The organism is Helicobacter suis (assembly GCF_902196125.1).
Taxonomy (GTDB): Bacteria; Campylobacterota; Campylobacteria; order Campylobacterales; family Helicobacteraceae; genus Helicobacter; species Helicobacter suis_B.
In genome coordinates this window covers 1-97,501 of record NZ_CABIKG010000007.1, presented here as the reverse complement: position 1 = coordinate 97,501, position 97,501 = coordinate 1, and the positions used below count along the sequence as shown (strand labels likewise).

Below are 97,501 nucleotides of genomic sequence, written 5' to 3'. Positions count from 1 at the left end.
CTTTTAGTGATGTCAAAGTTGCCCATATGCTTTAATACATATTGTCTAACCTTGCGCTCCTCTGCTTGGTCTCTCCACTCCCCAGCGTGTTTGCCTTTATGATGGATAAACGAATTTTTTGTTAAACGGGGAATGTGATCAGATTCTAAATTTGAGAGATCAACTGGCTTAGATCTAATTAGATTTGCTAGCTCCTCTTGTGTCATGTCTTCGGGTTGTTTCAAGTGCTCCCCTTAAATACTTAATCTTGGGGAAGAGCACAGATTAATATTAGCGGTTTATATGAGTTTAGCTATTTTGAGCGTATAAACTAACTTAGTAAGATTAAAGAGAATGCTTTAGCAGATAACATAAGTTTTCTAAAAGTTCTAAAGTTCTTTGGGGTTGGATATTTAAACAGAGGCGCAAGAGGGGGTTTTAAGTAAGCCGCTAGCCACAAATACCCTTAAAAATAAAGCGCCGTTAGATTAAGCTCCTAATGCATAAAGTTAAAGATTTAGCCCTAACCCACTTTAGATAAGCCAATAATAAAGCCCACTAACACAGCTAGAGCCAAAAAGAGAAGGGAGGGGTTAAAGAGTAAAAGATCTGCACTAGACCCAAAAAATGCCCATATAACGCTGGTTAAGAGGTGTGTAGGGCTCTGCAAGTGAGATAACACCACCAGAAATTCCCTAAAATAGGGGGTTTAAGTAATGTAGGCTAGATCTCTAGCATGTAGCCGCTTAAATGGGTGTGATAAAGAGCGCCAAAACTCAGCTAAAATCAAAAAGCATGTACTTAAAATTTAATCTCATCTATCACCTTACATAAAAACAAATCCACTAAAACTATAAAAGCTATTTTCATAATTGCCAATAGAGTGGTGGCGCAAAATCGTGGCAAACTCGTGATAAATGCTTGCAATTTGATCTTTAGAGACAACAGATAAATCGCTGATTTTATATTTCTCCTTGCCAATTTGATAAGCCTGTATATCTGCTTCAAAAAGACCTTTAGTGGTGGAGACTGAAGAATAGGTTGACTGCCACACTTCAAAATAATCTTTAGCATTAGTGTTCTTGAGATCACCAAAACCGCGCTTTTTATCCTCCTCTTTAAGTGTAGCGTTAATGCGCTCTAGGTAGTCTAAATTATCTTGCATAAAAATCAAACGCATTTCATACTTACTTTCATTTTCAAAGGCTAGTAAACATAAGTAGGGGGTGTTGTTAACAGCATAGTAGCTAAAGAGTTGCCCGCCGTTTTTAAGCATGTTATTCCACTCTTTTTTAGACTCGCTCCCATAGGTTTTATTCTCAATTAAAACTAAGTTTTTAAAGTTCTGACAAGTAACTGAGAGTGGGGGCTACACTGCAAAGCATACTAAGGAATACTTCGGCCTAAAAACTCTAAGAAAACTTTCTATGTGATTTTATAGAGTTTGTAAAAGTATTTGATGCAGTTCCTAGAGAGGATTTTAGGCTCTAAAATTGTTTTGAAAATTTTTCACGGCTTTTTTAATCTTAGCCCGTATGCTTAAAGACAAACAGTAAGAGATTGCTAAAAGGGGAGGCTGTGCAGAGCAAACTAAATTTAAGGGAAGCAGCGCAGATAAAACAGCGCTAGAGTAAATTACACTTAAAGGAAACACCGCTAAGGGAGGACAGCGCAGCAAACTACGCTTAAAAGAATACAGTGGCCTTTGCTATTTTTGTGTGGTGTGGCTGGTGGAAAAGAAACACAACAAAATAGAATGCTATAAGAATAAAATTAGTGTAGTTATAAAGATTCTTATAAAAGTGGCAAGGTTCTTAACACTTTTATAAAGAAGAGTGTTTAGATCAATAACACACCATTTGGTGAGCGTCATTTAAGTATCCCCTTAGTATCATACAACTATGTAGTCTAAATCGGGGGTAGTGTTTTTTGAAAAAGATTGTAATCAATGTAACTGTCCTTTTAGAAGATCTGACGGGTCTTGGATACTATACTCTGAATTTAGTTCAAGCCCTAGAGAAGCATTTTAAAAATCGAGATGATGTAATAATCAAGCTTGTTGCCCAAGACAAACTCTATAATCTTGCATTCTTTGGTAGTTTTGCGTTTTTTAGTGGCCCCGTGTTTTTTGATAGTCTAGCAGCATTTGAGCGACAACATCCCCTGCAAGACACCAATCGCGTTTCTGAAAAATTGATTCAACATGCCAAGCCACACATTTTAAGGCGCATTCTGGGCAGAATTTATCGCTCTGTTAAAAAATTCCTTAAGGAATCATTACCACAGGGATTTTATTTTTTGAAGTATCGTTATGGTATAGGGTTTTTGTTTGTGAAGCGTTGTAATGCCCTTTGTAATGAGACTTTTGATCTCTACATTGAGCCGGGGTTTATGACTGTCCCTCTTAGGGCTAAGAAAATCTTAGGAGCTATCCACGATTTGCCCTTATGCGATTCACAAAGCTGGTTAATGTCTAAAGATGATAAAGCCCGTTGGGAATACTATGTTCAGCCCAGAATGTCTACTTATGACTCAGTGGTTTGTTTTAGCGAGCATGTCAGAGCAGACATTCTTAAAACATTTGGATTTCCCGACTCTAAGGTACATGTCATCTACCATGGGCTTAGAGATTATAAAGATACCACTCCTGCAAACCTACCACCTCATTTAGGAGAGTTTATTTTAGCAGTTGGCGCTGGATCAGTGCGCAAGAATGTGAAAAGACTAGTAGAAGCGTTCCAACTATTACCACAAGAAATGCAACGGTGCTATAAAGTAGTGTTCACAGGACCGGGCATAAAAGCAGGATCATGTGTGGGGATAGAGCATTGTGGGATAAAGCCACATAGTTTTATTATTAGTCTAGGTTATGTTTCTGATTCTTTGTTGCACACTCTTTATGCCCATGCCCGTGTTTTATGGTGGGGAAGTCTGGCTGAAGGTTTTGGTTGGCCTATGATAGAAGCCATGCAGGCTGGGTGCGTGGTGCTGGCTAGCAATGTCTCTTGCATGCCAGAAATTCTAGGGGATGCAGGGGTTTACTGCGATCCTTATAATATCCAAGATATTGCAAAGCAATTGGAAAAAGCCCTCACAGATAAAGAACTAAGAGAGCAATGCATCAAAAATGGCTTAGAGCGTGTTAAGAAATTTGATTCTCACAAGAGCATGCAAAGGCATATGGAGATTATTGATGAGATGTTAGGGTTGTATAATTAAGCATGTTTTCTATTTGGCTGGCTGGAGTTTAGGTATGCCTTTGAGTGTGCAAGATTTATCGCTAAAAAGCAACCGCGTGGTGTTTTCAGTCTAAATTAAATTTATAAGGGAGTGTAATTTGGAAGTCTTTCTTAGAATACTTTTTAAATTGTGGTATTATCTGTGTCAGTTACTAGAAAAAGTGTTTTTCCTCCTGAGTTTTGCTATGGTGTGGGTTTTGCACAAAATCAAAAAGCCAAAGCTCCGCCCAAAAACCTTGCTATTGATCAAGCTTGATGCAATAGGCGATTATGTGTTATTCAGAAATTTTTTGCAACCTCTAAGAGAGGCTTATGCTGGTTATGAGATCACTTTTTTGTGTAATGCAGATTTCTTAGAAATTGTCCATGCTTATGATAGATCTTGTGTGGATCACATTATACCCGTGGATATGCGTAAATGGTATTGGATGTATGCCTTATTTTATCGCCCCAAGATGCTGTATTTATTAAACTAGCAAGGCTATGAAATTGTGATTGTCCCTACATACCACCGCTTTCCCCACAGAGATGACTACTTGGTTAGGCTTATCCATGCCCAACATAAAATTGGCTCTAAGGGACTTGAGCTAACCAGACAATGGCATAAAGCTACAGAGAATCTAAGGCCGTGCGACATGGCCTATACCACTTTATTAGACACCACTCCGGAGGAGCTGTTTGAATTTGAGCGCAATAAAGAGTTTTTTAGCCAATTATTGCAACGACCCCTTACAGAAATCCAACTCCATCTCACTACATTGCCAGCTAACACCCCTCTTTCTTTGCCAATGAGCTATGGTGTCTTCTTTTTAGGTGCATCCGATCCAAGGAGAAAGTGGGCTCTTGCTTCTTGGATTGCCCTAGCCAAAAAAATCTCTCCTGCATTTTCAATTGTGCTATGTGGGTCCAAAAAGGAAGTTTTAGATGCCCTGCAGATTATAGACAGTGTTCCTGAGGCAATTAATTTAGCGGGCAAGACCACTTGGATTGAACTCTTACAAGTGCTCTCTAAAGCATCCTTTATTGTCTCCAATGAAACGGCGATCCCTCATTTTAGTGTGGCTTTGGGTCTAGGACCTGTTTTTGTCATCAGTAATGCCAACACTCTTAAGCGCTTTGTGCCCTATCCTGAGCACATGAACGCTAATTACCATGTTATCTACCATCCCAAAATTGAAATACTTTTGCAAACCCCTCATGGTTTTGGGCGTTGCATAGAAATTTATGGCTATTGTGGAATGCTAGATTTACGGATTCCTCATCCGCAATTTCCCCAAAGGGTGGCTGATAAAATGGCCATAGTCAACCCTGACTTCATCAAGAACACTTGAATCAGACTCTACGCCAGTTACTAGAATCTTTTGTTGGAATGATTAAATCTCAAAAATTAAACTTTAGCTAGACTTAATTGATTTATTCAAGGGTTGAGGTTTGAGTTCATTTTTAAAAATACTTAAAGGTTTTTGCTAGATTGGTTGGTCTAAAAGTCTGGTTCTATGAAGTAACTTAAGAAATGCATTATTGTGCTGGGTCTAAATGGCGTTAAATTTTTTGAATGTTTATTAGAGAATCCACCCCCTAAAACAACTCGCTATGTGTACACAGTCTTACTAAAATAAGCGTATCATTTTGTATTTGATAGAGTAGTAGCAGATCTGGTTTGATATGGCATTCTTTACAGTCTTTCCATTGTTTTAGAACATGGTTTTTATGTCTTACTTCTAATGGAGTTTGTTTTTGTAGTTTAGAAATCATAGTGCCGAGTTTATCTTCTGTGATTTTCTTATTTTTAAGACATCTTATACGATCTTTTTTAAAAGACCTTTTAACAACGAGCTTGAGCACCAAAAACCGATCTTCTGGCATTGTTGTATTACCTTTTTTGCACTATCCTAACATGCTTTAACAAAATCACCAAATGCAAAATCACCACCCTAAAAGGGGTATTCATAAACTCTTAGCTTTTAACAAATTAGCAGAGAAGTACAAAAACAAAGATAATCATTAAATCACTTAAAATGGGATGTAAGTTGGAAAGCTGGGGGTAGGAATATTTAGAGGCGGTGTTAAAATACTTGAGATGTTAAAAAAGGTGGCTAAGTAGAAAGACTTTAAGAATAGACAGCACAGCAAATAAAATCAATTCAATGTATCCTAATTGGCTAGGAAATATAACAAAGAATAGGGAAGTTTTAAGAGAGGATAGTCGCATAATTTTGCATAATTTTTAAGTATAATGACCCGTTTTTAGCAAGGCAGGAAAAAAAAGATGAGTATAGAGTGGGATTTAAATCAAAGGCAAGAGTTTCAGAGGTTATTAAGGGAGTTTGTGAAATTGGTAGATGAAAAGGTGAATATTGGGAAACAAACCGGGAAACCCCCAGAGTGTGCAAAGTATAAAGATATTCGCGATAGATTTAATATCTTTTTGCAGAAATGGGGCTACGAATGCGCGCCTAATCTTGGGCAAGGAATTTTACCCAAAAAGCCCGGGATTGCTTTTTTGCGTCAAGATGTTTTAGGAGAGGGCTTTGTTAATTCCAAAGCAACTCCTCAAGAGGGTTTTTATATCTGGTTTGGGTATGCATGGGAGGAGCCTTTATTTTATCTCTACATAGGTAGATCTACTAAAAATCTAGCAAAGTGCAAAAAATGCGCACTATATCCAAAAGTTTTTGGGGCAAATCGGGAGGAATATTCATATATAAAATTAGAAGCTGAATTAGAAAATATCACTAATGATTTTTTAAAATTAATGGATCAGTTTAATAAATTTCCCCCAGAAGATTTTAAGCCAATAACTACCACTCCTAAGAAATCCCCATGAGTTCTTTTAAAATTCCTCTTAATCAAATTTTTTATGGACCCCCGGGTACGGGCAAGACCTATGAGACCATTAACAAGGCGTTAGAAATTATACTAGATAAGCAAAGGCAAGAGTTAGAGCTAGAAATTAAAAACACATTGGAGGCATTAAAACCTGAAATTTTTAAAACTATCCAAACAGAGTTTACAAGAGAAGCTGATGATAAGATTAGAGCAGAAAAGATAAATAGGGCGTGTGCTAAAGCCTTGTTTGATTATTACAAAGAACAAGGACAAATTGGCTTTGTTACCTTCCACCAGAGCTATAGCTATGAGGAGTTTGTAGAAGGGATCAAACCTAAAGTAGATGATAATAAGCAAGTGTACTATGAAAATAAAGACGGGATTTTTAAGCAAATTTGCAAAAAGGCGTTAGGGGAAGAGAAAGAAAGAGAGGGGGATAGAAAAGAGGATAAGACTCCACAAAAGACAAGCTCAAAAAATCAAAAGACAAGCCAAGATGAAAAATATCTAGAAAATCTGTTAGAGGCATTTGCACAATACATTGAAAAACAGCCGAGCGGGGCAAAAACTCTAGAGCTGAGACATGAAAAATTAAACACAGAAATGAAAATTACAGGCGTACTTCGTTCGCCGAATGGCAATTTTAAATCTATTCATATTGCACAAGACAGATCAGATTCAGGTCAAAACCTGACAAAAGATGTTTTTGTGCGAGACTATCTGGACTATCTGGATTTTAAGAATAAAAAAATCAGTAGCTATAAAGACATTGCACCTACGCGTCCCTCGCAAAAAAAAACCCATGGAAATGCGCGCTATTACTTTGCTGTATACATAAAACTTAAGGAGTTTGAAGAAAACCAATACAAGCCTACCTCACCAAGTCCCAAAGTGGAAGAAAGTGAAAACAACTCTAATACCCAACTAAATCCCAAACCCCCCGCCAAAAAGCCCCATATCCTCATCATTGATGAAATCAATCGGGGGAATATCGCTAAGATTTTTGGCGAACTCATCACCTTAATAGAGCCTAGCAAGCGCATAGGCAATGAAGAGAGCTTAAAGGTTACTTTGCCCTACAGTCAAAAGTCTTTTGGTGTGCCTAATAATCTTTATATTATTGGAACAATGAACACCGCTGATCGGAGTATTGCCCTACTAGATAGCGCTTTGCGCCGTAGATTTAGTTTTGTAAAAATGATGCCTAAACCAACCCTTCTTAGCACAAATTGCAGTGGGGTGGATTTACAAAAGCTTTTAAAAGCAATCAATGAGCGCATAGAGTTTTTACTTGACCGGGATCACAGCATCGGGCATGCCTACTTTTTAGGTTTAGAAACTTTGCAGGATTTGCAAGATTGCTTTAAAAATAAAATTATCCCGCTTTTGCAAGAATATTTTTATGATGATCACGCCAAGATTGAGACGGTGCTTAATAAAAATGGCATGCTAGAATCTAAGAGTCTTGAGGGCGCATTACAACATCTCCTAAATAACTTTGTTGATTCTGATAAAAAAATCTACACCCTTACAGAAGCTAGTGAGTGGAAAGCTAAGGATTTTATAAAAATTTATAATAGTAAAAAAGAAGAGGCACAAGAGCCATCTGCAAATCAGGCTGATCAATAGCTATGAAAACCATACCCACGCTTTATGTAAGTGAATACCAAAGTTTTAGCAAGAAAGACATCATAGAATGTTTAGCCACAGAGCAAGATAGAGCAGATAAAATATGGGAGGCTTTAAAACACTTTGCAAGTCAAGAGTCTAACCAAACTTTTTTGTGTTTTAAAAATCCAAACACTCTTACCACTCAAAAATATGTGGGTGTGATCCAACTTAGAGGCTTTTGTATCGAGATTTTACCCAAAATATACGAAACTAATCTATCAGGGCATAGTAAAGATTGCCCCCAAAAACTATACCCGCTAAATCGCCTTGAATTTATCAAAAAAGTCCACCAATTTATAAATCAAGAGAAATTTGAATTTATCCGCCCCGCCTGCCCTCTTTGTTATGCAAGGCAATTTTTGCTTAATTGTCTACACACTCTTAAAAATACTCCCTTTAAAAAAAGCTCTCTAGCCCATTTGACTAACGCGTCCCTGCCACTTTTAGAAATTTTTGCGCGCATGTTTTTAGAGGAGTGCGAGCAACTCATTAAGCGGGGGCTAAAACGAGATTATTTAGCAATCTCTGAAAACCGCCTCTTTTTTAAAGGCAAACTAGAATTTGCCAGCCATCTTAAAACTAATTTAATCCACAAAGAGCGCTTTTACACCACTAGCGACACATATAGTTTAGATGTGCCCCCTAATCGTCTCATCAAATCCACACTTAAAATCCTCAAATCCTTAGTATTAAGCCCTAAAAGCCAAGAAAAATTAAATTCTATATGGTTTGTTTTAGATGGGGTATGCACAAGCCAAAATATAGAGAGTGATTTTACAAAAAGTAAGCACGCCACGCGTTTTAAAGAATATGAAAATCTTTTAGCATGGTGTAATCTTTTCTTGCGCCAAAAATCTTTAACCCCCTATAGTGGGACTGATTGTGCCTACGCTTTTTTATTCCCAATGGAAAAGCTCTTTGAATCCTTTGTAGGATTTTGGTTACAAAAAAGTTTAGAGGATTATACAGTGAGTTTACAAGAACAAAAATACTATTTTATAAAAGACCACTGTTTGCGCCCTGATATTATCTTAAGAGGCAAAAATGAGCAGATTATCTTAGATACCAAATGGAAAAAAGTTCAAGGATTAGAGAATGTCTCTCAAGATGATCTGTATCAAATATGGGCTTATGCAAGTACATATGCTACCCTAGAGCAAACGCACATAAGCACTTGGTTAGTCTATCCATTACAAGATGATATGCAACCTAGCACAGAAACTTTCCATGCGTATCCATCTACAAATAAACCCGTTGAGCTTAAGATCGCATACTTTCCCCTAGATAACCGCGATCATTTAAAATAACAAGAGAAACTCAAAGTCCAAAATTTACCTAAGCTATTTAGTGGGAGTTAAACAGAAAACCCCACCTTTTAAGCGCACAGATCACTTATTTTTTACAAGATTAGCAATTACTCCGTATTTACAAAGAGAATTTTGTATAAAATAAAGTCTAATTTAGATTTAAATGCGAGTTAAAAGAACACAATGAGAAAATGGATACTTTTAAGTTTATGTTTTTTAAGCACGCTGCAGGCCACACATTATTTTTTTAGAGATTTTCATGCAGAAAATTTGGAGTATGCGATCCATCTTAAAAGAAAAATGAAAAAAGAAATCCAAGCTTGCGCACAACTTAATACTCTGCCACACTATACGCCAACTGGCGAAAGAAAAGCCGACTCTTGTAGCGCTGCATTTAAAAGATCGGCTACTATATCTTACGATCTAGCCTTAGGTTTTCTAACAAGCCAGAAATTAGAATACGCACAAAAAGCTAAAGAGATTTTAGAGAAGTGGGCACAAACACTTCAGGCGGTTGACTCAAAGGAAGCGCAAAATCTAATTAATTTTTACATGCCCTATATGAACATAGCCTATTCTTTAATCCGCTCCAAATTTGCTAGCCCCTCATTTGAACGATTTTCTAGTAATATGTTCACTTACGCGCGCCTTAACAAAGATAATAATATCGGAGCTTGGGCTATACTTTTGGGAGTGAGTACAGCGCTTGTAACCCATAATCACGATCTACTCTTAAGAATGGCTGATAAATGGCAAAAGTGGATTTTAAACGCCATTGATAGAAAGGGTGTTATGGCAAAAGAGATTGTGCGTACTAACACGGCTAATTATAACAGCGGGCCTAATAAGGGCATTAAAGGAATTGCCTATACACATTTTGCGCTTGAACCAATCAGTGTAGCCGGACAATTGCTTTGTGAGAATGGTTTTGATCTATGGCACACCCGTGCGGCTCAAAGACTCTTTATTGCCTACAATACAACTGCAGGGTGGGTGCTCGATCCTAGGACTTTTCCTTATTACCAACCAAACTTAATTGGCATCAACCATGACGCCTATTTTTTGCTGTTAAACCAATACTTTACAAGTTTAGCAGGACAACAAGCAATCAAACAGGATAATTTTAAAGGCGATAAGTTTAGGTTAGAATTTAACGATGATTTAAAGATCAGGGAATAGGCATTTTGTATTACTCTTAAATGAGATTACCCTACGGGGAAACTTAAAAATATTTTCCGCTCGCGTACTATCGTTGGTAAAGTAATAACTCTAGGTTTTATGTGGAACATGTAATTTTTTTAATATATTTTTAAAATCATCAATACAGCGCTTATTACCCTTGAGTTCTAAAAATTCCACACCCCAATCTTTAAGTTGTAAAGTTTAAAATCCACTTCTCTATCACAAGATTTTTATCTTTACAGAAAGTCTTAGCGCTATAAACTTCTCAGAAACACCACATTTTTGACACAATGTTAGAAGCAAAGGCTTTTTCACCTTCTTGCCCACACTGCTCCACGCCCCACCCCGCAAGGCAATTTTCTTAGTGGCTTAGGTTGTGCCATTAAGAAACTCTAGCATTTGCCTTTTTTCTTCTTTTGTGTGGCTTCTTTTGGTAATATCAGAGTTACCCATATGTTTCAGTACATGTTGCCTGACCTTACGCTCTTCTGCTTGGTCTCTCCACTCTCCAGCGTGTTTGTCTTTAAAATGGATAAAAGAAGCCTTTGTTAAACGAGGTATGTATTTATATTCAGGCTCAAAGGGACATCTATATCTTTAGGGTTGTTGACCTCATACCAAGCCTTTATATTCTTTAGTCATGCCTACCTTCTTTAATACTTAATATTATGAGAATACACATCTCCTCATAATAGCCTTTTAGTTCTGTTACACTTAGTCCTGTTAACACTGCATCACAAGCGCCTCTAATCTGTTCTTTGAATAAGCCATTGGTTGATTTTTTTTGATCAAGTGCCTCAACCCCGCGCGTTTCATACAATATATGGAGTACAAGCGCAGGCGCTATCTGCGTGCGGCACCGGTTAATAAAACTTACAAGGCGATATTTTTCCTCAAATGTGTGGTAAGCTTAACACAAGCCCCTACCTTTTTGATCTAGACTGCTCTAGGGGTATAAGGGTTATAGGCCGCATGGGTGATACGCGGATACTCCTTATAGAGCTCCTCACCTAATCCGTAGTAGTCGGGCATATCCTCGATGTAGCTTACTACTTTCTGCATGGTAGAAGGATACACAATGGGAGTAAAACGCCCTTCTTTAAAGAGAGGGCTTTTTAACTAAAGCGCCCCAACACGCTAGTATAAAAGGCTCTGTGTTTACCGCTAGCGCTATAAACTTAGCTTTAGCTGAGCGGATTAAGACGCGTACTAAGGGTTTGTTATAACTGCCAGAATAGGGGTACTCTTGGAGGAAAAGCCTAGATCGCTTCAGCTACCAGGCCTTGAGATCTTATTAATCCTACAAACTAAAAGCGCGGGGAGTATATCAAGCTAACAAGGCCATTTCCTGACAGCGCGAGGCAGTCTAACCCAACTAAAATTACAAAGTGCTTAGGACTCTATCCTAATGGACAGGGTTTTTTTACACAACCAGATAAGGTCTTTTGACTTAATTTTTAAATAACGCATTCCCAATACGCACCATATTAGACCCGCAAGCAATGGCAATTTCAAAATCCGCACTCATACCCATAGATAAAATCTGAGCATGGGGTAATTGATCAAATAATTCTTTGGCCTTTTTAAAAACGCTTTCTGTTTGTACTCTAGTTGCATTAAGAGGACCAATAACCATAAGACCTTTTAAATGAATCTGTGGACAAGTTTGGCTAATGCTTAAATAGGTTTGTAGGGCTAAATCAGGGCTAATACCATTCTTACTAGACTCTTGTGCAATATTGATCTGTAAAAGGGCATTGAGGGGTTCTTTAGCACGAGTTTGAATCGCTTTAGCTAATTCTAAAGAGTGTAAACTATGTAAAAGAGCGGGTTTTAAAGCTAAAAGTTTGTTAATTTTATTGTGCTGTAAAACCCCCAATATGTGCCACTCTAAAGCTAAGTCTTGTAGGGCATTAGATTTAATTTGATAATCTTGGATTTTATTTTCCCCAAAAGCACATTGGCCACAGGCATGAAGGGCTTTGATTTGCTCTATAGTGGCGTATTTAGAAACGGCGATGAGTTGTACGGTGTGATTAGGGGGGCTAACTTTCTCAATCCGCATAAGAAGTTGATCTAATCTTTTTTTTAAATCCATATTAACCCTTAGGGGAGGTATAAATGTGGTAGTGTTTGTAAAGTGCATCGCTTAAAGGGGGAATGAGATTTTGCTTAGCTAGCTTTTCTAGCACCTTTAAAGAACAATTAGTTTCACTAGGCCATGTGCGTTTGTGTTCTTGCGTACTTTTATCTGTAGCGTCTATGCAAATTAAAGAGGGGCTTAGCCAAATATCTCGCTGGGCGTCTATATTATTAACCACACGCCAAAGCAACATGTAGGGGTTATTTAAATCGTTTTTATCTACATCTACTAGAATAATCGCGCTAAGGTGGGGGTAAAGGGGCTCTAAATTTTTAAGCTCAGAACCTAAAGGATTTGTTTTAGCCACTCCAATTAGTGCGATTGGGTTTTTGGTATGTATACCATACTGTTTTAAAGTTTGGATAGAGGGCATAAGGATTTGTAAGCGCTTTAAAAGAAGATTATCATTTAAGGGGGTTTTAGGATGGGGGGTGGTCTCTAGGGCTTCTATGCCTAATTTACCCCCAAAGGCATAATCAGGGCTAGCATGATCGAGGGCATCACAGATACCTTGCGTGATGATTGTTTTAGCTAAATTAAGGTGGTTTAAAATGTACTCAAAAATAGCCGGGTAATTGGTTAATGCGGGCGCATTTGCACCGACAAAAATGGCGTGTTTAACAAAACTCATCTGACCTGTACCCCAAAAGTGGTGCATGATCTGGCTAGCATGTCTAGGATAGCTAGGCTTTATTTTTACCAAGATAAAGTTATGGAATACGCCATTTTCTGGCATGTGATAATCTAGTAAACCATGCGCGCTTTTTTGTAAAATGGGTAAGAAGAGTCGTTCGGTAAAAAAGCCCATGTATTTATCCTCAACCGGAGGCTTACCCACCACGCTAGCTAAATAAATAGGGTTTTGCTTTAAAGCTAAGGCGCTTACTTCTAGCACGGGATAGGGTTCTTTGGGGGTGTAAAACCCGGTGTGATCGCCAAAGGGGCCTTCTAAACGCAACTCATTAGTATCCACCCACCCCTCAAGGATAATATCTGCATCTATGGGTACACAAAGTGGATTAGTTTTACAAGGCATGAGTAAAGCGCGCTTATTTCTTAATAACCCGTAAAGAGCTAGCTCAAATACCCCATAAGGTAAGGGCGCTTGCCCACACCAAGTATAAAGTACATCGCCTCCAATAGCCACACTCACAGGCATTTTTACCCCCGCTTCTCTATAGGCATGGAAAAAGTGGTTAGCATCTTTATGGATTTGCCAGTGTAAACCTAAATGATTTTGATCATGAACTTGTAAACGATAAAGCCCTAAATTGTGGTGTTTGCCATCTAAACTTTTCGTATAAACCTGCCCCATAGTGATAAAGGGGGCTACATCTCCCTCCCAAGTGGTTAGAATGGGTAATTGATAGAGATTGATTTTTGTATCCAAAAAATAGCGGTGAGAAGATGGCTTTTTAGAGATTTTAGGTAAGGTGTGATACAACGCGCTTAAATGCTTAAGACAAAACCATAAATCTTGAAAATTCTTAGGTTTTTGTAGATTAAGTAGGGTTTGGAGTTGTTGTCTGCAAGCCTCAATGGGTCTATTTAAAATCATCTCTAAACGCTCTTTTGAGCCAAAAACATTCATTAAAACAGGAATATCTAAAACTAGGCCATCTCTTGTAGGTTTATTAAAAAGTAAAGCTTGTCCGCCTTTTGGTTTTTTAGCCTCAATATAGGCAATATGGGGGATTTCTAATCTAGTATCTAGGGGTGTATCAATAACGCGCAAAGCTTCAATGGCTTGTAATTTAGTAATGAGTTTATGCAATTAAATAGAAACCAAGCACACGCTTAAGCAATAGGGGATTTCTTGCAAGGCGTGTAAAATTTTAGGGCTAATAGAGGCATCTACTAAAATCACAGCTAAAGCCTCTTGTTTGCTATTACGGCCTAAGCGAAAGTCAGCAATGTTAATATCATACTTGGCTAGGGTTTGGCCTACATTGCCAATCACTCCGGGTTTGTCTGTATTTTTAAATAAGATCATCGTCCCCTGCGGTTTAACATCCATTTCAAAGCCATTAATATTAGTAATTTTTAATAAATTATCTGCAAAGACCGTCCCGCTTACTTGGGTAGTTTGGCTAGGGCTACTCATGCATAGCGTGATTAAATTAGTATAAGGCGTGGCATCTTCTAAAGTTTTGATACTAAGGGTGATATTGCGCTCTTTAGCAATGAAGGGGGCATTAACATAATTAATTTTCTCGCCTAAAGTGGGTTTAAGTAAACCCATAAGCGCAAAGGTGAGTAGCGAATTAGAATATTCTTTAATAGGGCCAGCTAAAACTAACTCTAATCCATTGCAAGCATCTTTATTAATTTGTGAACAAAGAAAGCCTAGTTTTTGGGTGAGGGATAAATAAGGTTTAGCATAGGGGGCGATGTTTTCTTGAATAGGGATATTTAGCGCATTAGGATAGCTACTACCCCTTAGCGCCTCTAAAGCAGCTTGGATAGCCTGCAAAGCGATTTGTTCTTGAGATTCTAGCGTGTTAGCGCCGATATGGGGGGTTACATAGACATTTTCTAGGTCTAAAAGCGGGTTATTAATCCCGGGTTCTTTGCTAAAAACATCAAGCCCTAACCAGCGTATTTTTTGAGATTTAAGGGCATTATAAAGCGCCTTTTCATTATAAAGCCCCCCTCTAGCACAATTAATTAAAATCACCCCCTCTTTCATCTGGGCAATTTGCTCTGTATCAATCATATTAATGGTTTCTTGGTTTTTAGGGGTGTGGATTGTGATAATATCACAGGCTAAAATATCGCTAAAATTTTTAGTATAAATCACGCCTAAATCGGTGGCTTTGGATTTGGCAATATAAGGATCGTAGGTATAAACTTCCATGCCAAAGGCTAGCGCGCGTACCCCTACGCGTGAACCGATATTACCAAAACCAATAATGCCTAATTTCTTACCAAAAAGCTCCGTGCCATACCAATCTTCGCGTTTCCAAAGCCGTTTAAGTTTAAGTTGGGCATTAGCCCCGGGGAAACAACGCACCGCATTTAATAAATGTGCCATAGTGAGTTCTACGGCTGCAATGGTATTAGCTGTGGGTACATTCATCACCACAATCCCTCTTTGTGAGCAATATTGAATATCTACATTATCCACCCCCACGCCAGCTCTTATTACTGCTTTAAGTACATGCGCTTCTTTTAGCATAGAGGCATTAATAGCAGTCATGCTACGGGTGATGAGTACTTGGGCATCTTTAATCGCTAGAGGTAGTTTATCTTTAGGGAGAGTAGAATAATCTACAAAGCTAAAATCTTGCTGGTTTTTTAAAAGGTCTAAACCCTTTTGGTGGATCGGATCACAAATAGCAATGTGCACGGTTATCCTTTAATCAAATTCATAGGGAATTTGGTAGTATTTAAGATCGTCTAAAAACTGCTGGGCTGTGCTGGGTAGATAGATAATTAAAGTTGTCTTTTTACCCTTTTGATCCATTGCAAAGTCAATATGTTTAGCTTTAAGAATTTCATGCAAACAAAAAAGTTTATAGGCATCTAAATTTTTCACTAGTAATTTGCGTCTAGGGACACTATCTAAAAATTCAATGGCTAGTTTGCGCTCTATTACAGGGTAGCTAAAATCCCCTTTTTCTTCAGAAAATTGTGCATGGTTTTCGTGTAAAGATTTGACAAAAGAACTTTTACTTTCTGCATTTGTAGAATCTGCATTTGTCAAATCAAGTTGCTGGTTTAAATCAGATTGTTGGTTTTTAATATCTAGGAGTGTAGAAGATCCATTGATACCAAAAGGAGATACCGATGCGGGCTTTTCCTCTTTATAGATATAAGTTCTATAGCCAAGATAGGCCACTATAGCTAAGGCAATGCACGCCACACACCCAATCATCAATGAGCGAATGATTGCGTACATAGCTTAAGTTTAAAGCTTTCCTACTAGTTTATCTCCTAGGGTCATCTTGGTATTTGTGTTAAAGGCGTGCAATTGTTCTTGTTCTTTTTTGCGCTCTAAGCGACTCACAGAAGCGCGGACTCTATGGTGATTTTTTTCAATAGCAACCACCACACCGGCAATGCTATCGCCCATCTTAATTTCCTCTTTTTTAAGTGGGTATAAATCCTCCGTTTTAATAAGTACATCAATGTGATCTACACTCACAAAAACCCCAAAGTCTTTCATGCCAACTACTTTACCCTCAATTACATCTCCAACGCGGTACTTTTGGCTAAACTTTTCCACCGGGGAGGGCTGGGCAAATTTCATTTCTAAAGAAATCTTTTCCTCCTCTTTATTAATCTTTAAGATTTTTGTTTGAATCACATCTCCGATCTTAAAATGTTCTTTACATTTTTTATCTTGTTCCCAAAACGCATCTTTATTATGCAAGAGCCCATCTACACCCCCTAAGTTAATAAAAGCGCCAAAATCTGTTAGGGTTGCAACCTTGCCCTCCACCAAATCCCCCACGCGGTATTTTGAAACAAATTCGTTAAAGGGTTTATCAGAAAGTTGCTTGAGAGACACCCGTAAACGGCGGTTTTTGCTATCAATCTCAATGATTTTTACATCAATTTCTTGGTTTAAAGACAAATAATCTTGGGGGTGCTTGACATCTTTATTCCAAGAGATTTCAGAGATGTGTAAAAAGCCCTCAATATCATTACCAATATCTACAAACACGCCATAACTCTCAATATTGCTCACCACAACTTTAATAGCATAACCTACTTTTAGCTTAGCTTGGATTTCATTCCAAGGATTTTCAATGGTGGCCTTAACAGAGAGTAAAAGGCGTCTCTTTTTTTCATCATAAGAGAGAGCTTTAACTTGCACGGGATCGCCTTCTTTAAAATACTTAGCCGGGTTAGTTGAGCCGCGATGGGTAATTTCTGTGTAGTGTACTAGCCCCTCCACCCCCTCTACTTCTACAAAAGCACCAAAACTTGTAACGCTCTTGACAATACCGGTATAAATAGCCCCTGATTCAACAAGTTTTTGGGATTGCTCATGTTGGTATTTGCTATACACATCAAAAAAGCGCTTACGAGAGACAGAAATGGATCCATTCTCTGGATTAATGGCTATAATGCATGCCTTAATATGTTTGCCAAAATGTTTATTTTCTCTTTTTAAAGAGGATTGGGACTTAGATAAGAAATATTCCACACCCTCTGCATCTGTTAGAATATAACCGCCTTTATTTTCTCTAGTGATTTTGCCCTCTATGATTTTGTCTTTATAATCCTCACCTAAAGCTTGGATTTTTTCTTGGTTTTTTATAAAAGATAAGGCGCGTTTGTAAGAAACGCTGGGTTTTTCACCCCTTTGGGAGACATAAACCTGAATGGGGTTATTAACCTCAAATAGCAAACGACCCTCGCTATCTTTAATTTCACTTAATGCCAAACGCCCCTCTGTTTTGCCCCCCACACTCACCATAGCATAGCCCTCAGATTCATTAATAGAAACAACCACGCCCTCTTTTAGCGCCCCTTTTTGCTCAATCTCTTCAGTGTGCATATATTCCTTCATGTATTCTTGAAATTCCTTAGACTCATTGTCTAGGGATTCTAATTTTTTGCTCATAAACAACCTTCCAAAAATAATATTCAGCGCATTATAACCCTTATTTACTTACAATTGGTAAAAAGGCCAAAGATGGGTGTTACTCTTGTGAGGAATGTCTACTTTAAAACGGTTTCTCTTATCGTTACAACTTATAACCAAGAAGCGCATTTAAGTTTAGTGCTAGATTCCATTTTGCATTTAGTTGTCTTCCCTAATGAGGTGTTAATCGCTGATGATGGGAGTGAGCAATCCACCGCTCTTTTAATTAAAAGCTATGTTTCTTCTTTTAAACAAAAAGGCATATCACTCAAACATATTTGGCAAGAAGATTTAGGTTTTAGAGTTGCTAAGAGTCGCAATAATGCCATTTTAGAGGCGCGCGGGGAGTACATTGTCATCATAGATACAGATACCATTCTTAGCCCTCTATTTATTTACGATCATTTATACTTTGCCCGCCCTAAAGTTTTATTACAAGGGGGGCGGATTTTTTTAACCCAACAAGAGAGTCAAAAGATTTTAAACCAAAGAGATCTTTCTTTGACTCATTCTAAGAAGTCTTATAAAAACCACCGCTGTTTGGCTCTAGCCTCTCTTGTTTATAAATGCCACCAAATCACACGGCGCATTTTTCAAAAGAAAACTATAATTAAAGGCGTTCGTAGCGCTAACATGAGTTTTAGTAAAAAAGATTTTTTAGCTATTGATGGGTTTAATGAAAACTTTATTGGCTGGGGCAGGGAGGATAGCGAATTTGTTGCCCGCTTTCTTTTTAATCAAGGTGTGATGAAAATACTTAAATTCTGTGCGATAACTTACCACATTCGCCACAAGGAAAACAAAAAAGATCTCCTGCATGAAAACCACGCCCGCTACCTGCAAACCCTGCAAATACAAAGGATTAGCTGGAGAGTCTAAAACTCTATATTATCCGAGTTAACATCAGCCGTACCCGCCCCCACGCCATTTTGGTAATTTCTCATTTGTTTAAACACTTGGGCTTTGATGCGCTCAATGGCAGCCCCACGGGTGTTTTGATCGGCATTGAGGTGTTTAGAATAAATAATATCGCCTTGACAATTTTTAATGTTAATGTCTAATCCGATATGAAATTGCCCATTGCCCTCACTAGTGTAAATCTTGTTTTCAATGCGATAATACCCGGAGTCGTTAGTTTGCTGGATAAAGCGAGCGTATTGACCGGTGATAGCATCGCTAATTTCATTATCCGCTCCATTGCTAAATACAAGATTTGCCTTAGGTTTGGGGCTATTATCTTTGATAATATTTTGATAAGACTTTGTGGGCATGTAAGCGCGGCCATAGGCGCTTAATATTTCTTGCAAAGGCAATAATTTATCCAAAACACTTTGGATTTGCTGTTTTTGTTTGATAAAAATACCCCGACACTCTTTAGCAGGCTTTAAAGGGGCTAGGGTGTTGTAGGCATCTGTGTAGCGTTTAGATAAAAGATTTAAAAAGGTGTTTTTATCCAAACGCAAGCGGGTATAGCATGCATGTCTATAACACTCTTCTTTATCCGTTTGGACATTGACAAACTTAATTGAATCGACGATGAGTTGGATATTTTGGCTAGAATGTTTAGTGATCTTTTTATCAATGCGGGTGGTGTTGCTTGTAGTGTTACTAGAAACATGCACAGAGATACTACTAGCCAAATCATTGAGTGCCTTTTGCTTGGCCTCTTCTTTGGTATCTGCCATGCCACTCCCATAGAAATACCCCACTCCTTTAGGGGCATTTTGATACCAATGTGGCATTTGTGAAACTGCTTGGAGAATGAAAGGTAAACTTAAAAGAGTTACCCAAGGTTTTTTTGCAACTAACATAAAAAACTCCCTTAAACTAGTGCCTTATCCTAGCATAACTATCTTAACATCACCACAAAGTCCGCACAATACTACCAAATTCAAAACTACGGATATAAAGAATATGGTTTTGGTTAGAACAATAGGTGTTAGGCTCTGGTGTAGTACTTGGTAGACAATGCCTGAAAGCAAAAGTATAAATATCGCGCCCATCTGCTTGGATATGCACGCGATTCTTATGAGAATTGCTGATTCGTAGAATATAAATTTTATGAGGGAAAACACTAGCAGAGCGAATATCAGCAGAGGTACTCACAGCCGCATAAAGAGAGGAAAATAACCCCCCTAACCAGCCTAAATATTGATTAGACACTGCTTCAATCCCTAATTTAAGCACGCTTGAGGTGATAGCCCTTGTAAGAATATAGGGGAGTTGTTTTTTAAACTCGCTAGCAATCAAGCCATCTAAAAATAGCAAGGGTTCAAATGCTTGTTGCTGGTTGTTGGTTAGTAAACTAAAGGAATTATGAAAATCACGGCCAACTTTAAGTTGTGGGAGGGCTAAACTAGCATCATAAATGCCATCGGGCGTAGGAAGAGGGATATTAATTTTAAATTCTTTTTTAGTGGCTTGTTTGCCATCTTCAATAAAAATCCATGTGAATTTAGTAGAGGAAGGGTGGGAAAAAAAGAGTAAATCCTCCCCTATAGTTGTAGAATGGCTAATTCCATAGGCTTCTTTGATGTAGTCTAGCCCCTTAGATGTATCATTATCTAGGGCAAAAAAAAGGCCAGAGAGATAGGAAACAACAGGGTTAATCAAATTATCATAAGCGTAAAAATTATCTAAATTAGAATATTGAGAGGCTAGAATTTCTTGTACTTTTACATCTGATTGGGCGGCATCTAAACGCGAAGATCCTTGTTCGCGCATTTTATCAATAGCCTTTCTAATTTCTTTGCTATAAAATTCTTTGGCTCTTCTTTGGCGATCGTTAGCGCGGTTAAACTCCACCCGCGCATCTGCACGGTCATGCAAAAGAAGATAATCCATAGCTTTATAATAATTAATAAACACACTCTCATAAATATTACCGGTATAAGTGCGCACATTGTCATTAACAAAAACTGCCCCTACGGTGCTTAAAGATTTTGTAAAGAGGTTTTGGTGGTGGTTAAATCTAAATTCAGCCGCATCAAGTGCGTGCAAAGATTTAGAATAATCCCCCTGCATTAAAGCACTCATTCCCTTTTGTAAATCCCATAATAAAATATTGCTATGGTTTTTCTTAGCCATCTTTTTAGAAAAGGCGTAGGCATTAGAGAAGAGAGAACCGGTGTAATAGAGCTGATCAAAATGCTGTAATTGTGCCCGCCCTCCTGTACAACCGGTTAAAAACAACAACACAACAAAGGCCGTAGTTAGTACAATCCCTATTCTTTGTTTAAACATTTCTCTCTCCCAATTTATCTAGCATTTTATCAAAATGTAAGAAAACTTAGGATAAAGTCCGCCAGCCTTTCCTTAGACCTATGCAATGGGGTATTAAGTTAATGCTTCAGGGTGGAAACACAGCAGAGCCGCTTGGTATCTTGTGTGCCTTAGTCATCTGAGGGAGGGTGGAACAAATTTTTAAAAAGCAGATATGAAAATTCTGTTTATGGGAACTCCTTTATTCGCCCAAGTGGTGCTTGCATATTTGCTAGAAGAGGGGTTTGAGGTGGTGGGCTTAATCACCCAGCCTAGTAAACCCTTTGGCAGGCAACAGCAAATAAAAGATAGCGCCACTAAGGTTTTTATCCAAGAAAAACAATTATCTATCCCTGTTTTTGAGCCTCTAAAAATAGATGATTTAACTTTACAAACTATCCAAAATCTTAAGCCCGATGTGGTTGTGGTGGTGGCTTATGGTAAAATTTTACCCCAATCCCTTCTGAATTTAGCCCCCTGTATTAATTTGCACGGCTCGCTTTTACCCCAATTTAGGGGCGCATCACCCATACAAGAGATGATTTTACATGATTTAAGCGAATTTGGGGTGAGTGTGATTAAAATGAGCGCTCAGATGGATGCAGGGGATATTTTAGGTATGGATTCTTTTATCAAAGATAGAGATTATAACGCTGAGGAGTTAAGCGCGCGGCTAGCCCTTATGGGGGCTAAACTAGTAGCAAGGGTTTTAAACCAACTAGAACAAATCACCCCCATTCCACAAGATCACACCAAAGCCACCTATTGTAAAAAAATTAGCAAAGAAAACGGACTTGTTGCTTTTAATAGCGCTAAAGCCGTGTATTTAAAATCTCTAGCTTATACCCCATGGCCGGGGGTCTTTTTAAAAAGTGGGTTAAAGCTTTTTGGAATTGAATTGATTAATACTAAAGATTTGCACCAAGAAGGAGAAATTCTAGCCTTAGAGGGGGAAAGTGTTTTAATAGGTTGTTTAGAGGGTGTACTTAAAATTACAACCTTGCAGGCCCCGGCAAAGCAAAAAATCAGCGCTAAGAGTTATTTAAGCGGGAAACGCTTAAAAGTTGGGGGGGTTTTAAATTAGTGAGAATTTTATATTTTAAAACCCTACCCTCCACCCAATTATATTTAGTGGAGCAAATTAAAAAAGGGGGGTTAAGTGCGCCTATTTGTGTGTGGGCTAGATACCAAAGTGCTGGTGTGGGTAGCCGCGCGCAAAAGTGGGAGAGTGTACAAAGGGCTTTAACCTTTTCTTTTGCATGGGAAGTTTATGCAGGAGTACCCATGCAAAGTTGGAGTTTATATTTTGGTTATCTTTTTAAAGAGAGTTTGCATGATCTTGGCAAATCTGAGGTGTGGCTTAAATGGCCCAATGATCTTTATAAAGAGGGGAATAAGATCGGGGGGGTGATGACTCAAATTTATCATAATACTTTAATTTGTGGGATCGGGCTTAATATAGAATCTAAGCACTATGGCGCGCTAGATGTGTGCCCTGAGATTACTTTATACACTTTTTTAGAAAAGTTAGAAACAAAACCTAGCTGGCAAGATATTTATAGCGCCTATTGCCAAGATTTTACCCATAACCACCAAAACCAATTTTTTAAACATGGAAATGATCGCATTTCTCTCCAACAAGCCCAGATTTTAGAAGATGGAGGTTTATGCATTGCGGGTAATATTTACCATGCTAATCGCTAAGCCATCAGAAAGTTAGATTTTGTTAAAATGCGCGCTTACATTTAAGGATTAAACCATGAACATTTCAATTAGTATCCATTTAATGGCTGTGGTCTTTGTAACCTTTTTGGTTTTGCTATTCTTGCTAAATATTTGGGTGTATCGCCCTATTTTGGCCAATATGGACGCACGCAAAGAGGCGGTGGCTAAAGATCAAAAAAGCATCGAGCAAATCCAAAAAGAAGTGCTTGCTTACAAAAAAGAAGCACAAGAACTTCTTAAGGAAGCGCGACTTCAAGCGGATAAAATTTTACAAGATGCGCTCTCTAACGCCCATGCCAATTATGAATCTGTAGTGGCCCAAAAAGAGGAGGAACTTAACAAAGAGTACCGCCAGTTTTGTGCCACATTAAAGGAAAGTAAAAGTAATTTGAAATTACAATTATTGCAGGATTTACCAGCTTTAGAGGCTTCTTTAAAGCTTAAAATATCTCAAGTTTAAGGTTAGTTTTGTTAGAGCGTGTGTTAGTTGGGGTTATGGTTTTAAGCGCTATGGCTATGGGTACACCTATGCAAATGGGGCAAACAGATATTGTAATGCGGGTGTTAAATTTCTTGCTCTTTATAGGGATTTTGTGGTACTTCACAGGCAGTATGCTTAAAAAAGTACTACTCCAAAGGCGTTCTAAAATTTCTGAAAAACTAAGCAGTTTGCAAGATCAACGCCAATCTATCAAAGAGGAAAAAGAACAGGCTTTATCCACCCTAGAACAAGCCAAACAACAAGCTAGCCAAATTGTTTCAAATGCCAAACAAGAGGCCTATTTACTCACCCAAAAATACGATCAGCAGTCTAAGATTGTGATTGAAAAATTGATTAAAAGCTACCGCTCTATGCAAGAAAAAGAGGAGGAAAAAATGCAAGAAGAAGCGATTGCAGAGGTTTTAGATACGCTTTTTAATGCTTCAGAGACCGCTCTTAGTGTACCGGTTTACATGCGCCTAATCCACCAAAAAGTGGTGCAATGATTGCGCTCATTGCTAAAAAATACACGGAGGCTTTACGCCGTAGTTTAAACCCAGAGGAACTTGAGGCCACTATGGGAGGCTTAGAGACAATCTGTACACTTTATAATCACCCGGATTTTTTAGAATTAATTGCCTCCCCTTATTATCCAGAATCGCTAAAACAAGATATTCTCACCTCTTTCTTAGAGAAAAAAGAGAGCAAATTAGTTAACCTAATTGCTCTTTTAACCACACATAAACGCCTCTCTCTTTTGCCTTTGATTTATCAAGAGTTATTAGCACAAGCACAGCGCAAGAAAAATATCTATCAAGGCTATTTATATTGTAATCAAAATATCCCCTCAGAGCAAGCAGAGCAGTTAAAACAAGAGGTTTCAGCCTATCTAAACATTTCTTTAGATTTAAAAGTATTCCATCAGGATAAAGAGGGGTTGCGGTTAGATATTCCGGATTTAGAAATTGAGATTGCATTTTATAAAGACTATTTTTTTAAACAGCTCAAACGGCATATTATGGAAGCGGTGTAAAACCACAAAGGAGATAAATTGTTAAAATTAAAAGCAGAAGAAATTAGCGCCATTATTAAAGAGCGAATCGAGAGTTTTGCGCCTGATATTAACATCACACAAGTAGGGCGGGTGATTGCTTATGCTGATGGCGTTGCTAAAGTTTATGGGCTTAAAGATGTGATGTCTTATGAGGTGGTTGAATTTGATACCGGCGATAGGGGTTTGGCTTCTAATTTAGAGGAGGGAAGTGTCGGGGTAATTGTGCTTGGTGGGGGGAGAAATATTAAAGAGGGCACAAGTGTTAAGCGCACTAAACAACTTATGAAAGTACCCGTAGGCGATGCGGTAGTGGGGCGGGTGATTAATACACTAGGCGAACCCATTGATGGCAGAGGCCCCATAGAAGCTAATGCTTTCAGTTTTGTAGAACAAAAAGCCCCGGGGATTATGGATCGTAAATCCGTGCATGAACCCTTGCAAACCGGCATTAAAGTCATTGATGCACTTGTGCCTATTGGGCGCGGGCAACGCGAGCTTATCATTGGGGATAAACAAACAGGTAAAACCACCGTCGCCATTGATACAATTATTAATCAAAAAGATCAAAATGTGATCTGTATTTATGTTGCTATCGGGCAAAAAGAGTCTACAGTGGCTCAGGTGGTGCATAAACTTGAGGAATATGGCGCTATGGAATATAGCATTGTGATCAATGCCCCAGCCTCTGCCTCACCGGCTATGCAATACCTCGCTCCCTATGCGGGGGTAACAATTGGGGAGCATTTTAGAGATCAAGGGCGGCATGCGCTTATTGTTTATGATGATTTAAGTAAACACGCTGTGGCTTATCGCGAAATTTCTTTGATTTTAAGACGGCCTCCCGGGCGTGAGGCTTTCCCGGGCGATGTGTTTTATATCCATTCTAGGTTGTTAGAGCGCGCTGCTAAAATGAGTGATAAAAAAGGGGCGGGCTCTTTAACCGCCTTGCCCATTATTGAAACCCAAGCAGGCGATGTATCTGCTTATATCCCTACCAATGTGATTTCTATTACAGATGGGCAAATCTTTTTAGAAACCGATTTATTTTATTCCGGGATTCGCCCAGCAATTAATGTAGGCCTCTCTGTTTCTAGGGTAGGGGGAGCGGCTCAAATTAAGGGCACTAAGCAAGTGGCCGGGACTTTACGCTTAGATTTAGCGCAGTACCGCGAATTGCAAGCATTTGCCCAATTTGCCTCTGATTTAGATGAGGCGAGTCGTAAACAGCTTGAACGCGGGCAAAGAATGGTAGAGGTGCTCAAACAACCTCCCTATTCCCCCTTGCCTATTGAAAAGCAGATCGTGATGATTTATGCCGGAGTTAAGGGCTTTTTAGATGGCATACCCACTAAAAAAGTGGTGGCTTTTGAGGAAAGTCTTTATCCCTTTTTAGAGTCTAAATACCCTAATATCCTTGAGGATATCCGCACTAAAAAGGCATTAGATAAAGATTTAGAGGCTATGCTAAAAGTGGCGATTGAAGAGTTTAAACTCAGTCTAACTCTTTAGGAGAAAATATGGGAGGCAGCCTAAAAGAAATCCGTAAAAAGATCGCTAGCGTTAAAAATACCCAAAAAACTACCCGCGCTATGAAACTGGTTTCTACTTCTAAACTTAAAAAAACAGAAGAAGTAACGCGCCGCTCTAGGGTGTTTGCCCAAAAGCTTAATGAAGTCTTTGCAGATATTTGCGCGAAAGTTAAAAGTAGAGGTTTAAAAAGTATTGAGAGTAAGTATTTTCTTAAACTAGAACAATTAGAAGTCCATAAGATTGACATCATCTTTGTTACCGCTGATAAAGGTCTGTGTGGCGGGTTTAACACCACAACGATTAAAGAGGTGATGCGTTTAATCAATACTTATAAAAATCAAAATATCAAGGTGCGTTTGCGCGGAGTTGGCAAAAAGGGCGTGGCTTATTTTACCTACAATGGCATTAGCCTTTTAGATCAAGCACTAGATTTAAGCTCTGCACCCGATTATGATAGAGCCAGTGCTTTTATCAATAAGGCAGTACAAGATTATTTAAACGGGCTAACAGATAGTGTACTCATTATTCATAATGGTTTTAAAAACATGATCTCTCAAGAGATCAAAGTCCAGACTATTTTACCCTTAGATTTTGGTACGCATCTGCAAGATGATAGTACGCAAGAGGAAAAAGAGGGGATTGTGGTTGAACCTGATGATGAGGAGGGGGCGATTTTAGATTCTTTGGCTAAAAAATTCATTGATTTTAACATGTATTATGCTTTGCTAGACTCACTAGCAGCTGAACATAGCGCTAGAATGCAGGCTATGGATACGGCGACTAATAATGCAACTGATTTAGTACGCACCCTCACTGTTTCGTATAATAAAGCCCGCCAAGAGGCAATCACAACTGAGTTGGTAGAAATCAATGCAGGTGTAGAAGCGATCAAATAAAGGAAGAATCATGGAAGGAAAAATTATTCAGGTCATGGGGCCTGTTGTAGATGTGGAATTTGAAAACTATTTGCCCGCTATTTATGAAGCTTTAGATGTTAGTTATCACTTTGAGGATCAAGCTAGAGAGCTTGTTTTAGAAGTGGCGGCTCACTTGGGCGATAATCGCGTACGCACCATTGCAATGGACATGACAGAGGGGCTTACGCGGGGACAAAAAGTCATGGCGCGGGGTAAAATGATTGAAGTACCTGTAGGGGAGGAAGTGTTAGGCCGTATTTTTAATGTGGTAGGCGATGTGATTGATCAACAAGAACCCCTTAAAGAACCTATGAAATGGCCTATCCACCGCGCTGCTCCCTCTTTTGAACAGCAAAGCACTAAAACCGAGATGTTTGAAACCGGGATTAAAGTGATAGATTTACTAGCACCCTATTCTAAAGGCGGTAAAGTGGGGCTCTTTGGGGGCGCGGGCGTGGGTAAAACCGTGATCATTATGGAATTAATTCACAATGTGGCTTATAAACATAGCGGTTATTCTGTTTTTGCCGGTGTAGGTGAGCGCACTAGAGAGGGCAATGATTTATACCATGAAATGAAAGAGGGGGGGGTGTTAGACAAAGTAGCCCTATGTTATGGGCAAATGAATGAACCACCCGGGGCTAGAAATCGCATTGTTTTTACAGGTCTAACTATGGCTGAGTATTTTCGCGATGAAAAGGGTTTGGATATTTTGATGTTTATTGATAATATCTTTAGATACGCCCAATCTGGCGCGGAGATGTCTGCGCTTTTAGGGCGTGTGCCCTCAGCTGTGGGTTATCAACCCACTTTAGCTAGCGAAATGGGCAAGCTCCAAGAACGCATCACTTCTACTAAAAACGGCTCAATTACCTCTGTTCAAGCCGTTTATGTACCTGCAGACGATCTAACCGACCCGGCTCCTGCCTCTGTTTTTGCGCATTTAGATGCTACCACGGTGCTTAATCGCAAAATTGCAGAAAAGGGGATTTATCCAGCTGTTGATCCGCTTGATTCTACTTCAAGGATTTTAGACGCGCAGGTAATTGGCAATGAACATTACCGCATCGCCACAGGTACCCAGCAAATTTTACAAAAGTATAAAGACTTACAAGACATCATCGCTATTTTGGGCATGGACGAGCTTTCTGAAGAGGATAAAAAGATCGTAGAGCGCGCTAGAAAGGTGGAAAAATTTCTCTCCCAACCTTTCTTTGTGGCTGAGGTCTTTACAGGTAGTCCGGGTAAATATGTAACCCTTAAAGAGACTTTGGAGGGTTTTGGCGGGATTTTGGAGGGTAAATACGATGAGATACCAGAAAATGCCTTTTACATGGTAGGCAGTATCCAAGAAGTGATAGAAAAACACGAAAAAATGAAAGCTGAAGGCAAGGATAAAAAGAACGCATCTTAAAGGAAGCACATGGGATTACTAGTTAGTATCGTAGTGCCTCAGGGCTCTATCTTTTCAGGTGGTGTAGATCACATCACCTTACCCGGAGAAGAGGGAGAATTTGGGGTTTTAGAGGGGCATAGCAATATGGTTTCCTTGCTTAAAAGCGGGGTGATTGAGATTGAAAGAGGGGGGCAGGTGAGCCTAATTGCTATTAACTGGGGTTATGTGGAAGTTAAACATAAGAGTGTGGATATTTTAGCCGATGGGGCGGTCTTTATTAAGGGTGATGATGAAGTGTATAAGGCTAAAAAGCTCTTAGAAGATGCCACCTCCGATCGCCTAGCCATTTCTAGCGTGATTGCTAAAATTGAAGCGCATGGTCTAAGATAAACTATGGCCTTAGTAGAAAATTTCTTAGCCAGTAGCGGGCTTGTTACTTTATTTGTATTGATCCTTCTTTCTATTTATTTTATCTTAACCTTGTGGGTCTTTTTTTATAAGTATATTTCTATTAAGACTAATATTTTAAAAGAAAAGCGATCTTTAGAGGCCATTATGGGAGGCGCACAACAAGATCTACACCTTAACACGCATATGGATAGACCTTCTAAAGAGTGGTTAGCTGTATGGAAAAACCAATTAATGCGCCAAAACACGACTGGGCTTGTGGTGCTTAGCATTGTTGCTAGCACCGCGCCCTTTGTTGGACTTTTTGGAACGGTGGTAGAAATTTTACAAACCTTTGGGCATTTGGGGGGGGGTGGGCAAGTTTCTTTTGATGTGATCGCCCCTACTATCTCTAAAGCTCTAGTGGCTACCGCAGCAGGTATTTTAACCGCAATTCCGGCCTATTCATTTTTCCTTATTTTAAAACGCAAAGTTTACGATCTATCCGTTTATGTACAGATGCAAATTGATATGCTCATTGCTAAGGAAGGCATGCAATAATGGATTTTGAAGGTTGGGATAGCGATAAACCAGAGCTTAATATCACACCCTTAGTAGATATTATGCTAGTGCTTTTGGCTATTTTAATGCTAACAGCCCCCACTATCACTTATAAAGAAGACATTAAATTACCCAAAGGTTCTCCAAGTGCTCGTGCTCCTAAAACTCAGATTTTAGAAATACGCATGGATATTCAAGGTAAAATTTATATTTATGATAAAGTTTATAGCTTTGCCTCTTTTCCGGAATCTTTTCACCTTTTAGCTAAAAAATACAACAAAGATATAGCCGTCCATGTGCGAGCAGATAAACGGTTAACCTATGATAAGATTATTTATCTTCTCAAGAATATTAGAGAGGCAGGATTTTACAAGGTTTCTCTAGTTACTAGTGCCTAATGCAAAATAAGGGTTTTTTCTTTGCTAGTGGCCTTTTAGCCTTTCTATGTTACGCCCTCCTTTTATTTCTCTTATTACAACACCAAAAAGATAGCCCCTTAGCTCTACCCGAACAAACCTTAGATGTAGATTTTATTAACGAAACTCCTAAGTTACCAAGTAACTTACCAAGTAACTTAAACCCCTTTAAAGAGGGTCTAAGTGTTAAAAACATGTTTACAGATTTGCCGGATAAAAAGCCTTCTATTAACCCAAAAGAAATCCAGCAAATCAGACGCGCACAAGAATTATTGCGCAATATCCAGTTTAGCCAACACAACAAGGATTTTAAGGCGCTACAAGATAGCCTTAATCAATTTGGTAACGACCTTAAAACCCTGCAAGATAAACACATACAATTACAAATCCCTAAAGAAGAAAGCCCTTCCTCTGAAGAGGATAAAAAGTGGTTTGCACAAATTTATAAAATTCTTTATGCCAAATGGAAACTTAGTTTTAATCAAAAAGCCTCTGTAGGTGTGCTTATTACAATCTCTACAACCGGGCAACTAAGCTTTAGCATTGTGCAATATTCGCCCTTTGCAACTTATAACCAAGAAATAGAAAACCTTTTACTCTCTTTACAAAAACAAACATTCCCCCCAAACCCTCAAAAGCGCACGATCACCTTGAGGGTGAATTTTAAAACAAAGGATTAATGATGCGGATTTTGTGGCTTTTTTTGTTGTGCTATACTTCTTTGTTAGCCACCGATGCAACCCTAGACATTGTTAAAACCATTGGAAAATTACCCAAAGTTGCTATTTTTTATCAGAATACAGACCCTTATTTAAAAAAAATCGCCCGTCTATTAGCCTCTGATCTAAAAATAAGCGGGCATTTTGAAATAATGGGTACACCACAGATACAAACACAAACCCCCTCTTATGATACTCTAGCCACAAAGGGTATTCAGATTTTAGTAGAGATCAAAGCAGATCAAAACCACCAAATCCATGCAACCCTTTATGACATCGCTAATCGTTCTATTAAAGCTAGCAAAGATTATCAATTTAACACTAAAGCACTCTACCCCTTTATTGCCCACCATATAGCTATTGATACTAACGCTTTAATCCAAGCCCCCTCTATTGCTTGGATGCAGCGCATGGTGGTGTTTGCTAAATATCTAAGCCCGGGAGTAACTAGCATTGTTGTAGCCGATTACACACTATCCTACCAACAAGAGATCATTAAAAATAATCTTTTAAATATTTTCCCTAAATGGGCAAATGCTGATCAAAGCGCGATTTATTTTACAGAGTATCTACGCGAGCCCACTATTATCAAATATAATATACACACGGGTAAAAGTGAGGTGATCACACAAAGTTCTGGCATGGCCGCTGTTTCTAGTGTGAGTAAAGATGGGAATAAATTACTTTTATCCCTCGCTCCAGAGGGACAAACCGATATTTTTCTCTACGACACTCTGAAAAAAAGCCTTAAACGCTTAACAACTTATAGCGGCATTGATGTAATGGGTACTTTTGTGGAGAATGAAAAAGCTATGGTTTTTGTTTCTGATCGCTCCGGTTATCCTAATATCTATCTTAAAAAACTCCGTGAAAGCGCCCCAGTAGAACAGGTGGTGTTTTATGCCAAAAATAATGATTCGATAACAGCTTCTGGGGATAATATCGTATATGTTAGCCGTGAGGATAAAGATGCCAACGGTCGAAGTACCTTTAATTTACATCTCATCACCCTTAAAAGCGACTATGTCCGGCGTTTAACTGTAAGCGGGGTTAATCAGATGCCTCGTTTTTCTTACGACGGTAAAGCTGTGATGTTTTTAAAAAAGGCAGCATCGCAGAGTGCGCTAGGGGTGATTTTGCTAGATTCAAACCAAAGTTATCTTTTTCCGCTAGAGAATTTAGAAATCCAATCCTTTGATTGGTAATATTTATAGGCGGTTAAGAGAGTAGCGTGTATAATCTAAACTTATTTGTAATCTGGATTAAAGGAATTTTATGAAAAAGTGGGTCTTGTCTGGGTCTGTGTTAGCGTTTGTATTAATGGTGGGGTGTTCTGGGCAAGTAAATTCTACACCAACAACTCAGCAGACACCGCCAAGTACACAACAACCAGCTTCTCAACCCCCAGAAAATAAAACAGTGCCTAAAGAAGAGGTACATGAGCAACCCGCCCCAGAAGAAAAACCAAAACCACAAATAGCAAGCGGGACTGTTGTAGGGCAAGTGTATTTTAGCTTTGATAAATACGATATCCGGGCAGACATGGAAAGTGTTATTGATCAAGCAGTCCAAAAGATTAAAGAATCTAAGATGAAAGTACTCTTAGAGGGCAATACCGATGAATTTGGCAGTGGGGAGTATAATTTTGCTTTGGCTAATAAACGCGCTTTAAGTGTCAAACAAGCCCTTATCATTAAAGGGATTGCCCAAGATACAATCCGCGTAGTAAGTCTTGGAGAAACCAAACCTAGTTGTCAAGAAAAGAATAAGACATGCTATCGCAAAAACCGCCGTGTTGATATTAAGGTGGTAGAAGAATAGGTGCGTTATTGCCTTTCTTTAGTGGGTACTCTTTTAATAGCCGAGCCCTCAGCCTTTGACTTGCAAAGCGGGGCTACCAAACAAGAGTTAAACACTCTTAAATCTAGTAATAAAAACTTACAAGATATTCTCACCACTCTTAAAAGCCAAACAGATAGCCTTTTACAAGGACAAGATGGGTTAAAAAGTTTAGTAGAGGGTCAAGCTATCAAGCTTAAGGGAGCAACTGATACGCTTGTTGTGCATGCTAACACTTTAAAGACGCTTAAGAGTATGCAAGACATGCAAGCTAATCTTTTAAAACAACAAGCAGATTTGATCAACAACCTTAAAACTCAGATACAGGCTAATCAGGCAGCCCTAGCCGCATTTGAAAAAAAAACTGATGATACTAATAAATTATTAGCACAAATGCATGCAGAGTTTGCAACCAAACTAGAAGCTCTGCAAAAATCTATTGATACACAAGCTAACATTAACACCCAAAAGCTAAAAGATTTGGGCGCTATTCAAGAACAAATGCTCCAAATGAAAACAAAACAAGACACCCCCTCCTTTGAGAAAGACCCTTTAAAAAAAGAAGATATTGCCAGAAAAGCGCTAGAGTTATTTAGACAAAAGCAATATGCACAGGCTAAGGTACGCTTTATCTGGTTAGCAAATCTGCCCTATAGACCAGCATATTATGCTTACTTAGCAGGAGAGGCTGCCTATATGGATGGGATTTATAAAGAGGCCATTGAACTTTTCAAAAAAAGCGCTTTGATTCAAGATAAAACCTCTTACATGCCTATTTTGCTTTGGCATACGGCTTTTGCTTTCAGAGCACTTAAAGATTGGACAAATTACCATAAATTTTTACATTCTCTTGTCCAGCTTTATCCAGAAAGCCCACAGGGTAAAAAAGCGCAAGTTATTTTAGAAGAAAAGGCAAAAACACGCTAAAATACTCCAAACCACGATAAAGGATACACAATGCAAAATCAAATTGCTATTATTGAATATGAAGTCCGCGATCACATCACCCAAGAAGTTTTAGATTCTAATATTGGTAAACAGCCATTAGAGTTTTTAATGGGCGCTGGGCAGGTAATTGTTGGGATTGAAAAGGCAGTTGCACAGGCTAAAGTTGGAGAAACCCTTATCTTACAAATTCCCCCACATGAAGCTTATGGAGAGTATCGCAATGATTATCTCCAAGAAGTCCCCCGCGATCAGTTTGAAAACATTGAACTAAAAAGAGGCATGACTTTATTTGGACAAGGAGAAAATCAAGAGAGTGTACAGGTGAGTGTGAAAGATTTTAGCGATCACATGGTGATGTTAGATTATAACCACCCCTTAGCCGGTAAAGAACTTAGCTTTAAACTCAAAGTTTTAGGTTTTAGAGAGCCTTCTGAACAAGAAATTTTAAAAGGACAACCTAAAGCTAAATGTTGCGGCGGCGGGTGTGGTTGCTCACACTAAAGCTTTTTCTACGCCATGCTGACTTTGATCTTATATTCTTGTTAAACTATTCTTAAGCAAAGACCCCAGCCACCTTAAGTGGTTGGAGTGTAAATTGTGTTACAAGTACCACCAAGCAAGCTAAATAATTGCCCTGATATTGTGTTGTGCAATCTCTAGCACTATTACTCTAATGCTAAGCTTTTGTATTGCTAACTACCAAATGTGTAACTTTCCAAACTTAGTTTCTAAAGCCGCCTTTAAAGGGTTTGGGGGTGCTAGCCCCAGAGTGCTAAGGGAAGCGTGGTTTTATTAGTTGCTCCTATAATCTTCTAGCATCGTGTTATAGTGGCTTTAGTGGCTGTATGGTTATGCTAGCTCTGTGAAGTGCTGCCCCCACTCTTTAGTGATCTAAATAATCCCCCAAAGATTCCTCAAAAACCTTCACATGTTTGTTTAGATAGTGATAATGGTGCGTTTACTCATAATTAGAGATACATTAAGGCATGCATGATTTCTTGTAAACTGGTATTGCTTAGATACCACAAAAATCCCTTTAATTAAAAAGATAAGAATGAAAAATAGCCCCACTAGGGGCTAATAGTGCAAATGGTGATCAAGTGGTTAGTGCGTAGCTGTGTGGCTTCCTTTTTCATTGTAGACATAAACTTGACCATTTTTTTGTTTGACAGACACCGTACTATTAGTAAAGCCCACTAATTCCCCATTATAGGTATGTGTATGGCTGTTTTTTTCATTGTAGACATAAACATGTGAACCTTTTTGAACCGCTGTACTAATTGCCATGATCTTCTCCTTAAAAATTTTAAAAGTTAAAACAACAAGCCCCTAACCTGCTCTGATTGAGCGCCCCTTAAAAGGGTATTTATCCAATCATAGTTTTTCCCTCCTCTCTTAAGATTTGTGTTTAAATATCTAAAACACAAATAACCGCCTTCATAGGTTAAGTAAGCTAAACCTCTTGGGTCTCTCCTCTTAACTCCGACTTGATGTATTCTTTCATATCAAGGCTTGAGAAGACATTCTCAAAGCCTTCAAATTTGGTTTGTTCGCTCAAGCCTTTTTCAATCGCGTCGTGAAAAAGTTTCAAGGTCTTTAAAAACTCTTGAAAATCAGGGGAGTTTTTGGACAACTCGCCTAGCATGGTGTGATCTAAATTGTCTTTAAGGCGGGCATTAAAAAGTACGCGACTTTTGGATATATCATCGGTGTTAAGCAAAATAACCCCAATGCCAAAGCTAGCGTGTAAGCGTTTTAACAAATCCATTAAATCATGATCTTCAGTATTTAATTCCTTTGCTACTAAATACCCCTCATGTGCCCAAGAGCTATTGCTAATGGCCTGAAAGTAGTGTTCTCTACAATTGCTTAAAGTGATCTCTTGTTTGAGCTCAAAAGAAAAGAGTTTCAAGGGCAACAGATCAAATTTCTCCACAAATTCACGCAAAGCTGGATCAAAATTCTTATAAGCAAAGCTTGCCCCAACCATATCTGGATAGAGCCAAGAATTTTTACCCTTGCTAGATTTTAGCGCGCCCTCATGGTAAATAGTCTTGGTGTGTGCGCCCCACTGATTAAAAGCAAAATAAGCCACTAGGGGATGTAACCGGCGCTCATAACAATTATTCTCTTTAGATTTGGACTATCCATGTTCTATGCTGTATCCTTCCCACATGCAGCAAGCAATAAATTATGTTGAGAACATACCCCCGACTATTACCACTGCGTGCTAAAGCCCGCAAGCTTGCTAAGCGAATTAAGGCGTTTTGTGTTATGATGTCCGCCATATAGTTGAGGCATCAACTCTTAGAGTAGAGGCTGTAAGACCCGCCTAGCGGGTAAACCTTGGTGATCCTAGAATCCCCTAGCTTTAGCTATGGGGAGTGTGTCAAAAAGTTTCGCTACATTTAGAGAAAAAATACCGCCTTGTAAGTTTTATTGATCAATGCCGTTGTGAGATAGCGCTCGCACTATTAGATTGCGTTAGTTATTGATCGTTAGCTCTAGGTGCTTACATCTTACACCCTAAAGGACGGAGTTTTACGCACGATATGATAAAGAAACTTTAAGATCACATATTTTAACCGGGCTAACCAACAAAGAGGCCTTGTTTAGCAATGCTTATATTCTTGATTGTGTTTTTAGCGAAATTCAAGAAATTAGCGAGGGGAGAATAAAAAACCTTTCACCCTTCATTTTTTAAATTCATTTCTTAAAACCCCCTTAAAGTGATAAAATAGCCAGTTAAAAGAGCATTTAATGGATACTAAAAGCCTAAAATTATGTTAAAGTACTTTCTCAAGCTAAAATCTTGCGTAACTTAGGTTTTTAGGGTTAAAATATTTGGCGGGTAACATGGATATTAAAAAGGCTTTTCTAGGGTATTTTAAAAATCTTGATCACTTACTCGTGCCTAGCTCAAGTTTAGTGCCCCAAGATTCTTCTTTACTCTTTACTAATGCGGGCATGGTGCAATTTAAAGATATTTTCCTAGGCAAAGCCAAACCTTTTTGTAATAAGGCCACTAGTGCCCAGCTATGCATGCGCGCAGGGGGCAAACATAACGATTTAGAAAATGTGGGCTATACCAACCGTCACCATACTTTATTTGAAATGCTGGGTAATTTTTCCTTTTTTGATTATTTTAAAGAAGAGGCAATTGCTTATGCCTTTGAATTTGTACACCGCCATTTAAACTTTGATTCAAAAGATATTTATATCAGCGTGCATGAAAAAGATCAAGAAGCTTATAAGCTGTGGCAAAAGTTTGTGCCTGCTAGCCACATTAAAGCTATGGGCGATGCGGATAATTTTTGGCAAATGGCTGATGTGGGGCCTTGTGGCTATTGCAGTGAAATTTATATTGATCAGGGGGAAAAGTATTTTCATTCTGCGGAGGATTATTTTGGAGGAGAGGGGGATCGCTTTTTAGAAATCTGGAATCTAGTTTTCATGCAATATGAGCGCTCAAGTACGGGGGTTTTAACCCCACTAGAGCGGCCTTGTATTGATACAGGCATGGGTTTAGAGAGGGTACAAGCGCTTTTAGAGGGGGTACAAAATAATTTTGATAGCTCGCTTTTTAGACCCTTGATTTCTTGCATTGGAGAGGTTTTTGATCTAAATTATACAGATCATCTTGAATCTTTTAGAGTGCTAGCCGATCACGCTAGGAGTGTGGGGTTTTTGCTAGCAATGGGGGTGTATTTTGAAAATACGGGGCGGGGTTATGTTTTGCGCCGCATTTTAAGGCGCGCACTTAGGCATGGCTATTTACTCAAACAAGCCCAACAAAAACAGCTAGAAGAGCCTTTTTTCTATAAAATTTTAGGTTATCTATGTGGCTTAATGCCAGATTATCCTTTACTTGCAGAACATAAAGAGAGTATAGAAGCTGAGTGCAGAGCTGAGGAGGAATTATTTTTAGCCACTTTGGATAAAGGCATGCATTTATTTGAAAGTGCTTTAAAAGAGTGTAGCGGCTCTGTTTTTAGCGGGGCGGTGGCTTTTAAGCTTTATGATACCTATGGTTTTCCTTTGGATTTAACGATGGATATGTTGCGCCATAAAAATATCACGATTAATTTAGAAGAGTACCAAGCCTGCATGCAAGAACAACAGCAACGATCCCAGTTTAAACAAAGCCATGCCAAAGAGGGGTTTAAAAATTTAGATTTAAGCGCCCTTGCACCTAATATTTTTGTGGGCTATGAGTGTGAGAGTGTGCAGGCTAGAGTCTTAGCACTTTATCAAGAGGAAGCTAATAGGGCTTTTTTAGTGCTAGATAAAACCCCATTTTATGCACAAGGAGGCGGACCTATTGGGGATAAAGGGGTGATCTTAGATAGTAACCATGTTTTATGCGCCCATGTCCTAGATACCCAAAAGGTAGGAGAAATTAATATCAGCTCTGTAGAGTTGGTAGAGGGAGCTAGTTTAGGGGTGGGTGATAGCGTGATTGCTCAGGTAAGCCATCGTTTAGAGATTGCCAAACACCACAGCGCCACGCATTTACTGCATTTAGCCTTGCGTGAAATTTTAGGCAAAAAGGCTAGAGAGGAAAACAAAAAGGTAGAAATCCAGCAAAAGGGTAGCCACATTGAACCTAGCCGTTTGCGCTTTGATTTTAGTTTTTACCGCAACTTAGACGATACAGAAATAGAGCAGATAGAAGCCTTTGTCAATGCCAAAATCGCCCTAGCCATGCCCACAAGCGTGGAAAATATGCAGGCTTTACAGGCTAAAGAAAGCGGGGCTATCATGCTTTTTGAGGATAAATATTTAGAGCAGGTACGGGTGGTTAAGATTGCAGGCAGTGTTGAGGCCTGCGGGGGGGTACATGTGCAAAATAGCGCACAAATTGGAGGCTTTGCTATTATAAAAGTTTCTAGCGTGAGTGCGGGGGTGAGGCGCATTGAGGCGGTGTGTGGGGAGGCGTATTATGATTTTATTATGCAAGAGCGCCGTATTCTTAAAGAGGCGCGCCAAAGGCTTAAAACCCATGATATTTTAAAAGCCCTCCAAAAAGATCAAACTTCTAAAAGCCCTAAACCCACCCAAAAACCCACTCTTTATCCTATCCCCGGGCAAAACTTCCCCTTAGCTGTACTCAGAGGGCTAAAAGAACATCTAAATGATTTTTTTGCCTTTGTAGATCTTTATAAAAGTAGAGGGGAGTCTGTAGTGGCGCTTTTTGAGTACCACAATCTACAAAAGGGTTGCTTGGAGTGGGTGTTAAAATCAGTTAAGAGCGCAGATATGCTTCTCTTGCTAGAGGCTTTAAAAAACCATGCAAAGGATTTAGGCTATGTGAGCAAGGGGGGAGGCCGTAGCGATCATGTGTCTTTTGTATTGGTAAAAGAGGGGGATTTTAGCCCGCAAGAAATCAAAACCCTACAAGAGGCTATCTACCAAAAAACTCTGGAGATTTTGCAAAATTAAATGCACACCAATACGCTTTTTTTAATGCTTTTTGTTTCACTTACCTTAGGCTTAGTGGGGCTACTCATTTTTTTATGGGGTTTAAAGGGCAAGCAATTTAGCGATGAGAAAAAAATGTTAGAATCTTTGCTTTATGATGGCCCTGAAGATCTCAACCTAGCTAAAGAGGAAGAGGCCAAAAAGCTTAAGAAAGGATAGTTCATGAGTGAGTTGTATGATGTGGTGGTTGTGGGGGCTGGGCCTAGCGGGATTGCTGCAGCTATTGAGTGCCAAATAAATGGGATTGAAAAGGTCCTGCTGTGTGAAAAAGATGAACAGTGCTGTGGCATGCTACGCAAATATTATAAAGCACACAAACGGGTGGATAAGGATTATCGCAAACAGGTAGTAGATATTAGGGGGAATATTCCCTTTACAGACATGGATAAAGAGCAAACTTTATTAGTGTTTGAGCGGGTTTTAGAAAAGTATAAAACCCCGGTTTTTTACCAAACAGCCGTAGAAAGTGTGCAAAAAAAACAAGATGTTTTTGAAGTTCTAACAGCCAAAAACGCGGTACTACACGCTAAACATGTAGTGATTGCCATTGGTAAAATGGGGCAACCCAACCGCCCAAGTTATCCCATTCCAGTAGAGGTTATGCATCAGGTGGTTTATACCATTAATGATTGTAAAGAAAATGAAAAGGTCTTAGTTGTAGGTGGGGGTAATTCGGCTGTGGAGTATGCCATTGCTCTAGCTAATACCAACACCACTACGCTTAATTACAGACAAAGCAGCTTTAGCCGTGTCAATGAGGAAAATTTAAAGGCACTAGAGGAGGCTTTTTCTAAAAATCTCTCTAAAAAGCTAGGAGTAGAGATTGAGGGCTTAGAGGCTTGCGAGGGGCAAATTAAGGTCAACTTTAAAGATAACACGCATGCGCTTTATGATAGGGTTTTGTTTGCTATTGGCGGATCCACGCCCTTAGAATTTTTAAAAAAATGCGGGGTGGCTTTGGGCGCGGGTAATTTGCCTGTTGTGAGCGAGGAACAAGAAAGCAATATTTCTAATTTATTTATAGTGGGCGATATTCTTTATAAATCTGGGGCTAGTATTGGCATTGGGCTTAATGCCGGTTTTGATGTGGCTCAGGTGCTTAAGAGGCGTTTAGGGCATTAACCAAGTTACTTGTAATATTCTCTGTTAAGATTAGTTAATCTAATCTCTAAGGGGAGAGAGATGTACATTTTAAGGGTTTTTTTATTAGCTTGTATGTTTAGCGCAATGGCTAACTGCGATCAAATCATGCATCTTAAACAACAACACCAACACAAAGGAAAACACATGCAATTTTTTAAAGTTTTTATCCATACAGATACACACGGGTTTTTAGATTCTAAGTTTGGGGGCAATGCTGATGCTAGCTTTTTAGATCAACAGGGCATTCCTAGACGATCACCTGAAATTAGCTGGGAGAGTGTAGCGGGGGCTAAGAGTTATGCTTTAGAACTAGTTGATTATGACGCGGCAACCTCTGGGGGAAAAGGAAGACCCTTTATCCACTGGGTGGTGGGCAATATTACAGAAACTAAGCTAGCAGAAAATGCCTCTGTAGAGGATAAACACATTGATCAAGGGATTAATTCACTCACAGAAGGTTATACCGTGTCTTCTTTAAGCGCGGAGGAAAAACAGGCTTCTAATCTAGCCAATAGCAATTATATTGGCCCCATGCCCCCTGATAAAGATCACCATTATTTGATTCAAGTTTATGCTTTAGATGTGGCGCATTTAGATTTAAAAAAGCCCTTTTTTATCGGGCAACTACACGATGCCATGCGCGGGCATATTATAGGTTTAGGGCGCGTGGAGTTTAAATATGCCAAGTTGCGCCGTTAACTCTTAAAGTTGTTTAAATCTGAGATGTGCTAATATAGCCCTTTTTCTGCGGTAAGTTTTAAGGAAAAAGGGTTTAAGAATGTCTGAGCAAATTATTAATTTAGACATCCATATGATTAGCCAAATCCTCCCCCACCGCTACCCGTTTTTGCTGGTGGATCGAATCGTGCACCTAGAGACCTATAAAGAAGTGCATGCCTATAAAAATATCACCTATAACGAGGAGGTTTTTACAGGGCATTTTCCAAGTAGGCCTATTTATCCGGGGGTGCTCATTGTTGAGGGCATGGCACAGGCTGGGGGGTTATTAGCTTTTATTAGTTTATTTGGAGTGAGCCCAGAGGTGGCGGCTACTAAGCTTGTCTATTTTATGACAATTGATCGTGTAAAATTTAGAAATCCGGTGATCCCGGGCGATCAACTCCATTATCATTTAAGCGCTCAAAAACATAGGGGCATGATTTGGCAAGTAGGCGGTGTGGCTAAGGTGGCTGAAAAGATTGTAGCAGAGGCAGAATTAAAAGCCATGATTGTGGATCGCGAGGACAATACATGAGTATTGCACCCACTGCTCTTATTGATCCACAAGCGCGCCTGCATTCTTCTGTTACTATTGGTCCTTTTTGTGTGATTGGACCAGATGTTATATTAGAGGAGGGCGTAACGCTTTATAACAATGTAACGCTTTTAGGGCGCACCACCATTAAAGCCCATACAACTATCTTTCCCTATGCCACGCTTGGTACTATCCCACAAGATCTCAAATACGATGGCGAACCCTCCACTCTTGTTATCGGGGAACATAATTTGATCCGCGAATATTGCATGATTAACACCGGTACTAAAGGCGGAGGGAATGAAACTTTAATTGGCAATCACAACTTATTAATGGCCTATGTACATGTTGCCCATGACTGTAAAATTGGCAACCATTGCATTTTAGCCAATGGCGTAACTTTAGCCGGGCATATTGAAATTGGCGATCATGTCAACATTGGCGGACTCACCGCAATTCACCAGTTTACGCGCCTAGCTAAGGGGTGCATGGTGGCTGGGGCTAGCGCTCTTGGTAGAGATGTCCCTCCCTTTTGTATTGCGGAGGGTAATCGCGCCTTTATCAGAGGGCTTAATCGCCACCGTATGCGCAAACTCTTAGAACGCAAAGAAATTGATTTTATCAGTGTACTTTATAAACAGCTTTTTGATATTAATGGCACTTCCGTACGCGACAATGCCTCAAAAATTTTAGAAGAATACCCTCAAAATGCGCACGCTAAAGAGATTTGCCAATTTGTTTTAGAAAGCAATAGAGGCATTGCTATTAAAGCGGGGTATTTTAACGATCAGGAGGATACATGAACACCCGTTACTGCAGTTTTTGCAATAAGCCGGAAAACACTCTGCAACACCACCGCCGCTTGGTGTTTTCCTCTAAAAAATCGGGTAAGGACATTCACATTTGCGAGTACTGCGTGGAATATCTTTATAAAGAACTCCACACAGAGTTACACACCAGTGTTTTAGATGTGCGCAAGCACGCAGAAGAGGGTACATTACCCCTTAAAAACAACACCCCTACTATGGTTGCCTCTCCTAAACTTTTAAAAGAAGCTCTAGATCATTATGTCATCGGGCAAGAAGATGCTAAGCGGGTTTTAAGTGTTGCGGTGTATAACCATTATAAACGCTTGCATTACCAAGAAACACGCGATTCAAGTACGCAAGAAGTAGAAATTTCTAAATCTAATATTTTATTAGTGGGGCCTACAGGTAGTGGTAAAACTTTAATGGCCCAAACTCTAGCGCGCTTTTTAAATGTACCCATTGCCATTAGCGATGCAACCAGTCTTACAGAAGCAGGTTATGTAGGAGAAGATGTAGAAAATATTTTAACCCGTTTGTTACAAGCTAGCGATGGAGATGTAGAGAGGGCACAAAAGGGGATTGTTTTTATTGATGAGATTGATAAAATCGCGCGCCTTTCAGAAAACCGCTCCATTACCCGCGATGTTTCTGGTGAGGGGGTACAACAAGCGCTTTTAAAGATCATTGAAGGGGCAGTGGTTAATGTCAGCCCCAAAGGGGGGCGCAAACACCCTAATGAGAACTTTGTTCAAATTGATACTACTAATATTTTATTTATCTGTGGTGGGGCTTTTGATGGGATCATTGATGTGATCAAACGGCGTATCCACAGCAATGTACTAGGTTTTGGTAATGAGAAAAAAACCAAAGAGGAATTAGAGGATATTTTACACCTAGTTGAACCAGAGGATTTGATCTCTTATGGCCTAATCCCTGAGCTCATTGGCCGTTTACCGGTTATTTCTACTTTAAAACCCATTTCTAAAGAAGCTATGATAGATATTTTACAAAAGCCTAAAAACGCGCTAATCAAACAATACCAAGCGCTTTTTAAAATGGACGGCGTGGAGTTGGTTTTTGAAGAGGAAGCCATTGAGGAAATTGCAAATTTAGCCATTAAGCGCAAGGTGGGGGCGCGAGGTCTTAGAGCGATTATTGAAAGTTTTGGTTTAGATATTATGTTTGATTTACCCAATCTCAAGGATTATCAAGTCATCATCACTAAAGAGTGCGTGCTTAAACAAGATAAACCGCTTTATATTAAAAAAAATAAGCCCTTGCTCATGCCCTCTTAAGGCTGTAAATCCAACATGAAAGAGTTCTATGATACTAGATAAACTAATTGGTGTCTTTTCCCACGATGTGGCCATTGATTTAGGGACGGCTAATACGGTGGTTTCTGTCAAAGGGCAGGGCATTATCATCAATGAGCCCTCTATTGTGGCTGTTAAACTAAATAAGTACGATCACATGGAAGAAGTTTTAGCAGTGGGGAGTGAAGCTAAGGAAATGATTGGCAAAACCCCAGCCGGTGTACAAGCCATTCGCCCCATGAAAGATGGAGTAATTGCGGATTTTAATATCACCGAGAAAATGATTCGCTATTTCATTGAAAAAGCCCACAAACGCAAATCTCTAATCCGCCCGCGTATCATGGTTTGTGTACCCTATGGCCTAACTAGTGTAGAGCGTAAGGCGGTTAAGGAAAGCGCAATGAGTGCAGGGGCTAGAGAGGTGTTTTTGATTGAAGAACCTATGGCAGCTGCCATTGGGGCGGGTTTACCGGTAAAAGATCCACGGGGGAGTTTGATTGTAGATATTGGCGGGGGTACAACTGAAATTGGGGTGATTAGCTTAGGCGGGCTGGTGGTGAGTAAAAGTATTAGAGTGGCGGGTAATAAATTAGATGCTAGTATTGTAGATTATGTCCGCAAAACCTATAACTTACAAATTGGGGAGCGCACTGGTGAGGAGATCAAAATTGCAATTGGTTCGGCTATTGAGCTAAACCCCCCTTTAACAATGGAGGTTAGCGGACGCGATCAAATAAGCGGGATTTTAAACACCATTGAGCTTAATAGCGAAGATGTAAGGGAGGCAATTAAAGAGCAATTAAGAGAAATTAGTAATGCGTTGCGATCGGTGCTTGAAGAGGTTAAACCCGATCTAGCTAGAGACTTAGTAGAAAATGGCGTGGTACTCACAGGTGGGGGGGCGCTGATTAGAGGTTTGGATAAATATTTAAGCAATATTATTAAATTGCCCGTATTTGTGGGTGAAGAGCCATTATTAGCCGTAGCCAGAGGCACGAGTAAAGCCATTGAGGATTTAGATTTATTAAGCAGTCTAGGAGATATTTAATCTTTTGAGCGCTTGGCGTACCCTTTTGATCTTAATTGTGATCTTTGGGGTGCTTTATTGGTTAGATATTAAGGGTTCTAGTAGTTTTTTAAGCGATAAGATTAGAGTTGTTTTCCTAGATATTAAAGATGATATAACCCTAGCCTATCAAAAACACTTTGAGCAGGCTAAAATGGTTGCAGATTATAAAAAACAAACCCATGCCTATGAACAGCTTAAACTAGCCTATGCAAATTTAAACGCCCGTAACCAAGCTTTAGCCCTAGAAGTTTATGATTTAGAAAAACTCCAAGAAAAACACGCCAGAGCCAACCAGCCCCAGCCACTTTTTTCTAACAAAGGCGATATTTGTACGCCCAACAAAGCCCTTGATTTAGATAATCTACTCCCTGAGCCCACTTTCACCCTTACGCGTATTTATGGTTTTGTTTCCTTAGATAACCCCTATCAAGTGCTTTTAGATATACAAAGACCCTACCCCAAAGATAAAATTTTAGGCATGGTGGCTTTTAATCGCGTATTAGGTACCGTCGTGCAAAGAGAAGGGCGCTTTGTAGGGCTTTTACATGGCGATTCACAGATGAGTTATAGCGTGATGATTAAAAGCGGGGGTAAAGTTTACTATGGCTTTGTAACCAATGAATCCTTTAAAAGTTATATTGATTTTTTACCCGCCTATGCGCCCATTAAAGTAGGCGATCAAGTTTTTACTAGCGGGCTTGATCACATCTTTAGCCCTAATATTTATGTGGGCACGGTTGCTAGTGTGGAAAACCACTATGTTTATAAAAAAGCACGACTCCAGATTGAAGATTTTAAAAGCACGCTATTTTATGCCACGATTGTAGATGTACCCTAATGCTAGATTATGACTCTTTTTACCGGGGGCTTATAGATGCTAAGGGGTTATTTTTCTTAGATGCTAGTTTAGAGAGCTTGCCAAGTACGCCCATGACAGCTAAACAAGGTTTAGAAGTGTTTGCTATTTTCCAAAAAAAAGGCTTAGAATTACTCAAACACGCAGAAGTCTTATCCATTTCTACCCTTTATTTAGCCCGCTTAATCCCAGATGATATGGCCATAGATCATGGCTTTAAAAATTATGCTAGCCTAGCTATAAAGGGCATGCAAAATAGCCAAAGCACGGTAGAAGAACGACTCTTTTTTGAATTAGCCTGTGCGTGCCTGATTTTATCCGGATCTAAATTAGAAGCCCTAGATTTTTTAATCCGCCAGCTTTGTTTAAAAGATAGTGCTTTTTTAACCCATTATAGCTCCTTTGTAGATAAACTTTTAAATTACTTACAAATCCCCTTTAGTTTGCCCCAAAAAATCTTAGCAGAATTATTATCCCCTCCCTATTTTTTAACCCTAACTCCCAAAATCCAGCGTAATATTCTTAATGCCCAATTACACTTGCTTTGGAATGTTAAGGCCTATTTTGCCTCTAAAGCATGGCTTAATCTTTACCCTACTTATAAAGATTTATTTAAAGCCCTCTTAGAAGATGGGCAATTAGATAGCGCTTTATTCACGCAATTTATGATTTATCATGTATGCGGGAATGCCTTTAGTCAAGCAGATGAGTGGGTAGATTTTAACACAAATATTAGTGCGCTTGGTGCGCGCTTTTATCCTAAACTCTTGAGAGTACAGATACAAAAACGAGGAAGAGATTACCCTAGTTTTAACCCTAAAGAATCGCATAAGATCGTAATAGGTGTGTTAAAAGATCGTCTTGTAGAAAATTCTCCATTTAAGGTAGAGTGTAGTTTATTTGCTATGCTCTTAAAACACCAAGCTTTTAAAAATCGTTTTATCCTCAAGGTTTTTAGTATGGATTATGATGAAAAAAGCCCCAACGACTCAGAATGTATCACACTCCTAGAAAACTTAGGGCAGTATGGCGGTTTTGAGGGAGGTATAGAGGTGATTGAGTTAAATAAAATATTCCCCCAAGATTTGTTTTACCAAAGCCATTTAGAAAAAGCGTTAAAGCTTAAGGAAATTCTTTATACCCACCGCGTGCATATCCTCATTAGCCCTAATAATGGCTATGGCATTAGCGATTTTTTACTTGCTACGCGTAGCGCGCCCGTACAGATTTATTATAGCCATGGCAACAAGGCTTATTCTCTTGATACTTTAGAAGGGTATATCACCCACATCGCCCCTAGCATAGGACTTTATCAAGAAGGCAATATTTCTTATTTGGGCATTAATGCCCCCATGCTCTCTTTCTTTTATAACCCTCCATTAGATGATCATAGCCAACGCCTTATCAAAAAAACCCGCGCCCTTTATGCTCCAGATACACAAACACAAATTTTAGGTACAATTGGGCGGCTCACCAAATTAGATTCGCTAGAATTTTTACAAAGTGTGCTAGAAATTTTACAACAAGCGCCCAAAGCCATCTATTTAGCATGCGGGATAGGCAATCAAGAGATCATTTTAGAAAAACTAAAAGCCCTGTGTTTGGATTTGTGCCTCCCTAGTGATTTATTAAATCGCTTCCAGTTTGTCGGTTATGTTAATGCCCATTTATACGGGCATGTGATTGATTTATTTTTAGACACTTTTCCTATGCATCAAGGTGAAAGTAAGTCTGAGTTTATGGGCAAAAATAAACTTGTTTTAACCCTATCAGAGAGTACGCCACAAGAGCGCATAGATGCATTTGAAAAGTTTGTTAAAACCCACTTTAAAACCCTTAAAAAATGCTGTGAGGATTATCAAGTCTCTTTAGATGACTACCAAAAAGCTTACCACTATGAAAGCCAAAGCGTGATAGCCTTTAATCCAAAAGATTATGCTAATAAAGCCTTAAAGCTTTTAGATATTTTAAAACACCCCAATCAATTATCCTCTCTGTTGCAGCAACGATTCATGTTGCGCGCTATCACAGGGCATGTTAAATCCAATCAAAGCATTATGCAAATTATGACCTATTTAGAACATCTTTTAGGTAAGATAGATCCATGCGCTATATAGTGGGTCTTCTTTGTGTGTGGATTTTTTTAGGGTGCATGGGAATGGGCGCGCTTTTTCCTATGATGATGATGTCCCCTCTTTCCTCAGATCATGAAAACTCGCTCAAACAAACCCACCAAGGGCTACAAGATGATGAGAATGATGAAAATAGTCCACCTACTTATTACACCCGCATGGAACCTGTTATGCTAGACACACCTGAAGAACATGAGAAAAAAGAAGAGCAGCAATTAGAACAGCAATTTGGGGGTAAAGCGCCTAAAAAGCCCGCTCCCGCTACAAATCCAACTACAGATTCAATTATTTCTTCTCAAGATATCCATGGCTCACCTTTGCCAAATGGGGTTGAAATGAAAAGAAGTGATATTTTAGCTGCACTGAAAAACACCCAAGAGGCATATGCTAAAGACCCTACAAAGCCAAAAGAGTCTTACTACACTCTGTTAAACTACTGCGCTAAAAACGATTTATTTAACGAATTAGGGGCGCATCTTATCATCAATCAAGGCGAACAAACCCGTTGCAAACGCATGCAAAAGGCTTATTTCCATGTTTTAGCTGAGCACTATCAAGAGCTAGATCAAAAAAAGCAAGTTTCTGTATTTCTCCATGATATTCTTTTGGGTTGTAGTACCCAAATAGATCAACAAAAAGTTCTTAAGAGTGCTTTTTTTAAAAGTCTAAGGCCCCAAATTAAAAGCTACAAAGATAAAGCGCTTCTCAAACGCTTTTTACAAGAAAAGCCCCTTGATAATGATAAATTACACGCCTTATTAAACGATTCCAAACTCGGTGAGCGTTATTATCGTTGCCATTATTTTATTAATCTACCTTAATCTACCTTAACTGCGATACCAAAATTTTTCAAGCTATATAGGATTATGTAGCCAAATGGCTTTGTCAAGGTCTTAATCGTGAATTCTGCGGTACTCAAGGTCATATAAGAAAGCTAGTAGGCCAAAAGTTAGGGCGTTTCTATGAACTTGAAATTTGAGGTACGGAGTTAGTGGGGGCTAGAGCACTTCAGTGAAGCGCCTGTATTAAAAGAGGGCTTTAAACTTGAAAAGTTAGATTTTGACGAATTAGCCAAACGCGCGCCCGCTGAAAAGCCTTACCCTTTTACCCAAAGGGTTTTAAACACAATCAAAAGCGCGCTAGCTTTGTTAACTTTAGATGATAGGCAGGATTTGCATGTATTAGATAGCCCAAATTATAAGCAAGGGCGGAGTTACTACACTAAAGCGCCAAGTATTGAGGAGGTGAGGGGGTGGATAAAGGAGAGTCTAAAAATTAAGTTAATAGACAATCAAAACAAGTGGGATAAACATGGCATTATTAGCCACCCTGATTTTGAGGGGGTGGTTATGCCGTTTTTTGATAAATCAAAAGCCCCCGTTAAGGTATACAAAAGTAAGCTACATTTTAATAAAAAGGGTTTTCATATTGTGCCTTTTAATGGGGAGTAGCTTTGGAAAACTTACCTGATATGGATAAATATACTAGCCCTTTAAAGATTACCTTTGTAGATGGGCGCGTTTGGGAAGGGGCTAAGCTTGATGGGGTTTATTATGTTGGTAATTATTCTTATGTCCCAGAAGATGATAACGAAGATGAATTATTTGTAACTTATCAAGGTATGGGGTACTCAATAAAAGCTTCAAGAATCCAAACAATCGAATCCCAAGCTAAGCATGATTGAGTTAAAGGACTATACGAAGTATTGTGGCTGGTTTGTTAGGGTTACCTTAGTTGATGATCAAATCTGTGAAGAAGACACTACTATTGAAGGGGGTTTTTTTGGCTATGATTTTGCCGCATGTAGTGGTGAAGAAGAAGATAATTTAGCAATTTATATGGGCGGCTGGATATATGGCTTAAATGTTTCAGACATTAAGGAAATAACCCCGTTATATAGGATTGATGATCAAACCTACAAAAATATTTTTCATCATGAAAGGAAAGCATAATAATAGATTTTTCAGCTACAACACCCCCGCCACTTGATCTAAAAGCTCCAAATTTCGCTTTCATCAACCCTAAATCTAACGCGGAAAGCTCTTCCGTGTTAGCCTTTTCAACCCTATTTGTTTGCGTATTGATCTCTGTGCTAGCGCCTATTGATTAGCTATTTAATGGCTTTTCAATGCGTGTTAAAGGCACTTTAAAAGCCTTTTGAAGGGCGCTTAAATCCACCTCTATTCCCATATCATAAATTTATTTTGATTAGTGGGTTGATCTAGCGTGTTAAACTCTACCGGTTTATTAGTCTGTAAAATAATAGGCTTAATGGTTTTACTAGTATCTAGTAAAATCCAGCAATTAGATTCTAAATAAGGACAAACTAGATAATCCATTAAGTTATAGCAAATATTAGCCGCGCCGTTTTGCAGTGTAGGGGCTTTGAGTAATTGCATAGCGGCACTCTCAAGACTAGGCGGAATCACCAGCAAATTAGGCACAATATTAAATTTGTTAAGGCTTTGGCCTGTTGTGTGATCATTTTGTGTACCCCCCCTTGGGGATTTAACCCACCACAATTTGGTAGATTTTTCAAATGCTTTAGCCCTTGGCTTAGGCTATTAGCTAGGAAGTTTTGTAAGCTTCTAGCTTTTAGTTTTGGGGTTTAGGGGTTGGGGGTTGGTTGGGGTGTTGGGTGTTGGGTGAGATAAATAGACTCTATCTTGTAATAAATTGTTAACCAAAATTAGCTACACACTCTACTAACGCCAATAAATTTTAGGAGGTTTAGATGCAAAAAGTACTCTTAATCACCGGTGCCTCCTGTAGGTATGGGTAGTTTGCAGCCCAAGATCTAATCTAAACAGGACATATTGTTTATTGTGTAGCGCACAGTGTAGATAAAATGCAAGATTTAGAGCAATTAGGCAAGCGTGTTTTAAAATTAGAAGGTATGCAGAATCACTTTCTAAAAACGCGTTACTTAATAGGCGGTTTAAAAAATCTACTTTTTAGATCACAGCGCACGATCTCTATACTCCAAAGCCACACAATGTGCCCAAAAAGTTCAGATAGATTTTCCTCAAATGGGATTAAAGAGAGGGGCGGCACTTCAGCAATTAATGGCATGATAAAAACATGGGCTAAAAGATAAACAGCAAACCCAAAGACAGCCCCCCGATACACACTCACTATTTTGTATTTTTCAGCTAACAAGCAATAGAGGATAGCAAAAGTGATAGAAAAGCCCACATGCACGATAAAAATAGAGAGGGGTAAGTGCATACCTGAAAAGGTGTAGCTCCAATTTGTGGGTAGATGTAACTGTTCTAATAAAATTTGAGGCGGTGTGATTCTTTGCATGGCATCAGGAGGCCAGGGGATATGAGGGTTTCTAGGCGGAAAGGGAACCTCCCAGCCCCATTTTACAATAGCCCCAAAAACACCCGCCACAATCCCGATTAAAAAAGTTTTTAGCATTTAAATTATTCCATTTAAAAATTTTAAAGCATAGCATGGCTGAAAAAGACTTAAGGGGAGTATAAAAGGGGATATTAGCTAATGTCTAATTTGGTGTATTTAGTAAAATATCGCGTATTTCTAATGCTTAAGCTTAGATAGGTTTAAAAGCATTGATAGTTTTAGCAATAAAAAGCGTATCTTCTTTGCTTTGAGTAGGGCTAATAGGCAAACTTAAAATTTCTTGAGAGTAGCGCGTAGTGCGGGGTAAGGATAAATTAGCATATTCTTTAAAGGCGCTTTGTAGGTGTATAGGAATGGGGTAGTGGATACGGGTTTCTATAGAGTAATTGGCTAAATGTTTTTGCATTTGTAAGCGCAGACCCTGAGAGATACGAATCACAAAGAGATGGAATACATGTTCTTCTATGTTGTGCACCAATGGCAAACACACATAAGGGTTATTAATGGTGTCTAAATAAATTTGAGCTAAGGCGCGCCGTTTAGCATTAAAAGCGTCTAGATCGGGTAATTTCACATGTAAAAAACTAGCCTGGATACTATCTAATCTAGAGTTATAGCCTAAATATAATGAGTCCTTTTTATCTGGTGAGCCATTGTTGCTTAATACACGGATTGTTTCTATCAGTTGGCTATTAGAACTTAGCACACAACCCCCATCTCCAAGTGCCCCTAAATTCTTACTTGGATAAAAACTAAAAGCGCCTGCATGCCCTAAACTACCCACCCTTTGTTGTGCATACAACGCCCCTGTTGCTTGGGCACAATCCTCTAGCACGAGCCACCCATGTTTGTTAGCAATTGCCTTAATAGCCTGCATATTAGCCACTTGACCATATAAATGCACCACTAGAATCGCTTTAGTTTGGGGTGTGGCACTGGCTTCTAATGCGTAGGGGTCTAGGAGGTAGTCTTTGCCTATATCAACAAATTGTGGCACTAAGGCATTGTGTAGCAGTGCTTGGGCTGTGGCTATGAAAGTAAAAGAGGGCAATAGTACCCCACTTGCTTGTGGTAAAAGCCCTAAAATCTGGTAGGCTTTTAACATTAAAGTCAGCGCATCTAATCCGCTATTTACACCTATGGCATGTAGGCTTTGGCAGTACTGGCCAAAGGCTTGTAAAAATTGTGAGTGCGCAGAACCGCTAATAAAATGGGCATTCTTTAAATGTGCTTGCAGCTGGAGTTTAAAAGCTTCTTGATAGGGTGCATTTATGGCTACTAAATCTAAAAACGGATATTTGTAGGGCATGTATAACCTTAAGAAAAAAGCATTATAATACAGCATTTTGGAGTTGCTATGCGTATTTTTCTAATCCACCTCTCTACTAAAACCTGCCGAGAAAACCAGCTTTTTGAGCGCGATATTAGTTATTTAGAAAGGAGTTTAAGCACTTCTTCTAAGCATACAGTAGAAATTTTTGATGCCATTTATTCTAAAACTAAAACCGGGTTGCACCCTTTGATCAAAGCCCATTTACACCCCTGTTTTACCCACCCAAGTTGTGAAGTTACTCATAATATTAAAGATACTTTAAGTGCCTACTTCTACGCGTTAAAATATAAAGGCAAGTATATGAGTTTAGGAGAATTAGGGTGTTTTGCCAGCCACTTTTGCCTGTGGTATAGGTGTTTGGAGTATAACGAGCCCATTGTGATCTTAGAAGATGATATAGAACTAGAGCCCTGTTTTTGGCAATCTTTAGATTTTTTAGAAGAACATATTTATACACTAGGCTATGTACGGCTAATGCATCTTTTTAAAGTCCCAAAGAAACCTACGCATTTTACGCGTGTATTCCAAATGGTAGGTGATAATGAGGGAAAGGGCACTCAAGGCTATTGTTTAACCCCCCAAGCTGCTATGGCTTTTATTAAGGCTAGCGCTAAGTGGGTGATGCCAGTGGACTGCGTAATGGATAGTTCCTATTTGCATGGAATATCTAACCTAGTATTAGAACCCTTTGCTATTACTGAAAAACCCAATAACTCCAATGTGGAACGGTTTACTCAAGAAAAATTCTCTATTGGCTTGCGCCTAGTTAGACGGATCAATCATTTATATGTCAAGTACACCTAAACTAAAAGTTTTACAAGAGGCTTTATTGATCTGGTATCAAACACATGGGCGCAAAAATATGCTAATTAGAAATCTCACAGGCCCTAATGCCCCTTATGAAATTTATATTTCTGAGATCATGTCCCAGCAGACTCAAATTGAAGTTGTGTTAGACAAATTTTATCTCCCCTTTTTGCGAGCCTTCCCCACTCTGATAGATTTAGCAAACGCCCCTTTAGACCGGGTTTTACTTTTATGGAAAGGTCTAGGTTACTATGCGCGCGCTAAAAATTTACACAAAAGCGCACAAATTTGTTGCCAAAAATATGGGGGTTGTTTGCCTTCTAATTATGCGGATCTATTAGCCTTGCCCGGCATTGGAGCATACAGCGCAAGTGCGATTTTATGTTTTGGATTTAGGCAAAATGTGGGCGTGCTAGATACCAATGTCTCGCGCGTGCTTTTGCGCTTATTTGGACTAGATTTAAAAAGTAAGAATCTTAAAACCCTCCTGCAAGACAAGGCTAGAGCCTTTGTTAATCCAACTAATTCTTTTGATCATAACCAAGCCCTTATTGATTTAGGTTCGCTTATCTGCACCCCTAAACCTAGTTGCCACATTTGCCCCTTAAGCTTTAGTTGCTGTGGTAAAGAAAATATAGAGCGTTTTAGTGTGGTGAAAAAAACCCCCAGTATTCCCATTGCAAGGCACTACGGGGTGTGTGTAGAAACAAAGAATTTATACCTCACCTACACACAAAAGGGTTTGTATGCCCACCTCTACCAATTTCCTCTCTTAAAAAAGCAGGATTTAATACCCTTGCCTCTCTTGGGGAGTGTGCGGCATAGCTATACCAAGTACCGCGTGCAAGTTTGGCTTTATCAAGCTACTTTAGAGGATCTACAACCAGAAAACCTAGTAGTTGTGGCTTTAGCTAATCTCAAGCAAATACCTATGAGTTCTTTAGGCGCTAAAATTGTGGCATTACTAGAAAAGAGGGGGATTTTGTAGGTATAAATCTACAAAGTTAAAAACGCTAAATCTCTATGGCAAAAATCCTACTTGTAGCCAGTGCTACTATTTGCATTTTTGTGGTATAGTGCCTAAATACATTCGTATCTACGGCAGGGAGTGCCGGAAGTTACGCCTTTGGATATATGATGCGATTTGACCTGTAGGAAATGTGTTGGGGCTTAAACTCTGTAAAATCTCACAGAGTAAAACCACTCTTTCTACGGGCAACATCAGCCTAGGAAGCCCAAATGTTGCATTTGGGCACTTCACTTCAGAAATAAAAGGGTATAAATGCGCTTGTTACTGGCAATTGGGATTATAGTGGCGTTACTGACAGCCTGTTCAGAGAGTAAAAAGCAAATTTTAGAGGATGAGAAAGATTATACCCCCTCTGAAAAGACCATTTGGCAACCTGAGCAAAAATAGTTTTAAGTTAGTGCTTGGGGGGCTTTCCACTCCTAAAGGTTTTTAGGGGTGGCTAAGTGTTTTTAAAATCTATAGCTATTTGGTAATCTAGTCTTTATCTAAAACAGAAAACTCATTTTGATCTCTAGCCAAGGCTAAGGGCACAATGTGGTGTAGTTCAAACAAATCTAACTCCTCCTTGCATTTATCTCTCACTTAGCATGGTTTTACCCTTATTCTTTTTAAGTCCTAGCTACTAACTCAATCTCTAATTATTCAATTATGTACAAATCAAGGACAAATCGCCTCTGTCATGTGTAAATCAAAGCCTTTAAGTGCGGCGTATTCGGGTTTATCCTGAGTGGTTAAAAGACAAAAGGTTTTAATCCCTAAGCTTTTTAAAATCAACGCCCCAATACCAAAATTTTTAAGGGTGTCATGGGTTTTAGCCTGTGGATCGATGCAAATTAAAAACCCGCCTTCAGCTTGTAATTTAGAAAGCACCCGCATTAAAAAGGGATAATCTTTAGGGTGGCTTAAAAGTTTATGATCCTCTCTAATGATGTGGAATCGTACAAAAGGCGTGCTATGAGGCGGGCCAAAGCAATAGACAAAATGTTTTCTTTGCAGATGATCTAAAAAGATCGATTCTTTACACTCTAAACCCGCAAAATGCGCGCTATCCTCAGAAAGCAAACTCAAGAGGTTTTCACTCTGCAGGCGATGGCTTACAATATCAGAGACATATAAAGTTTTAAGATTGTGTGTTTTGGCAAAGTCTAATAAAAATTTATCCCCCCTTCTTGCCATCGAGCCATCTTCTTTCATGATCTCACAAATCACACTAATGGGCTTAAGCCCGGCTAGCTTACATAAATCTACACTAGCCTCTGTATGGCCTGTGCGCACCAAAACCCCCTCCTCTTTAGCAATTAAGGGAAAAATATGTCCCGGGCGCACAAAATCCTCCGCTCTGCTCTCCTCTTTGCAAAGTAATTCAATGGTAAGCGATCTCTCATAGGCTGAAATGCCGGTTTTAGCCACTTTAGCATCAATAGAGATTGTAAAAGCAGTTTCATGCTTAGAATCATTGTGGCTAACCATGGGCTTAAGATCAAATTGGTGTGCGATTTTTTGGGTGAGCGCAACACAGATTAGCCCGCGTGCATATTTAGCCATAAAATTAATTTTCTCAGGGGTGCTAAAAATCCCGGCTAGCACTAAATCCCCCTCGTTTTCGCGATCCTCATCATCCATTAAAATCAAGAGTTCGCCATTTTTCAAGGCTATTAATGCCTCTTTTAATCTTTTTGCACTATCCATCACTCTCCTTTAAAAGCGCTCATTTTACCCCAAACTTACTAAGGATTAAAATTTTTCATGGGGCAGAAGAGGGCTTGATCTTGTATACTTGCACTTTTGGTGCTAGTAAGGAGTTGGCATGCGTTTTTTAGTTTTAGGGATTTTATGGGTAAGTTTGTGTTTTGGCGCAGAGATAAGAGTAGCCGTAGCGGCTAATTTAACTCAGGCAATGCAGGCAATTAAAAGTGCTTTTTTAAAAAAGCATAGCGGACAGGTGCTTTTAAGTTTTGGTTCTTCTGGGCATTTTTTTAACCAAATTACACAAGGCGCGCCTTTTGATTTGTTTATCAGTGCAGATAAAGAGCGGCCGTTAAGATTACAACAAGAAAAGTACACGCCCTACCCTGTTAAAGTGTATGCTAGGGGAGTTTTGGTGCTTTGGAGTAAACAAGAAAATATCCACTCTTTAGAGGCATTGCAAGGTTCTTTTAAACATCTAGCCATTGCTAATCCTAATTTAGCCCCTTATGGGCGCGCGAGTATGGAGGTCTTGCAAAAATTAAATCTAGTTGATGCTTTGGAGCTTAAAATCGTGCAAGCAGGTTCTATTTCTCAAGCAACCCAGTATGTACAAAGTGGGGCGGCTAAACTAGGTTTTAGTGCGCTCTCATTAATGGATAAAAACAGCCATTATTTTATTGTGCCTAAAGAGTATTATAGCCCTATTGAGCAGGCAATGGTGCTCACTAAAGAGGGTGGGGAAAATCCCCTTGCACGGGCACTAGAGGATTTTATTTTAAGTAAAGAGGGGCAAACAATCTTAAAAAATTATGGCTATTTGGTAGAAGAACTTGCAGAGTGAATTTTTAAACACTCTCTTTCTTACCTTTAAGCTTGCCACCCTTACAACTCTTGTTTTACTCCCTATTGGGCTTATCTTAGGGGTTTATTTAGCTAATCAAAGGGGTTTATTTAAAACCTTTATAGAGACGCTAACTTGGATGCCCCTAGTTTTACCCCCCACTGTTTTAGGCTTTTATCTGTTGATTCTTTTTGCGCCAAGCAGTGTTTTAGGGGCGTTTTTAGAAAAATATTTGCATTTAAAGTTGGTTTTTAGTTTTAGTGGATTGGTGTTTGCTAGTGTGATTTTTTCTTTGCCTTTCATGGTTAATCCTATCCAAAATGCGCTTACAAATCTATCTCCCTCGCTTAAAGAAGCTAGCTACACTTTGGGAAAGGGTAAACTTTATACTTTCTTTTGCGTGCTTTTACCCAATATTAAACCCGCGCTTTTAATGGCCTGTATCACCACCTTTGCCCACACAATCGGGGAGTTTGGGGTGGTGATGATGGTAGGCGGAGACATTGAGGGGCAAACCCGCGTAGCTAGTATTGCCATTTTTATACAAGCAGAGGCCAATAACTTACAAATTGCCCACCAGTATGCTGCAATTTTAAGCGGAATTAGTTTTCTACTTCTTTTTACCATGCTACTTAAGCGCCGTGTAGGTCTGTCTACCATTTAGAATTTTTGTGTTAGAATAGGGGTTAAATCATTAAAAGGTTGCGTGATGATACAAAAAGCGCGTGTGAAGTCTATTAAGGGTTTATTAAAAAAAAATACCCCCTTATATCTTTGTGTTGGATTGGCTTTGATCGGGTCTGGATGTGGCTGGTTTAGAAAACCCGGTGTTACACAGCTTATCCCACCCTCAGCCACAGGTCTTCAAGCCCCTATCTATCCCCCCACTACTTTTAACAACGGCCGTAGCCGTTCCATGCCTGTTTTCCCTAAATCCCCACAGATTGAAACGCGTTTTGATAATTCTTCTCAAAATGTAACCCCCCCCACTGCTGGGACAAATGCAATTATCCCAAATAGCCCCATTCTAACCCCTACTAATGTTATTGAATTAAGCGCTGTGGGCATGGGTGTAGCCCCTGAATCAACTATTTCTCCTTCTCAGGCTTTGGCTTTAGCCAAACGAGCGGCCATTGTTGATGGTTACCGCCAACTAGGCGAAAAAATGTATGGGATTAGAGTTAATGCTACCGATACGGTTAAAGACATGATCTTACAAAACTCTGTGATTAAAACTAAAGTTAATGCGTTGATTCGCAATGCCGAGATCACAGAAACGATCTATAAAGATGGTTTATGCCAAGTGAGCATGGAGCTTAAACTTGATGGGCGTATCTGGTATAATGTCTTTAATAATATCCGCGGGTAATTAGGCGTTTGTGTGCTAAGAAAGCTTTTAGCGCTAATACTTTTTGGGGTGTTAATGAGTGCTTGCCACCACCAAGTTAAACCTAAAAAGCCTCATAAGGTCCATAAACCTAAACCTAATAAACCTCATAAGCCTAAAAAACCTAAGAAGCCTAAAAAATCCCATAAAAAAGTCTTTATTAAAAAGAGCGCTGCAGAGCGCAAAGCAGAACAACAAGCCCAAATTAAAAAAGAGTTAGCTAAGTTTAAACTCATTTATATTTATACTCCGGTGTTTCGCTTTTATGATTATGGAACCATTGGGCATAATAAAGAGGGGGATTTAGAATTAGTGCTTTATAAGCTAAGCAAGTACTTTGGAAACATCGTGATTAAGAAAAACTACATTTGTTTTTCGGGTACTTGTAGCGCTAAATGGGTTGCAGCTAGGGATATGTTTGGTGAGGTGAGTTATGGTGATCTCTTTGATGATATTGTGCTAGGGCGCGATATTTTCCAAGGCATTGGTAAACAAATCCAGCCTAATGGGGTGTTGTTACAGCGTTTTATAGAAAATGGGCAAATGATTTATTATGAGCGCAGTCCTGAAAAAATCCTCTTTCAGAACATGACAACCGGCGTGGCGATTGTGATTCAACCTTATCATCCTCAGTGATTTTAGGGAGTTTTCTTGCATTTACGGTTTTTATGCCCTCTCTTACCAGTTTTTCTAGGCGCTAATGGTTTTCAGATCTCCCAGCAAAGCCTTAATGGTACCGCTTTAGATTCAGCCTATATTGCCGGAGCCAGAGGAGCAGATGCGAGTTATTATAACCCGGCTAACATGGGTTTTGAAAACGATTGGGGGGAAAACCGTAGCGAGTTTGAAATCACTAGCACGGTGATTAATATCCCCGCCTTTAAATTCATGGTCCCTACAAGTAATCAAGGGCTTTACTCAGAAACAACGCTTAAAGTGAATAAATCTCAGGAAAATATGGCACAAATTGCACAAGATTTAGGGCTTGGCAGTCTGGCGAATGCAATTTTGCATCATCTGGTAAATAATGGTATACAAGATGTAAAACAACTTATCCAAGATTTGCAGAATATGACTAACCAAAAGGTGATCACAGTGGCCTCTTTGCCTAGTAATCAAGTTGTACCCGGTTGGACGGGTACAACTAATTTTGTTTTGCCTAAATTCTTTTATAAGAGCCGTACCCATAATGGTTTTACCTTTGGGGGGAGTTTTACGGCTCCCTCGGGTCTTGGCATGAAATGGCATGGAGCAGGGGGTGAGTTTTTACGCGATGTGTTTATCATGATGGTCCAAGTAGCCCCTAGCATTAGTTATACCATTGGCCAACGCTTTTCTATTGGCCTTGCAGCACGCGGGCTTTATGCCACCGGGAGTTTTAATAATACCGTTTATGTACCCTTACATGGGGCTTCTGTGCTAAGTGGAAATCAAATTGTGGGTTTGCCTAATAATGTTTTTAGTGGCCAAGTACCCTCTAGTATGCGTGAAAAATTAGCACAAATTGGCGATCAGGCTGCTGCTAATTGTACCCCTAACATGGATCAAAACGGACCAGCATGCATGCAATATTACAATCAGCTTAAGAATGTGATGCGGGATAGCGGATTACAAGAGGCGATCTCAGATTTATACGGCACTTCTAAAGTGGTACAATCTAGTAATGGGAGTTCTTGGGGTGGGGGGTATAAATTAGGGGCTAGTTTGAAAGTCTTTGATCATGGCATGTTTTCGGTGGTGTATAACAGCAGTGTTACTTTTAATATGCATGGCAATTTAACGGCTCTAACCCAGCTAGGGCCTAGTTTAGGTAATGTGCTTACTAAGGGGAGTTTAAATATCAATGTTTCTTTACCTGAAATTCTCAATGTAGCCTATGCCCATGAGTTTTTCAAACACCATTTGCGTATTGAGGGGGTGTATGAGCGCACCTTTTGGAGTCAGGGGAATAAATTTTTAGTTACGCCAGATTTTGCTAATGCGAGTTATCAAGGCGTGGGGGGCACGGTGCAATATTTAAGTTCTGAGACTCTTAAAAAAATGGTAGGGCTAGCAGATTTTAGCGGGGTGATGAATATGGGAGCAGGCTGGAGAGATACCAATACTTTTAGACTTGGCGCAACTTACATGAGCCGTAGTTTACGCCTCATGGGAGCTCTTGCTTACGATCAAGCCCCTAGCCCTCAAGATGCTATTGGCATTCCTGATTCTAATGGCTATGCAATTGCCTTTGGTGCTAAGTATAATTTTAGAGGCTTTGATATTGGTTGGGGGGGTACTTTTATCTTTAAGAGTAATCGCAACAGTTACTACCAGTCTAATAACTTAGGGCAGTTGCGTATCTTTTCTGCCTCTTTGGGTTACCGCTGGTAGCCTTTGATTTGCTAAACTCTATGAAATTTGATAGGAGAAGATCATGCCTGTTTCTAGTCTTTATATGAAAAACCGTATCCGCGGTAAAATCTCTTTGCATGAAAGAGGAGAGGGTAAATACCGTGTACATTTTGGAGCTAAAGATGTGGTGGTGCAAGCTAAATGCCTTGCTAGTGAAGTAGAGGACCACCAAGAAGATGATGAAATCACCATTGTTCTTAAAGTATTAGAGGTGCTTATCCCTAATTTTACACAACAACTCAAATTAGACCCTATGGCTTTTACAGGGCGGATTTTAAGCATTAAACCTGATTCTAAAGAACCCCAAATGCGGCGCGTTGAAGTTAGTTTACATGATTGTAGTGTGGATTTTGTTTTAGATCAGGGGTTTATTGATCTCTATCATTTAAGCAATGGCAAAGAATTAGTGCTTTTTTGTAAACCTGAACACACCACTTTTTATTAAGAGGCTAAGTCTATTAAAGATCAATGTTTTGGTTAAATTGAAAACACCCTAGCAAGCCTTATCTAAGGTGATCTTTTATTATTTTTTGGTTATGATTCTGGCTTGTGAAATGTAATGGGAGTAGAATATGCAAGTTCCCTATAAGGGCAAAACAAATAGCGCGGTGGTTTGGGCTTTGTGGATTGTAGGGATCGTGCTGTTTGTTTTATTAGGCTTAGAAACTATCTGTGTTAAAGAAAAGCACGCTTTTATACAAAATTTAGATGCGTTTTTTATCTCTTTAATTCGCTCCCACCCCTCCCCTACACAAAGCCATCTTTGGTTATCTATCGTACAGGCTAGTACTTGGTTTGCACAGTCTAAACTCACCATTTCTTTAGCCCTGTTAATCGCGCTTTATTGGGTGTTTTTAAAGCGCTATGCTTTGGGGATTTGGTTTTTTAGTAGCGTGCTTTTTGGAGAAATTGCGCTTAAGATTTTTAAAAATGTGATGCAAAGAGCGCGCCCCTCTACTAATGGCATTTTAGCCTTTGCCCATGGTTTTAGTTATCCTAGCGGGCATGCGCTAGCAGCTAGTTTATTTTATGGTTTGTTATTATCGCTTGTGTATTTTGGGCATTTAAACAAAAGTGTTAAGGGGGTAGTGTGCAGTTTTTTATTGTTATGGATTTTATTCATGATGTATGATAGGGTTTATTTGGGCGTGCATTATCCTACTGATGTATTAGGGGGCTTTTTAATGGGTATAGCGTGGGTGTCTTGTTCTATGGGATTTTATCTTGGATATTTAAAACGGCACTAATTTTTAGCTCTTTAGGATAGTTTGTGGATTTTAAGAGTCTACTACAACAGGTTATTAGCTTTTTCTCAAGACTTAATAGAGCACAAAAGATCACAATTGTTACAGCTGTAACGCTTATTGTAGCCTTTTTGGTGTTTCTACTCATTTACCCTACCCATGACAAGGGCGATTTAAGCGGCTATGGAGTCTTATTTGAGGGCATGGATAATAGCGATAATGCTTTAATTCTGCAACATCTCCAACAAAAGCATATTCCTTATAAAATCCCTAAAGAGGACACTATTTTAATCCCTAGAGATCGAATCTATGAAGAGCGCATTTCTCTAGCCTCACAGGGCATTCCAAAGACTAGCAAGGTGGGTTATGAAATCTTTGATATTAAAGACTTTGGGGCAACAGATTTTGATCAAAATATCAAATATATCCGCGCGATTGAAGGGGAACTTAGCCGTACAATTGAAAGCCTTAACCCCATAGAAAAGGCCAATGTACACATTGCTATTCCTAAAGATAGCGTCTTTGTAAGCCATGAAATCCCGCCTACGGCCTCTGTAATGCTTAAAATTAAACCCAACATGCGTCTTTTACCAAGACAAATTATTGGGATTAAAAATCTCATTGCCGCTTCTGTACCTAAACTCACGGTAGAGAATGTTAAATTAGTCAATGAAAATGGCGAGCCTTTAGGAGAAAACGATCAATTAGATAGCACCCGCGAATTAGCCCAAGCCCAGTTGCGCTACAAACAAAACTTTGAAAATATGCTAGAGAGTAAGATCGCCAATATCTTAGCGCCCATTGTAGGCGGGCGGGATAAAGTTGTGGCTAAGGTGAGCGCTGAATTTGATTTTAGCCAGAAAAAAAGCACTAAAGAAACTTTTGATCCAAATAATGTCGTGCGTAGCGAGCAGACAATGGAGGAAAAGAAAGAGGGCTTGCCTAAAAAGCAAGTGGGGGGGGTGCCCGGGGTTGTGAGTAATATTGGGCCTGTGCAAGGAATTGCTAATAACCAACTTCAGGAAAAATATGAAAAATCTACCAACACAACTAATTATGAAGTGGGTAAAATGGTTAGTGAAATTAAAGGTGAGTTTGGGGTACTCACGCGCCTTAATGCGGCCGTTGTGGTAGATGGCAAATACCAAAAGGTTAATAAAAATGGAACAGAGAGCATGGAGTATGTAGCGCTTTCTGCTGCTGAAATGGATCAGATCAATGCGCTAGTTAAACAGGCCATTGGCTATAACCAGAATCGAGGCGATGCGGTTACGGTGAGCAATTTTGAGTTTAACGCTAAATCTACAAAATATGTACCCATGAGTGCGTATGAAAGAGTTGTAGCCACTACAGAAAAGGTATTAGGTCCTTTTTCCTCCCTCTTTAAATATATTATCGTTGGGTTGGTACTCTATGTCTTTTATAAAAAGATCATTACGCCCTTTAGCCAGCGCATGCTAGAAATCCAGCCTGATGAGGAGGAACAAGTACAATCCCTTTTTGCTACCGAAGAAGAAGACGATGAGGAGGTAGATAAATTTGGTGAAATGCGTAAAAAAGTAGAAGATCAACTAGGTTTGAGTGCAAGCTTTGATGAGGAAGATGTGAAGTATGATATTATGCTAGAGCGGGTACGCCATTCTTTAAAAGAAAAACCCGAAGAGATCGCCTCTATGTTTAAATTGCTGATTAAAGATGAGGTTGCTATTACGAATACTAAGGAAAAATAATGGCTAAGCTAACTCCTAGACAGAAATCACAATTAGACGAATTTACCATGTCTGAAAAGATCGCTATTTTGCTCATTCAGGTGGGCGAGGAAGCGACGGCGGGGATTTTACGCCATTTAGATGTGGATTCCATTACTGAGATTAGTAAGCAAATTGTCCAGCTTAATGGCACAGATAAGGCCATCGGCGCGGCGGTTTTAGAAGAATTCTTTGCCATTTTACAATCCAACCAATACATTAACACCGGCGGGATTGAATATGCTAGAGAACTTTTAATTAAAGCCTTAGGGCCTGAGCAGGCTAAAATTATTTTAGAAAAACTAAGCCGCAGTTTACAAACCCAGAAAAATTTCTCTTATCTAGGGCGCATTAAACCCCAACAACTAGCCGACTTTATTATCAACGAACACCCCCAAACTATTGCGCTAATCTTAGCCCATATGGAATCGCCTAATGCCGCTGAAACTTTGAGTTTCTTCCCAGATGACATGAAAGCGGAGGTGAGTATTAGAATGGCGAGTTTAGGCGATATTTCGCCCCAAGTGGTTAAGCGGGTTTCTACTGTGCTAGAAAATAAACTAGAAGCGCTCACTAGTTATAAAGTAGAAGTAGGGGGCTTGCGTGCGGTGGCTGAAATCTTTAACCGCTTAGGCCAAAAGGCGGCTAAAACCACCCTTGCGCGCATTGAAAATATTGATGCTAAATTAGCTAATGATATTAAAGAGATGATGTTTACCTTTGAGGATATTAGTAGTCTTGATAACTTTGCAATCCGTGAAATCCTTAAAGTGGCGGATAAAAAAGATCTCACCTTAGCCCTTAAAACCTCTACTGAAGAGTTAAAAACTAAGTTTTTAAGCAACATGAGTAGCCGCGCTAGCGATCAATTTATTGAGGAAATGGCGTATTTGGGAGCGGTTAAAATTAAAGATGTTGAATCGGCACAACGCAAAGTTATTGAAATTGTCCAGTCTCTAGCCGAAAAAGGCGTGATCCAAATGGGTGGCGAGGAAGATATTGTTGAATAACTTAGGCGATGAAAATTTAATCCCTAAGGAGGACCTTGAAAAACATAGCATTAGAAAATACACCTTTAAATCCTTAGCCGATCTGGCTACTGAAACACCGGAGGAAAAAAAGCAAAAGAGAGAAGATAAGCAAGAGTTAGAAGAAGAATCAGATGCGCCGGTTGTGCGCTCTATCCAGCAAGAAAACGATCTCATTGAGTGTTTGTTAAAAAAAACAGATGAACTTTCTAGCCATCTGGCTAAATTACAAATGCAGTTTGAAAAAACCCAAGAGGAAAACCAACAGCTTATCCAGCAAACTAGAGAGGATAGCTATAAAATTGGTTTTAAAGAGGGCGAGGAGAAGGCTAAAAATGATCTAAACGCTAGCATTGATGCAGAAAAAAAACATCTTTTACAATCTATTACCACTATTGATCAAACTATGCAGCAATCACAAGGCCATTTAGAAACTTTAGAGAAAGAATTAAGCGCAATTGCTGTTGAAATTGCTAAAGAAGTGATTGTTAAAGAAGTGGAACAAAAAAGCCAAGAAGTGGCCTTAGCCTTAGCTAAGGAACTGCTCAAAAATATCATGGACGCCACAGATATTTGCATGAAAGTTAACACTTTAGATTACCCCTTTCTCTTACAAAACCTTAAAGACCTACCCAAGATCAAACTTGAGCCTAGCGATGCCATTGCTAAAGGTGGGGTACTGATTAGCAGTTCTCAGGGTAATATTGATGGGAATTTAATGGCGCGCTATAAAAACCTTAAAGAAAGCGTGCTGGATAATTTAAAGGTCTAATATGGCAGAGTTAGAAGTCTTTCAAAAGGATATAGCAGATTTAAAGCGGGTTTGTGCGCTAATTAGAGAGCGGATTTTAGAGGTGGTGAGTGCTAATGGCGGGCATTTAAGTTCTTCTTTGGGGGCAATTGAGCTTATTGTGGGGTTACATAGCGTCTTTGATAAAGATAAACACCCCTTCATTTTTGATACCAGCCACCAAGCCTACGCGCATAAACTTTTAACAGGGCGCTTTGAAAGCTTTGCTACTTTGCGCCAAATTGGAGGGTTAAGTGGGTTTGTTCACCCCAGTGAATCGCCCTATGATTATTTTATTGCCGGGCATAGCTCAACGGGGATCTCTTTAGGTGTGGGGGTGGCTAAGGCCTATGCACTTAAGGGGATTACTTCTGTACCTGTGGTGGTGGTAGGAGATGGGAGTTTGAGCGCAGGGCTTGCCTATGAAGCTTTAGATGAGCTAGGCGATCGCAAATACCCGCTTGTGATTATACTCAATGACAATGAAATGAGTATTGCCAAACCCATAGGGGCCATTAGTAATGCCCTCTCTCAGTTAATGGCACGCCCCCTTTATCAGTCTTTTCGCGATAAGATCAAGACTATTTTAAAATCCATGCCAGATAGCGTGAGTTATTTAGCTAATCGCTTTGAAGAATCGCTTAAACTCATCACCCCCGGGATTTTATTTGAAGAACTAGGCATTAATTATATGGGTCCTCTTGATGGGCATGATTTAGAGGCCATTATTCAGGCACTTAAGCTAGCTAAAGAGACTAAGGGGCCTTTAATAATCCATGCCCAAACCACAAAGGGTAAGGGCTATGAAATTGCTGAGGGCAAATACGAAAAATGGCATGGGGTGGGCCCCTTTGATTTAAAAACAGGCGAAAGTCTTAAGAGTGTATCCCAAGTGATGAGCCCTACAGAGGTGTATTCTCAAACCCTTTTAGAGTTAAGCGCTCAAGATGAAAAAATCGTAGGCGTTACGGCGGCTATGCCGGGGGGTACGGGTCTTGGCAAACTCATAGATGCCTACCCTACGCGTTTTTGGGATGTAGCCATTGCTGAACAACATGCTATAACTTCTATGGCGGCTCTAGCTAAAGAGGGTTTTAAACCCTTTGTAAGCATTTACTCTACTTTTTTACAACGCGCCTTTGATCAAATAGTGCATGATGTGGGGATTATGTCCTTGCCTGTTAAATTTGCCATTGATCGGGCTGGCATTGTAGGCGAAGATGGCGAAACCCATCAAGGTTTATTAGACCTTGCCTATTTGCGCCCTATTCCTAGCATGACTTTATTAGCCCCACGAGATAATGCCACCCTCAAACAGGCTATTACTTTTGCTAAAGATCACCAAAGTGGCCCCTGTGCTTTTAGATACCCTAGAGGATCGTTTTTATTACCAGAAGATATTTTTAAAGCTAAACCCTTTATATACGGGGAATGTGAGTTACTTTTAAGTGAGGGGGATATTTTATTTGTAGGCTATGGGAATGGGGTAGGGCGGGCTTATCAGACTTTAAAATTACTAGAGAGTAAGGGGCTTAAAATTGCGCTTTTAGATCTGCGCTTTTTAAAACCCCTAGATAGCGCGCTGAAAGAAATTTTACCCCGTTATACACAAATTTATGTTTTTAGCGATACCTATTTAATAGGCGGTGTGGCTAGTGCGCTTTTAGAATTCATGGCAGATAGCCCCATTGCGCTTACAAGCTTTGAACTGGGTGATTTTTATATCCCCCATGGTAATACAGGTTTAATAGAACAATCTTTACAAATTGATCCAACCAGTCTAGCAAAACGAGTTTTAGAGAAAAATATATAATCTTAGTAACAAACAACAGTAATTCAAAAATTCCTTTAACACTATCTACAGATGTGATCTATTCAGGGTTTAGTAAGTATTTATGGAGCGGTTATATCCATCTTAAATCTTTATCTAGTAGTGTTAGAAGAGTTAAACAGCGTATATAGCCTACCTAATTAATCAAGTAGACCCCAATATTAAAATGCTTTTTCAAGCAAAACCTTACCCCAGCTAGATTGTAGTCAGCCCAATACCTTTAGTTTTTCACCCACAACTATCAAAAAATATATAGAGGAACACCACCTTAACAGCCAAAGGTGGTCATTGGTTTTAGAAAAATAAAGGAAAAGACTAGAGCTAAACCCCCATTCTTTGTGCGACCCGATCGCTAGCAGCCTTGATTTTCTCCATTAAATTCTTAGTCTCATAGGAGAGATCCACAGTCTTTTGGGATTCTTGCGTACCAGCGGTGATGTCAGTTACTACTTGAGAGGTAACCTCGCGGATTTGGCTAATAATGGCAGAAATTTCAGTAACTGATTTTCCCGTGCGCTCGGCAAGTTTTCTCACCTCATCAGCTACCACCGCAAACCCGCGCCCATGTTCGCCCGCCCGCGCGGCTTCTATGGCGGCATTGAGGGCTAATAAGTTTGTTTGATCGGCGACATCTTTAATCGTCTGTGTGATTGAAGAAATTGAATCAGACTGGGCGCTAAGGGTGTTGACTAAATCGCTATTATTTTTCATGGTGTTAGCGACATTTTGCATATTAGAAGTTGTTTTTTCAATCATTTCGCTTCCATGGTCGGTTAATTGCTGGTTTTCTCTAATCAGTTCAATAACCATGTGGGCTTTTTCCTCTCTATCTGTAACATCCCAAGCAAACTTAATAAATTTATAAATTTCTCCATTTCTATTAAACACCGGGTTATAGCTAGCCTCTAAATACACAACTTTACCCGATTTAGTGAGGCGCTTAAAAGTGCCTCGTGTAAATTGCCCGGATCTTAAACGACTCCAAAAATCTTTATATTCCTGAGATTTGACAAATTCAGGATCGCATAAAATAGAGTGGTGTTTGCCCTGAAGTTCAGAAAGGCTATACTCCATTCTTTTTAAAAAATTCTCATTAGCCGTTATGATATTGCCATTCATATCAAATTCAATCAAAGCCATAGAAGCTAAGCATGCATTATGAACTGCCTGTAAATCGCGATACTCTATAACTTTAGCGCTAACATCTGTAGCGATTTTAACAATTTTAAGTACCTTGCCATTAGCATCTAAAACAGGGTTATAGGTGGCTTCTAAAAACACCTCTTTTCCGCCTTTACCTATGCATTTGGAAGTTTCATGTTTAAATTGCCCTGATCTTAGCTGTGCCCACATTTCTTTATAATCAGGTAAAGCCACCATTTTAGGATCATAAAACATTGAATGATGCTTACCCTTAATTTCCTCCAAGCTATAGCCCATCGCTTTTAAAAAGTTCTCATTAGCGCTAATCACCTTGCCCTCAGTGTCAAATTCAATGAAAACCATAGAACGATTAAGAGCGCTATCAACGGCGTTTAAATATTGGTTTTGCTCCGTGAGTTTAGCGATAGTTTGCAGGTGGGTGTTTTCATCTTTTTCTTTTCTGCTAAAAAATGGCATCTTTTTCCTTTATGCTACTTAACTTAGGGTAGGCTTTTATATTGGGAAAAGTAAGACTTGGCATGCCTACCTTTTTTTTAAAGAAGGCAAAGGTTTTAAACTTCCACCCCCCCCCCCCCCGTTTTGGCTGCGTTTGGCATTTTTATCCTTAAGTTTGAGTTGTACTTAGAATTGTAGCATAAAATCTTTGTGCGCACAGATAAAAGTTCCTAATTTGCATCTATGCGCTACAATATTGAAAAACTAAGGAAAATAAGATGTCTTTTTTTAACCGCATCTGTTTTTTAACCCTCTTTTATTCGGGAAAATTCCCAAAGGGTCCGGGCACAGCTGGGAGTGTAGTCGCTCTTTTTTTAGGTTTGCCTCTTTTGTATGCCTCAGCCAACACGCTTTTTTTATGCGCTATCTTAATAGGGCTCATCGCCATTAAACAAATTGACATTTATGAAGAACAAACTAAAACCCATGATGAAAAATATATTGTCATTGATGAACTAGTGGGCATGTGGATGGCGATGGCTATTGCTGGGTGGGGGTTTTTACCCGTGCTCTTAAGCTTTATTTTCTTTAGACTCTTTGATATTTATAAACCCTCATTCATCGGTAAAATTGATCGCGATGTTAAAGGCGGATTGGGGGTCGTGGGTGATGATGCATTAGCTGGGATTTGTGGGGGACTATGCGCGCTTGTTTTAGTCCATTTGATTAAGGTGTTTTCTTAGAAGTTAATTTTTGGTAAAAAATCAAAAACTCCCACACGCGTGGGGTTTAAAAATGATTAATTTCTCTGAGTGTTGATATACTCCTCATAACTGCCCTTAAAATCAATTATTTTTGCGCCCTTTTTACTAGGCACAAGCTCAATAATGCGGTTAGCATAGGCGCTAATAAGCTCGCGATCATGGCTTACACAAATCACAGCCCCCTCAAATTTATACAGCGCCTCGCCTAGCGCAATGATGGCCTCAAGGTCTAAATGATTAGTAGGCTCATCTAAAATTAAAAAATTTCCCCTCTCTAGCATTAGTTTGCTTAAAACCATGCGGTGTTTCTCGCCCCCACTTAACGCGCTTATACTCTTCTCCTGCTCCGCTCCGCTAAAAAGCATTCTTCCTAAAGCGTTGCGCACCTCTGCACTTTCTATCTTTTTATTAAAGTTAAAAAGCCACTGATACAAACTCTCCTCCCCAAAGATGCTTTCGCCTACATCTTGTGGAAAATACCCCTTTTGCACCGTCGCTCCCCATGTAACTTCTCCACTATCTGGGGCCAAATCCCCGATTAAAATTTTACACAGCGTACTTTTACCTACCCCATTGGGCCCAATGAGTGCGATTTTATCCTGCGGGGCAACTTTTAGACTCACCTTTTCAAGTACCACTAAATCCGCATATTTTTTACAAATCTGTGTGCACTCTAGCGCCTCGTTGCCAATGAGCCGACTGGGTTTAAACACGATACTAGGATCGCGCCTACTAGAAACTTGTATACTCTCAATGTCTAATTTTTCTAATTGCTTTTGGCGGCTAGTGGCTTGTCTGGCTTTGCTAGCATTGGCTGAAAAGCGCGCGATGAAGCGCTCCAATTCCTCTTTTTCTTTAAGTTTTTTATTGCGCTCGGCTTCTTTTTGTTTGGCAATCAAAGTAGAGGCGATGTACCAATCATCATAATTGCCACTAAACTCTCTAAGTGTATTAAAATCCAAGTCTAAAATATGGGTGCAAACGGCGTTAAGAAAGTGGCGATCGTGGCTGATAAGAACCATCGTGCCCTCATGGCGTTTTAAATTTTCCTCTAACCAAGCAATGGCGTTTAAATCTAGGTTGTTGGTGGGTTCATCTAAAAGTAAAATATCTGGCTTAGGAAAAAGCACCTGAGCAAGCAAAATCTTAAATTTATCACTACTTGGCAAACTTTGCATCAGATCGTTATGGCGGCTAGCAGGAATGCCTAAATCCTCTAAGATCTTTTCTACCACCACCTCGCACTCATATAGCGGGTCCTCCTGCACACAGATCATCTCTAGCGCAGCGAGGCGCTCGTTGATTACAGGATCGTTTAAATCTGCGCTATCGTATAGATGTTGCTTTTCTTTTAGAGCCTCATAGAGGGTTTTATTGCCAAGAAGCACCACATCTTTAAGGCTAAAATTTTCAAAGGCGTACTGATCTTGGCCTAAAACCCCACTTTTAAGTCCCGCATCTAGTACAACCTCCCCGCTACTTGGCTCAATTTCTCCGGCTAAAATCTTTAAAAAAGTACTCTTACCCGCTCCATTAGCCCCAATGAGTCCATAGCGTTTGTGCGCGTCTAACTTGAGATTGACATTTTCAAAAAGCTTTTTAGTGGCATAGCGCATGCCTAGATTAATGGTTTGTAACATGTTAATCCTGATGGTGTTTTTGTGAAGATGAGTATAACTACTTTTGGCGAAAATAAACTTTTTTAATGCCATATAAAAGAGTGATAAGCGCTCCTAGTGCAAAGAGGCCAGCAAAGATACCATTAAGTTCTGCATACAAATAGCGCGCCACAAGCCCCCCTACAAGAGAGGCAAAGGTGATTCCTACATTAAAAGAACTTTCATTTAGCGCGATGGTGTCATTTTTTGTATCTGGTGTAAAGGTGCGCGCTAGATAGCTACTTAGCATTTTAAGCGGCGCAATCAGAGCACAACCAAAGAATCCAAAAGCCATGATATTTGTAACTAATATACTTTTTGAAAAGCTATGGGTAAAACTCATGGCACTCAAACAAAACATCTGCACGGTTAATAAAAAGCGCAATGCTGAAAAAGAACCTTTTGAGTCTGTAAGTCTACCCCCAAATAAATTTCCAAAAATGGCGGCTATTCCAAAGCCCAGATAAACATTTGCAATCTCATCTGGACTAAAATCATGTTGTTCTAGCAAGATACGCAAATAAATATAGACAACAAACATAGAGCCACATGAAAGTGCGGTTACTACAAAACCTTGACAGATATGGATATATTTAAAGGCAATGCCTAAGTTTTTAAAATTTGCCTGTTTACTGCTAAGTTTTGGCATCACAAAAAATGCAAGAAGTGCCACTAAAAAGCTTAAACTAGCAATTAAGAGGAAGGGGGATAAAAGCCCGTAGTTTTTGGATAAAAGAATACCAATAGGTACACCTGTTACAAGGGCAATGGTGAGCCCACTTGCCATAAGGCTTAATGCCATGCTTGTTTTTGATTTGGGCGCAACTTTAATACTAATAATCGTGGCGATGACAAAGAATAAGCCATGCATAAGGCCGCTAATAAAACGCGCAAAAAGCGCTACCCATAGGGTATTACTCAAAAACACAGCGGCATTTGAAAGACAAAATACAGAAAGGGTAAATACAAGCTGGTTTCTATAATTCCATGAGGAAATAAGTACGCTAACAATAGGCGCACCCACCACCACACCACAGGCATAAAAAGTTGCTAGATTTCCTGCCTCACTATTAGACACGCCATAATACACGCTTAGACGCGTTAAAATCCCAGAAACAATAAACTCTGCTACCCCAAGACAAAAACTTGAACAAGCCAAAAGCGCGATAATTCTCATATAATGCCGCATGCTACCTCTATTCTTTCACTACAACCCAACTAAACTTAGAGACTTTCATAATTAAAAGCTAAATGATTGTGGCGCATTCTAGCATGCTTTCTATACGCATTGGTGTATGAGCTAATGGAGTTATCTATTATTTAAAGCTGAGGTATAACATCGCCTATATGGCGCAGTTGGTGGAGTTGATCATGTTTGTCGCATACACCTCATTTAAATACCATAGCTCTAGTCTTATAGAATGCTCAAGGTTTTTTTGTTTATTAAGTTGTACATTTCATTTTTCTAGTATTTCTTTTGAAAATACTTCTAGGATTTTCTTACTTGGAATATTGGATATAGACACTATTTTATTAGCCATAACAATGGGCATAAAGGAATTTTGATACATAGCACATTCTAAGGATTTTAAAGTTTCTAAAATATCTTTTAAGGTTAAGAAATCCTTGATATTTGGCTTTTTGATGTAGTTTTGATACTTGATGTTTGGACCAAAGGGAATGGCCACATCTAGCACAAAAGATTGGTTTGTCTTAATAAACATTTTGATGCCAAAATAGGTTCTTTCTCCAAAGGCACTTTTTCTATCACCAGTGATGTACTTTCTGATGTATTTTAGATCGGGCAAAAAGACACTCTCTGCTAGAATCTTAGAGTCTAAAGCTCTTACATGATCTACAAACTCACCGCTTTTATCTAGTCCAATCCAATTAACATAGCCCGCATGTTCTTTTAATGATCGCTCATAAAGAAATTGCAAAAATGGCCGCACAGTCTCAGAGGCAAAATTATCTAGCCTGCTAAAAAGGGCTAAAGGTCCGTCTTTAATAAAAAGGATTTTGGACAACCATTGGGTCCCTTGTTCTTTTTCAAACAAATATCTAAACATAGAAAGCATCAGCACAACCTCGCATACACTCATAATATAAGATTGTGCCCCTGTAGCCCCACGGGCTTCATCTATTAAAGTGTGTAGTGCAAGATAATCGGTGATATATACTTTTTCTTGGCAGTTAGGGCAGCATTGAAAATCATTCTGATTATTTTGATAAGGCTCTATTTGCTTGCTAAAATTATTGAGATATTCACAATACCAACAAGAAATCTTGATAGATCCTTTTTACTGCTATATTCTTGAAATACAAGCCATTTAAGAGTATCTAAAAGGCTATATTCTCCCTCATTTAGGCCGTTTTCCTTAAAAATTTCATAAAGCGTCTCTCTAAAAGTAGTGGTAAAATCTTTCTCTTCAAGGCGGATATTTTGCATGGGCATGACAAAAGTAAAGCGTTCATAATTTTCTAGTTCTTTGATATCTAAGTGATCGATGGTTTGTTTGTTCTCAAGAGTTTCTAAATTCTTAAGAGGAAAGGTGCAGATTCCTATAATGTAGTAGCAAAGTTTGTAGGAAGGAAACTCTTGGTTGATGGGGACTTCTGCACAAGAACCATCCACAACAACTATGCGCTCAATATGAGAATCTAGCTGGTCGCTAATTTGTGATAATTCTATACAGGAGTCTTGAAAATTGAGAATATCTATCTGAGGAGGGACTTTTTCGCATCGATCAAGATAGGCCCTAACTTCTTCGCTTTCAACGATTTCTCTGTGGTTGATCTTGGAGGCTCTTTCACCAGGATATCCCATCTTAACTCCTAAAATTTTTTAATTTGCACAGGAATAATGAAATTATTAGAATAAGTTTTGACTCTGGCAAACCCTACATCACTATTTCTAATAATGCTCTGAGAAAAGTCGCTAAAATCATAATATTTTTCTAGAATTTTAACTTCATCTTTATTATTCAAATGGGAAATGAACCAATTTTGCGTATTTTTTAAGATGCTTGGTGCAATTGAACTCACCTCTTGGGTGGAATAGCTAATCCTAATGTTTAACTTTGCCCCTTCTTTAGCTAAACGGTTATAGATATTTTTTAAGTCTTTGTCATCTTTTGGAAAAATATTATGTGCTTCCTCAAAATACATCTGTATAAACTCAGGTATCTGTTCGCTAGTGAATTTATTCATAGATCGTTGGAAAATATAGCTACAGAGCCGACTGATATATTTTTCCTGCACTGCTCCAGAGGCTGTGGATAGATCTAGCAAAACAATCTCTCCAGTACGCAAGGCAGAATCTATTTTCTCTTTGTAATCACCATCCCCTTGTGTGGAATGTAAATGATGCATGCCCATCAAGGCTTTAAATCCACTCACATTTGTAGCCTTCAAGACTTTTAACAAAACATCCCAATCTTTATCATTATTATATTTTGTATCTAATTTGCTACGATCTACATCTTCAAAATATTTACATGCCAGTTCAAGAGAAACTCCTTTATCGTATTTGGGATCGTCGTCGTTTCCTGTTCCGCTGAAACGCGTGAAAGAAACCTTATGATCTTTCTTAGCTACAAACCTAGCTCTATGCAAAATACACTGATATATCGCTCTTTTTCTCTGTTTATGTTCCTTAGTCTCCTCATCATCTCCGTCTCGATCAAACATGTCTACACTCATAAAGGCCTTAAAGTAATCAGGAGATTTATTAAGAGCAATTCCATCACAAAGTAGCTTAAAAGATTCCTCGAGTGTTTGATCTTCGTAAAAATTATTATGTTCTTGTGCTTTGCGCGCAGACAAGATTTCAATATTCTTTTTATCTTTCAAGACTTCTAACAAAGCATCCCAATCTTTATCATTACTGTATTTTGTATTTAATTTAGTACGGTCTACATTCTCGAAATATTTACATGCCTCCTCAAGAGAAACTCTTTCATGGTATTTGGGATCGTTCTCATCTTCTGAGGTTTTGTTAACTAGTGTGAAACGCGTGAACTTAACCTTATAATTTTGCTTAGCTAGAAACTTAGCTCTATACAAAATACACTGATATATCGCTCTTTTTCTTTGTTTATGTTAGCCTCATGATCATCTCCGTCTCGATCAAACAGTCCACACTCATAAAAGCCTTAAAGTAATCAGAAGATTTATTAAGAGCAATTTCATCACAAAGTAGCTCAAAAGATTCCTCGAGTGTTTCATCTTCGTAAAAATTATATTGGATAGGCTCCACATCTTTATATTTTTGTACTTTGCGCCAAGCTAAAGCGTTTAACCTTGTTTTTATCTTTAAATTTGTCAAAAATACATGTTTCATCTTGCACATTTGCAAAAGTATATTCTCCATTGATATCAAAAATGATCTGGCCTATCTGTTGTTTTCGTTATTCATTGAGTTTTTCTATAGCGCTCACTATAATTTTAATGGTATTGGATTTTCCCGTTCTAGTCATCCTAAAAAATGCAGTTCTTCTAGACACGATGTCATTTGTGCGCAAATAGATCGCAGGTGCGTAATCCCTGTTTTTATCATAAGATTGACTGAATTTTGTAAATAATATTGGGTATAACGATCGATTTCTCTTTTGAAGAGACAAGCATCAGTCAAGGTCTCTGTATTTTCTTGCTTTTGTGGAATTTCAGCCACACCCACCACTCTTAATAAAATTCCCTCTAATGCATTTTCTCTTAATTCATTGTTACAAAGCGCCACTAAAAAACAGCCAAGAGGAATCCCTTTGACCGTGTTTTTTTCGCTGTCATTAAGAATAATCTTTGCCTTTTCATAATCTAGTTCGTAGAGCACGCCGACAAAATTTCCCCTTTGTTTAATTTTTTCAAAAAAATCGGCTTTAGTTTCTCTGTCATTTATGATGGGCTCATTGGTAAAATCTGTAACAGGCATTTTTTACTCCTTTTGTAACACCAAAATACGATCTATTTTAGTAGCACGACCCTTTTTATTTCCCCATATTCTTGTGGTTTTTGAAGAAAGTTTTATATTATGTTCAAAGGTAATCTCTAGCTTTAAACCGCTATTACCTTTACAAAACTCCCAAACATCTAAGGCTAATTTCTGTTCATGGACATCCCCAATGACCACACAAGCACGGCCACCGGGTTTTAAAATCTCTGCCCAACTATTAAAAAGTTTGTGTAAATAGGTGGCATAAGGTTTAAAAGCTAGGTTATCTCTAAATTCATATGTCTTCTGGCTTTTTTTAAATAACCATAATCTAATCCAGTTAAATTTAGCATAAGAGATATTTTTTAAGTAGGGCGGGGAGGTTACAATAAGGGCGATGGAATTTTTTCCAAACTTTTGTAACATTTTTTGGCTGCATTCATCTGTTTGGAAACAATAACCACTAGTGTATTGTGAAAGAGATTGAAAAACACTATCAGATTGGCTAAACAGATGATCTAAACGCTGTTCTAAGCACAAAAACATCGCAGGGAGCTTTAAGGTGGTGTTCCTCTATGTATTTTTTGATAGTTGTGGGTGAAAAACTAAAGGTATTGGGCATGGCTACAGTAAATAGATGAGCCACTTTTGGCTTGCTTGCCCAGATCTCTGTTAAAAGCGCCATGATGAAATTATCTACTTTTGAGCGTGAAATATTTAAGCGATCTTTTAAATACACCAGCTGAGGTAAAGTTTTACTTGAAAAAGCATTTTAATATTGGGGTCTACTTGATTAATTAGGTAGGCTATACGCGCTGTTTAACTCTCTTAATCTTTTCAAAACATTGCGTGGTTTTGGCAAATCACACTTAGCTTTACTCAAACAAAAAGCTAAAGGGCTAGAATCGTTGCCCACACCAATACGAGTAACAGCCTTTAAAAACACTTGTTTCAGCCCACAGAAAGATCTAAACAATATCTCCAGGTCTTGTATATTTTTCTATAAAATAGTGTGGCAAACTAGGGGGGAACATCGCTAAGTAAGAAGTCATGGAGTGGATTTTAGAAAATTTCTTATAAGAGAGTTTATCAAAAATCAAAATTGCCCTCTTGTCCCTTATTCATGCTGGTATACACACTTTGCACATACGCTTTTCGATCCGGACAGTCCAGAACAAAGCTACACTGCAAACAGGATTTTTTGCCCTTTCTTTCCTGACAGGCCTGTACTTTTGCTAAACAGGTTTCTAGCGTTGTCTCAAATGATTCTGCCATGTTGGTAAGACTTGCATTTCTACTTTAGAACCTAAAAAACAAGGGCTTTTGGCATGCAAGCTTTCTAAAGAGGTGCTTAAAAGTCTTGTATTTCCATTACTTCCCTCCCCGCCTGCATTCTCTATAATAAAAGCTAAGGGGTAAACTTCAAAGAGTTTACGCAACTTGCCTTGTGGCGCATCGTGAGTAGAGGGGTAGCAAAATATCCCCCCCTCTTTAGTTAAAAGGTGGTGCACATCAGCTACCATACTCCCACTATAGCGCAAACGATACCCTTGTTTGAAAAAATGATCTAAAAATGCTTTATATTCTTGCGTAAAATATTGCCAACTACCACCGGGCGCGATATTTTTACCTTTCTCTTGGAGTTTAAGAGTACCTTTTTTAACCCAGATTTGTTGGTGTTCATCGTATAATTCGTGCTGTACTTGTTTATGTGTAGAGATCACTAACTCCAATTTAGCCCCATAAAGAATATAGGCAGCCATTTGGATTTTTTGGCCTATTTGTGAGTCTTTAAAGCCTAGAGGGGTGCGTGCATATATACTAAAAATGCTACCCACTAAAAAATTAGCCCCCACTACACTAGAACCGTCCAAAGGATCAAAAGCCACTAAAAACTCTCCAGAATCTTTATAATGCGCCTCTTCTCTTTCCTCACTCATCACTCCCCCCACGCTTTTTAAACCCATAAGAGTTTGAAAAATAAGCGTATCTAGCGCTATATCTATGGCTAATTGCCTATCTGCTGTTGGGTTAAATTCTTCTGTATAGCTAGTATCTCCCTTTTTAATAGCCTGATAAATTTTAGGGGCTAAGGAGTGCAGGGCTTGTAAAATCTCTGTTGGCATACAATGTCCTTTGATTAAAATAAGGGGGCGTCCATTAAGTCAGGAATGGGCAGACCCATTAATTTAAGTACACTGGCTGCGACATTATTAAGCCCTCCATGTTTGACACGCGTAACACCCTTGCCCATAACAAAACAATACACTTCATTAGTGCTATGATTAGTAAGCACTTGCCCCTCTTTAGTGTGCATTTGCTCACAGTTACCATGATCGCTAGTTAAAAGCATGGCATAATCTAACTTTTTAGCAAGCTGTATAACTTGTGCTAAGGCTTTATCTAATGCTTCTATGGCTAAGACACTGGCTTCAAAATTACCCGTATGCCCCACCATGTCCCCATTAGCAAAATTAACAATGATTAGATCCTTGCCCTCTTGCATGCTAGCACACACCGCGTCGGCTACTTTAAAAGCACTCATTTCAGGGACTAGATCGTAAGTTTTAACCTTGGGGCTAGGGATTAAAATCCGTTCCTCATTTAAAAAGGGAGTTTCAACCCCTCCATTGATAAAAAAACTCACATGGGCGTATTTTTCTGTCTCAGCGATGTGTACTTGGCTTAAATTAGCACTAGATACAACCTGAGCTAGGGTATTTTGAATATCCGGTTTAGAAAAAAGTACAGGGTAGGAGAAATCAGAACTGTAAGCTGTCATAGTAGCAATACAAAGTTCTGGTGCTTCTTCTATAGAATCTTCAAAGACTTCTAAATCCCCCCCTAAAACTTGAGTTAACTCACGCATGCGATCGCTTCTAAAATTAATCATAATAACCCCGTCCCCATCAAACATGCCACTATATTCTTTAAAACTAACCGGTTCTATAAATTCATCGCTAATCCCTTGATAATACGCCTCTTTGATGTAGCGCTCAGGGCTAAATTCTGTTTTATTTTTAGCATGGACAATGCTCATATAAGCTTTAAAAATGCGATCGTAGCGCTTATCACGATCCATAGCAAAAAAACGCCCTGAGAGAGTGGCAATCCTAATATTCTCATTACAAATTGAAAGAATCATGTTTAAGTATTCTAGCGCGCTTTGTGGCAGTACATCACGCCCATCGGTGATGAGGTGCAAATATACTTTTTTATCTAGTCTTTCTAAGAGTAAAGCCATGCTCATAAGGTGATTAATATGTGCATGCACGCCCCCATCACTCATTAAACCGATAACATGTACGGTTTTTGTGTGATCTGTAACACTCTTTAGCGCTAAATTTTCCTCTATTTTATCTTCTGCAAAAGCCTTAGAAATCTTGACTAAATCTTGATACAGTACGCGCCCAGCCCCTATACACATATGCCCCACTTCTGAATTACCCATTTGCCCCTCAGGTAAGCCCACACTTAAGCCATGTGTTTTAAGCAAGCTATGAGGGATATTAGCAAACATCCAATCGTAGGTGGGTTTTTTAGCATGGAAGAAAGCATTGCCTTCAGACTCAGGGTTATGCCCGACTCCATCGGTGATGATTAAAAGGGTTTTTTGCATTTTAAAAGACCGGGGATTCTTGCATTAGAATAATGGAATTAGCATCTTTGCTATTTTTAGGGGTTTTTCCTGATGATGGTTGTTTTGTATGGGTGCTATATGAGGATTTGGGTGGAGTATTAGGGTGCGTGCTACTTTTTTGCTTTTTGTGGCTGGGGCGGGGTTTATGGGTAGGGTGGGCTGTATTAAGGGCGATTTTAGGCAGAACTTTAGATTCTGAGCCAATTAGGTTTTCATGGTGATTTTCATGGTGAATTGCTGGTACAGGTTTAGGCGTGGATTTTGTAGAATCCACTACTTCCTCTAAGGTAGGCATCACACTTTGTAGGGTTTTAATTTTAGCCACAATATCTTCATAGTATTCATTAGCTATTTGATCAATGTGTTCGTTCTTTTGCCAGCGTAAACCTCTATAATAGGATTTAATCATGTCTTTTAAATTCCCCTTGTTAATGCGCTTCCAGCTAACCAAAGTGTCTAAAGCCACGCGGGAGGCAAAATTTTGATCTCTAATGAGTAAATCCCCATAAACACCCTGCATAAAACTGGTGTCGCGTTCGTTATAAAGTTTGAGTACATAGGGGAGATAGGCGTGATAGATCCCCGCACTTGGTCCATTAAAATTCACCCGGTACATACCCGCACAGGATTCTTTCCAAGCAATAGCAGCCAATTCATAGCCTAAATTATCCTTTAAACCATAGCGGTAGGCATACACTAAAATCTGTTTTTGCGCGGGGGTGAAGTTGCGCGGATCAACACACTCAGCTAAAGTAGCCTTTTTTGCTAAAAGAACACTAGTAAAACAAAGAGAAACAAATAAAACACCTTTATAAAAAGCACCCACCCTACACTCCCTAACCTCAATTAAGAGTTTTTCATTTTATTTTGATATAATCTTAGCATAAGTAACCCTTGATCAGCATAAAACACAAATAGCGCTATAGAACCACAATAGGAGCTTACTTGAATCAAGCCTTACTCGTTGAAATTCTCTTAGAAGAGATGCCTGCTAAGCCTCTCTTGCAAGAATTTATGCATTTAAAAGACAAATGGCAATCTGTTTTAAAAGAATATGATTTAACAAGCCAGACTAACTTTTATTATACCCCTACACGCCTAGTTTTACACGCCCCAAACTTCCCTGTAGCAACTCCAACCCACACCCAAGAACACTTTGGACCTCCCTTAAATGTGGGTATGGATGGGCATGTTTTAAATGCTATTGGGCAAAATTTTTATCAAAAACTCCACCTAGACCCTACAACAGCTTTACAAATCGCTACAAAGGGAGTAAAAAAGGTTTTATACGCCACCACCACAACACCTAGTAAGCTAACAGCTACCCTTTTAGATACGCTATTACTTAATTTCCTTAAATCTTTAGATTTTGGTAAAAGCATGGCGTGGGGAGATGTGCGCGCGCGTTTTATCCGCCCTATCCACAATATCTGCGTGATTTTTAATAACCAAGCGGTTGATTTAAGCGCGTGCATGCAAACCTTTGCTTGTAGTGATAAACAGGCGACTAAACTTCACTTTGCAAAGAGCTTTGATTGTTTTAAAACCCCCAGTGTTGAGCGTTATTTTAGAGTACTCAAAGAGGGTTTAGTTCTTTTAGACCCTAAAGAGCGGCGCGAAAAAATTCTTACAGAAATCTATCTTTTAGAACAACACCACCAAATAGAAGTACAAATTAATCCGGATTTATTAGAAGAAATTATTGCTATCACTTCCTACCCTACAGCTTTATACGGGCAATTTGATGCTAAATTTTTAAAACTACCTGCTGAGATCATCACCACTTCTATGCAAGAGCACCAACGCTATTTTGCAACTTTTAAAGGAGGTGTTTTAAATAACGGCTTTATTGTGGTGAGTAACACGCCTCTAATCCATGCACAAGATTTTACAGAGATCATTGCGGGTAATGAAAAGGTCTTAAGGGCGCGTTTGAGCGATGCGGTGTTTTTTTATCATAACGATTTGAATAAGCCCTTTAATTTTAAACAATGCGCGCATGCGCTAGATCAGATCGCCTTTATACAAGGTCTTGGTAGTCTGAAAGATAAAATCAAACGAGAACAACAAATTGCGCGCTATTTAGTGCAAAAATTCATGTTAGAGGTAGAAGAAGAGCAAGTATTAGAGGCTTTAAGCCTAGCTAAGATTGATTTATTAAGTGAAGTGGTTTATGAATTTCCAGAATTACAGGGAATAATGGGCTTTTATTATGCTAAACACCATGCTTACCCTCCCGCTATTTGCATAGCTATTAAAGAGCAATACCTACCCGCCGCTGAAAATACGCCCCTACCCACAACTTTACTAGGCGCTTTGGTATCCTTAAGCCATAAACTAGATAGTCTGCTTTCTCTTTTTAGTATTGGAAAAATCCCTACAGGTTCTAAAGACCCCTTTGCCTTGCGCCGTAGCTGTAATGGGGTTTTGCGTATCTGTTTGCAATACCAAATCCCTTTTAATTTAGAAAGCGATCTATTAGCTTTACAAAATCTAGGTTATAAACCCTTTGATGTCAAAATTTTAAGAGATTTCATGTTAGAGCGCTTTATCCATGTTTTATCAACTATCCCTAACTTCCACCCTAATTTATATAAGGCAGTCTTACAAGGTATTGAAACTTTAAATCAAGGAGATTATGAAATCTGCCAAATTGATGCAAAAGTCCGGGCTCTGATAGCCTTTTTTGAAAAAACACAGACAAAAGAATTTGTAGCCGTGTTTAAACGGGTGGCTAACATCACACAAGATTATAAGGATACAAAACCGGTCGATCCAGAGCTCTTTATAGATTCAAGTGAAGTAGAGTTATTCACAGCCTATCATAAGCTAGAAACCACACATTTTACCTCGCTGCAGGATAAAATCCATGCGCTCTTTGCCCTAAAAGAGCCCTTAGAGGTATTTTTTGATCGCGTACTTGTCAATGATACTAACCAGAATATCCAGCAGAACCGTAAGGGGTTGTTATGGTTAGTGTATCGCGCGTTTTTAGGTGTGGCTGAAGCCAAAGCGCTATAGGTCTGCTGTGCGCACTCTTCTTATTTTAGGATTTTTACTAGCATGTTTAAATGCCCGTACCCTCTCCTTAGAAGAGTTTTACAAACGGGTAGAACATAACTCTATGGAGCTTATCCAAAAAAAGGCCACTTTCATTAGCCTTTTAGAGGAACAAAAATCCACTAATTCTTGGGATTTTCCCTATATTTCTAATGAAACCTCTGTTGTTAGAAACTATCAAGGCATTGATGAACCCCAACCCAGAACGCTTTTAATGATCAAACCTAAACTCCCATGGGTGAGTCGTTTGCTAGCTAGAAGTTTGTCTATTAAAAATGTGCAGTACCGCAAGAGTTATGAGTTAAGCCGTAATCTAGCTTTTATTGGGGCTAAAAGGCTGTATCTAAATTACATTTTAAATATTGAAAAATACAATGTCTACTCCCGCAGAGAGCAAATTTTTTTCTCCCAGCTTAATGCTGCTAAAAGCAAAGTTGCAGCAGGGAGCATGTCTAAGAAAGATTATATCAACTTTAAGAATTCTTATTTAGAATCTAAACTAGCTAAGATCAACACAGAAACCCTCATTATCAACCAAGAACGCATGCTAAATACGATGCTAGCCATTGTAGATCCGGTACAACGGGGTTCTGATTTTGGTATCTTTTTAGATAAAAAACATGCGCTAAGGATTTCTGGATTAAAATTTGAATATGTGCATTTGGGCGAACATGCTTTGGAACGGGTGTTACAACGATCGCTTTATGTAGAAATCCTTGATTTAGCCGCTAAAGACTACCGGGTCAATGCTAATTTGGCTAATCGCAATGTTTTCCAAAACTTTGAATTTGGTTTGGGTTCAGAAAGCTATAACTCGGCCACTAACTTATCTATGGAGTTTTATATTCCCTTGCCAGTAACCCCTAAAAATATCCATCTTAAACGCAAATTCATGGCATTAGAGAATGGTACGCGTGCTCAAAATGAAGTCATGAAGCGCAATATCCACATTAATGCCAATGCCTACCTCAACCAATTAGAAACCAAAGAAAAATATATCCGAATCCAAATTGATGCCATTGATAATAAAGCTAAGCTTATGGAAATGGGAAGAGTGGCTTATGAAGCCCAAAAGATCGGTTTGTTTGAATATCTTTTTTATCAAAATGCCTACATGGACGCTTTAATTGCCCTAGCTGAAGCTAGAATAGAATATGTTAATATCACCGCTTTATTAGAAGAAACTTTAGGGGAGACTCTCACGCGCATTGGGAGTGCTTATTGAGAATTTTGGTTTTAGCCTTGTTGCTTTTTGTCTCTCTTAAAGCCTATGATGAAATTGTTTTAACCCAAAAGCAGATTGATAGCTTGGGTATTAAAGTGGTGTCTTTGGATCAAAAATTTGCAACCCGTGGATTGCCCTTTAACGCCTACATTGACTTTAATAACTTTAACCTCAAACACACGGTGATTCAAAGTTTAGGTTTTAATGCAACAGTAACCGCTATTTATAAAAGCGAGGGGGAGTTTGTTAAAAGGGGCGATTTGATTTGTGAGATTAGCTCTATTGATTTAAGCAATCTATACTTTGAGTTACAAAATAACCGCAATAAACTCAAGGTAGCCTTAGATGTGAGTACAAAAGATCGCAGTCTTTATAAACAAGGGGTGATTGCTAAAAGAGAGTATCAAAACAGCCATTTAATGAGTCAAGAAATGAGTTTACGGGTACACCAGTTAGAAACCACCTTTAAAAACTTTGGAATCGATCCAGCAAACCCCTTAGGATCGCATGGTTTTCGCATTATTGCCCGTAATAGCGGGATTCTCTCTATCGCACCCAAAGTTTTAGGCGAAAAGATTTTACCCTTTAGCACTTATATTCGCATTTCAAAAAATAACGATCTAATCGCGCGCATTAAATTATCTGTGAGCCTTGCGCGCTATATCAAAAAGGGGTCTAGGGTTTTTGATGATGCGGGTAATGTTATTGGGGTGATTCAAAGTGTTTCTGTGGTGTTAGATAAAAATTCTAATACCATTTTAGCCATAGCATTTATCAATAAAGGCCATTTCCATGTAGGTGAAATGATTGATGTCTATGTGGAGGGCACTAAGCCTAAAAATTCTTTGTTTATCCCCTCTAGTGCTGTGATTAAAAACAACCAAGATTATTTGGTCTTTGTGCGCACAAAAAAAGGTTTCATGCCCACCGTTATCACCGTGATTGAAGAGCGCAGCCTTAGCTTTGTAGTGAGTGATAAAAATATTAGTCCGGATACAAAGGTGGCTATTGGATCTTTAGTTAGTTTAAAAGGCATTATTAATCATCTTGGAGATGATTGATGTTAGCCTCACTGATTGAGTTTTCTTTAAGACAACGAGTCATTATTATTATTTGCGCTTTTTTACTCCTTCTCTTTGGGTTTTATAGTTTTTTAACCACTCCAGTAGATGCCTTTCCAGACATGGCGCCTACTCAAGTTAAAATTATTCTCAAACTACCGGGTAGTTCGCCTGAGGAAATGGAAAATAATGTGGTGCGGCCCTTAGAGTTAGAACTCTTAGGGTTAAAAGGAGAAAAATCGCTTCGTAGCACCTCTAAATACTCTATCTGTGATATTACAATTGATTTTGATGATAATATGGATATTTATTTAGCCCGTAATATCGTAAGTGAGAAATTAGCCTTAGTGATGCCTGATTTGCCCAGCGAAGTAGAAGGCGGCATAGCTCCCATTGTAACCCCGCTTTCTGATATTTTCATGTTTACCATTGATGGGAATTTACCCGGGGTGGATAAACGACAATTACTAGATTTTGTGATTCGCCCCCTACTGCGCACAATTCCGGGTGTGGCTGATGTGAATTCTATTGGCGGGTTTAGCCGTGCTTTTGTGGTGGTCCCTGATTTAAACGACATGGCAAGACTAGGCATTTCTATTAGTGATTTAGAAAAAACCCTGAAAGCTAATTTAAGCAATAGCGGAGCGGGGCGGGTGGATCGCAATGGAGAAACTTATTTAGTGAAGATTCAAACGATCGCCCTCACACCTGAGGAAATTGGGGATATTACAATCCCAACTGCAACGGGGTTTTTACACATTAAAGATTTTGCTAGAGTGATCACCCAGTATAGAACGCGTCTTGGTTTTGTAACCAAAAATGGGGTTGATGAGACAACAGAGGGGTTAGTGCTTTCATTAAAGGGGAGTAATTCTAGCGCCATTATTAAAGAGGTGCGTAAAAAACTCGAGCAAGACATTAAACCTTTATTACCCGCAGGGGTACACACCCATGTATTTTACGATCGTTCTGAATTCACTCAAAAGGCCATTAACACCGTTACAAAAACCCTCATTGAGGCTATTATTCTTATCATCATCACTTTGTTTTTATTTTTAGGTAATTTTCGCGCTTCTTTAGCCGTAGGTGTTATTTTACCTTTAAGTCTGTCTGTTGCCTTTATTTTAATTAAATACAATGGCATGACTCTTAATTTAATGAGTCTAGGCGGGTTAATTATTGCTATTGGCATGTTAATTGATTCGGCTGTGGTGGTGGTGGAAAATGCCTTTGAAAAATTAGGCCATAATAAAAACACTACAAAATTACATGCAATTTACCGTTCTTCTAAAGAAATTGCCCCCTCAGTGGTGAGTGGGATTGTAATCATCATCGTTTTTTTCATGCCCATTATGTCCTTACAAGGCATTGAGGGTAAAATGTTTGTGCCTTTAGCTAGAGGGATTGTTTTTGCGCTGTTAGGTACTTTAGTATTAGCCATTACTGTAATACCTATCATTAGTTCTATGGTGCTTAAAGTTCAGCCACACAAAGAAACCTTACTCACCCGATTTTTTTATTGGATTTATACCCCAGCTTTACAATTTGCCCTTAAAAACCCTAAAACCATGCTTGTATGTGCTTTAGTCTTTCTTATCTCTAGCCTTTCTCTCTTTCCCTTTATCGGTAAAACTTTCATGCCTACTTTAGACGAGGGGAGTAGTGTATTAAGCATTGAAAGCGTCCCCTCTATTTCTTTAGATCAATCTAAGGATTTAATTCTACGGATTGAAAAAACGATTCGTAAAAATATTAAAGAAGTTAAGGCCATTGTGGCGCGTACCGGTTCAGATGAATTAGGATTAGATTTAGGCGGGCTTAATCAAACCGACATGTTTATTTCTTATATCCCTAAAAGTCAGTGGTCTGTTAAAACCAAGCAAGAATTACTAGATAAAATCCTAGCGTGTTTAGAGGATTATAAGGGGATTAATTTTGCCTTCACCCAGCCTATTGAAATGCGTGTTTCTGAAATGCTCACCGGAGTAAGGGGGGATTTAGCCATTAAAATTTTTGGGGAGAATATAGACAAATTAAACCAATTAAGCGCACAGATTGTAGAAATTATCAAAGGCATTAAAGGTTCTAGCGAAGTTTTCACAACCCTTAATAAAGGCGTGAACTACCTTTATATCACCCCTGATCGGCATGCTATGGCTAATGTCGGTATTAATAGCGATGAATTTTCTAAATTCCTCAAATCAGCTTTAGAGGGGATTATCGTTGAATTTATCCCTACAGGGATTTCGCGTACCCCTGTTATTATTCGCCAAAGAGAAGAAATTGCAACCAATACTGCGCTTATTAAAAGTTTAGAGATGAGCTCTACTCGAGGCGTTGCTGTACCCATTACTTCTATTGCTAGCATCTCTGAAGTTGATGGGCCTGTAGCCATTATACGCGAGGATAGCAAACGCTTAAGCGTGGTTCGTAGCAATGTAATAGGGCGGGATTTAGACGGATTTGTTAAAGAGGTGCAGCAAAAAATTAGTACTAAGATACAACTACCCCCTAATTATTTCATCACTTATGGGGGGCAATTTGAAAACCAAGAAAGAGCTAATAAACGGCTTGCTACCGTGATCCCCTTAAGTATTTTAGTCATTTTTTTCATTCTATTTTTTACTTTTAAAAGTGTGCCTTTATCCTTACTCATTTTGCTTAATATCCCCTTTGCAATCACCGGTGGACTTATCGCTCTTTTTCTTAGCCATGAATATCTCTCTGTACCGGCTAGTGTGGGGTTTATCGCGCTTTTTGGGATTGCGGTTTTAAATGGTGTGGTGATGGTGGGTTATTTTAAAGAACTTCTCAAGCAAGGTAAAAGTATAGAGGAAGTGGTGTTTATGGGAGCTAAGCGGCGTTTACGCCCTGTTTTAATGACGGCTTGTATTGCTGGTTTGGGTTTAATCCCTTTGCTTTTATCCCATGGCGTGGGTTCTGAAGTACAAAAACCCTTAGCCATTGTGGTTTTAGGCGGGCTAGTTACCTCTAGTATTCTCATTCTTTTACTTTTACCGCCCATGTTTATGCTGGTGGCTAAAAAAATCAAGGTAATATAGTGATCTTAGTAGAAATGTATGCGGATTTAAAACTTAAAGATATGATTGTCGATCACCTCTTTGAACATGGCTATGAGGATTTTTATTTCTTTGAGTGTTTTAAATACGCCGCTTCCGCGCTTTTAACAAGTGAAAAAGAACAAGTAAGCGGGCGTAAAGAATATGGCTTATTTAAAATTTTGCTGGAGGAACAAGAGGCTAGCATTTTATTAGAGCAAGTACAACGCCTTTTTAAGGGGGTAACTTTTTATCTACTCCCGCTAACTTCTATCCCTAAATCTGTGCCGTGAAGTGCCCAAATGCTAAAGACATTTTAGGCTTCCTAGGCTGATGTTGCCCGTAGGGAGAGTTTGGTTCTCACTCTGTGTCCCTATAGTAGGGATTTTACAGGGTTGAAAACTCCAACGCGACTCCCTACAGGTCTCACACATCATATCTCCAAAGGCGTAACTTTCGGCACTTCCTGCCGTAGATACGAATGTATGCGGGTATTGTACCACAAAATAGCGGGAATAATGGTTTTATTCCACCCCCTAAAGACGAGTGGGATTTCTGCAAGAGAGTCTTAAACATGTTAAAATGCATTCTTTATATAAGGAACTAGATGGAGATTACGGTTTTTGGAGGAGGGGCTTGGGGGAGGGCCTTAGCATTTGCCCTAGCGCATAAAAACCCCACAAAAATTGTCTCGCGCCGCGATTTGACAACCCTACTTATGCCTTTAAATAAAGGGCTTGTACTCAAAGGGCATGATCCAATTTTGCAGTGTGCAGCACACAAGGGTTTATTAGCCGATCTTTTCGTAGTGGCCATTAGTGTACAGCATCTGCGCGCTTGGTTTGAACAGGCAAATTTACCTTATACGGCTAAGGTTTTAATAGCCTCTAAGGGAATAGAAATTGGGGGGTGTTTTGTAAGCGATATAGCCACACATTTTATTCCTATAGACAATCTATGTTTTCTAGCTGGGCCTAGCTTTGCTAAGGAGATCATGGCAAGTTTGCCATGTGCTCTAGCCATTCACTCTAATAACCCCACTCTAGCCCACACTTTTGCACAACAACTCCCCGCCTTTATACGCTCTTATGTGCAAGATGATATTAGAGGAGGCGAAATTGCTGGGGCTTATAAAAATGTCATTGCTATTGCCGGTGGGGTGTGTGATGGGTTAGAATTAGGGCAAGGGGCTAAGGCCTCTCTTTTATCGCGTGGACTGGTAGAAATGAGTCGCTTTGGGGTGCATTTTGGAGGCAAGCTAGAAACTTTTTTAGGACTCTCAGGGGCTGGGGATTTATTTTTAACCGCTAATTCTTTACTCTCGCGCAATTACCGCGTAGGGCTGGGTTTAGCACAGTATAAGAGTCTAGCTAGCATTGTAGAGGAATTACAAGAAGTGGCTGAGGGGATTAAAACAACAAAGGCCATTGTAGAAATTGCCACCCATGAGAATATCCATGCCCCCATTGCTAAAGAATTAGATTTGCTCTTAGAGGGTAAAAATCCTTTAGAGAGCATGACGGCTCTAATCAAACGCTAAAGGATTTTGATGCTGACCTTTTCAGATATTTTATTAGAACTGCAAAGTTTTTGGCACAAGCAGGGCTGTATTTTATTACAACCTTATGATATTCCCGCAGGCGCAGGGACCTTTCACCCCGCCACTCTTTTAAGAAGTTTAGATAGTAGCCCTTGGAGTGTGGCTTATGTTGCACCTTCTAGGCGGCCTACAGATGGGCGCTATGGGCAAAACCCTAACCGCTTGGGCAGTTATTACCAGTTTCAAGTTCTCATCAAGCCAAGCCCTAAAAATATCCAAGAGATTTATTTACAAAGCCTGCAGGCTTTAGGGATTGATTTTAGTAAACATGATGTGCGTTTTGTTGAAGATAATTGGGAATCACCTACTTTAGGGGCTTGGGGACTGGGTTGGGAGGTGTGGCTAGATGGCATGGAAATTACACAGTTTACCTATTTCCAACAAGTAGGGGGGTTAGCTTGTTATCCAACGCCTATTGAAATTACCTATGGAGTGGAGCGCTTAGCCACTTATATCCAAAAGGTTGATTCTATTTTAGATATTATCTGGACTTTTAAGGATAATAAGCCCCTTTATTATAAAGCCGTGCATTTAGAAAGCGAATATGAATTTAGCCACTACCATTTTACCCATGCTAGCCTAGATTTTCTCACAGAAATGTTTTTAAAAAACCAAGCAGAGGCCAAACATTGCTTAGAGCAAAAATTACCCTTAGTGGCTTATGATTTTGTGATGTTAAGTACGCATTTTTTTAATGTGCTAGATGCTAGAAAAGCCCTATCTGTTGCTAAACGCCAAGAATGTATTTTAAAAATCCGCGAACTAGCTAAGGCCTGCGCTCTTTTATATAAAGAACAAGAACAAGATCGCACTAAACGAGCCTTATGTTAAACCTTAAAGTTTTATACAACTTTTTAAACCAACTTTCCCCCTTTGATTTACAAGAATCTTGGGATAATAGCGGTTTAAATTTGGGTAGCTTTGAGAATAGCTATGAAAATATCGCCATTGCTTTAGAGGCTACCTTAGACATCGCTAGAGAAGTACCGGAAAAAACGATCATTCTAACCCACCACCCTTTATTTTTTAAACCCATTAAAACTTTTAATCCCGCCTTTTATCCTGCCAATATTGCCTCCAAACTCTTAGAAAAATCTTGTGCGCTAGTGGCTATGCACACTAATTTTGATAAAACCCACCTTAACGCCCATTTTGCGCGCATTCTAGGTTTTAACAATCTACATGAGCAGGGTATGGCTTTGATAGGCAGTATTGAGCCCATTTCTTTAGAGACATTGGCCAGTCATATACAAGCCAAATTAAACCTATCTTATTTAGAGTTTGTTAAGGGAAATGATTTAATCACAAAAGTAGCGGTTATATGCGGATCGGGCTGTTCTTATCTGTACCAACTCCAAGAGGCGTTAAATAATTTATGCCTTATTACAGGTGATGTTAAATACCACGATGCCATGTACGCCTTAAGCATGGGCATTAGCCTTTTAAATACCCCGCATTATGAAAGTGAAAAATATTTTGCGCCCCTGTTAGAAAACTTACTACAACCCTATTTGGCACAAACTAAACCAAAGTGTGTTAAACTACTTAACTCAAAAAATCCATTTATTCTTAAGGTTTAACATGAACACCCATTTAGCCCAATTAATCCAAATTTCTCAATTAGATAAAGACATGCAAGCCCTAGAACCTTTGATCAAAGCCAAATGCGCTGATCTGGATAAAACCATTGCTCTTAAGCATAAAAAACAAGCCGAGTTAACTTTGCTAGAAGAGGAAAAGGTAGCTTTGAATTTACAAATCCAAAAGAACGAACAGATGTTACATGAAACCAATATCAAAGTTGATGGTATCCAAAAAAAGATTTCTCAGGTTAAATCTGAACGCGAATTGCGCTCTTTAGGGATTGAAGAAGACATCACTAAGGAAAGAGCCAACCAAGCCAATAAAGAAATTGAACGGCTACAAAATGAAATTGAGCAAAAGAACAAACAACAAGCCATGATTAGCAACGCTTTATTAGAACTAGAACAACAAGTGGGGGATTTAGAAAAAAAGGTAGAGACAGATACCGCAGAACTCAAAGCGCGCCAACAACAAATCTTGCAACAAAAACAAGAATTGACTTTAAAAATGGATCACAAACTCATCGCCTTTTATGAAAGGATTCGCCGCTGGGCGGGTAATACTTGCGTGGTTTCTGTGAAAAAACAAGCTTGCGGTGGGTGTTTTATCCGGATTAATGATCGTACTTATGCAGAGATTTTAAACAGTAGCGATATTCTAACCTGCCCTCACTGCGGGCGGATTTTATATGTGGATTCAAAACAGACTCAAGAATTAGTTAAAATTTCTTAAGGTTTTAGCGTTTTTAAGACGGTGTATCTTAGCTTGCTTGCCTTAGGGCATATTTTAGCTATGCCCTTTTTGGGCTTATTTAGTCTAAAAGATAAATACAAACATTCGCTTAAAGCGCGCTTTTTAGCCAAAGGCCATGCTTTAGATTTTAAGCCTAGTTTGTGGTTTCATGCCTGCTCTTTTGGAGAGATCAAATCTTTAGAGAGGCTTTTGCAACACTTCACAACCACCCCTATTTTACTCACCACAACTACCCAAACCGGCTACGATCTAGCATGTAAAATTGCGAGTAATTACCCTAAAATGCAGGTGCGTTTTTTACTTTTTGAGACTTTGTTGTACTTGTGGCAAAAAGATTTAACCGGTTTAAAAGCCTTAGTGGTTACGGAGGCAGAATTGTGGTATAGCGTATTTGGCTTAGCTAGAAAAGTGGGGGCTAAAACCTTTTTGATTAATGCGCGCATTTCCTCGCATTCTTACAAACGCTACCAACAATTTAAATGGTTTTATGCCCAACTCTTTAAACAAGTTGATTATATCTATGCCCAAAGTCTAACTGATAAAAAACGGCTTAAATCACTAGGGGCGCTGCATATCTCTATTTTTCCCAATCTAAAAATCTTTAATTTACCGCGCCTCTCTAAACACTATACTAAACCTCAAAGTACTCTTTTTTTAGCCGCTAGTACCCACCCTAGTGAAGAAGCTTTGATTTTAAAGGCCTTTTTAGCCCTTAAAGATATGCATTCTAAATTACTCATCGCCCCTAGACACCCTGAACGATTTAAAGAAGTTAAAACACTACTAGAGCATACAACCGGTTTTACTTCTCTATCTAGCGGGCTTAATTGGAATGAGCGCATTGTACTTTTAGATGTTTTAGGGGTTTTAAATGATTTTTATGCTCTAGCAGATGTGGTGATCTTAGGCGGATCTTTTGTGCCACTAGGGGGACATAATCCAATTGAGCCTGCCTTTTTTAAAACTAAGCTTATTACCGGACCCTATATCTTCAACCAAGAAGCCCTTTTTGCCTATGTGCAAAACTACACCAAAATAGAGGCTAAAGACCTAGCCAGCACTCTAGCCACCCATGTGCGTTTAAAACCTAGCTATATCAACACACAAAATCATAGCTTAGAAGAATTAGTAGAAGAGATTCATGCTTGAGGCCTATAAAATCTTAGCTAAAAATCTCAATATTTCTCATAAACAGGCTAAAAAATACATTGACATGGGATTAGTGAGCTTGCAAGGAAAGAGACTAACCCTAGCGCGCCAAAAATTTCCCTTAGAGACGCATTTTCAGCTAAAAGAGTGTTTAAAAACAGATGTACTTTATCAAGATAAAGAACTATTAGTTTTAAATAAAGCCACCCATATAGATAGCTACACCTTAAAAAAGCAGTACAAACCCTATAAACTCTTACACCGCCTAGATAAACCCACTAGTGGCCTTCTTTTACTCGCACAAGCTACATTTTACACAAAAGCTTTGCTTGCTTTTAAAAAAAGAGAGGTTTATAAAGAGTATTTAGCTTTAATAGAGGGGGAGCTTAAAGAGCCAAAAACACTCACACAGCCTTTAAGTGTGCGCACTAATCACATTCACTTTAATAAGGGTTTTGTAAAAACCTTTGTAGATTTAAAAGGCAAACCAGCTATTACACATGTTTATCCAATCTATTACACAAAGCAACAAACGCTTTTAAAGGTTGTGATTGAAACTGGAATCACCCACCAAATTAGAGCACACCTAAGCCATATAGGCCACCCCATTGTAGGCGATGTTATTTATGCAGGATCGCCCAACCCTCATTTTTTTCTACATGCTTATAAATTAGCGCTTTTAGAGCACAACTTTAGCGCCCCCATTCCGCCCCATTTTAAGGAGTTTAATGAGTTATTGGAATGAAATTTACACCCACTTTAGCCCTGTGGCTTTTACTTTCTTTAATATCCCTGTGCATTGGTATGGTTTAGCCTATGTAGGGGCTTTATTATTAGCCCTTACTTTGGCCTTGCGGGCTTTAAAAACAGATCCTAATCGTTTTCCTATTTCAAAGGCTAATTTTGAGAGCTATTTTCTCTATGCAGAATTGGGAGTGATTTTAGGCGCAAGACTGGGTTATATTTTAATCTACGATCCTAATACGCTTTATTATCTTAAATCCCCTTGGCAAATTTTTAACCCTTTTTATGAGGGGGAATTTATTGGCATTAGAGGCATGAGTTATCACGGAGGCTTAATAGGTTTTTTAGTTGCCTCATGGATTTTTAGTAAAGTTAAAAAGCAAAACTTTTTAATCTATTTAGACCTTATTGCGGTGAGTTTACCTTTGGCTTATGTTTTGGGGCGTATTGGTAATTTTTTAAACCAAGAGCTTTTTGGGCGCGTGGTGCCTCCCGGGGATACTTTTGGAAAATCTATAGGCATTGTGGTTAATGGCGCTTTACGCTACCCTAGCCAGCTAATTGAAGCCTTCTTAGAAGGGTTTTGTGTTTTTATTGTGGTGCATTTAGCGCGCTCTTTTACAAAGGTACATGGCATGCTCATGGTGGTTTATGGATTTGCTTATGCGGTTGCGCGCTTTTGTGCTGAATATTACCGTCAACCAGATGCCCAACTAGGTTATTACGCAGGGCATTTAAGCATGGGACAACTTTTAAGTTTTGCTATGGTGCTTGTTTCATCGCTTTTATGGCTCTATATTGCCCGCACCACTCCAACTCTTGCTAAATCTGCTTAATTGCGCTAGAATGCGGGCTTAATCTTAAAATAAGGGTTACATGGAAAGGATTACATGGAACATAGAGAAGATGCCATCATTAGGTTTTCGGTCTCTTTGCAACAAAATCTTTTAGACGAGTTAGATAACCGCATTATTAGAAATGGTTATTCTTCTCGTTCGGAGTTAGTGCGGGATATGATCCGCGAACGGCTGGTAGAAGATAGCTGGTCTAAGGAACAAACATCTGAGGTAAATGGCGGTTTGACGGTGGCTGTGTTGGTGATTATTTATGATCACCACCAACGCGAACTTAACCAAAGAATGATTGATATCCAGCATGAAAGCCATATTAGTATTTTGTGTACTACCCATGTGCATTTAAATGCCAATAATTGCTTAGAGACCATTATTTTAAGAGGCAAACCCGCAGACATCATGCACTTACATTTAGAAATTGGAGGATTAAAGGGCGTGAAATTTTCTAAACTCACTAAAGCCTCTAGTTTTGAGCAAAATACTTAGGTTGGCCTGTGGATATTGCTTTATATGGTGGGAGTTTTGATCCGCCCCATATCGCCCACCTAGAAGTTATTTACCAGACTCTACAAACTTTAAAAGTAGATCGCCTCTTTGTGCTGGTGGCTTATCAAAATCCTTTTAAAAAAAGCCCATGCTTTGCCCCTAATCAACGCTTACTATGGATGCAAGAACTCTTAAAAGATTTAGCTAAAGTACAAGTCCATGATTTTGAAATCAAACAAAAAAGACCCGTGCCTAGTATTGAGAGTGTGCGCTATTTTCATGAAAAATTCACCCCCAACAAACTTTACTTTTTAATCGGTGCGGATAATGTAGCAGGGTTAAGTCTCTGGGAGGGGTATACAGAATTAAAAGAGCTAGTAGAATTTGTCATTATTGAGCGCAAGGGTTATACTTTAAACCCGCCCCCTGATTTTAAGTTCATACCCATGTCCTTAGAACACATCACTTGCCCTATTTCATCTACCAAAATTAGAGAACTATTACACAAACACCAAATCCCACAGCATCTACCCCATATGCTACAAAGCCGCGTATTGCAGACCTTTAAGGAGATCCATGCCTACTAGAATTGCTAGAATTGCTACCCTTTTAGAGGATAAAAAAGCTACAGATATTGTAGTTTTTGATCTATGCGAGCAAAATTACATTACAGATTATGTCATCATCGCTACCGCACTAGTGGGCAAACATGCTCTATCCCTTTTAGATCATTTAAAAACAAGCCTTAAACCTTTGGGTGAAAAGTTTTATGCCATAGATGCTGAAAATGAGGAGTGGATCATTCTTGATTTAGGCGATTTGATCATTCATGTCTTTACAGAGGTGTATCGGAAGCGCTTTGATTTAGAGGGCTTTTTAAAAACCTATAATAATCCCACTTGATACCCACCCTTCTAGCTATTATTGGCCCTAGTGGCAGTGGCAAGAGTGATCTAGCTTTAGAGTTGGCACAAATTTTAGATGCTGAAATTGTATCTTTAGATTCTTTGAGTGTGTATAAAGAGATCAACATTGCAGCAGCCAAACCTAGCTTAGAGGATTTGGCTTGTGTTAAACACTATGGCATTGATATTTTACAAATTGATCAAAAAAACAACGCCCAAGTTTTTAAACAAGAGGTACAAAGGGCTATAGCCACCACAACTAAAAAAAAGCTTTTACTAGTGGGGGGGAGTTCTTTTTATCTAAAAGCACTGATAGATGGGTTAAGCCCTATGCCTAGCTTAAGCAAGCAACAAGAGCAAGAGATTCAAAGACAAATTGCTAAGATAGATCACCCCCATGCCTTTTTAACACGCATTGATTCAGAATACGCCTCCTATGCTAAGGATACTTATCGCATCACACAGGGGCTTAAAATTTATTTAACAACCCATATGCCCCCTAGTGCCTACTTTAAAGCCCATCCTAAAATTCCTTTCAAATACCCAATTAAAGTTTATGGGCTCTGTATGGATAAAACTAAATTACACGCTAATATTGCCAAACGCACTAAGACTATGCTTAATCAGGGTATAGTAGAGGAAATTAAAGGCTTAGTTAATAAATATGGCACTAAACACCAACCTTTTAAGGCTATTGGGCCTAAGGAATGCTTGCAATATCTTAGAGGTGAATTATCCTATCAAGAACTCTATGAGATGATTTATATACATACCTGCCAGCTAGCCAAGCGGCAAATGACTTTTAATCGCTCCCAATTTAAAGAAGTGATCCTTTTAGACAAACAGTCTTTAAAACAAGAAATCCTTAAACGATTAGCCTATTGAATCAGGCGTTGGTTAGTTTTGTGATACATGATTTTTTAATTGTTTCAAATTGCTTAGGTGAAAGACTAATTATCTCTTTAATAATAAACCAAGAAACCCCCTCTATGCAAGGGGGCGTGGTAATAATTCATTAAAGTGGTAGTAGTGAATAGTTGTAGGGAGTAGGGTTTTTTAGGCTAGAGTTTGGGGTGGGGTTTTATGGTTGTAGGCATTAAAAAGAGGGGTGAAAAAGGGGTTTTCTTGTTTTAAACCCAATCCCTACCACCAACAAACGCCCCTCACTATCTTGGTGAAGTGTAGATTGATCAAATGGTATTCATGTAAGCCTTTATTTCTAATAAAGTATTTAACAATTCGTAACTTATACCGTGAAGTACTTAGCTTTAGCCAAGCCATTAAAAGGCATTAGCCAAAAGGTTAGGTGCTTAAAATAGCCGCATTGTAGGCCTTGTTAATTACAACTTGCGCCCTAAAGCCCCTAGCAAGAGTATGCCAAACTAGCGATCGTGCCTTGTTGGCGCGGTGGGTGCTAAGCGCATTTTAAGGCGATTGTCTGTATCCTCCCCCAAGATGAAGTATTTAATAAGGGGAGCACTTGAAACAACCCGAAGACATGACACAAGAGGAGCTAGCAAATCTAATTAGATCTAAGCCAGTTGATCTCTCAAATTTAGAATCTGATCACATTCCCCGTTTAACAAAAAATTCGTTTATCCATCATAAAGGCAAACACGCTGGGGAGTGGAGAGACCAAGCAGAGGAGCGCAAGGTTAGACAATATGTATTAAAGCATATGGGCAACTTTGACATCACTAAAAG

General features: G+C 39.1%; 99 protein-coding genes, 1 other RNA gene and 3 pseudogenes. 71 read left to right on the top strand and 32 right to left on the bottom strand.

Going from position 1 to position 97,501, the window contains the following annotated elements; all coding sequences use genetic code 11:
• Window positions 1–224: hypothetical protein (locus G6Q00_RS03955; protein WP_163532030.1), on the bottom strand; the 224-nt coding region annotated here is incomplete at its 3' end.
• 581 nt (window positions 225–805) lie between these two features.
• Complete coding sequence (locus G6Q00_RS03950) at window positions 806–1,255, bottom strand: hypothetical protein (protein ID WP_163532095.1); 450 nt, start codon at window positions 1,253–1,255, stop codon at window positions 806–808.
• Between the two features lie 653 nt (window positions 1,256–1,908).
• Between G6Q00_RS03950 and G6Q00_RS08560 the strand changes: the two genes are divergently transcribed.
• From G6Q00_RS08560 to G6Q00_RS03935, 3 genes are all read left to right on the top strand, one after another.
• A complete protein-coding gene (locus tag G6Q00_RS08560; protein ID WP_240330973.1) occupies window positions 1,909–3,198 on the top strand; it encodes a glycosyltransferase family 4 protein in 1,290 nt (429 codons plus the stop codon).
• A 118-nt stretch (window positions 3,199–3,316) separates the two neighbouring features.
• Complete coding sequence (locus tag G6Q00_RS03940) at window positions 3,317–3,694, top strand: glycosyltransferase family 9 protein (RefSeq protein ID WP_163532094.1); 378 nt, start codon at window positions 3,317–3,319, stop codon at window positions 3,692–3,694.
• Between the two features lie 15 nt (window positions 3,695–3,709).
• Window positions 3,710–4,549, top strand: coding sequence for a glycosyltransferase family 9 protein (locus tag G6Q00_RS03935; RefSeq protein ID WP_163532093.1), 840 nt, complete (start codon window positions 3,710–3,712; stop codon window positions 4,547–4,549).
• A gap of 247 nt (window positions 4,550–4,796) precedes the next feature.
• Here the strand turns inward: G6Q00_RS03935 and G6Q00_RS03930 are convergent, their stop codons facing one another.
• Window positions 4,797–5,084: a type II toxin-antitoxin system YafQ family toxin gene (locus G6Q00_RS03930; RefSeq protein ID WP_275896765.1), complete on the bottom strand. Its 288-nt coding sequence runs from the start codon at window positions 5,082–5,084 to the stop codon at window positions 4,797–4,799.
• Between the two features lie 463 nt (window positions 5,085–5,547).
• Here G6Q00_RS03930 and G6Q00_RS03925 point away from each other — a divergent pair, with 463 nt between their 5' ends.
• The 4 genes and pseudogenes from G6Q00_RS03925 (at window position 5,548) to G6Q00_RS03910 (ending at window position 10,204) form a co-directional block, all read left to right on the top strand.
• Window positions 5,548–6,045, top strand: a complete 498-nt coding sequence (locus G6Q00_RS03925) for a hypothetical protein (RefSeq protein WP_346265330.1) — start codon at window positions 5,548–5,550, stop codon at window positions 6,043–6,045.
• Window positions 6,046–6,056: 11 nt separating this feature from the next.
• Window positions 6,057–7,676 (top strand): annotated as a pseudogene (locus tag G6Q00_RS03920) (McrB family protein); the annotation flags it as partial.
• 2 nt (window positions 7,677–7,678) lie between these two features.
• Window positions 7,679–9,025 carry an McrC family protein gene (locus tag G6Q00_RS03915; protein ID WP_163532090.1) on the top strand — a complete coding sequence of 449 codons (1,347 nt, stop codon included), beginning with the start codon at window positions 7,679–7,681 and terminating at the stop codon, window positions 9,023–9,025.
• A 183-nt stretch (window positions 9,026–9,208) separates the two neighbouring features.
• Window positions 9,209–10,204, top strand: coding sequence for an alginate lyase family protein (locus G6Q00_RS03910; protein ID WP_163532089.1), 996 nt, complete (start codon window positions 9,209–9,211; stop codon window positions 10,202–10,204).
• A 194-nt stretch (window positions 10,205–10,398) separates the two neighbouring features.
• On the opposite strand, the pseudogene G6Q00_RS03905 reads toward G6Q00_RS03910, so the two are convergent.
• The 7 genes and pseudogenes from G6Q00_RS03905 to G6Q00_RS03875 all read right to left on the bottom strand — a co-directional run.
• Window positions 10,399–10,576 (bottom strand): annotated as a pseudogene (locus tag G6Q00_RS03905) (CfrBI family restriction endonuclease); the annotation flags it as partial.
• Between the two features lie 567 nt (window positions 10,577–11,143).
• Window positions 11,144–11,284, bottom strand: a complete 141-nt coding sequence (locus G6Q00_RS03900; RefSeq protein ID WP_163532088.1) for a hypothetical protein — start codon at window positions 11,282–11,284, stop codon at window positions 11,144–11,146.
• 373 nt (window positions 11,285–11,657) lie between these two features.
• A complete protein-coding gene (locus G6Q00_RS03895; RefSeq protein ID WP_240330972.1) occupies window positions 11,658–12,305 on the bottom strand; it encodes a YggS family pyridoxal phosphate-dependent enzyme in 648 nt (215 codons plus the stop codon).
• A gap of 1 nt (window position 12,306) precedes the next feature.
• Window positions 12,307–14,124 carry a menaquinone biosynthesis decarboxylase gene (locus tag G6Q00_RS03890; protein ID WP_163532086.1) on the bottom strand — a complete coding sequence of 606 codons (1,818 nt, stop codon included), beginning with the start codon at window positions 14,122–14,124 and terminating at the stop codon, window positions 12,307–12,309.
• Complete coding sequence (serA, locus tag G6Q00_RS03885; protein ID WP_163532085.1) at window positions 14,125–15,699, bottom strand: phosphoglycerate dehydrogenase; 1,575 nt, start codon at window positions 15,697–15,699, stop codon at window positions 14,125–14,127.
• 9 nt (window positions 15,700–15,708) lie between these two features.
• Complete coding sequence (locus tag G6Q00_RS03880; RefSeq protein ID WP_163532084.1) at window positions 15,709–16,251, bottom strand: hypothetical protein; 543 nt, start codon at window positions 16,249–16,251, stop codon at window positions 15,709–15,711.
• 9 nt (window positions 16,252–16,260) lie between these two features.
• The gene (locus G6Q00_RS03875; protein ID WP_205426485.1) at window positions 16,261–17,925 is read right to left on the bottom strand and encodes a 30S ribosomal protein S1; all 1,665 of its coding nucleotides are present in this window, start codon (window positions 17,923–17,925) and stop codon (window positions 16,261–16,263) included.
• A 72-nt stretch (window positions 17,926–17,997) separates the two neighbouring features.
• Between G6Q00_RS03875 and G6Q00_RS03870 the strand changes: the two genes are divergently transcribed.
• Window positions 17,998–18,825: a glycosyltransferase gene (locus G6Q00_RS03870; protein WP_163532083.1), complete on the top strand. Its 828-nt coding sequence runs from the start codon at window positions 17,998–18,000 to the stop codon at window positions 18,823–18,825.
• Here G6Q00_RS03870 and G6Q00_RS03865 read toward each other — a convergent pair.
• Window positions 18,822–19,757 (bottom strand): LPP20 family lipoprotein, encoded by a 936-nt coding sequence (locus G6Q00_RS03865; protein ID WP_163532082.1) that lies wholly within the window; start codon window positions 19,755–19,757, stop codon window positions 18,822–18,824. The genes G6Q00_RS03870 and G6Q00_RS03865 overlap by 4 nt on opposite strands.
• Before the next feature lie 49 nt (window positions 19,758–19,806).
• On the bottom strand, window positions 19,807–21,189 hold the full coding sequence (locus tag G6Q00_RS03860) for a COG3014 family protein (protein WP_240330971.1): 1,383 nt from the start codon (window positions 21,187–21,189) through the stop codon (window positions 19,807–19,809).
• A gap of 69 nt (window positions 21,190–21,258) precedes the next feature.
• Between G6Q00_RS03860 and ffs the strand changes: the two genes are divergently transcribed.
• From ffs to G6Q00_RS03775, 17 genes are all read left to right on the top strand, one after another.
• Window positions 21,259–21,356, top strand: an RNA gene (ffs, locus tag G6Q00_RS03855) — signal recognition particle sRNA small type.
• Window positions 21,357–21,382: 26 nt separating this feature from the next.
• The gene (gene fmt, locus G6Q00_RS03850) at window positions 21,383–22,291 is read left to right on the top strand and encodes a methionyl-tRNA formyltransferase (protein ID WP_163532081.1); all 909 of its coding nucleotides are present in this window, start codon (window positions 21,383–21,385) and stop codon (window positions 22,289–22,291) included.
• The gene (locus G6Q00_RS03845) at window positions 22,291–22,911 is read left to right on the top strand and encodes a biotin--[acetyl-CoA-carboxylase] ligase (protein ID WP_163532080.1); all 621 of its coding nucleotides are present in this window, start codon (window positions 22,291–22,293) and stop codon (window positions 22,909–22,911) included. The genes fmt and G6Q00_RS03845 overlap by 1 nt, the downstream gene beginning before the upstream one ends.
• A gap of 55 nt (window positions 22,912–22,966) precedes the next feature.
• On the top strand, window positions 22,967–23,392 hold the full coding sequence (locus tag G6Q00_RS03840; RefSeq protein ID WP_163532079.1) for an HrpE/YscL family type III secretion apparatus protein: 426 nt from the start codon (window positions 22,967–22,969) through the stop codon (window positions 23,390–23,392).
• Window positions 23,393–23,400: 8 nt separating this feature from the next.
• The gene (locus tag G6Q00_RS03835; RefSeq protein ID WP_240329477.1) at window positions 23,401–23,919 is read left to right on the top strand and encodes a hypothetical protein; all 519 of its coding nucleotides are present in this window, start codon (window positions 23,401–23,403) and stop codon (window positions 23,917–23,919) included.
• A complete protein-coding gene (locus G6Q00_RS03830) occupies window positions 23,916–24,446 on the top strand; it encodes a F0F1 ATP synthase subunit delta (protein ID WP_163532078.1) in 531 nt (176 codons plus the stop codon). The genes G6Q00_RS03835 and G6Q00_RS03830 overlap by 4 nt, the downstream gene beginning before the upstream one ends.
• Before the next feature lie 18 nt (window positions 24,447–24,464).
• The gene (gene atpA / locus G6Q00_RS03825; protein WP_163532077.1) at window positions 24,465–25,976 is read left to right on the top strand and encodes a F0F1 ATP synthase subunit alpha; all 1,512 of its coding nucleotides are present in this window, start codon (window positions 24,465–24,467) and stop codon (window positions 25,974–25,976) included.
• Window positions 25,977–25,984: 8 nt separating this feature from the next.
• Complete coding sequence (gene atpG / locus G6Q00_RS03820) at window positions 25,985–26,893, top strand: ATP synthase F1 subunit gamma (RefSeq protein ID WP_163532076.1); 909 nt, start codon at window positions 25,985–25,987, stop codon at window positions 26,891–26,893.
• A gap of 10 nt (window positions 26,894–26,903) precedes the next feature.
• The gene (gene atpD, locus G6Q00_RS03815) at window positions 26,904–28,328 is read left to right on the top strand and encodes a F0F1 ATP synthase subunit beta (protein ID WP_163532075.1); all 1,425 of its coding nucleotides are present in this window, start codon (window positions 26,904–26,906) and stop codon (window positions 28,326–28,328) included.
• Window positions 28,329–28,337: 9 nt separating this feature from the next.
• Entirely contained in the window at window positions 28,338–28,700 is a 363-nt protein-coding gene (gene atpC / locus G6Q00_RS03810; RefSeq protein ID WP_163532074.1) for an ATP synthase F1 subunit epsilon, read from the top strand.
• A 3-nt stretch (window positions 28,701–28,703) separates the two neighbouring features.
• Window positions 28,704–29,258 carry a MotA/TolQ/ExbB proton channel family protein gene (locus G6Q00_RS03805; RefSeq protein ID WP_163532073.1) on the top strand — a complete coding sequence of 185 codons (555 nt, stop codon included), beginning with the start codon at window positions 28,704–28,706 and terminating at the stop codon, window positions 29,256–29,258.
• Window positions 29,258–29,656 (top strand): ExbD/TolR family protein, encoded by a 399-nt coding sequence (locus G6Q00_RS03800; protein ID WP_163499108.1) that lies wholly within the window; start codon window positions 29,258–29,260, stop codon window positions 29,654–29,656. The genes G6Q00_RS03805 and G6Q00_RS03800 overlap by 1 nt, the downstream gene beginning before the upstream one ends.
• Entirely contained in the window at window positions 29,656–30,354 is a 699-nt protein-coding gene (locus G6Q00_RS03795) for a TonB C-terminal domain-containing protein (protein ID WP_163532072.1), read from the top strand. The genes G6Q00_RS03800 and G6Q00_RS03795 overlap by 1 nt, the downstream gene beginning before the upstream one ends.
• A gap of 2 nt (window positions 30,355–30,356) precedes the next feature.
• Window positions 30,357–31,598: a Tol-Pal system protein TolB gene (gene tolB / locus G6Q00_RS03790; RefSeq protein WP_163532071.1), complete on the top strand. Its 1,242-nt coding sequence runs from the start codon at window positions 30,357–30,359 to the stop codon at window positions 31,596–31,598.
• A gap of 70 nt (window positions 31,599–31,668) precedes the next feature.
• The gene (locus G6Q00_RS03785) at window positions 31,669–32,214 is read left to right on the top strand and encodes an OmpA family protein (RefSeq protein WP_163532070.1); all 546 of its coding nucleotides are present in this window, start codon (window positions 31,669–31,671) and stop codon (window positions 32,212–32,214) included.
• Window positions 32,215–33,159, top strand: a complete 945-nt coding sequence (locus tag G6Q00_RS03780; RefSeq protein WP_163532069.1) for a hypothetical protein — start codon at window positions 32,215–32,217, stop codon at window positions 33,157–33,159.
• A 30-nt stretch (window positions 33,160–33,189) separates the two neighbouring features.
• Entirely contained in the window at window positions 33,190–33,681 is a 492-nt protein-coding gene (locus G6Q00_RS03775; protein WP_163499113.1) for an FKBP-type peptidyl-prolyl cis-trans isomerase, read from the top strand.
• Between the two features lie 603 nt (window positions 33,682–34,284).
• Here G6Q00_RS03775 and G6Q00_RS03770 read toward each other — a convergent pair.
• Both G6Q00_RS03770 and G6Q00_RS03765 read right to left on the bottom strand, forming a co-directional pair.
• Window positions 34,285–34,467: a hypothetical protein gene (locus G6Q00_RS03770; protein WP_163532068.1), complete on the bottom strand. Its 183-nt coding sequence runs from the start codon at window positions 34,465–34,467 to the stop codon at window positions 34,285–34,287.
• 166 nt (window positions 34,468–34,633) lie between these two features.
• Complete coding sequence (locus G6Q00_RS03765; protein WP_240330970.1) at window positions 34,634–35,275, bottom strand: hypothetical protein; 642 nt, start codon at window positions 35,273–35,275, stop codon at window positions 34,634–34,636.
• A 761-nt stretch (window positions 35,276–36,036) separates the two neighbouring features.
• On the opposite strand from G6Q00_RS03765, the gene alaS reads away from it, so the two are divergent.
• The 14 genes from alaS (at window position 36,037) to G6Q00_RS03695 (ending at window position 49,190) form a co-directional block, all read left to right on the top strand.
• On the top strand, window positions 36,037–38,622 hold the full coding sequence (gene alaS, locus G6Q00_RS03760; RefSeq protein ID WP_163532067.1) for an alanine--tRNA ligase: 2,586 nt from the start codon (window positions 36,037–36,039) through the stop codon (window positions 38,620–38,622).
• Window positions 38,623–38,820, top strand: a complete 198-nt coding sequence (gene ccoS, locus G6Q00_RS03755) for a cbb3-type cytochrome oxidase assembly protein CcoS (RefSeq protein ID WP_163499115.1) — start codon at window positions 38,623–38,625, stop codon at window positions 38,818–38,820.
• Window positions 38,821–38,823: 3 nt separating this feature from the next.
• Complete coding sequence (locus tag G6Q00_RS03750) at window positions 38,824–39,783, top strand: NAD(P)-binding domain-containing protein (protein ID WP_163532066.1); 960 nt, start codon at window positions 38,824–38,826, stop codon at window positions 39,781–39,783.
• Between the two features lie 93 nt (window positions 39,784–39,876).
• Window positions 39,877–40,503 (top strand): YbhB/YbcL family Raf kinase inhibitor-like protein, encoded by a 627-nt coding sequence (locus G6Q00_RS03745; protein WP_163532104.1) that lies wholly within the window; start codon window positions 39,877–39,879, stop codon window positions 40,501–40,503.
• A gap of 79 nt (window positions 40,504–40,582) precedes the next feature.
• Window positions 40,583–41,059, top strand: a complete 477-nt coding sequence (gene fabZ / locus G6Q00_RS03740) for a 3-hydroxyacyl-ACP dehydratase FabZ (protein WP_163532065.1) — start codon at window positions 40,583–40,585, stop codon at window positions 41,057–41,059.
• Window positions 41,056–41,862, top strand: a complete 807-nt coding sequence (lpxA, locus tag G6Q00_RS03735) for an acyl-ACP--UDP-N-acetylglucosamine O-acyltransferase (RefSeq protein WP_163532064.1) — start codon at window positions 41,056–41,058, stop codon at window positions 41,860–41,862. The genes fabZ and lpxA overlap by 4 nt, the downstream gene beginning before the upstream one ends.
• Complete coding sequence (clpX, locus tag G6Q00_RS03730) at window positions 41,859–43,163, top strand: ATP-dependent protease ATP-binding subunit ClpX (RefSeq protein ID WP_163499119.1); 1,305 nt, start codon at window positions 41,859–41,861, stop codon at window positions 43,161–43,163. The genes lpxA and clpX overlap by 4 nt, the downstream gene beginning before the upstream one ends.
• 28 nt (window positions 43,164–43,191) lie before the next feature.
• Window positions 43,192–44,229 (top strand): rod shape-determining protein, encoded by a 1,038-nt coding sequence (locus G6Q00_RS03725; RefSeq protein ID WP_006564795.1) that lies wholly within the window; start codon window positions 43,192–43,194, stop codon window positions 44,227–44,229.
• 4 nt (window positions 44,230–44,233) lie between these two features.
• The gene (locus G6Q00_RS03720) at window positions 44,234–45,088 is read left to right on the top strand and encodes a rod shape-determining protein MreC (RefSeq protein ID WP_240330969.1); all 855 of its coding nucleotides are present in this window, start codon (window positions 44,234–44,236) and stop codon (window positions 45,086–45,088) included.
• Complete coding sequence (locus G6Q00_RS03715; RefSeq protein WP_163532063.1) at window positions 45,088–47,223, top strand: hypothetical protein; 2,136 nt, start codon at window positions 45,088–45,090, stop codon at window positions 47,221–47,223. Before G6Q00_RS03720 ends, G6Q00_RS03715 begins: the two co-directional genes overlap by 1 nt.
• Window positions 47,211–48,059: a hypothetical protein gene (locus G6Q00_RS03710; protein ID WP_163532062.1), complete on the top strand. Its 849-nt coding sequence runs from the start codon at window positions 47,211–47,213 to the stop codon at window positions 48,057–48,059. Before G6Q00_RS03715 ends, G6Q00_RS03710 begins: the two co-directional genes overlap by 13 nt.
• A gap of 324 nt (window positions 48,060–48,383) precedes the next feature.
• Complete coding sequence (locus G6Q00_RS03705) at window positions 48,384–48,689, top strand: polymorphic toxin type 50 domain-containing protein (protein WP_163532061.1); 306 nt, start codon at window positions 48,384–48,386, stop codon at window positions 48,687–48,689.
• A gap of 2 nt (window positions 48,690–48,691) precedes the next feature.
• Window positions 48,692–48,922, top strand: coding sequence for a hypothetical protein (locus G6Q00_RS03700; RefSeq protein WP_163532060.1), 231 nt, complete (start codon window positions 48,692–48,694; stop codon window positions 48,920–48,922).
• Entirely contained in the window at window positions 48,915–49,190 is a 276-nt protein-coding gene (locus tag G6Q00_RS03695) for a hypothetical protein (protein WP_163532059.1), read from the top strand. Before G6Q00_RS03700 ends, G6Q00_RS03695 begins: the two co-directional genes overlap by 8 nt.
• 228 nt (window positions 49,191–49,418) lie before the next feature.
• Here the strand turns inward: G6Q00_RS03695 and G6Q00_RS03690 are convergent, their stop codons facing one another.
• From G6Q00_RS03690 to G6Q00_RS03680, 3 genes are all read right to left on the bottom strand, one after another.
• Window positions 49,419–49,760, bottom strand: a complete 342-nt coding sequence (locus G6Q00_RS03690) for a Mu-like prophage major head subunit gpT family protein (protein ID WP_163499124.1) — start codon at window positions 49,758–49,760, stop codon at window positions 49,419–49,421.
• 400 nt (window positions 49,761–50,160) lie between these two features.
• The gene (locus G6Q00_RS03685) at window positions 50,161–50,661 is read right to left on the bottom strand and encodes a DUF1440 domain-containing protein (RefSeq protein ID WP_163532058.1); all 501 of its coding nucleotides are present in this window, start codon (window positions 50,659–50,661) and stop codon (window positions 50,161–50,163) included.
• Window positions 50,662–50,794: 133 nt separating this feature from the next.
• Window positions 50,795–51,913, bottom strand: coding sequence for a DegT/DnrJ/EryC1/StrS family aminotransferase (locus tag G6Q00_RS03680; protein ID WP_163532057.1), 1,119 nt, complete (start codon window positions 51,911–51,913; stop codon window positions 50,795–50,797).
• 48 nt (window positions 51,914–51,961) lie between these two features.
• Between G6Q00_RS03680 and G6Q00_RS03675 the strand changes: the two genes are divergently transcribed.
• From G6Q00_RS03675 to G6Q00_RS08720, 3 genes are all read left to right on the top strand, one after another.
• On the top strand, window positions 51,962–52,741 hold the full coding sequence (locus G6Q00_RS03675) for a glycosyltransferase family 25 protein (RefSeq protein ID WP_240330968.1): 780 nt from the start codon (window positions 51,962–51,964) through the stop codon (window positions 52,739–52,741).
• Window positions 52,725–53,732 carry an A/G-specific adenine glycosylase gene (locus tag G6Q00_RS03670; protein ID WP_240330967.1) on the top strand — a complete coding sequence of 336 codons (1,008 nt, stop codon included), beginning with the start codon at window positions 52,725–52,727 and terminating at the stop codon, window positions 53,730–53,732. The genes G6Q00_RS03675 and G6Q00_RS03670 overlap by 17 nt, the downstream gene beginning before the upstream one ends.
• 294 nt (window positions 53,733–54,026) lie before the next feature.
• Window positions 54,027–54,161, top strand: coding sequence for a hypothetical protein (locus G6Q00_RS08720; protein ID WP_275896764.1), 135 nt, complete (start codon window positions 54,027–54,029; stop codon window positions 54,159–54,161).
• A gap of 270 nt (window positions 54,162–54,431) precedes the next feature.
• Here the strand turns inward: G6Q00_RS08720 and G6Q00_RS03660 are convergent, their stop codons facing one another.
• The gene (locus G6Q00_RS03660; protein ID WP_163532056.1) at window positions 54,432–55,463 is read right to left on the bottom strand and encodes a bifunctional 3,4-dihydroxy-2-butanone 4-phosphate synthase/GTP cyclohydrolase II; all 1,032 of its coding nucleotides are present in this window, start codon (window positions 55,461–55,463) and stop codon (window positions 54,432–54,434) included.
• A 118-nt stretch (window positions 55,464–55,581) separates the two neighbouring features.
• Here G6Q00_RS03660 and modA point away from each other — a divergent pair, with 118 nt between their 5' ends.
• The 11 genes from modA (at window position 55,582) to dxs (ending at window position 66,708) form a co-directional block, all read left to right on the top strand.
• On the top strand, window positions 55,582–56,304 hold the full coding sequence (modA, locus tag G6Q00_RS03655) for a molybdate ABC transporter substrate-binding protein (RefSeq protein ID WP_163532055.1): 723 nt from the start codon (window positions 55,582–55,584) through the stop codon (window positions 56,302–56,304).
• The gene (modB, locus tag G6Q00_RS03650) at window positions 56,294–56,968 is read left to right on the top strand and encodes a molybdate ABC transporter permease subunit (RefSeq protein WP_163532054.1); all 675 of its coding nucleotides are present in this window, start codon (window positions 56,294–56,296) and stop codon (window positions 56,966–56,968) included. Before modA ends, modB begins: the two co-directional genes overlap by 11 nt.
• 45 nt (window positions 56,969–57,013) lie before the next feature.
• Entirely contained in the window at window positions 57,014–57,673 is a 660-nt protein-coding gene (locus tag G6Q00_RS03645; protein ID WP_163532053.1) for an LPP20 family lipoprotein, read from the top strand.
• A 12-nt stretch (window positions 57,674–57,685) separates the two neighbouring features.
• On the top strand, window positions 57,686–58,327 hold the full coding sequence (locus tag G6Q00_RS03640; RefSeq protein WP_163532052.1) for a hypothetical protein: 642 nt from the start codon (window positions 57,686–57,688) through the stop codon (window positions 58,325–58,327).
• A gap of 15 nt (window positions 58,328–58,342) precedes the next feature.
• The gene (locus tag G6Q00_RS03635; RefSeq protein ID WP_163532051.1) at window positions 58,343–60,064 is read left to right on the top strand and encodes an OmpP1/FadL family transporter; all 1,722 of its coding nucleotides are present in this window, start codon (window positions 58,343–58,345) and stop codon (window positions 60,062–60,064) included.
• A 43-nt stretch (window positions 60,065–60,107) separates the two neighbouring features.
• Complete coding sequence (locus G6Q00_RS03630) at window positions 60,108–60,530, top strand: hypothetical protein (protein WP_163499133.1); 423 nt, start codon at window positions 60,108–60,110, stop codon at window positions 60,528–60,530.
• Between the two features lie 127 nt (window positions 60,531–60,657).
• The gene (locus tag G6Q00_RS03625) at window positions 60,658–61,332 is read left to right on the top strand and encodes a phosphatase PAP2 family protein (RefSeq protein WP_163532050.1); all 675 of its coding nucleotides are present in this window, start codon (window positions 60,658–60,660) and stop codon (window positions 61,330–61,332) included.
• Between the two features lie 23 nt (window positions 61,333–61,355).
• Entirely contained in the window at window positions 61,356–63,059 is a 1,704-nt protein-coding gene (gene fliF / locus G6Q00_RS03620) for a flagellar basal-body MS-ring/collar protein FliF (protein WP_163499135.1), read from the top strand.
• On the top strand, window positions 63,056–64,087 hold the full coding sequence (fliG, locus tag G6Q00_RS03615) for a flagellar motor switch protein FliG (RefSeq protein WP_205426486.1): 1,032 nt from the start codon (window positions 63,056–63,058) through the stop codon (window positions 64,085–64,087). Before fliF ends, fliG begins: the two co-directional genes overlap by 4 nt.
• Entirely contained in the window at window positions 64,080–64,877 is a 798-nt protein-coding gene (gene fliH, locus G6Q00_RS03610; protein WP_163499168.1) for a flagellar assembly protein FliH, read from the top strand. Before fliG ends, fliH begins: the two co-directional genes overlap by 8 nt.
• A 1-nt stretch (window position 64,878) precedes the next feature.
• Window positions 64,879–66,708: a 1-deoxy-D-xylulose-5-phosphate synthase gene (gene dxs / locus G6Q00_RS03605; RefSeq protein ID WP_163532049.1), complete on the top strand. Its 1,830-nt coding sequence runs from the start codon at window positions 64,879–64,881 to the stop codon at window positions 66,706–66,708.
• A gap of 339 nt (window positions 66,709–67,047) precedes the next feature.
• Here the strand turns inward: dxs and G6Q00_RS08555 are convergent, their stop codons facing one another.
• The gene (locus G6Q00_RS08555) at window positions 67,048–67,437 is read right to left on the bottom strand and encodes a methyl-accepting chemotaxis protein (RefSeq protein WP_240329599.1); all 390 of its coding nucleotides are present in this window, start codon (window positions 67,435–67,437) and stop codon (window positions 67,048–67,050) included.
• A gap of 117 nt (window positions 67,438–67,554) precedes the next feature.
• Window positions 67,555–68,232, bottom strand: a pseudogene (locus tag G6Q00_RS08550) (PAS domain-containing protein); the annotation flags it as partial.
• A 371-nt stretch (window positions 68,233–68,603) separates the two neighbouring features.
• On the opposite strand from G6Q00_RS08550, the gene G6Q00_RS03595 reads away from it, so the two are divergent.
• Window positions 68,604–69,068 (top strand): phosphatidylglycerophosphatase A family protein, encoded by a 465-nt coding sequence (locus G6Q00_RS03595; RefSeq protein ID WP_163532047.1) that lies wholly within the window; start codon window positions 68,604–68,606, stop codon window positions 69,066–69,068.
• A 56-nt stretch (window positions 69,069–69,124) separates the two neighbouring features.
• Here the strand turns inward: G6Q00_RS03595 and G6Q00_RS03590 are convergent, their stop codons facing one another.
• From G6Q00_RS03590 to G6Q00_RS03545, 11 genes are all read right to left on the bottom strand, one after another.
• Window positions 69,125–70,729 (bottom strand): ABC-F family ATP-binding cassette domain-containing protein, encoded by a 1,605-nt coding sequence (locus G6Q00_RS03590; RefSeq protein WP_163532046.1) that lies wholly within the window; start codon window positions 70,727–70,729, stop codon window positions 69,125–69,127.
• Window positions 70,730–70,766: 37 nt separating this feature from the next.
• On the bottom strand, window positions 70,767–71,936 hold the full coding sequence (locus G6Q00_RS03585) for an MFS transporter (RefSeq protein ID WP_163532045.1): 1,170 nt from the start codon (window positions 71,934–71,936) through the stop codon (window positions 70,767–70,769).
• Window positions 71,937–72,204: 268 nt separating this feature from the next.
• Window positions 72,205–72,849, bottom strand: a complete 645-nt coding sequence (locus G6Q00_RS08545; protein ID WP_346265329.1) for a hypothetical protein — start codon at window positions 72,847–72,849, stop codon at window positions 72,205–72,207.
• A gap of 134 nt (window positions 72,850–72,983) precedes the next feature.
• The gene (locus G6Q00_RS08540; RefSeq protein ID WP_240330966.1) at window positions 72,984–73,574 is read right to left on the bottom strand and encodes a hypothetical protein; all 591 of its coding nucleotides are present in this window, start codon (window positions 73,572–73,574) and stop codon (window positions 72,984–72,986) included.
• 8 nt (window positions 73,575–73,582) lie between these two features.
• Window positions 73,583–74,812 carry an ATP-binding protein gene (locus tag G6Q00_RS03575; protein ID WP_205426484.1) on the bottom strand — a complete coding sequence of 410 codons (1,230 nt, stop codon included), beginning with the start codon at window positions 74,810–74,812 and terminating at the stop codon, window positions 73,583–73,585.
• A 409-nt stretch (window positions 74,813–75,221) separates the two neighbouring features.
• Window positions 75,222–75,677, bottom strand: a complete 456-nt coding sequence (locus G6Q00_RS03570) for a hypothetical protein (protein ID WP_163532044.1) — start codon at window positions 75,675–75,677, stop codon at window positions 75,222–75,224.
• A gap of 3 nt (window positions 75,678–75,680) precedes the next feature.
• Entirely contained in the window at window positions 75,681–76,223 is a 543-nt protein-coding gene (locus G6Q00_RS08535; RefSeq protein ID WP_240330965.1) for a DNA methyltransferase, read from the bottom strand.
• 543 nt (window positions 76,224–76,766) lie between these two features.
• The gene (locus G6Q00_RS03560; protein WP_163532043.1) at window positions 76,767–76,952 is read right to left on the bottom strand and encodes a hypothetical protein; all 186 of its coding nucleotides are present in this window, start codon (window positions 76,950–76,952) and stop codon (window positions 76,767–76,769) included.
• Window positions 76,925–77,803, bottom strand: a complete 879-nt coding sequence (locus tag G6Q00_RS03555; RefSeq protein WP_240330964.1) for a class 1 fructose-bisphosphatase — start codon at window positions 77,801–77,803, stop codon at window positions 76,925–76,927. Before G6Q00_RS03555 ends, G6Q00_RS03560 begins: the two co-directional genes overlap by 28 nt.
• A gap of 14 nt (window positions 77,804–77,817) precedes the next feature.
• Window positions 77,818–79,296, bottom strand: coding sequence for a 2,3-bisphosphoglycerate-independent phosphoglycerate mutase (gpmI, locus tag G6Q00_RS03550; RefSeq protein WP_163532042.1), 1,479 nt, complete (start codon window positions 79,294–79,296; stop codon window positions 77,818–77,820).
• A 1-nt stretch (window position 79,297) separates the two neighbouring features.
• Complete coding sequence (locus tag G6Q00_RS03545) at window positions 79,298–80,143, bottom strand: hypothetical protein (RefSeq protein WP_205426483.1); 846 nt, start codon at window positions 80,141–80,143, stop codon at window positions 79,298–79,300.
• Between the two features lie 119 nt (window positions 80,144–80,262).
• Between G6Q00_RS03545 and glyS the strand changes: the two genes are divergently transcribed.
• The 16 genes from glyS to miaA all read left to right on the top strand — a co-directional run bounded on the left by glyS (window position 80,263) and on the right by miaA (window position 96,682).
• Window positions 80,263–82,338: a glycine--tRNA ligase subunit beta gene (gene glyS, locus G6Q00_RS03540; protein ID WP_240330963.1), complete on the top strand. Its 2,076-nt coding sequence runs from the start codon at window positions 80,263–80,265 to the stop codon at window positions 82,336–82,338.
• Window positions 82,339–82,345: 7 nt separating this feature from the next.
• Window positions 82,346–83,602 carry a TolC family protein gene (locus tag G6Q00_RS03535; RefSeq protein ID WP_163532041.1) on the top strand — a complete coding sequence of 419 codons (1,257 nt, stop codon included), beginning with the start codon at window positions 82,346–82,348 and terminating at the stop codon, window positions 83,600–83,602.
• Between the two features lie 2 nt (window positions 83,603–83,604).
• Window positions 83,605–84,663 carry an efflux RND transporter periplasmic adaptor subunit gene (locus tag G6Q00_RS03530; RefSeq protein ID WP_430750786.1) on the top strand — a complete coding sequence of 353 codons (1,059 nt, stop codon included), beginning with the start codon at window positions 83,605–83,607 and terminating at the stop codon, window positions 84,661–84,663.
• Window positions 84,663–87,725: an efflux RND transporter permease subunit gene (locus G6Q00_RS03525; protein ID WP_163532040.1), complete on the top strand. Its 3,063-nt coding sequence runs from the start codon at window positions 84,663–84,665 to the stop codon at window positions 87,723–87,725. Before G6Q00_RS03530 ends, G6Q00_RS03525 begins: the two co-directional genes overlap by 1 nt.
• Window positions 87,725–88,015 carry a DUF3240 family protein gene (locus G6Q00_RS03520; protein WP_163532039.1) on the top strand — a complete coding sequence of 97 codons (291 nt, stop codon included), beginning with the start codon at window positions 87,725–87,727 and terminating at the stop codon, window positions 88,013–88,015. The genes G6Q00_RS03525 and G6Q00_RS03520 overlap by 1 nt, the downstream gene beginning before the upstream one ends.
• Window positions 88,016–88,329: 314 nt before the next feature.
• On the top strand, window positions 88,330–89,262 hold the full coding sequence (locus G6Q00_RS03515; protein ID WP_163532038.1) for an NAD(P)H-dependent glycerol-3-phosphate dehydrogenase: 933 nt from the start codon (window positions 88,330–88,332) through the stop codon (window positions 89,260–89,262).
• A gap of 9 nt (window positions 89,263–89,271) precedes the next feature.
• A complete protein-coding gene (gene glyQ, locus G6Q00_RS03510) occupies window positions 89,272–90,153 on the top strand; it encodes a glycine--tRNA ligase subunit alpha (RefSeq protein ID WP_205426482.1) in 882 nt (293 codons plus the stop codon).
• Window positions 90,147–90,902, top strand: coding sequence for a Nif3-like dinuclear metal center hexameric protein (locus G6Q00_RS03505; protein WP_163532036.1), 756 nt, complete (start codon window positions 90,147–90,149; stop codon window positions 90,900–90,902). Before glyQ ends, G6Q00_RS03505 begins: the two co-directional genes overlap by 7 nt.
• A 1-nt stretch (window position 90,903) precedes the next feature.
• Window positions 90,904–91,638, top strand: coding sequence for a zinc ribbon domain-containing protein (locus G6Q00_RS03500; RefSeq protein WP_205426481.1), 735 nt, complete (start codon window positions 90,904–90,906; stop codon window positions 91,636–91,638).
• Window positions 91,639–91,698: 60 nt separating this feature from the next.
• A complete protein-coding gene (waaA, locus tag G6Q00_RS03495; RefSeq protein ID WP_240330961.1) occupies window positions 91,699–92,808 on the top strand; it encodes a lipid IV(A) 3-deoxy-D-manno-octulosonic acid transferase in 1,110 nt (369 codons plus the stop codon).
• A complete protein-coding gene (locus G6Q00_RS03490) occupies window positions 92,801–93,553 on the top strand; it encodes an RluA family pseudouridine synthase (RefSeq protein WP_163532034.1) in 753 nt (250 codons plus the stop codon). The genes waaA and G6Q00_RS03490 overlap by 8 nt, the downstream gene beginning before the upstream one ends.
• Window positions 93,537–94,388 carry a prolipoprotein diacylglyceryl transferase gene (gene lgt / locus G6Q00_RS03485; RefSeq protein ID WP_163532033.1) on the top strand — a complete coding sequence of 284 codons (852 nt, stop codon included), beginning with the start codon at window positions 93,537–93,539 and terminating at the stop codon, window positions 94,386–94,388. Before G6Q00_RS03490 ends, lgt begins: the two co-directional genes overlap by 17 nt.
• Before the next feature lie 54 nt (window positions 94,389–94,442).
• On the top strand, window positions 94,443–94,892 hold the full coding sequence (gene nikR, locus G6Q00_RS03480) for a nickel-responsive transcriptional regulator NikR (RefSeq protein WP_006563952.1): 450 nt from the start codon (window positions 94,443–94,445) through the stop codon (window positions 94,890–94,892).
• A gap of 8 nt (window positions 94,893–94,900) precedes the next feature.
• Window positions 94,901–95,479, top strand: coding sequence for a nicotinate (nicotinamide) nucleotide adenylyltransferase (nadD, locus tag G6Q00_RS03475; protein WP_163532032.1), 579 nt, complete (start codon window positions 94,901–94,903; stop codon window positions 95,477–95,479).
• Window positions 95,469–95,795, top strand: coding sequence for a ribosome silencing factor (gene rsfS / locus G6Q00_RS03470; RefSeq protein ID WP_163499156.1), 327 nt, complete (start codon window positions 95,469–95,471; stop codon window positions 95,793–95,795). The genes nadD and rsfS overlap by 11 nt, the downstream gene beginning before the upstream one ends.
• Window positions 95,792–96,682, top strand: coding sequence for a tRNA (adenosine(37)-N6)-dimethylallyltransferase MiaA (gene miaA, locus G6Q00_RS03465; protein WP_163532031.1), 891 nt, complete (start codon window positions 95,792–95,794; stop codon window positions 96,680–96,682). The genes rsfS and miaA overlap by 4 nt, the downstream gene beginning before the upstream one ends.
• 1 nt (window position 96,683) lies before the next feature.
• Here miaA and G6Q00_RS08530 read toward each other — a convergent pair whose 3' ends face one another.
• On the bottom strand, window positions 96,684–96,755 hold the full coding sequence (locus G6Q00_RS08530) for a hypothetical protein (RefSeq protein ID WP_346265331.1): 72 nt from the start codon (window positions 96,753–96,755) through the stop codon (window positions 96,684–96,686).
• A gap of 522 nt (window positions 96,756–97,277) precedes the next feature.
• On the opposite strand from G6Q00_RS08530, the gene G6Q00_RS03455 reads away from it, so the two are divergent.
• The coding region (locus tag G6Q00_RS03455; protein WP_163532030.1) for a hypothetical protein at window positions 97,278–97,501 on the top strand (224 nt) is incomplete at its 3' end.

Bases quoted from the DNA above. Each gene is read 5' to 3' on its own strand.
- G6Q00_RS03675 (WP_240330968.1), top strand. From the start codon at position 51,962: ATGCGTATTTTTCTAATCCACCTCTCTACTAAAACCTGCCGAGAAAAC.
- G6Q00_RS03680 (WP_163532057.1), bottom strand. From the start codon at position 51,913: ATGCCCTACAAATATCCGTTTTTAGATTTAGTAGCCATAAATGCACCC.
- G6Q00_RS03870 (WP_163532083.1), top strand. From the start codon at position 17,998: ATGGGTGTTACTCTTGTGAGGAATGTCTACTTTAAAACGGTTTCTCTT.
- G6Q00_RS08555 (WP_240329599.1), bottom strand. From the start codon at position 67,437: ATGAAAAATAATAGCGATTTAGTCAACACCCTTAGCGCCCAGTCTGAT.
- alaS (WP_163532067.1), top strand. From the start codon at position 36,037: ATGGATATTAAAAAGGCTTTTCTAGGGTATTTTAAAAATCTTGATCAC.
- G6Q00_RS03715 (WP_163532063.1), top strand. From the start codon at position 45,088: ATGCTAGATTATGACTCTTTTTACCGGGGGCTTATAGATGCTAAGGGG.
- G6Q00_RS03595 (WP_163532047.1), top strand. From the start codon at position 68,604: ATGTCTTTTTTTAACCGCATCTGTTTTTTAACCCTCTTTTATTCGGGA.
- G6Q00_RS08540 (WP_240330966.1), bottom strand. From the start codon at position 73,574: ATGGGATATCCTGGTGAAAGAGCCTCCAAGATCAACCACAGAGAAATC.
- ccoS (WP_163499115.1), top strand. From the start codon at position 38,623: ATGCACACCAATACGCTTTTTTTAATGCTTTTTGTTTCACTTACCTTA.
- G6Q00_RS03630 (WP_163499133.1), top strand. From the start codon at position 60,108: ATGCCTGTTTCTAGTCTTTATATGAAAAACCGTATCCGCGGTAAAATC.
- rsfS (WP_163499156.1), top strand. From the start codon at position 95,469: ATGCCTACTAGAATTGCTAGAATTGCTACCCTTTTAGAGGATAAAAAA.
- dxs (WP_163532049.1), top strand. From the start codon at position 64,879: ATGGCAGAGTTAGAAGTCTTTCAAAAGGATATAGCAGATTTAAAGCGG.
- G6Q00_RS03515 (WP_163532038.1), top strand. From the start codon at position 88,330: ATGGAGATTACGGTTTTTGGAGGAGGGGCTTGGGGGAGGGCCTTAGCA.
- G6Q00_RS03585 (WP_163532045.1), bottom strand. From the start codon at position 71,936: ATGCGGCATTATATGAGAATTATCGCGCTTTTGGCTTGTTCAAGTTTT.
- G6Q00_RS03800 (WP_163499108.1), top strand. From the start codon at position 29,258: ATGGATTTTGAAGGTTGGGATAGCGATAAACCAGAGCTTAATATCACA.
- G6Q00_RS03795 (WP_163532072.1), top strand. From the start codon at position 29,656: ATGCAAAATAAGGGTTTTTTCTTTGCTAGTGGCCTTTTAGCCTTTCTA.
- G6Q00_RS03745 (WP_163532104.1), top strand. From the start codon at position 39,877: ATGTTTAGCGCAATGGCTAACTGCGATCAAATCATGCATCTTAAACAA.
- G6Q00_RS08720 (WP_275896764.1), top strand. From the start codon at position 54,027: ATGCGCTTGTTACTGGCAATTGGGATTATAGTGGCGTTACTGACAGCC.
- G6Q00_RS03950 (WP_163532095.1), bottom strand. From the start codon at position 1,255: ATGCTTAAAAACGGCGGGCAACTCTTTAGCTACTATGCTGTTAACAAC.
- atpD (WP_163532075.1), top strand. From the start codon at position 26,904: ATGGAAGGAAAAATTATTCAGGTCATGGGGCCTGTTGTAGATGTGGAA.
- glyQ (WP_205426482.1), top strand. From the start codon at position 89,272: ATGCTGACCTTTTCAGATATTTTATTAGAACTGCAAAGTTTTTGGCAC.
- G6Q00_RS08545 (WP_346265329.1), bottom strand. From the start codon at position 72,849: ATGAGTGTATGCGAGGTTGTGCTGATGCTTTCTATGTTTAGATATTTG.
- G6Q00_RS08535 (WP_240330965.1), bottom strand. From the start codon at position 76,223: ATGTTTTTGTGCTTAGAACAGCGTTTAGATCATCTGTTTAGCCAATCT.
- G6Q00_RS03555 (WP_240330964.1), bottom strand. From the start codon at position 77,803: ATGCCAACAGAGATTTTACAAGCCCTGCACTCCTTAGCCCCTAAAATT.
- modA (WP_163532055.1), top strand. From the start codon at position 55,582: ATGCGTTTTTTAGTTTTAGGGATTTTATGGGTAAGTTTGTGTTTTGGC.
- G6Q00_RS03770 (WP_163532068.1), bottom strand. From the start codon at position 34,467: ATGGCAATTAGTACAGCGGTTCAAAAAGGTTCACATGTTTATGTCTAC.
- atpG (WP_163532076.1), top strand. From the start codon at position 25,985: ATGGGAGGCAGCCTAAAAGAAATCCGTAAAAAGATCGCTAGCGTTAAA.
- G6Q00_RS03660 (WP_163532056.1), bottom strand. From the start codon at position 55,463: ATGGATAGTGCAAAAAGATTAAAAGAGGCATTAATAGCCTTGAAAAAT.
- G6Q00_RS03505 (WP_163532036.1), top strand. From the start codon at position 90,147: ATGTTAAACCTTAAAGTTTTATACAACTTTTTAAACCAACTTTCCCCC.
- G6Q00_RS03725 (WP_006564795.1), top strand. From the start codon at position 43,192: ATGATACTAGATAAACTAATTGGTGTCTTTTCCCACGATGTGGCCATT.
- G6Q00_RS03590 (WP_163532046.1), bottom strand. From the start codon at position 70,729: ATGTTACAAACCATTAATCTAGGCATGCGCTATGCCACTAAAAAGCTT.
- lgt (WP_163532033.1), top strand. From the start codon at position 93,537: ATGAGTTATTGGAATGAAATTTACACCCACTTTAGCCCTGTGGCTTTT.
- G6Q00_RS03625 (WP_163532050.1), top strand. From the start codon at position 60,658: ATGCAAGTTCCCTATAAGGGCAAAACAAATAGCGCGGTGGTTTGGGCT.
- nikR (WP_006563952.1), top strand. From the start codon at position 94,443: ATGGAACATAGAGAAGATGCCATCATTAGGTTTTCGGTCTCTTTGCAA.
- atpC (WP_163532074.1), top strand. From the start codon at position 28,338: ATGGGATTACTAGTTAGTATCGTAGTGCCTCAGGGCTCTATCTTTTCA.
- G6Q00_RS03915 (WP_163532090.1), top strand. From the start codon at position 7,679: ATGAAAACCATACCCACGCTTTATGTAAGTGAATACCAAAGTTTTAGC.
- G6Q00_RS03500 (WP_205426481.1), top strand. From the start codon at position 90,904: ATGAACACCCATTTAGCCCAATTAATCCAAATTTCTCAATTAGATAAA.
- G6Q00_RS03685 (WP_163532058.1), bottom strand. From the start codon at position 50,661: ATGCTAAAAACTTTTTTAATCGGGATTGTGGCGGGTGTTTTTGGGGCT.
- tolB (WP_163532071.1), top strand. From the start codon at position 30,357: ATGCGGATTTTGTGGCTTTTTTTGTTGTGCTATACTTCTTTGTTAGCC.
- G6Q00_RS03930 (WP_275896765.1), bottom strand. From the start codon at position 5,084: ATGCCAGAAGATCGGTTTTTGGTGCTCAAGCTCGTTGTTAAAAGGTCT.
- G6Q00_RS03865 (WP_163532082.1), bottom strand. From the start codon at position 19,757: ATGTTAGTTGCAAAAAAACCTTGGGTAACTCTTTTAAGTTTACCTTTC.
- G6Q00_RS03785 (WP_163532070.1), top strand. From the start codon at position 31,669: ATGAAAAAGTGGGTCTTGTCTGGGTCTGTGTTAGCGTTTGTATTAATG.
- G6Q00_RS03840 (WP_163532079.1), top strand. From the start codon at position 22,967: ATGAACATTTCAATTAGTATCCATTTAATGGCTGTGGTCTTTGTAACC.
- G6Q00_RS03710 (WP_163532062.1), top strand. From the start codon at position 47,211: ATGCGCTATATAGTGGGTCTTCTTTGTGTGTGGATTTTTTTAGGGTGC.
- G6Q00_RS03910 (WP_163532089.1), top strand. From the start codon at position 9,209: ATGAGAAAATGGATACTTTTAAGTTTATGTTTTTTAAGCACGCTGCAG.
- G6Q00_RS03805 (WP_163532073.1), top strand. From the start codon at position 28,704: ATGGCCTTAGTAGAAAATTTCTTAGCCAGTAGCGGGCTTGTTACTTTA.
- G6Q00_RS03525 (WP_163532040.1), top strand. From the start codon at position 84,663: ATGTTAGCCTCACTGATTGAGTTTTCTTTAAGACAACGAGTCATTATT.
- G6Q00_RS03775 (WP_163499113.1), top strand. From the start codon at position 33,190: ATGCAAAATCAAATTGCTATTATTGAATATGAAGTCCGCGATCACATC.
- G6Q00_RS03560 (WP_163532043.1), bottom strand. From the start codon at position 76,952: ATGGCAGAATCATTTGAGACAACGCTAGAAACCTGTTTAGCAAAAGTA.
- G6Q00_RS03695 (WP_163532059.1), top strand. From the start codon at position 48,915: ATGATTGAGTTAAAGGACTATACGAAGTATTGTGGCTGGTTTGTTAGG.
- G6Q00_RS03570 (WP_163532044.1), bottom strand. From the start codon at position 75,677: ATGCCTGTTACAGATTTTACCAATGAGCCCATCATAAATGACAGAGAA.
- waaA (WP_240330961.1), top strand. From the start codon at position 91,699: ATGCCCTTTTTGGGCTTATTTAGTCTAAAAGATAAATACAAACATTCG.
- fabZ (WP_163532065.1), top strand. From the start codon at position 40,583: ATGTCTGAGCAAATTATTAATTTAGACATCCATATGATTAGCCAAATC.
- G6Q00_RS03670 (WP_240330967.1), top strand. From the start codon at position 52,725: ATGTCAAGTACACCTAAACTAAAAGTTTTACAAGAGGCTTTATTGATC.
- G6Q00_RS03645 (WP_163532053.1), top strand. From the start codon at position 57,014: ATGATACAAAAAGCGCGTGTGAAGTCTATTAAGGGTTTATTAAAAAAA.
- G6Q00_RS03895 (WP_240330972.1), bottom strand. From the start codon at position 12,305: ATGGATTTAAAAAAAAGATTAGATCAACTTCTTATGCGGATTGAGAAA.
- G6Q00_RS03830 (WP_163532078.1), top strand. From the start codon at position 23,916: ATGATTGCGCTCATTGCTAAAAAATACACGGAGGCTTTACGCCGTAGT.
- G6Q00_RS03490 (WP_163532034.1), top strand. From the start codon at position 92,801: ATGCTTGAGGCCTATAAAATCTTAGCTAAAAATCTCAATATTTCTCAT.
- lpxA (WP_163532064.1), top strand. From the start codon at position 41,056: ATGAGTATTGCACCCACTGCTCTTATTGATCCACAAGCGCGCCTGCAT.
- gpmI (WP_163532042.1), bottom strand. From the start codon at position 79,296: ATGCAAAAAACCCTTTTAATCATCACCGATGGAGTCGGGCATAACCCT.
- clpX (WP_163499119.1), top strand. From the start codon at position 41,859: ATGAACACCCGTTACTGCAGTTTTTGCAATAAGCCGGAAAACACTCTG.
- G6Q00_RS03860 (WP_240330971.1), bottom strand. From the start codon at position 21,189: ATGTTTAAACAAAGAATAGGGATTGTACTAACTACGGCCTTTGTTGTG.
- fmt (WP_163532081.1), top strand. From the start codon at position 21,383: ATGAAAATTCTGTTTATGGGAACTCCTTTATTCGCCCAAGTGGTGCTT.
- G6Q00_RS03880 (WP_163532084.1), bottom strand. From the start codon at position 16,251: ATGTACGCAATCATTCGCTCATTGATGATTGGGTGTGTGGCGTGCATT.
- G6Q00_RS03875 (WP_205426485.1), bottom strand. From the start codon at position 17,925: ATGAGCAAAAAATTAGAATCCCTAGACAATGAGTCTAAGGAATTTCAA.
- G6Q00_RS03750 (WP_163532066.1), top strand. From the start codon at position 38,824: ATGAGTGAGTTGTATGATGTGGTGGTTGTGGGGGCTGGGCCTAGCGGG.